This is a genomic window from Pararhizobium antarcticum (genome assembly GCF_001885585.1).
Classification (GTDB): Bacteria; Pseudomonadota; Alphaproteobacteria; order Rhizobiales; family Rhizobiaceae; genus Pararhizobium; species Pararhizobium antarcticum.
The window spans coordinates 1-115,343 of sequence record NZ_LSRP01000129.1 but is presented as its reverse complement, the minus strand read 5'-3'; the positions used below and the strand labels follow the sequence as shown (position 1 = coordinate 115,343).

Genomic DNA, 115,343 nt, shown 5'->3' with positions numbered 1-115,343 from the left:
GCGACGATATCGAGTTTGGAGGAGTGGAATTGGGAGGAGTGACCATGAGCGATAGCGGGATCGAGGCCCGCGCAACGGACGGTCCGCGCACATCCGGGCTGAACCATCGCGCCGGCGACCAGATGGACCATGTCATCGGATGGCCGAGGCACAACGCCCGCCTCGACGACCGCGCCGGCGAAGCCGGGATTGCCCACGTCTTCGGCGATCTCAAGACGGAAGCGGTCAGCGCCGCATCCGGCTGCGTCTTCATTTCCGTATTCTGAAAGGACAACAATCATGGATCATATCGTTATCGTCGGCGCCGGTGAATGTGGCGCCCGTGCTGCCTTCGCGCTTCGGGAAAAAGGCTTCAAGGGCAAGGTCACGCTGGTCGGCGCCGAACCCGTGCTTCCCTATGAGCGGCCGCCCCTGTCAAAAGAGGCGCTCCTGCATGGGCATGAACCGAAACTGGTCTCCGATGCAGCCCGTTACAACGACGCAAAAATCGATCTTGTTACCGGGATGAGCATCGAAAGCATCGATCGCGCTGGCAAATCTGTCCGTCTGTCCGATGGCCATAACATCTCCTATGACCGGTTGCTGCTGGCGACCGGCGCCCGACCGCGCGCCTTTCCCGGCCTGAGCGGCAGCAACTGGCGCATCAAGACGCTGCGAACGCACCGCGATGCGGTGATGATCCGCGAATCGCTGCAGCCCGGCAAGCACATCGCCGTCATCGGCGGCGGCTTCATCGGCCTGGAGCTTGCGGCAACGGCGCGCAAGCGCGGCGCAACAGTGACGGTGATCGAAGGCCTGCCGCGCATCCTGACACGCGGCGTGCCCGAACCCATCGCTGCAGTGGTTGCAGAACGTCACAAGAGCGAAGGCGTCCACATCATCTGCGGTGCCCGCATCAAGGCGCTCGAGGAAAACCGCTCGGAAGCCCGCGTCGTGCTCGAGGATGGCCGCATCATCAGCGTCGACATGATCGTCGTCGGCATCGGCGCCATGCCCAACATCGAGCTTGCCATGGAGGCTGGCCTTTCGATCGACAACGGCATTGCCGTAGACGAACATCTGCGCACCTCGGACCCGCATATCTTCGCGGCCGGCGACTGCTGCTCCTTTCCGCTGGCCCATTATGACGGTCGGCGCGTGCGGCTCGAGGCCTGGCGCAATGCCCAGGATCAGGGCCTGCTGGCCGCGACCAATCTTCTCGGCGGCAAGGAAGCCATCGCCACCGTCCCTTGGTCCTGGTCGGATCAGTACGACCTGACGCTGCAGATCGCCGGCATCGCCGATGGCGCCGTCATCACCGTCAGGCGCAACATGGCAGACGGGGCGTTCATCCTGTTTCATCTCGATGTCACCGGTCGACTGCTGGCCGCAAGCGGCATCGGCCCCGGCAATGCCATTGCACAGGATATCCGGTTGGCAGAGATGATGATTGCCGCCGGTGCCCGCCCCGATCCGCTGGCGCTCGCCGCCCCGGAAACAAAGCTGAAATCGCTGCTCGCCGCCTGATACAGGCGAGACCAGCGCCGGCCCTTTTTTCGCACCGCTTCTGCGATCTTAAGCCCATGGCCGGAGACCGCGATTGAAGCGTAAAAGGTTGGCCAGCGCAGCCTGCTCCGAGAGCTTTGCCTTTGGTACTATTGGAATTTCACGCCGCGTCGTGCCATCTTCGGCGCTTGGCAGAACAAGGAGAAGACCATGGCGGATCGGTTCAGGGCAATGGTGATCGATGATCGGGATGGCAAGCCTGTTGCCGGCTTCCGGGAACTGGTGCTTGCCGACCTGCCGGACAATGATGTCCTGGTCGAGGTTCATTTCTCGACATTGAACTACAAGGACGGGCTGGCCATCACCGGCAAGGGCCGGATTGCCCGACGCATGCCGATGGTCGGCGGCGTTGACCTCTCCGGTATCGTCGTCGAATCCCGCCATGCGGACTGGCAAGCGGGCGACAAGGTCGTCGTCAACGGTTGGGGTCTGTCCGAAACCGAATGGGGCGGCTATTCCCGCTTCCAGCGGCTGAAGGCCGAATGGTTGACGCGGCTTCCGGCTGGCTTCACGCTGGAGGAGGCGATGGCCATCGGCACCGCCGGCTATACTGCGGCACTCGCCGTGCAGGCGTTGGAAGACTGGGGGGCGATCGAGGAAGGCGGAAGCGAGGTGCTGGTCACCGGCGCTGCCGGCGGCGTCGGCTCGGTGGCGATCGCGCTCCTGGCCGCGCGCGGCTACACCGTCACTGCATCGACTGGCCGACCGGAGACGCATGATTATCTCGCAGACCTCGGCGCGTCCGGTTTCATCGACCGCAACACGTTGTCTGAAAAGGGCGGCGCGCTGCAAAAGGAGCGCTGGGCCGGCGCCATCGATTCGGTCGGATCGACGACGCTTGCCAATGTGCTGGCGCAAACGCTCCGCAGCGGCGCTGTAGCCGCCTGCGGACTGGCCGGTGGCGCCGATCTGCCGGCAACGGTCATGCCGCACATCCTGCGCGGCGTCGCCCTGCTCGGCATCGATTCGGTGATGGCGCCACATCCGCGACGGGAAAAGGCCTGGGCCCTCCTGGCCGAAAGTCTTGACCGGGAAAAGCTTGCCCGGATGACGCAGCACGAGCCGCTTTCCCGGCTGCCGGAACTGGCCGCCGAGATCGTCGCCGGCAAGGTGCGCGGGCGGGTGGTCTTCGACGTCGCGAAATAGCCCCCAAGGCGAAATCGACAGCCAGCTATGAAAACCGGTTGCGGACGCGTGCCGCTCCCGGACCCCTAGAGGTTGCGCTAGATGTTGCGACGGCGGCCTTCGAGAAGGTCGAGCACGGCACGGCCGGCATCCATGACATTCGTCCCCGGTCCGAAGACCGCAGCGACGCCGTGTTCGAGCAGGAACTGGTAGTCCTGCCGGGGAACGACGCCACCGCAGATGACGATGATATCGCCGCCGCCCTTGGCCTTCAGGGCCTCGACCAGTTTTGGCAGCAGCGTCTTGTGGCCGGCGGCCAGAGACGAGACGCCGACGACATGGACTTTTGCGGCAAGCGCCAGATCCGCGGCTTCCTCCGGCGTCTGGAACAACGGACCGGCCAGCACGTCGAAGCCGATATCGCCGAAGGCGGAAGCAATGATCTTGGCGCCGCGATCATGGCCATCCTGCCCCAGTTTGGCGACCATGATTTTCGGTTTCGCGCCGATCGTGGCGGAAAAAGCCGACAGCCGCGCCGTCAATGTCGTCAGTTCCGGCTCGTCCTTGTAGGCATCGCCGTAGATATTCCTGACCACTTCGGGCACCGCGACGTGATCGCCAAACACCACGCGCAAGGCATCGGAAATTTCGCCCACCGTTGCACGCGCCCGCGCCGCCGTCACGGCAGCGTCCAGGATATTGCCCTCGCCGCTGCGCGCAATGTCGGTGAGGGCTGCAAGCGCAGCGGTCACGTCGGCGGTGTTGCGGCGGCGCCTTGTATCCTCGATGCGCCTGATCTGGGCAATGCGTACGGCGGCATTGTCGATGTCGAGAATGTCGAGATCGTCCTCTGTTTCGAGCCGGTAGCTGTTGACCCCGACGATAACCGCCTCGCCCTTGTCCACCGCAGCCTGCCTGCGGGTGGCGGCTTCCTCGATCAGGCGCTTCGGCAGGCCGTCGGCCACCGCCTTCGTCATGCCACCCAGCGCCTCGACCTCCTCCATCAGCGCCCAGGCCTTGTCCGCCAGTTCCGCAGTCAGGCTCTCGACATAGTACGAGCCGGCCAAAGGGTCGACGACCTTGGTGACGCCGGTCTCGTGCTGCAGGATCAGCTGCGTATTGCGGGCAATGCGCGACGAGAACTCCGTCGGCAGCGCAATCGCCTCGTCGAAGGAATTGGTGTGCAGCGACTGCGTGCCACCAAGCACCGCGGACATGGCCTCGAAAGCCGTGCGGATGATGTTGTTATAGGGGTCCTGTTCCTGCAGCGAGACGCCCGACGTCTGGCAATGGGTGCGCAGCATCAGAGAGGATTGTTTCTTCGGCGAAAAACCCTCCATGATCCGCGTCCAGAGCAGCCGTGCGGCGCGCAGCTTGGCAGCTTCCATGAAAAAATTCATGCCGATGGCGAAGAAGAACGACAGACGCCCGGCGAACTCGTCGACGCTCAATCCTTTGGCAATCGCCGCCCGGACATATTCGCGACCGTCGGCCAGCGTGAAGGCCAGTTCCTGCACCAGCGTCGCACCGGCCTCCTGCATGTGATAGCCGGAGATCGAGATCGAGTTGAATTTCGGCATTTCGCGGGCGGTATAGTCGATGATATCTGCAACGATCCGCATCGAGGGTTCGGGCGGGTAGATATAGGTGTTGCGGACCATGAACTCCTTGAGAATGTCGTTCTGGATCGTCCCGGAGAGCTGGCCCCTGGGGACGCCCTGCTCCTCACCGGCGACAATGAAGGACGCGAGGATCGGGATGACAGCACCGTTCATGGTCATCGACACGGAGATCTTGTCCAGCGGAATGCCGTCGAACAGGATCTTCATGTCCTCGACCGAATCGATCGCCACGCCGGCCTTGCCGACATCGCCCTCGACGCGCGGATGATCCGAATCATAGCCGCGATGCGTGGCCAGATCGAAGGCGACGGACACGCCCTGCTGGCCGGCAGCGAGCGCCTTTCGGTAAAAGGCGTTCGACGCCTCCGCCGTCGAGAAGCCGGCATATTGCCGGATCGTCCAGGGCCGGCCGGCATACATGGTGGCGCGCGGACCGCGGGTGAACGGGGCAAGGCCCGGCAACGAGCCGAGATGCCCGACCGTTTCGAGATCAGCCTCGGTGTAGAGCGGCTTGACGGCAATGCCTTCCGGGGTCTGCCAGGTCAACGCATCAGGCGCGGATTTGAGTTCACGCTCAGCGAGTGCGGCCCAATCGGCCAGGGTCTTTTCGGCCACGGTCTTGTCGGCGGACATCACTCGAACTCCATGATCAGCTCATCGACGGCAAGGCTGGCGCCGGCCGAAACGGCCACGCGCTTGACCACGCCCTGTCTTTCGGCGCGCAGAATATTCTCCATTTTCATCGCCTCGACGGTGGCCAGCGTCTGGCCGGCCTCAATGGTCTCACCTGCGGCAACGGCGATCGTGGTGATGACGCCGGGCATCGGGCAGAGCAGCATCTTCGAGGTATCCGGTGGCAGCTTCTTCGGCATCAGCCCCGCAAGGGCTGCAACGCGCGGGCTGCGGACATGGGCGCGCACATCCATGCCGCGCCAGCGCAGGCGGATGCCGGTGCCGACAAGATCGATTTTCACGCCGATATCCGTACCATTGATCGTGAACATCGCGTGGCTGCTGCCGGGTTTCCAGTCGCTGGCGACCACAAAAACGGCGCCATCGCCGAACCGGATATGGGCACCATCAGCCGCCCCATCCAGGGTCAACGCATAGTCGGCATCGCCGAAGCGCACGACCCAATCCTGTCCGATCACCCGGCGATGATTGCCGATCGTGCCGGAAATCTGCGCGGCGCGCTCCTGCATTGTCTGGTGCACGACGGTGGCGACCGCCGCCAGCTTTCGCGCGGACCCCTCGTCCGGAACAACACCATGGAAACCATCCGGAAACTCTTCCGCAATGAAAGCCGTGGTGATCCGGCCGGAGCGGAAGCGGTCATGCTGCATAACAGCCGAGAGGAACGGCAGATTGTGGCCGATGCCCTCGACCTCGAAATCATCAAGCGCCTTGCTCATCGCATCGATGGCCGTCACGCGGTCGGGAGCCCAGGTGCAGAGTTTTGCGACCATCGGGTCGTAATACATCGAAATCTCGCCACCCTCGAAGACGCCGGTGTCATTGCGCACGATGCTGCCATCGGCTTTCACACCCTCCACAGGCGGTCTGTAGCGCGACAGACGGCCGATCGACGGAAGGAAGTTGCGATAGGGATCCTCTGCATAAAGCCGGCTTTCGATCGCCCAGCCATTCAGCTTGACCTCATCCTGCCCGAAGGCCAGCGCCTCGCCGCCGGCGACGCGGATCATCTGCTCGACCAGATCGATGCCGGTGATCAGTTCCGTCACCGGATGTTCGACCTGCAGGCGGGTGTTCATTTCGAGGAAGTAGAAATTCCTGTCGCCATCGACGATGAACTCGACAGTGCCGACGGAGTGATAACCGACGGCCTTTGACAGGGCCACGGCCTGTTCGCCCATGGCGCGGCGGGTCGCCTCGTCGAGGAACGGCGACGGCGCTTCTTCGATGACCTTCTGGTTTCGCCGCTGGATCGAACATTCGCGTTCGCCGAGATAGAGCACGGTGCCATGTGTGTCGCCAAGCACCTGGATTTCGATGTGGCGCGGCTGGGTCACGAATTTCTCGATGAAGATCCGGTCGTCACCGAAGGAGGCCTTCGCCTCGTTTTTCGACGACTGGAAGCCCTCGCGCGCCTCGGCGTCGTTCCAGGCAATCCGCATGCCCTTGCCGCCGCCGCCGGCCGATGCCTTGATCATCACGGGATAGCCGATCTCGCCGGCGATCTTCACCGCTTCGTCAGCGTCCGCAATCAGCCCCATATGGCCGGGCACGGTGGACACGCCGGCTTCCGCCGCCAGCTTCTTCGAGGTGATCTTGTCGCCCATCGCCTTGATCGCGCCGACCGGCGGACCGATAAAGGCGATACCCGCCTTTTCCAGCGCTTCCGCAAAGGCGGCGTTCTCCGACAGGAAGCCATAGCCCGGATGCACCGCATCGGCACCGGTCTCTTTGATCGCCTCGAGGATTTTGTCGATGACGATATAGGACTGGCTGGACGGTGCCGGCCCGATATGAACCGCTTCGTCCGCCATTTCCACATGCAGCGCATTGCGGTCGGCATCGGAATAGACGGCCACCGTCCTGATACCCATCTTACGCGCTGTCTTGATCACCCGGCAGGCGATCTCGCCTCTGTTGGCAATGAGGATTTTCTGGATCATGGATGGATCGCCTCGCTCATTTTGTGGCCTTCTTGTGGCTGGGCACCGCGTTCGGATCCGTATTGACGTCCTCGAAAGCCTGCGGAAAATTCTTGCGGGCCAGCGCTTCGTTGAGCTTCAGCAGAGCCTCATAGGAGGCCGGATCGAAGCCGCGTTCCGCCGGCAGGAGTTCGCGCCCGAACAGCCGGCACAGCCGCTCACCGTCCAGATTGCCGCGCTGGAAGGGCGTCGTGCCGAAATACTGCCAGAGGGCCTGTACGAATCCGATGTCAGCGTGAGCAACCGTCTGATCCATGGTCCGTTGCCGCGGCCATGCCGTCAAAGGGGTAACCTTGGAATTCGCCCTTCGCAGGGTGAACTGCCACTGCGTTCCGAGCAGGCCGGCCGGAAAGCCACGATGCTTGGGCATTTCAGGGGTTTTGGCCATGGGCTATACCTCGAACACATCGTCGAAGGATTCCGGAAAACTCTTGCGCGCCACCCGCTCGTCGATCTGCAGCAATGCTTCGTAGGAGGCCGGATCAAACGGGCTTTCCGCCGGCACGACCTCGCGGCCGAACAACAGGTTGAGACGCCCGGCATCGAGGTTGCCGCGCTCGAACGGCTCGGTCCCGAAATGGTGCCAGAGCGCATGCAGGAAGGCGGCATCGACCTTCTGCTCGATCGTGTTCGGACGTGCCAGCCGGGTCAAGGGCTTCAGCGGGGTCACCGCTTTTTCGTTCGGTCGACGAATGGTGAAATGATGGCCATGGCCGGTCAGGCCCGAGGGAAAGCCCCTGTGTTTCGTCATCTCGGTCCGTTTGGCCATCTCTGTCTCCTCATACGGTTTCCGGCTTTTTGCATTATGCGCCGGAAACAGGAACCATCGAAAATCCGAACCCGGTAAGCCGGATTTTCGATGGGCTGCAAAAAGTGTCCGGTCGGGTCGACCGGACGCCGTGTCATGCTTTCGTCGCGCTGTCAGGAGCGATCTTGTCCTGCGTCTTCGTCTCGAAATCCGAGGCGTCGTGGCGCTCGTGCAATTGCTCGGATGGCTCGCCGAAGGCGCGGTTGACCATACGGCCGCGCTTGACCGCCGGACGTTCGGCAATCTCGGCCGTCCAGCGCTGAACATGCCTATAGCTCTGGACATCCAGGAAAGTGCCTGATTCTCCATACTGTTTGCCCTGCGCCAGATTTCCGTACCACGGCCAGATGGCGATGTCGGCGATCGAATAGTCTAAGCCGGCCATAAAGCGGTTGTCGGCGAGATGACGGTCGAGCACGTCGAGCTGGCGCTTCACCTCCATCGAGAACCGATCGATCGCATACTGGATGTGCATCGGCGCATAGGCATAGAAATGGCCGAAACCGCCGCCGAGATACGGCGCGGAGCCCATTTGCCAGAACAGCCAGTTAATCGCTTCGGTGCGGGCCTTGTGGTCACTTGGCAGGAAGGCACCGAATTTTTCCGCGAGATAAAGCAGGATTGCGCCACTTTCGAAGACGCGCGTCGGCTCCGGCGTGGAGCGGTCCATCAGGGCGGGGATCTTCGAGTTCGGATTGACATCGACGAAACCGGAGCCGAACTGGTCGCCGTCGTTGATCCTGATCAGCCAGGCATCATATTCCGCGCCCGTGTGACCGGCCGCCAGAAGCTCTTCCAGCATGATCGTTACCTTGACGCCATTCGGCGTCGCCAGCGAATAGAGCTGCAGCGGATGTTTTCCGACCGGCAGGTCCTTGTCATGGGTCGGACCTGCGATCGGCCGGTTGATATTGGCAAACTGGCCGCCATTGCCCTTGTCCCAGGTCCAGACCTTCGGGACTTCATAGCCAGCGGGAAAATTATCTGCGGGGGATTTTTCGGTCATGAGCAAACGATCTTTCTGAGTGAAGTGAAAAGGAAGGGTACCTCAGGCATATAGGATGCCGATCACCGCATTTCTGCCCCTCACAACGGGATCGTATCGTGCTTGCGCCACAGCTGTTCCTTGCGCTTGTTGCGCAATGACGCAAAGGCCCGCGCGATCCTGCGGCGTGACGAATGCGGCATGATGACCTCGTCTATAAACCCGCGTTCGGCAGCGACAAAGGGGTTGGCGAAGCGTTCCTCGTATTCCTTTGTCCGGGCGGCGATCTTCTCCGAATCGCCCAGTTCCGAGCGATAGAGGATTTCGGTGGCGCCCTTGGCGCCCATCACGGCGATCTCGGCGGTCGGCCAGGCATAGTTGACGTCAGCGCCGATATGTTTCGAAGCCATGACGTCATAGGCGCCGCCATAGGCTTTCCGGGTGATCAGGGTCACCATGGGAACTGTCGCCTGGCTATAGGCGAAGAGCAGCTTGGCGCCGTGCTTGATGACACCGCCATATTCCTGGGCGACGCCGGGCAGGAAGCCGGGCACATCGACCAGGGTCAGGATCGGGATAGAGAACGCATCGCAGAAGCGCACGAAGCGGGCGGCCTTGCGGGACGAGTCGATGTCGAGGCAGCCGGCCAGCACCATCGGCTGGTTGGCGACAATACCGACGCTCTGGCCTTCGAGGCGGATGAAGCCGGTGATGATGTTGCGGGCAAAGGCCTCCTGCAATTCAAAGAAATCACCCTCGTCCGCGATGGCAAGGATCAGTTCCTTCATGTCGTAGGGCTTTGCCGAACTGTCCGGGATCAGCGTGTCCAGCCGTTTCTCGATGCGGGCCGGATCGTCATGGAAGGGACGGACCGGCGGCTTTTCGCGGTTGTTGAGCGGCAGGAAATCAAACAGCAGCCGCACCTGTTCCAGCGTCTCGATATCGTTTTCATAGGCCGCATCGGCAACCGAGGATTTCCGCGTATGGGTACCGGCACCGCCGAGTTCTTCGGCCGTGACGATCTCGTTGGTGACGGTCTTTACCACATCCGGGCCTGTGACGAACATGTAGGACGTATCGCGCACCATGAAGATGAAGTCGGTCATGGCAGGCGAATAGACGGCACCGCCGGCGCAGGGGCCCATGATCACGGAGAGCTGCGGGATGACGCCCGACGCCTCGGCATTGCGGCGGAACACTTCGGCGTAACCGGCAAGCGAAGCCACGCCTTCCTGGATGCGGGCGCCGCCGGAATCATTCAGCCCGATGACGGGCGCGCCGTTTCGCACGGCCATGTCCATGATCTTGCAGATTTTCTGAGCATGCGTCTCGGACAACGAGCCGCCAAGCACGGTGAAGTCCTGGGAAAAAACGTAAACCTGGCGGCCATTGATCGTTCCCCAGCCGGTGACGACGCCATCGCCGGCCACCTTCTGTTCCGCCATGCCGAAATCGACGGCGCGGTGGGTCACGTACATGTCGTATTCTTCGAAGGAGCCTTCATCGAGCAGCACGTCGATGCGCTCGCGCGCCGTCAGCTTGCCTTTGGCGTGCTGGGCATCGATCCGCTTCTGCCCGCCGCCTGCGCGCGCCTCGGCCCGCCGGGCCTCCACCTGTTCCAGAACTGCGCGCATGCGTACCGCCACCTCCCACCGTCTCTGCTTGTGGCGGAACAAGAGAACAATCGACGACAAATCGCAAGAGCGGCGACGGGCTCTATGACGAAAGAATGAAGGCGCGGACGGCCCTGAAGGAACGCCCGATACCTGCATTCCGCATTTCATGCCGTCCCGGTTGATTGCGCGTTTGCAGCCGCGCGATCAGAAGGTCGGCGGCGTGTTGATCCACAGCAGCACCGTTTCGCCATCGTGCCGGTTCGACCAGGCATGCTGGCGGCGGCTTGAGAAATAGAGCGAGTCGCCGGGGCCCAGATCATGGAACTGGTCAGCGTCGAGAACGAATTCAACCCGCCCGGAGACGACATAGACGAACTCCTCGCCCTCGTGTTTATAGGCGCCTTCGCTGGATGCGCCTGGTTCCAGCACGAAGCGGTGACAGTCCATCTGGTTGCGGCCTTCGGCCAGCATCTGGATGGTGACACCGGGGGTGGTCTTCGGCCAGTTGCGCCATTCCCCGGCCCTGACCACGGCGCGCACGTCGCTTTCGTCCTCGCCGGAAAGGCTGGAGACCGTGGTTCCGAAATATTCGGCCAGATTGTGCAGAACAGCGACCGAAACCCCCTGCGATGTGCGCTCCAGCGTCGACAGGATGGACGCCGCAATGCCGATTTCGCCGGCCACCTGCTCCAGCGTCTTGCCGGCACCGTGGCGCAGGCTGCGCAGCTTGCGCCCGATTTCGAAGTCTGAAACGGCTTCGACCTGCGGGGTCGCAGGACCGTCCTCGGTCAGCGGCAGTTCGGCATCCAGCGCTTCGCGAATGGCGGCCGGGTTGAGGCCGCGCTCTGTGCGAAACCAGGAAATGCGCTTCAGCCGCGCCAGGTCGTTTTCGCTGTACTGGCGGTGTCCCGTGACGGAACGTTCCGGAACGACGAGCCCCTGCGTTTCCCACAGCCGCAGGGTCGATGCCGAAACACCCGCAAGTCTGGCGGCCTCGGCAACCTTATAGCGAAGAACGGTTACAGCATCCCCGGTCATTGCCCTGCCACTCCCATGCTGCTGCTCCATACGCTTGCCGCCACCATTGCAGTGACAGAACCGCGCGGCAGCCCCCTGGCCATACCCGCCCCGATCCGACAAGGAAACCCATTCGCGTCCCTGCTTGCTCGATCACAAAAATTCATTTGCTATCCTACAGAAAAAATGTAGGTAATATTCCATCAAAGACCATGAAAATACAACCCCCAGCTTTCGGGATCACGACCATGACAAGCATGACCGACCGCAAGAATGCCGCCATTTCCCGCGGCGTTGGCATGACCACACAGATCTATGCAGACCGGGCCGAAAACTCGGAAATCTGGGACAAGGAGGGCAATCGCTACATCGATTTCTCCTCTGGCATCGCCGTGGTCAACACCGGCCATCGCCATCCGCGCGTGATCGAAGCGGTCAAGGCACAGCTTGACCGGTTTACCCACACCTGCGCCCAGGTCGTGCCCTATGAAAGCTACGTGCATCTGGCCGAGCGCCTGAACGCGATTACGCCCGGCGATTTTGCCAAGAAGACGATGTTTGTCACCACCGGTGCCGAAGCTGTCGAGAACGCGGTCAAGATCGCCCGTGCCGCGACAGGCCGCTCCGCCGTCATCGCCTTCAGCGGTGCATTTCACGGCCGGACCTTCATGGGCATGGCGCTGACCGGCAAGGTCGTTCCCTACAAGGTCGGTTTCGGCGCCATGCCGGGCGACGTCTTCCACGTTCCCTTCCCGATCGAATTGCACGGCGTCAATGTCGAGCAGGCGCTTGCCGCCTTGAAGAAACTGTTCGCCGCCGATGTCGATCCGGCTCGGGTTGCCGCGATCATCCTCGAGCCGGTCCAGGGCGAGGGTGGCTTCTATCCGGCACCGGCAGCCCTCATGCGCGCGCTGCGCGATATCTGCGACCAGCACGGCATTCTGTTGATCGCAGACGAGGTCCAGACCGGCTTTGCCCGGACCGGCAAGATGTTTGCGATGGAACATTACGATGTTGTCCCAGACCTGATCACCATGGCCAAGAGCCTGGCGGGCGGCTTTCCGCTGGCGGCTGTCACCGGCCGCGCCGAAATCATGGACGGACCGGCACCGGGCGGCCTCGGCGGCACCTATGGCGGCAATCCGCTCGGCATTGCCGCAGCCCATGCCGTGCTTGACGTCATCGAGGACGAAAAGCTCTGCGACCGGGCCGAACAGCTGGGTGGCCGCCTGAAACAGCGGCTCGCCGCGATCCGCGAACAGGTCCCGGAGATTGTCGACATCCGCGGTCCGGGCTTCATGAATGCGGTCGAATTCAACGACGTCACGACCAATCTGCCGAGTGCCGATTTTGCCAACCGCGTCCGCCTCAAGGCGCTGGAAAAGGGGCTGATCCTGCTGACCTGCGGCGTGCATGGCAATGTCATCCGCTTCCTTGCGCCGATCACCATCCAGGACGAGATTTTTGCCGAAGCGCTCGACATCCTCGAAGCCGCGATGATTGAAGTCAGAAACTGATTTCCGGCCTGAACGTTCGGCCTGCTCCTCGCCATCGGGCTTGACCTGCCCGATGGACGAAGCCGCCTTTATCGGCTAACGGCCTCTTCTCCGTTGAGAAAGCCGCAGCGGCGCACCAGCGCGCCGCGCGAAGGGATCACCCATGATCTTTACCGACACACTGACTGCCCGTATCGCTGAGCCTCGTCTGCTCGGACTGGTGGATGCCCCGCGGCGGGGTGACATCAGGACGTTCGACGTTTTCAATCCGGCAAACGGGGTGCTGCTTGCCACCTTGCCCGACATGGGCGTCACGGAAACCTGCGCCGCAATAGACGCCGCTTCAGAGGCGCGCTTTGCCTGGGCCGAACGCCCGGCCGGAGAACGCAGCACGATCCTGCGCCGCTGGCATGATCTCATCATTGCCCATATCGACGACCTAGCCGCCATCCTGACCGCCGAGATGGGCAAGCCACTGTCGGAATCGCGCTCCGAGGTGCAGCACGCAGCAGCCTATATCGAATGGTATGCGGAGGAGGCGAAGCGCGTCTATGGCGAGACCATCCCGGCGCCTTCGACGGATCGGCGCATGCTTGTCATCAAACAACCGGTCGGTGTCGTCGGCACCATCACGCCTTGGAATTTCCCGGCCTCCATGGTTGCCCGCAAGATCGCCCCGGCGCTCGCCGTCGGCTGCACCGTCATCCTGAAGCCGGCGGAGCAGACGCCGCTGGTTGCCTTTGCCATGCACGCCCTGGCGATCCGGGCGGGGTTTCCGAATGGCGTCTTCAACCTGATCCTTGCTTCCGAGGGCGATGCAATCGGTCGCGAACTGTGCGGCAATCCGAAAGTGCGCAAAATCAGCTTCACGGGCTCGACCGAAGTCGGCCGTATCCTGATGCGACAGTGTTCAGACCAGATCAAGAAGGTCAGCCTGGAACTCGGCGGCAGCGCGCCCTTCATCGTTTTCGACGATGCCGATATCGACGCTGCCGTCGATGGCGCTGTCCAGGCGAAGTTCCGCAATGCCGGCCAGACATGCACATCGGCAAACCGGATCTACGTTCAGGACAAGGTCTATGACGAATTTGCCCGCAAGCTCGCAATCGAGGTCGGCAAGCTCACCGTTGGCGACGGCTTCACCCCGGGCGTGACGATCGGTCCGCTGATCGACGACCGGGCGCTCGGCAAGGTCGAAAGCCACGTCAACGACGCGGTTGCCAAGGGTGCGACGCTGCTGTGCGGTGGAAAACGGCTGTCCGGCGCCTTTTTCGAACCGACCGTGCTCGGCGATGTCGATGGCCGCATGCTGGTGGCCTGTGACGAGACCTTCGGGCCGGTCGCGCCGATCATCCGCTTCGAGACCATGCAGGATGTGATCCATCAGGCCAACGACACGATCTACGGTCTCGCCGCCTATTTCTACGCGACGGAGCTGAAAAAGGTCTGGCGGGTGGCGGAAGCTCTGGAATACGGCATGATCGGCATCAATACCGGCCGCATGTCATCGGAAGCGGCCCCCTTCGGCGGCCTCAAGCAATCCGGCATCGGCCGCGAAGGGTCCCGCCACGGCGCGGAAGACTATCTGGAGATGAAATATCTCTGCATGGGCAATATTTGAGACCCTACTAGGGTTTCATCCCGATCTCCGCCAGCACCTCGTTCGTATGCTCGCCAAGCCTTGGCGATCCCCTCTCCAGCGCAAGATCCGCACCCGAAAACTTAAGCGGCGTTCGCACACCCGGAACGGTTCCTGCGGCAGCGCCGGTGTGGGGAACCTCGATGCGCATGCCGCGATGGATGATCTGCGGGTCGTCGAAAACGTCGCCAACCGTATTGATAGGGCCACCCGGCACACCGGAAACCTCGAGCAAGGCGAGCAGGGCATCGCGGGTGTGTTTTTCCGTCTCTGCATTCAACACCGACGTCAGGCTGTCGCGGTTGGCGACGCGGTTCGCATTCGTCAGGTAGCGGGGATCGATTGCCAGATCGTCCCGGCCGAGAAGCACGCAGAATTTGCCGAACTGCCGGTCATTGCCGACGGCGACGATCAGATGTCCGTCGGAGGCCGGGAAGACCTGATAGGGCGCAATGTTCGGATGGGCATTGCCCATGCGCGTCGGCGCTGTGCCGGAGACGAGAAAATTCAGCGCCTGGTTGGCCAAGACCCCGGTCATACAGTCGAGCAGCGCCATGTCGACGTGCTGGCCAGTGCCTGTCCGCTCGCGTTGCGCTAGCGCCGCCTGAATCGCGATGACCCCGTAGAGCCCGGTGAAGATATCGGCGAAGGCAACGCCAATCTTCTGCGGCTCGCCGGCCGGGTCGCCCGTCAGCTCCATGATGCCGCTCATGCCCTGGACGATGTAGTCATAGCCGGCGCGATGCGCATAGGGTCCGTCCTGGCCAAAGCCGGTGACCGAGCAATAGACGAGACGCGGATTGACCTTGCGCAGGCTCTGATAATCGAGGCCATATTTCTCAAGCCCGCCGACCTTGAAGTTTTCGAGCAGCACATCGGACTGCGCCGCCAGCCGCCGCACCGCTTCCTGTCCATCCGGCGTGGTGAAATCAAGCACCACCGAACGCTTGCCGCGATTGCAGGCGTGGAAATAGGCGGCATCCAGCTGTACGCCATCCGCGCCCTCGATAAAGGGTGGTCCCCAGATGCGCGTGTCGTCGCCGGCCGGGCTCTCGACCTTGATGACGTCGGCCCCGAGATCGGCAAGCGTCTGCCCGATCCACGGACCGGCCAGGATCCGGGCAAGCTCGAGAACCTTGAGACCTTTCAGGGGCGCGTCCATCGCCGGGCTCAGAAGAAGGCCTGCAGCCCGGTCTGGGCGCGGCCGAGGATCAGGGCGTGAACGTCGTGCGTGCCTTCATAGGTGTTGACCGTTTCAAGGTTCATCATATGGCGCATGACCTGGTAATCCTCGGAAATGCCGTTGCCGCCATGCATGTCGCGGGCGGCGCGGGCGATATCCAGCGCCTTGCCACAATTGTTGCGCTTGACCATGGAGATCATTTCCGGCGCCATCCGTCCCTCGTCCATCAGCCGGCCGACACGCAGCGACGCCTGCAGCCCGAGGGTTATCTCGGTCTGCATATCGGCAAGCTTCTTCTGGAAAAGCTGCGTCTGCGCCAAAGGCCGACCGAACTGCTTGCGGTCGAGACCGTATTGCCGAGCGGCATGCCAGCAGAATTCCGCCGAGCCCAGCACGCCCCAGGAAATGCCGTACCGGGCGCGGTTGAGGCAGCCGAAAGGCCCCTTCAGCCCCTCGACACCAGGCAGAAGCGCATCCTCCCCGACCTCGACATTGTCGAGCACGATCTCGCCAGTGATCGAGGCGCGCAGCGACAGCTTGCCACCAATCTTGGGGGCCGACAGGCCTTTCATTCCCTTTTCGAGGACAAAACCGCGGATCGCATTGTCATGCGCTTCGGATTTCGCCCAGACGACGAAGACATCGGCAATCGGTGCGTTGGAGATCCACATCTTCGAGCCGCTCAGCCGATAGCCATCATCGGTCTTTACCGCACGGGTCTTCATGCCGCCGGGATCGGAACCCGCATCCGGCTCGGTCAGGCCAAAGCAGCCGATCCATTCGCCATTCACCAGTTTCGGCAGGTATTTCTGTTTCTGTGCCTCGGAGCCATAGGAGAGGATGGGGTGGATGACGAGCGAGGATTGCACGCTCATCATCGAGCGATAGCCGCTGTCGACCCGCTCGACTTCGCGTGCCACCAGACCGTAGGCGACATAGGAGGCGCCGACGCCGCCATAGGTTTCCGGCACGGTCACGCCGAGAAGGCCAAGCTCGCCCATTTCCCGAAAGATCGATGGATCGGTCTGCTCTGTGCGGTAGGCTTCGATGACGCGCGGCTGCAGTCTGTCCTGCGCATAGGCGCGGGCCGTGTCGCGGATCATGCGCTCGTCGTCGGTGAGCTGATCCTCGAGCAGGAACGCATCGTCCCACAGAAATTCGTTTTTCGCGGCCATGGCTCTCTCCCCTGCGATCCGGCCTCCGTTATGACAACGGACGGGCCACGGTTCAAACGTTATTGCGTCACAGCATCATGCGCGGCCGGAATGTGCCGCAGCGGACTTGCCAAAACCGACTGATGGCGGAATATCCCGGCACCACACCGTCAAAGGATAGACATCATGGCCCATATCAACAGGCAACGCGCCATGCGGCTGATGCAGGCAGCCCGGCTCGATGCGCTGCTCTTGCTGACGCCGGAGAGTTTTTCCTATGCGACTGGGGCGACGGCCGGCGTTGCGACGATGTGGCGAAGGTCGGGTGCGGTGGCCGCCATCGTCCCCGCCGACGAAACTCTTGAATGCGCGGCGGTGGTCACGGATCTGTTTGAAGCCGCATTTCGCGCCTCAAGCACGATCTCCGATATCCGCGTGCACCCGATCTGGGTCGAGACCGGCTCTATAAGCGGATTGACCGGAGCCGGATTGACGGATGAAGAGCTGATGCGCACGGCCTGGGAAAAACAGGGGCGCACACGCGGATTTGCAAGACCGGAAACCTTCGACGCAACGACCGGTTTTCGCCTCGCTGCCGATCTGCTTTCTGCCCGGAGGCTGGCAGGGGGTCGCATCGGTGTCGAACTGGACAGCCTCTCCGTCACCGATTTCCAGTTGCTGGCGGCCGCCCTGCCGGAGGCCGAGCTTGTCGACGCGTCCAATCTCGTTCAGCGGCTGAAGATGATAAAGTCGCCGCAGGAAATCGGCTTTCTGCAGACTGCGGTCGAACTCGCCGAAGCCGGGATAGAGGCCCTGCACGATGCAATCGTGGTCGGCCGGAGCCGCGACGATCTCGCGGCAGCGTGGAAAGCCGGCGTCGTGGCCGATGTCGCACGACGCGGCGTCGAAACGCTGACCGGAACATGGGAATACATATCCGTAGGCGAAAATCCTTGGACGAAAGGCGGCGTGGTTGCGCCCGGCGCACTGATCAAGGTCGATGTCGGATGTTTGATCGCCGGCTATACATCCGACACCGGCCGCACCTTCATTGTGGGCGAGCCTTCCCGGCTGCAGGCGCGGCTGTTCGATGCGCTCCGGCAGGGCTTCGAGGCCGGCCTGGCCCTGCTGCGCCCGGGCAAGCAGTTGAGAGACGTGCATCGCGCCGCAAGTGACGCCATCGGCCGCGCCGGCTTTCCCGACTATACACGTGGCCATTTCGGCCATGGGCTGGGCGCAAGCCTCGGCAGCGAGGAATGGCCCTTCATCTCAGCCAAGGCCGAAATCGCAATCGAACCCGGCATGGTTCTGGCGTTCGAGACGCCCTGGTATGTCGATGGTGTCGGCGGCATGATCATCGAGAACCAGTATCTGATCACCGCGACTGGTCAGACGCCAATGAACCGGTTGCCTACCGGGTTGGTTGTCGTCTGAGCCGCGGCTGACAGCAGCCTTGCCACGGTTCCGAGATCGTCGCGGAAGCGCGCCGTCTCGGCCTTTCTGCGCGCCTCGTCCGGAAGGCGCAGCAGATAGGAGGGATGCACAGTGACCAGAAGTTTCTGATCGACGCCAAGCGGCAGAACGGTCCCGCGCAGATCCGAAAACCGCTGTCTCGGATCCGTCAAGGCGGCAAGGGCCGTGGCACCGAGGGCGACAACCAGCTTCGGGCGGACAAGATCCAGCTCGAGCTTCAGCCACCATTTGCAGTGCTGGACCTCGCCCATATCAGGCTTCTGATGAATGCGCCGCTTGCCGCGCGGCTCGTATTTGAAGTGCTTGACGGCATTGGTGACATAGGCGGCGCTGCGGTCGAGCCCAGCCTCTCCCAGCATGCCGTCGAACACCTTGCCGGCGGGGCCGACAAATGGACGCCCTGCCAGATCCTCCTGATCCCCCGGTTGTTCGCCGACAAACATCACCTCTGCATTGTCAGGCCCTTCTCCGAAGACAGTCTGCGTCGCCCGGCAGTGCAAAGCGCACCGGGTGCAGCCGCGCGCCTCCGCGCGGGCGGCATCCAGTGTGCCGGTGGCGACAATCGGCACATCGGTGACGGCGTTTGCGGCCGCCATCTGCAGGCGCTCGTGAAACAGCGGCGGCTGGCTAGCTGCGCGCGCCGCCATCGCCGCGACCGAAGCTTCGGCACCGGCGATCAGGCCGGGAATGAGCGCGGCTTCCGGCAGGTTCTTCCAGTATTTCTTCGGCATTTCCGCCTGCATTGCTTTTACCTTCAACCGCGCAGGATTGAAGATATTGGCAAAATAGGTCAGCCAGAGCGCATCCGTCACATCATCGAGCATCGGATTTTCCGCCGGGTCTTCGCAGAGTGTCAGTCGCTCACCATCCCAGGCAGACGACCCCTTTGGCGTAGCGATAATCCAGTCCATATCGGTAAAACGGCGCTGGAAGAACGGCGCCGTGCGCGCAATGATATGGTGCTCCGGCTCGAACCAGGCCAGAAACCGGCGACGCGGGGCAGGCCCGTCTGCCGTTTCCATTTCCTTGAAGCGCACGAAGGCCTTCATCTTGTGGCTGTCGCGGCGCACCGATTTTTCCAGCGCATAGGCCTGCGCAACATCGGCATCCGACAGAATGGCGAGCAGCGAGCGCTCCTCCTGCAGCCGCCAGAGCAGGCTGTACAGCAGCCCGAAGCGGGCCGGATCGCCATGGCAGACAACGGATTCGGCCAGAAGCACAAAGGCGCGGGGCACCGTGACGGCCCTGCTGTCACCGGGAGGCAGCGACAGGCGACCGGAAAGCAACTGGGAGGGCGCAGAAGGATAGGGCGGCAGGGCAGCGAAAAGATCACCATCGGCCCGACCTTCCTCGATCCATTCGACATCCCGCGGCGCGACACGCGCCTGCAACAGCGCACGGGCCGGTTGCCGCCAGGCCTCGAAATCTCCCCGACCCTTCAGCACGACCCGCTGCATCAGAACAGTGCCATCTGCTGCGGTTGCGGCTCGAACATGGCGCGCAGATCGGTCCGGTCGATCAGCCGATGCGGCGACCATCCTTCGGCGACCACAAAAGACCGGACCTTTTTCAGCGAGACCTTCAGGCGGGCGAGATCCTCCAGCCGCAACCGCCGAAAGCGACGCGCCGAAACGATGCCGTTGACCGCCTTTGTGCCGAGCCCCGGCACGCGGAGCAGCATTTCGCGTTCCGCCGCATTGACATCGACCGGAAACCGGGCGCGGTTTGCCAGGGCCCAGGCGAGCTTCGGATCAAGCGCCAGATCGAGCATGCCGCCCGGCTGGCTTTCGGTGATTTCCTTGATGTCGAACCCGTAGAAGCGATAAAGCCAGTCGGCCTGATAGAGCCGGTGTTCGCGCATCAGTGGCGGCTTGATCAGCGGCAGGTTCTTCGATGCATCCGGGATCGGGCTGAAAGCGGAATAATAGACCCGCCGCAGGGCATAGCTGCCATAGAGCCGCGCACTGGTGCCCAGGATCGTGCTGTCATTGGCGTCATCGGCGCCGACGATCATCTGCGTGCTCTGGCCCCCGGGCACGAAGCGCTTGCGGCGTTTGGTCTGCAAGGTCGGATCGTTGGCAGCCTCGATCTTCAGCCGCAGGTCGCCCATCGATTTGCGGATGCCCGACGGGCGCTTTTCCGGCGCCAGCCGGGCAATGCCGGCATCGGTCGGAAGCTCGACATTGATCGACAGGCGATCGGCATAGAGCCCCGCTTCCTCGATCAGGAGCGGCGAGGCTTCGGGGATCGATTTCAGGTGGATATAGCCGCGGAAATTATGCGTGGTACGCAATTCGCGAGCGATGCGCACCATTTCCTCCATGGTGTGATCGGACGACCGGATGATGCCTGAAGACAGGAACAACCCCTCGATATAGTTGCGGCGGTAGAATTCCAGTGTCAGCCAGACGACTTCCTCGACAGAAAACCGGGCGCGTTCGACATTGCTGGACGAGCGGTTGATGCAATAGGCGCAGTCATAGATGCAGAAGTTCGTCATCAGGATCTTCAGGAGGGAAATGCAACGACCATCCGGCGCATAGGCGTGGCAGATCCCCATGCCCTCCGTCGAGCCCAGCCCGCCAGACCGCGACGAATCCCGTTTTGTCGTGCCGCTGGAGGCGCAGGACGCATCGTATTTCGCCGCATCCGAAAGGATGGCAAGGCGTTCATTCAAGGACTTCTTCATGATTGTTCATGATATGTTCTTTTTGTACGCAGGTCAATTCGGAAATCCGGCTGTCGACGGAACGATTGCCCGCTTCAGTCCGTTAACAGGGCGAACCCACCCATTGAAGAACGAGAAGGAGTAGGCATCATGCCTTCCATTCAGCAATCGAAAATCCTCATCCTTGCCACCGACGGCTACGAGCGTTCCGAGTTGCGCGTGCCGCTGGATGAACTCAAGAAGCGTGGCGCCGACGTCAAGATTGCCTCGATCGGGGCTGGCAGCATCAAGAGCTGGGACGACAAGGATTGGGGCGACAGCGTCGATGTCGATCTCTTGGCCGGCGACGTCAATGTCGAGGATTTCGACGGCCTGGTCCTGCCGGGCGGCCAGATCAATCCGGACATCCTGCGTCACAACGAGGACGCTATGCGTGTGGTCCGGGCCTTCGTCGAATCCGGCAAGACCGTCGCTGCCATCTGCCATGCACCCTGGCTTCTGATCGAGGCCGATGCGGTGCGCGGTCGCAAGATGACGTCCTATGCCTCGATCAAGACCGACGTGATGAATGCCGGCGGCAATTGGGTCGACGAGGCGGTGGTAACCGACAAGGGCATCATCACGTCACGCGACCCGGATGATCTCCAGCCATTCGTGGAAAAGATCGTCGAGGAGATCGAGGAAGGCCGGCACGAACGCCGCGCCGCCTGATCTGCTGAAACGCGAAAGTGGAAGGACCCCTTGATGGTCGATCTGTCAAAGACGAAAAACGATCCCCTGCAGCAGCTTTGGGATATCGTAGACGACACCCGCGCCGGTATGCTCGGCGTTGAAGGTGACTTGCAGCATATGCAGCCGATGGCTCCGCAGCTGGAAAAGGAAAGCAATTCACTGTGGTTCTATACCCGCTCGGATAGCGATCTGGTCAAGGCGGTTGGGACCAGCGCCCGCGCCCGTTTCTGCCTCATCAGCAAGGATCATGACTATCACACCAGCCTTGTCGGCGTGATCAGCGAGAACAAGTCGCGCGAGCATATCGACAAGTTCTGGTCGCCCGTTGTCGGCGCCTGGTTCGAGAACGGCAAGGATGATCCGTTGCTGACCATGTTGCAGATGAAACTGGACGACGCAGCCATCTGGGCGTCCTCGAACAGCACGCTGCGCTTCGGCTGGGAAATCGCCAAGGCCAACCTCACCGGCAAGGAACCCGATCTCGGCGTTCACACGCAGATTGCCCTGCCGCACTGAAGCAAGCGGTAATGCAGCGATGTCGGCGGTCCGCTCTTTTCAGGGTGGCTGCCTGCGGACCGGCATCCCTGTTATCAGCCTCGCCCCGCCTCGCATAGGCGGGGCGTTTTTGTTGACCAACGCGACGATGGGCCCGAAGGCGGCGACACTATGAGTTGTCCTGAGGCCCTGCGTCCGACATTTCCGGCCCACCTCTGTTTGCGGGCTGGATGCTGGAATACATGCCGGTGGTCCGAAACTCGGTCGGACTGGCGCCGAAGAAGCGGCGAAACACCTTGGCAAAATAGTTCGGATCCTCGAAACCGCACATGCTGGAGACTTCCTTGACCGACAGATGCGCGGTCTTGGTCAACAGCTTGGTAGCCCGTTGCAGGCGCTTGCGAAGAACGAATTCCGCCGGTGGCATGCCCTCGCTGGCGGCAAAAACGCGGGAGAAATGCGCCCGGCTCAACCCCGAGATCTGCGCGATCTCCTCGACGGGTAGCGGCTTGTTGAGATTGGCAAGGATGTGATCGATGACATGCTGCATCGTCCGGTATTCCTGGCTGAACACCGGGTGCGAACCGAAGACGTCATCATAGAGTGCCATGGCGGCCTCATAGGCAATGGCCGATGCACTGCCCGGCGCATCGGCGCCACCGAGAATGAGTCTGCGCGCGCAATCAGCCAGATGCTCGACCGTCTCCGGCTTCAGCTTCAGCACCGGACCGGTCGCCGCGAGGATCGCCTTGTGGATCCTCAGGGCCTCCTCGCCATTCATCGAAATCCAGAAAAACTCCCAGCGCCCGTCCCTTTCAAGCCAGTAGCGATGGTTGTGCGGCACGAGCACCAGCAGGGTTTCGCCCTCGCGGACCCGGTAGTTCCGGCTCTCGTAGCGAAGGTTTCCGGCGCCCGCCAGCGTATGCTGCAAGACCGTGAACGGGGTCTGACCACGGCGGCGTCCATCCCAGTCATAGCTGGCATCGGTGCGGATTTCGTATCCCGTGCTGGTTGGCATCGTATGCAGGCTGTGGCGACCGCGCGGCAGCGAAACCGTGCGCATCCTCGGCCCCTCTTCAATCAACGCGTTGAGCATAGAATTACCCATGATAGCATAATACCTCTCTGGCGAGCTCAGGCATTATACGCATAATGCAACACAACAAAGCAAGATGACCGGGTTGAGGCGGCATCGGCAGGGAGAGCGGGAAGGAGGTCGGCGCAACAGCGCTCGACGGTCCATGACCTGATTTTACCCTGCCTGTTTCTCCCGGCACAATGACCAGCGACGAGGACAGCATGAGCAGCTTCAAGATAGCCATTATCGGCGCCGGCAGCGTCGGCTTCACCAAGAAACTCTTCACCGACATTCTCTGCGTGCCGGAGTTCCGTGACGTCGAATTTGCGCTTACCGATATGAACGAGCACAATCTCGGCATGATCAAGTCGATCCTCGACAAGATCGTCGAAGCCAACAAGCTTCCGGCAAAGGTCACCGCATCGACCGACCGTCGCGCGGCGATCTCCGGCGCCCGCTACATCATCTCCTGCGTCCGCGTCGGTGGCCTTGCCGCCTATGCCGACGACATCCGCATCCCGCTGAAATATGGCGTCGATCAGTGTGTCGGCGATACGATCTGCGCCGGCGGCATCCTCTATGGTCAACGCAACATCCCGGTGATTCTCGATTTCTGCAAGGATATCCGCGAACTGGCCGAGCCCGGCGCGAAATTCCTCAACTATGCCAACCCGATGGCCATGAACACCTGGGCGGCGATCGAATATGGCAAGGTCGATACGATCGGTCTTTGCCACGGCGTCCAGCATGGCGCCGAACAGATTGCCGAAATCCTGGGCGCCGAGGACGGCGAACTCGATTACGTCTGCTCCGGCATCAACCACCAGACCTGGTTCGTCGATCTGCGCATCAAGGGTCGCAAAATCGGCAAGGATGAACTGGTCGCGGCCTTTGAGGCGCACCCCGTCTTCTCGCAGCAGGAAAAGCTGCGCATCGACGTGCTCAAGCGGTTCGGCGTGTATTCCACCGAGAGCAACGGCCACCTGTCGGAATACCTGCCCTGGTACCGCAAACGGCCGGAGGAAATTACCCGCTGGATCGACATGTCCGACTGGATCCACGGCGAAACCGGCGGCTACCTGCGCCATTCGACCGAGACCCGCAACTGGTTCGAGACCGAATACCCGCAATTCCTGAAGGATGCCGACAGGCCGATCGATCCGGCCAAGCGCTCCAACGAACATGCCAGCCACATTCTGGAAGCCCTGGAAACCGGTCGGGTCTATCGCGGCCACTTCAACGTCAGGAACAACGGCGTCATTACCAACCTGCCATCCGATGCGATCATCGAATCGCCCGGCTTCGTCGATCGCTTCGGCATCAACATGGTCGCCGGCATCACCCTGCCGGAAGCCTGCGCCGCGACCTGCATGTCCTCGATCAATGTCCAGCGCATGTCGGTCCATGCTGCCATCACAGGCGACATCGATCTCCTGAAGCTGGCCGTCCTGCACGATCCGCTGGTCGGCGCCATCTGCACGCCGGAAGAGGTCTGGCAAATGGTCGACGAAATGGTCGTCGCCCAGGCGGAATGGCTGCCGCAATATGCCCATGCCGTGCCTGCCGCGAGGGACCGCCTGAGCAAGGGCACCGTCAAGACCCGCGATTGGAACGGCGTTGCCCGCCGCGAGGTTCGCTCGATCGACGAACTGCGCGCCGAGAAGGAAGCGATCAGGATGAAGGCCGCAAGCTGATTCTTCGTTCGAACGATGGAGATCGGCGGGCGGCGGCAGGTTCCGGGAGGCGGGCCTGCTGCGTTCCAATAGGACCGCCTGGAATGACACGAAAATGCTGAGGAGCAAGCCGTCCCATCTCGGTCCGGCATGAAGCATGAGGGAGAGAGAAACGATGAACACCATTCGCCATATGAAACGGGGCGCCGTGCTGATGCTCGGCGTATCCGCCTTTGCCTTGCAGGCCTGGGCTTCGGAGCCGACCGTCGTTCCTGAACAGGCACCTTTCCCGGCCCAGGGCAAGATCACCTACGTGCCGCGCGATTCGATCGTCGAATTCAAGGCGCTGCCGACATACAGCGAGCCGGACTGGGTCACCGAAAAATTCGTCAAGACCGGCAAGCTGCCGCCGGTTGAACAACGCCTGCCAAAGGAACCGATGGTCTTCAAGACGGGCAACATGCCCGATGGCATCGGCGTCTACGGCGACACGCTGCGCCACGTCATCGGCGGACGCCCGGAGGGCTGGAACTACTCGGCCGGCCAGACGCAAGGCTGGGGCGGCATCGACATCGGCCTGTCCGAATGCCTGACGCGCACGGCACCGCTTTACCAGGTCGAGGCCAGCGACATGGAGCCGTTGCCAAACCTGGCAAAGAGCTGGGACTGGTCCGAAGACGGCCATAAGCTGACCATGCACCTGGTCGAAGGCGCCAAATGGTCGGATGGCGTTCCCTTCTCCTCTGAGGACGTGATGTTCTACTGGAACGACAACGTCCTCGATATGAATGTCTCGCCTTTGAATGGCGCGACGCCAGAGACGTTCGGCGAAGGCACGACGCTGACGGCCATCGACGCCAACACCGTCGAATGGACGTTCAAGGAAGCCTTTCCGAGGCAGCATCTGTTTGCCATGGCCTATGGTACCTTCTGCCCGGGCCCGGCGCATATCCTGAAAACCAAGCACCCGAAATACAACAAGGAATTCACCTACGACCAGTACAAGAACGGCTTTCCGGCCCAGTACATGAACATCCCGGTCATGGGTGGCTGGGTCCCCGTTGCCTATCGGCCCGACGATATCATCGTGATGCGTCGCAATCCCTACTACTGGAAGGTCGACGAGAACGGCCAGCAACTGCCCTATCTCAACGAGATGCACTACAAGCTCTCGACCTGGGGAGACCGTGACGTTCAGGCCATCGCCGGTTCGGGTGACTTCTCGAACCTCGAACAGCCGGAAAACTTCGTGGAGAGCCTGAAGCGTGCAGCCCAGGAAACCGCCCCTGCCCGGCTTGCCTTCGGCGCCCGCCTGATCGGCTACAACCTGCACATGAACTTCTCGGTCAATGGCTGGGGCGAACCTGACGAACGCGGCAAGGCCGTGCGCGAACTCAACCGCAACCTCGATTTCCGCAAGGCCGTAACCATGGCGCTGGACCGGAAGAAGATCGGCGATTCCCTCGTCAAGGGACCGTTCACGACAATCTATCCGGGCGGCATATCCTCCGGCACCAGCTTTTACGACCGCCAGTCGACGGTGTATTATCCCTTCGATCTGGAAGGAGCCAAGGCGCTTCTCGAAAAAGTGGGGCTGAAGGATACCGATGGAAACGGCTTCGTGAACTTCCCGGCCGGTACGTTGGGCGGAGGCGACGTACAGATTGTGCTTCTGTCGACATCCGACTATGCCACCGACCGCAACCTTGCGGAGGGTGTCATCGGGCAGATGGAGCAGCTCGGCCTGAAGATCACGCTGAACTCGCTGGATGGCGTGAAACGTGACGATGCTCGCAATTCCGGCCGGTTTGACTGGACGCTGCTGCGCAACGGTTCGGAGCTTTCGTCGGTGGTTCAGAATACGCCGCAACTGGCCCCGACGGGACCGCGCACAAGCTGGCACCACCGTGCCGGACCGGATGGAACGATGGATCTCCTGCCGTTCGAGAAGGACATGGTCGCGACCGTCAACAGCTTCATTGCTTCAAACGACAATGACGAGCGGTCGGACCTCATGAAGACGTATCAGAAGATCTCCACCGAGAACGTCAACACGGTTGGCCTGACCGAATATCCGGGTGCGCTCATCATCAACAAGCGCTTCTCCAACATCCCGCCGGGCGCGCCGATCTATATGTTCAACTGGGCCGAAGATACGATCCTGCGCGAACGCGTTTTCGTCAGCGCTGACAAGCAGGGCGACTACGAACTCTTCCCGCAGCAACTTCCAGGCAAGCCGGGCGAAGCCGGCCCGATCAACTGATCTCTCCCAGACACTCCCCGGCCGCAGACCACCGTGGCCGGGGGACCCCCATACACACAAGAGAACCAAACAGCCATGTTCCGATTTCTGCTTGTGCGCATCGCATCTGCCATCCCCGTGCTCTTCGTACTGAGCATCGTGACCTTCGTGATCATCCAGGCGCCACCGGGCGACTACAGCGACTATATCCGTTCGCAAGCCATCAATCAGGGCGGCGCGTCGTTCGAGGAAGCCGACGCTCAGGCGCAGGCCTACAAGATTGCCAACGGCCTCGATAAGCCGATGGTCGTTCAATACGTCAACTGGGTCACCGGGATCGTGACGCGCGGCGATTTCGGCCACAGCCTTTTCTACAACAAACCAGTTTCCGAGGTCGTCGGTGAACGCTTGCCGCGCACGCTGGCGCTGGCGCTCGTCTGCCACATCCTCGCCTCCATCATCGGCATCACCTTCGGCATTCTCGCCGCCACGCGGCAATATACCTGGGTGGATACGCTGCTGTCGGGCATCTCCTTCCTCGGCATGACGGTGCCGCGCTTCCTGATGGCGCTGATCATCGTCTATATTCTCGTCTTCCACTTCAACGTCACCGAGATCAACAGCTTCCACTCCGCGAAATATGGCGGCGCACCCTGGTCCTGGGACAAGTTCGTCGATCTTTTGAAGCATGTCTGGCCGGTCATCGCCATCGCCACGTTCGGCGGCCTCGCCTACAATATGCGGGTCATGCGCGGCAATCTGCTCGATACGCTGAACGCACAATATGTCGAGACGGCACGCGCCAAGGGCCTCTCCGAACGCAAGGTCATCATGCACCACGCGGTGCCCAATGCGCTGCATCCGCTGGTCATGTACCAGGGCGTAGTGCTGCCCTACATGCTGACGGGCGAGATCGAGACCGCGATCATCTTCGCGCTGCCGACCGTCGGCCCGGCCATCGTCGGCTCGATGTGGGTCGGCGACGTCTACGTCACCGCAACCTTCATGCTGGTCCTGTCAGCAACGCTGATCGTCGGCAACATCATCGCCGACGTGCTTCTGGCGCTGCTGGATCCGCGTGTCCGCCTGGGCGGGGGAGCACACGCATGACAACCCACGTTCAAACAGCAGCAATCATCCAGACAGCTCCGGCAAACCATGGCAACGAAACCTATTCGGCGCTGGTCTGGCGTCGCCTGAAGCGCTCCGGGACAGGCATGGCAGGTCTTGTTCTCGTCTGCATGCTGATGCTGGTAACGGTCTTCGCCGAGTTCTTTTCGCCTGTCGATCCGAAGCTGACCGGCGTCGCCTTTGCTCCGCCGCAGACCATCAGCATCACCGACCAGGAGGGCAGCATCGTCTGGCCGCGCACCTATACGATCGGCGAAAGCACCGAACTCGATCCGGTCACCTTCCAGCCGCTCGTCGGCCCCGACTACGCCAACCCGCTCGATCTCGGCTTCTTTGTCAGAGGCTTCAGCTATCGGCTTTTCGGCCTGATCCCGACAGAGCGGCATTTCTTCGGCGCAACGAACGGCACGCCAGTCAATTTCCTCGGCACCGACAAGTTCGGCCGGGACGTGCTGTCGCGCATCTTCCACGGCGCGCGCGTCTCCTTGATGATCGCGCTGACCGTGGTCTTCATCGTCACGGTCGTCGGCACCACCGTCGGCATGGTCTCGGGCTATTTCGGGGGGCGCTTCGATACCTGGATGCAGCGCTTCGTCGATCTGGTTCTCGCCTTCCCGCAACTGCCGCTCTATCTGGCCCTGACCTCGCTGATCCCGGTGACGGCACCGACCAATGTCTTCCTCGCCTTCGTCATCTTCGTCATGTCGGCACTCGGCTGGGCGCAGATGTCGCGTGAGGTGCGTGGCAAGACGCTGGCGCTCGCCCGGATCGACTATGTCCGGGCGGCGATGGCGATCGGCGCCACCGACCGGCGCATCATCTTCCAGCATATCTTACCGAATGTGATGAGCTACGTGATCGTCTCGGTGACGCTGGCCATTCCAAGCGTGGTGCTGCTCGAATCCTTCCTCGGCTTCCTCGGTTTTGCGGTCAAGCCGCCACTGATGTCCTGGGGTCTGATGCTGCAGGACACCTCGACCTATTCCGTTATCGGTTCCTATCCCTGGATCCTATCACCCGTGGCCTTCGTACTGATCACCGTCTTTGCATTCAATGCACTGGGCGACGGTCTGCGCGACGCCGTCGACCCATACTGAGGAGACGACCATGGCACTCGTGGACATCACATCCCTGGCACCCGAACAAAGGCATGACCACGCCGCAGCCACCGGACAGCCGATCATCGACGCCCGTCACGTGGCGGTGAAATTCAAGGTCGAAAACGGCCTGGTCGATGCCGTCAAGGACGTATCCTTCCAGCTCTATCGCGGAGAGACGATCGCGGTAGTCGGCGAATCCGGCTCTGGAAAGTCGGTGACCGCCCGCACCGTCATGGGCCTCCTGACCAAGCGTGCCTCGGTTTCCGAAGGGTCGAGCATCGCCTATGACGGCCAGAACGTGCTGAAATTTTCCGATCGGCAGCGTCGGGCCCTGCGCGGCAACCGCATCTCGATGATCTTTCAGGAGCCGATGAGCTCGCTCAATCCGGTCTATACGATCGGCGCCCAGATCATCGAGGCAATCCGCGTGCATCAGAAGATGAGCCGCAAACAGGCAATGGAACGCACACTGGAGCTTTTGCGTCAGGTACAGATCCCCGATCCGGAGAACCGCCTCAACCAGTATCCGCACCAGTTGTCGGGCGGCCAGCGGCAGCGCATCATGATCGCCATGGCGCTCGCCAACAGCCCCGATGTGCTGATCGCCGACGAGCCGACGACGGCACTCGACGTCACGGTCCAGGCGCAAATCCTCAACCTCATCCGCGACCTGCAGAAAAAGCTCGGCATGGCCGTGATCCTGATCACCCATGACCTCACCGTCGTGCGGCAGTTTTCAGACTATGTCTATGTCATGCAGAACGGCGAGGTGAAGGAGCACAACACCACGTCCGCCCTGTTCCAGAACCCGCAACACCCCTATACGCGCCACCTGCTCAACTCCGAGCCGACGGGCAGGGCGAACCCGATGCCGGTCGACTCCGGAGCCATTCTCGAAGGGCGCGACGTGCGGGTTTCCTTCATGCTGAAGGCCGGCGGCTTCTTCAAGCCGCAACTGAAGGAGCTGGTGGCTGTCGACAGCCTGAGCATCAAGCTTCACCGGCATGAGACGCTGGGTCTCGTCGGCGAATCCGGCTCAGGAAAGACCACGTTCGGCCAGGCTCTGGTCAAGCTCCTGCGGGTGGATGGGGGCGAGATCCTGTTTGATGGCCAGTCGATCGAGCATAAGACCCGCGAAGAGATGCGCCCGTTGCGCGCGCGCATGCAGGTGGTCTTCCAGGATCCGTTCTCCTCGCTCAACCCGCGCATGTCGGTTGGCCAGATCATCGAGGAAGGCCTCATCGTCAACCGGCTCGGCGCCACCCGAAACGAACGGCTGGAGCGCGTCAGGGAAGCGCTCAGCAGCGCCGGCATGCCCAGCAACATCCTGTCGCGCTTCCCGCACGAATTTTCCGGTGGCCAGCGCCAGCGCATCGCCATTGCCCGGGCCGTGGCGCTGGAGCCGGAATTCATTCTGCTCGACGAGCCCACCTCGGCGCTCGATCTCTCGGTGCAGGCCCAGATCATCGAACTGCTGCGCAAGCTGCAGGACGAAAAAGGACTGAGCTATCTCTTCATCTCCCACGATCTGAAAGTCGTGCGCGCCCTCTGCCACCGGGTGGCGGTGATGCAGCATGGTAAGATCGTTGAAGAGGGCCCGGTCGAAGACGTTCTCACCCATCCCAAGACCGCCTACACCGAACGGCTCGTCCGCGCCGCCTTCGATGTAGCCGCCTAACCGTTAGAAAGAGGCTTTTCCCATGACGAGACAACCCAAGATCACCTTCATCGGCGCCGGCTCGACCGTGTTCATGAAAAACATCATCGGCGACGTATTGCAGCGTCCAGCACTGTCAGGTGCCAAAATCGCGCTGATGGACATCAATCCGCAACGGCTGGAAGAAAGCGAGGTCGTCGTCCGCAAACTGATCTCCACCCTGGGCGTCAAGGCAACCATCGAGCTGCATTCCAACCGGCGCAAGGCCCTCGACGGCGCCAATTTTGTCGTCGTCGCCTTCCAGATCGGCGGCTTCGAACCCTGCACGGTCACGGACTTCGAAGTGCCGAAGAAATATGGCCTGCGCCAGACCATCGCCGATACGCTCGGCGTCGGCGGCATCATGCGGGGCCTGCGCACCGTGCCGCATCTCTGGTCGATCTGCGAAGACATGATGCAGGTCTGCCCCGACGCGATCATGATGCAGTATGTCAACCCGATGGCGATCAACACCTGGGCGATTGCCGAGAAATATCCTGCCATCAAGCAGGTCGGTCTCTGCCATTCCGTGCAAGGCACGGCGATGGAACTCGCCGAAGATCTGGACATTCCCTACGAGGAAATCCGCTACCGCTCCGCCGGCATCAACCACATGGCCTTCTTCCTCAAGTTCGAGCATCGCCAGGCCGATGGCTCCTACCGCGATCTCTATCCGGATCTGGTCCGCGGATACCGCGAAGGCCGGGCGCCCAAGCCCGGCTGGAACCCGCGCTGCCCCAACAAGGTGCGCTACGAGATGCTGACCCGGCTCGGCTATTTCGTGACGGAGAGCTCGGAACACTTCGCGGAATACACGCCCTATTTCATCAAGGAAGGCCGCGAGGACCTGATCGAGAAATTCGGCATCCCGCTCGACGAATATCCAAAGCGCTGCATCGAGCAGGTCGAGCAGTGGAAGGGACAGGCCGCAGCCTTCCGCTCGGCCGACAAGATCGAGGTCGCACAATCGAAGGAATACGCCTCCTCGATCATGAATTCGGTCTGGACCGGCGAGCCTTCTGTCATCTACGGCAACCTGCGCAACAATGGCTGCATCACCTCGCTGCCCGACAATTGCGCCGCCGAAGTGCCCTGCCTCGTCGATGAGAACGGCATCCAGCCCACCTATATCGGTGCGCTGCCGCCGCAGCTGACAGCGCTGATCCGCACCAATATCAACGTCCAGGAACTGACCGTTGCCGCGTTGATGACGGAAAACCGCGAGCATCTCTACCATGCCGCGATGATGGACCCGCATACGGCAGCCGAACTCGATCTCGACCAGATCTGGTCGCTGACCGACGATCTGCTGGCCGCCCATGGCGAATGGATCCCGGAATGGGCCCGTGTCGCCCGCAAGGTCCAGGCCGCGTAACGCCTCTCCCCGTTGCGCGTGTCAAAACCCCGGAGCTCAAACTCCGGGGTTTTCCTTTTCGCTGGAGTATGCTGGAAAGAGAGCCCGCATCATCGCTTTGGAGACAAACATGTCCGCCGCCTTCGACAAGACCGAACTCGCCCGCCTGCTGTCCGAAGCCGACGCTGCCGGCCACCGCCTGACATCCGCGTCCCTTGCCGCTCCTGGCAGCGATGCTGAGGCCGTTGAAACCCAGCATGAAACATTGGCGCTGAACGACTGGATGGCCGGTGGCTACAAGGTTGCGATCCGTCCGGACGGCACGTCGATCGCGGCACCGATGGCGCATATCGTGACGGCGTCAGCAGAGGGCACCGCTGTGTTCGAACGGCCGGTCGTCGATGCCGTCGAAGTCGAGATCTGCTTCATCCTCAAAACGCCGCTGACGCCGCGCGGCCCGGACGGGTATACCCGTGCCAGCGTGCTCGAGCATGTCTCAGAGATTCGCGCCGGCATCGAATTCCTCGCCCATCGCCTGGATCATGGCAGCAAGTCTCAGGCCCAGGTCTTTCTGGCCGACCGCCTTGGCAATGCCGGCTATGTGCTGGGCGAGACGCTGGACCCGGCCCTGATCGCGCCCGAATTGAGCTACCCGCTGACCGTCACCGCCGATGGCGAGATTTTGTTTGCCGGTCCCGGCAAACATCCCTTCATCGACCCTGTGGCAGCCATGCTGGCCTTTGCCAATACGCTGACGCAACCGATCGCCGCTGGCCAGATCATCACCACGGGCAGCCTTTGCGGACCTGTTTCCATGCCGCACAATGCCGAGATCGTCGTCAGCGGCGTGGCAAGCTTCACCGTCCAGGTCAAGTCGTCAGCCCACCCCAACTGATGCGTCTGCAGACTTGAGCCGGCTATCGCAGCCAGGTCCCATAGTCCGAAACCAGGAGATGGACGGGGTGCTCGTCCTCTTCGATCCCGGAGAAACGCGAGACCAGCGGGTCTTCGAAGATATTGTCGATGGCGTCGTCGTTGACGGTCGAGACCTCGGCCACGAAGACGTCCGCCTCCTCCGCCCAGAAGGCATGCCAGTCGCCTGGCATCAGCGTGACGCTTTCGCCGGGCGCCAGCCGCAACCGGTGACCGGGTTCGAATGTCTGGACGACGCCGTCCGTGGCAACGGTGACACCCTTCTCGCGATCGCAGTGTCCGTCCGTATCCCCGAACAGCTCGATCACCAGCGTACCGCCGCCACGATTGATGATGTCTTCCGCCTTGAGGTCATGGCGATGCATCGGCGTGACCTGATCCTTGCGCGAAATCATCGCCTTTTCGGCGTAGAGCATGCCGCGCCCGCGTTTCAGGTCGCCGACCCGGCCGTTGCGCGTCGTGAACAAAAACAGCCCTTTGCTCGCAAAATCCCCCAGTCCGAAATCGGTGATATCCCAGCCGAGGCCGGCTCCAGTGATGCCGGCAATCTCCGCCTTGCGCGCCACCATCTCTTCAGGCGACCAGCCCGCGAACGGCGGCAGGATATAGCCGAAATCGCGCATGAAGGCTTCGCTCTGGCGAATGATGGTATTGATCTGGCTGCGTTTCATCGTGGACATTGTTCCCTCCTATCGGACGCCGATACCGGCCGTCAGACCGCCGTCGATGCGGTGATCCGAGCCCGTGATAAATCCCGCCTTCTCGGAGGCGAGAAAGGCCGCCAGCGCTGCCACTTCCTCCGGTTCGCCGACGCGCCCGAGCGGATGGGCCGCGCCGAACCGCTGGAACACCGCATCGATGTCCGCATCCGGCCCCTCGAAGGTGCGGGCAGCAAGTTCAAGGATCGGCGTGCGCACCGAACCCGGGCTGATCGAAACCACCCGGATGCGATCCGCTGCAAAATCCAGCGCCATCGCCCGTGTCAACGCATGGATGGCCCCTTTCGAGGCGACATAGGCCGAGACACCGCTCTGGCAGGCGTGACCCTGCACGCTTGACAGATTGATGATGACGCCGCCGCCACGCTTGCGCATCTGCGGCACGCCGAATTCGGCCGTCAGGTGGATCGATCCGACATTGACGGCCATGCAGCGCATGAAGGCTTCGAAGGATGTCGTTTCGGCTGTCCCATAGGGATGCACGGCAGCCGAATTGACGATGATATCGAGCCCGCCGAAACGCGCGGCCGCCGTCGCCATCGCCTCGCCGACAGCGCTGGGCATGGAGACGTCGGTCTCCAGCACAACAAGAGACAGCCCCTCGGCGACAGCGATATCCCGAAGGGCGGCATTGGCGACCGTGTCGATCCCGAGCACTGTGACAGAGGCGCCCTGGCGGGCAAGGTGCAGGGCCACCGCCCGACCAATACCTGTGGTTCCCGTGACAAGGGCGACCTTGCCGTCAAATTCGCTCATCGAGCATCCTCCTGCAGGCCAGCACCGTGTCCGGCGTCTGGCCGTCCGGGCGGCGGAATGAATTCTAGGCCGGCATCGAGATGCCGGTTCATATGGTAGACGAAGGCGATCCGATCGGTTTTGCGCAGCGCCTGGACGATCTCGGCATGTTCGGCGACAACCCCTTCAAGCGCCAGCCGATGCGATTTTCCGGCCAGCATCAGCCGCCGGATCACCGGTTTCAGCATGCCGTAGGTCTCCGACAATGTGCGATTGCCCGCCGCCTCGACCATCAGCCGATGAAATTGGAAATCCAGATCCGAGGCGTCTTCAGGTGTTGTGGCGCGGCCAATGCGGGCGTTGACGGCATCCATCTCGGCAAGTGTGTCCTCGCCGATCCGGCCTGCCAGGAGATCGAACAGGTTCATCTCGGTCAGCCGTCGATAACCCTGGATATCGCGAAACGCATCGACGGATATGTCCATCGCGAAGGAAAACAGATCGCGCATCGCCACCTGATGCTGATCGGTCAGCACCGCACCCACCTTCTGGCGTGATTCGGCCACACCATAGGCCTTCAAGGTGCGGAAGGCCTCCCTTACGGTGTTGCGGCTCGCATCGAACATGACGGCAAGCTCGCCTTCGCTCGGAAGCACGTCGCCGACAGTCAGCCCGCGCTCCCGGATCAGGCCGCGTATATGCTGGACCATCCCGTCCACCGCCGATGCGCGTCCGCCGCCTTGCATGTCCTGCCTGTCTGTTTTGCCCTGATACCGTTTTATATGCCCAACATAATCGACCAATCAATCCATAACTCTTGATTTCGGCAGGATTCTTCATTCTATTGTCCAACATTAACGAAGGAGAGACGACAAATGCTTGAGAGCTGGCGATGGTTCGGTCCGGACGATCCGGTAACGCTTTCCGATGCGCGGCAGGCAGGCGCACACGGTGTCGTCACGGCCCTGCATCACATCTATGACGGCCGCGCCTGGACGCCGGACGATATCGCCGAGCGCATGGCGCTGGTCCGCAAGGCCGGCATGCAATGGTCCGTCTGCGAATCCATCCCGGTCGGCTCTGCGCTGAAGCTGCGCGATGCAAACTGGCGTCGCACGCTTGATGCCTGGAAGACCAGCCTTGCCAATCTCGGCCGCGGTGGCGTGCCTGTCGTCTGCTACAATTTCATGCCGGTGGTCGACTGGACGCGGACCAACCTGATGTATCCGACCGCCGTCGGCGGCTATGCACTGCGCTTCGACATGATCGACTTCATTGCCTATGACGTTTTCGTGCTGAAGCGGCGCGCGGCCGAGGACAGCTATGATGCCGCAATCGTCGAGGCTGCCCGGATGCGTCTTGCCGAGAAGAGCGAAGACGAGATCCTGACGCTCGAAAAGAACATCATTGCCGGCCTGCCCGGCGGCGAGGACAGCCACACGCGCGAAACGATCCGCGGTCATATCGCCGCCTTCGACGCGATTTCCGACGCGGACATGCGTGCCAATCTCGTCGAATTCCTGCAGGAGGTCGTCCCTGTCGCTGCGGAAAACGGCGTCCGGCTCGCCATCCACCCGGACGATCCGCCCTTCCCGCTGTTTGGCCTGCCGCGCGTTGTCTCGACGCCCGATGACGTTCAGGCGATCCTCGATGCCGTCGATCATCCCGCCAACGGCATCACGCTCTGTGCCGGTTCCTATGGATCCCGCCCGGACAATGACGTCGTCGCCATGGCCAGCCGTTTTGCCGACCGCATCCATTTTGCCCATCTGCGCAATGTCTCGAAGGAACCGGACGGATCCTTCATCGAATCCGAACATCTGGCCGGCGACGTCAACATGGTCTCGCTGATTTCAGTGCTGCGGGCCGAGGAGAAGCGCAGGCAGGTAGAAGGGCGGGAGGACTGCGTCATCCCGATGCGCCCCGACCACGGCCATCTCCTGATCGACGACCAGAACAAGAAGGTCAATCCCGGCTATTCCTGCATCGGCCGTCTGAAGGGTCTGGCCGAACTGCGCGGCATCATCGCCGCCGTCGATCAACTGGGCGGCTGAGGAAGACTGTATCAGCGCGCCAGCCAACGGGCGATGCCGTCTGCCGAAGCGCGGCCGGTGGCAAAACAGGCCGTCAGCAGATAACCGCCGGTCGGCGCCTCCCAGTCGATCATCTCGCCGGCGACAAACACGCCCGGCAGGGCGCGCAGCATGTAGCCATCGTCGATCGCGCCCCAGCCTATGCCGCCGGCCGACGAAATGGCCTCGGCAATGGGGCGTGGACGGACGACGGGCAGGGCAAAAGCCTTGATCATCCGGGATAGCTTTTGCGGGTCGCGACGCTCTGTCTCGCTTGAGAACTCCCGCAGCAAAGCGGCCTTGACGCCATCAATGCCCGCCCCCTTGCGCAACCGGGTGGCAAGGCTTGCCTTGCCACCCTGTTTCGACAGGTCCTGTGTAAGCCGCGCCAAAGTCCGGCCCGGCATCAGATCAAGCAACAAGGAGGCAACGCCCTCTGTTTCAAGACGATCCCGTAGACTTGCGGCATGGGCGTAGACGAGGCTGCCCTCTATGCCGTTCTGCGTCACCACGAAGTCTCCATGAATAGGCCCTGCGTCCGTCGCAGCGGTGACGGACTTGACGGGCACGCCGGAAAACCGCTCCCGGAAGAGGTCGCTCCAGGCAACATCGAAACCGCAATTGGCCGGGCGCAGATCGGCGACATCAACGCCGCGTTCGCGCAGCCACGGCACCCAGGCGGCATCGGAGCCCAGACGCGGCCAGCTTGCACCGCCCAGCGCCAACAGCGACGCATCAGCCTCGACCACCTTTGTGCCCTGCGGTGTGTCGAAGCGCAGCCCACCGTCGACGAACCCTGTCCAGCGATGCCGGGTGAGGATTTCGACGCCCTGCCCTTCCAGACGCCGCAACCAGGCCCGCAACAGCGGTGATGCCTTCATGACCGTCGGAAAGACACGGCCTGAGGAACCGATGAATGTCTCGGTGCCGAGCGCCAGCGCAAAGGCCCGCACCGCTGCCGCCGGAAATGCCTCGACCGCCGGCCAAAGCCGGTCGCCGGAAGGCTGGAACCGCGACAGAAAACGCGTGTGATCCTCGGAATGGGTGATGTTGAGACCGGACTTTCCCGCCAGCAGGAACTTGCGTCCGACCGTCGGCATGGCCTCATAGACCGTCACGGCATGCCCCGCCGACGCCAGAACCTCCGCCGCCATCAATCCTGAAGGTCCCCCTCCGACAATCACCACCCGCGCCATCAAACACCCACCGCCCTATCCATGATGATCCGTCTTATACCGACAGTGGGACAGGCAACAGCCACAACAGGCCCATGTCGGCATGCCTCGGCAATATCTGCCCAAAGGGCAGCGAAGGAAGTGTTCGTTTAAGATATCCTCAACCATATAGCCCTAATATTGTGTTCAGGTTTGTTCGTCGCGTTGCAGGGGGCCGCGACGATGAAACAGACGCCTCTATGAACCTTCGATGTGCTCGCAATGACGCCACTGCCCAAAACCGCAAATTCGGGTCGCCGAGTGATACTCCTTCATCTTCTCGTTTTTTCCGGGCTGTTCCTTGGCGCGCTTTGTCTGCCTCGTGGGCCGTTCGTTCTGGTCGTTACGGACCCGCGCCTTCCGCCCGACCACATGATGGACGTTATCGGCAACGCCGATGGAACGTTCGTTCTTGCGGGCGCCTCACCCTGGGTCGCCGTCGCCTACTCTAAAGAGGCGGATTTCCCGGGTCGCCTGCGCGGTGCGGGTGCAATCCTTGTTCTCAATCACATTCTGGCGGCCGGTTGCCAGGCAGGAGCCTAAAATGGATGCTTTGGAAAAACTCCGCACGCGGACTGCAGTGGGCATTATCAGCCTGCTCTGGCTCAATTTCGCTCTGCTGGTTGCGAGAAATCTTTTAAGGGCGGAGGCCATCGATTTGCCGTCCCTGATAGCCGCCGCCATCATTACGATCATGGCAACCGCGACTTGGTGGCGGGATAGCTCCGGTCCTGCGACCCGAGTGATCACCTCCATGGCCATGGCCGCAAGCGTCGGTTTTCTCGTTTATGCGTTCGAGGGCTCGCCGCTGCAGATTGATATCCATATGTATTTCTTCGCCTCCTTGGCGATCTGTGCCGCCTGGGTCGATTGGCGCGCCATCGTTGCCTATGCAGGCCTCGTCGCGGTCCATCATCTTCTTTTCTATGCCCTCATTCCGTTTGCGGTCTTTCCCGGCGAATCGTCTTTTAACCGGGTCATTCTGCACGCGGTCGTGCTCGTGGCCCAGGCCGGCTCGCTCATCGCCCTGACCTCGGCAATGGTTTCCGCATTCCGCCGGTCCGACAGCTCCGTGGAACAGGCGCACAATGCGAGCAGCGCAGCGGTGGCGATGACGGAAAAGGCGCGTCTGGCTGACGCCGCTGCGACACAGGAGCGGGAAGCGCGTGAGCAATTGAACGCCAAGGCCCACGCCTCGGTCACCTTTGCCGTCACTTGTCTTCGGTCGGCTCTGTCAAAGCTGTCGGGTGGAGACGTGACCGTGCGCATCTCTGATGCGCTTGATGGTGACCTCAATGATCTGCGTCATGCATTTAACGAATCGGTCGAGCAGCTCGACGGCGTGCTCAAGCAGGTCGGCGATGTCGCGAACTCGGTCCGCAACGGTTCGGTGCAGATCAATCAAGCCAATACGGACCTGTCCCGACGCACGGAAACACAGGCTGTCTCCATTTCGGAAACGGCCTCCTTGCTTTCGAATGTGCTGGAGACCGTTCGGGGAACGAGCCAGCTTGCCGAAAGGGTTGGCGGTATGGTTGCGACAGCAAAATCCGGCGCCGAGGGTTCGAGCGCTGTGGTTGCCAATGCCGTCGAGGCAATGCTGATGATTGAGAATTCGTCGCGCGAGATCGGCCAGATCATCGGGGTCATCGATGAAATTGCCTTTCAGACCAACCTTCTTGCACTCAACGCGGGTGTCGAAGCTGCCCGCGCCGGTGATGCCGGGAAGGGTTTTGCGGTCGTCGCCCAGGAGGTTCGTGAGCTCGCCCAACGTTCCGCAGCAGCAGCCAAGGAAATCAAGGCCCTGGTAAGCGTGTCGGCCGACCACGTAAAACACGGCGTCACACTCGTCGACAAGACCGGCAAAGCCCTGAATGGCATTGCGTTGGAGGTGGCCGCGATCAGTGCCCATGTGGCGGAAATCGTTGTGCGATCGCGCCAGCAGTCCACCGAACTCAACGGTATCGGGGCAGCAATATCCGATATCGATCGCAACACGCAGCAGAACGCCGCCATGGTGGAAGAATCAACGGTTGCCATCGGCTCGGTCGCCGGCGAGGCAAAGTTGCTCGAGCAACTGATCGGCCGTTTCAAAGTCGGCCGCAGGGCGGGCGACGTTCCGTCGCGTGTTGCAGCATAGGTCGATCCGCGAATCCTGCCAGAACCTTTCGAGGCTCTGGCAACCCCCTCAACGCTGTGTTTTCGAGGAGACGAGGCCACAAACTGCACTCGATAGGAAAGGCAAATAATCCAGCGAAACGCACGGGCATTTGGCCTGCATAGTGCCTGTTACTGCAGTGAGATCAATTAAAACAAGAAATGGAAAGGGACAGGCAAGCCAAGTCCGTAATGGCGGAGAGGGTGGGATTTGAACCCACGATACCCTTGCAGGTATGCCGCATTTCGAGTGCGGTGCGTTCGACCACTCTGCCACCTCTCCGGTCAATCAGGTCGGCGCCATTGGCGCGAGGCGGTTCATAGCGGCAGATTTGCGCGATGACAAGGGGCATGTGACAGGAATATGCAGCAATCCCCGGGCTTTGATCTTGACAGTTTGACCGACTTCCCGTAATCGCGCCACTTGAAGTGGTGTGGCATGTCCAGACCGCGAAGGGTGCCTATTGTGCCCGTTCACCGGCAAGGCTCACGCCTTGTCATGTCCGACTGAAGAAAAAGACGGCCTCGCCTTCAAGCGAAGAGCCGGAACGAACATGAAAGGATAAAAAATGTTCGCAGTCATCAAGACCGGCGGTAAGCAGTACCGCGTGGCCGCCAACGACGTTCTGAAGATTGAAAAATTGGAAGGTGCCGTCGGCGACAAGATCGAATTCACCGAGATCCTGATGGTCGGCGTCGGCGCCGATGCAGCCATCGGTGCTCCGTTTGTCGAAGGTGCCGTTGTCAGCGCCGAAGTTGTGGAACACGGCCGCGCCAAGAAGGTTATCGCCTTCAAGAAGCGTCGCCGCCAGAACTCCAAGCGCACCCGCGGCCACCGCCAGCACAACACCACCGTCCGTATCCTGGATATCGCGGGTGTTGCCGGCGCGAAGGCGAAGAAGGCTTCCAAGAAGTCCGACGACGCTGCCGCTGAAGCTGCAAACTGAGACAACGGATCTAAGGTTTAAAGGAGACCATCCATGGCACACAAAAAAGCTGGCGGTTCCTCGCGCAACGGTCGCGATTCGCAGTCCAAGCGCCTCGGCGTGAAGAAGTTCGGTGGCGAAGTCGTCATTCCGGGCAACATTATCCTGCGCCAGCGCGGAACCCAGTGGCATCCGGGCGCCAATGTCGGCCTCGGCAAGGACCACACCATTTTTGCACTTACGGCCGGCAATGTGAACTACCGTACCAAGGCCAATGGCCGCGTGTACGTGTCTGTAATGCCGAAAGCCGAAGCAGCGGAATAAGCCGGTAGCGCTCTAAAACAGCCGGCGTCTCATCGACCCGGCTGACGCTGACCGTTCAGGCCAAGATCAAAAGGGGAGATGGGGCAATGCCCAATCTCCCCTTTTTCACGTCTTGGAGGACGGACCATGCAAACCGAATTGTTGAGGGAAGACCAATCACGGTCTCCCATAGCCTCGCAAGAGGAACGGCTGAGGCCGGAACGGTCAAGGACCGATTGCCCGATATTGTTATCGCCCAGGCTCGTTTTGCGCGCGCCGCATGAAGACGATATCGACGCCCTTGCCCATCTTGCCAACAACGCCAATATCGCCACCATGGTTTCGCGCATGCCGCATCCCTATACGGTGGCCGATGCCGCGGATTTCGTACGTCGTGCGAAAACGGGCGCGATTGGCAAGTGCGTCTATGCGATTACCAAAGCGGATAATGGCGCCTTTCTCGGTTGCTGCGGTGTCGAGCCGCATGCCGATGGCAGGACAGCCGAACTCGGCTACTGGCTGGGCGAGCCGCACTGGAACAGCGGCTATGCCACGGAGGCGGCGCAGGCGCTGACCGACATGGCCTTCCGCACGCGCGGTATCGACCAGATTGATGCGCGCTGCCGGGTGATGAATCTCGCCTCGCGGCGGGTCATCCAGAAGTGCGGCTTTCAGTTCCAGGGTTCGGGCATGGTCGACAGCATGGCGCTCGGCGGGTCGATTGCCGTCGAATGGTACAGGCTGGACCGCAAGACCTGGATGTCGCTTCGCAGCTGGGGAGGTCAACGATGACCACGCTAACCTTCCCCCGCCCGCAGCAGACGGCGGCGCGGCCGGACCCCGGTCCCTGCCCGATCATCGACACGGCGCGGCTGATCCTGCGACCGCACCGGCTGACGGATGCCGATGCTATCGCCCAGTCGCTCGGTGATTACCAGGTCTCGCGCATGCTGGCGCGGGTACCGGTGCCCTATCACTCGCAGGATGCCCGCGACTGGCTGGTGCGCCAGACAGCCGGCGTGCTGCCTGACTGGACGCTTGCCATCACCACCGGTGACGACGTCCATATCGGCTGTGTCGGTCTTGAACTGCGGCATGGCCAGTGGAATCTCGGCTATTGGCTGAACCGCTACTACTGGGGCAAGGGCTATGCAAGCGAGGCGGTTCATGCCGCCATCGCGCGCTTTTTCATGCGCATGCCGGAAACGGTGTTGCATTCCGGGGTGTTTGCCGACAATGCGGGATCGCTCCGGCTGCAGCAGAAGCTCGGATTTGCCATCACCGGCTGCGCGCAGGTCTACGCGTTGGCGCGAGCAGGCATGGTCAGTCACATCGAAACGCAACTGACCGCCGCCGATCTGCGCAAGCCGTAATCCAGGAGAACCGGCCGCCAAACGCGGCCGGTTGTTTCAGCTCGACACCTAGTGAACGCCAAGGAACTGCTTCAGCTCAGGCGTCTGCGGGTTTGAAAAAACCGCATCCGGCGGGCCGATTTCATGCACGCGGCCCTGGTGCATGAAGACCACGCGCGAGCAGACGTCGCGGGCGAACTTCATTTCATGGGTGACCATCAGCAGGGTCATGCCTTCCGCCGCCAGTTCACGGACGACGGCCAGCACCTCCGCGACGAGTTCGGGATCGAGCGCCGAGGTGATCTCGTCGCATAGCAATGCGATCGGCTCCATCGCCAGCGCCCGGGCGATCGCCACGCGCTGCTGCTGGCCGCCGGACAGTTCATCCGGATAGGCATCGAACTTGTGGCCCAGGCCTACGCGATCGAGCATTCTGCGGGCCATGGCTTCCGCCGCCGGCTTTGCTGTCTTTTTCACGACAGTCTGCGACAGGATGACGTTGCCGCCCACGGTGAGGTGCGGAAACAGGTTGAACTGCTGGAAGATCATACCGACTTTCAGCCGCAGCGTCTTCAGATGCAGCTGGTCGTCGAGCAACTGCGCTCCGGCGACCGAAATCGAGCCACCGCTGATCATCTCAAGACCGTTTATGCAGCGCAGCAAAGTCGATTTCCCGGATCCACTCTTGCCGATAATGGCAATCACTTCGCCGGGCTGGACGTCGAGATTGATGCCTTTGAGAACTTCGGTTGAACCGAAGCTCTTGCGCACCTCAGTGATTTCGATGAGCGACATTAAGCTTCCTTTCCAGCATCTGGCTGCTCCTGGACAGCGGCCAGCAAAGTGCGAAATAGATGAGAGCGACGAGGCCATAGACCGTGAAGGGCTGGAACGTTGCATTGGTGACGACAGTGCCAGCCTTCGAAAGTTCCACGAAACCGATGATCGATGTCAGGGCGGTGCCCTTGACGACCTGCACCGAAAAACCGACCGTCGGCGGCACGGCGATCTTCATGGCCTGCGGAAGGATGACGTAGCGCATCTGCTGCAGCCGTCCCATGCCAAGGCTGGCGGATGCTTCCCACTGGCCCTTGGCGATGGCCTCGACGCAGCCGCGCCAGATTTCCGCGAGGAACGCAGCCGTCCACAGAATGAGGGCCAGTCCCGCAGCCAGCCAGGCTGGAACATCGACCCCGAGGAGGCCAAGGCCGAAAAAGGCGATGAACAACTGCATCAAAAGTGGCGTACCCTGGAAGAGTTCGATGTAGCAGCGTGCAAAAATCCGCACGGCCTTGTGTGCGCTAATGCGCAGGAACAGAAGCAGCAGACCCACAAGACCGCCGCCGACGAAGGACACCAGCGACAACACAATGGTCCAGCGTGTGGCAAGCAGCAGGTTTCTGAGAATATCCCACAGCGTGAATTCGGTCATCGCACGGCCCTCCTGGGGAAGATGAAGCCGCCGATGACAGCAAGGATCTGCCGCAAAAGGACGGCCAGAACGAGATAAATCAGCGTCGAGACCATATAGGCTTCGAAGGCGCGGAAGGTTCGCGACTGAATGAAATTGGCCGCAAATGTCAGGTCCTCGGCGGCGATCTGCGAAACGACGGAGGAGCCCAGCATGACGATAACCACCTGTGACGACAGCGCCGGCCAGATCCGCTGCAGCGAAGGCACCAGCACCACATGGCGAAAGGTCTCGAAGGGAGTCATGGCCAGGCTGGCGCCCGCCTCGAACTGGCCCTTCTGCGTCGACTGGATGCCGGCCCGGATGATCTCGCAGCTATAGGCGCCAAGATTGACCACCATGGCGATATTCGCCGCCTGCAATTCGCCCAGTTGCACGCCCAGCGACGGCAGACCGAAAAAAATAAAGAACAGCTGGATCAGGAAAGGCGTGTTGCGGATCAGTTCGACATAGGTCGCAACGACCGGCTTCAGCCAGGCCGGACCGAGCGCGCGCGCCCAGGCACAGGCAATTCCGAGCGCTATGCCGAGCACAGCGCCGATGCTGATCAATTGCAGCGTGATGCCGATGCCCTTGACGATCTCCGGATAATACTGGGCCAGCCAGTTGAATTCGAATTGGTAGTTCAACGCGGTTTCCCCCTGCTGGATGCGATGACGGGCCACCCCGCAGACGGGGCGGGGTGGCAGGTCGCGGCAGATATCCGATCAGAGATCGGCGGGAATGTCGGACCCCAGCCATTTCTGGGCAATCGCATTCATCGTGCCGTCGGTCTTGGCCGTCGCGATGATCGCATTGACCTTTTCCAGCAACGCAGGATCGTTCTTGTTGAGGCCGATATAGCAGGGCGAGTTCTTGATCAGGAACTTCAGTTCCGGGCGCTTGGGCGGGTTCTTGGCAAGGATGGCGGCCGCAACGACATTGCCGGTGGCGACAAGTTCGACCTGCCCGGACAGGAAGGCCGAGATCGTGCCGTTGTTGTCCTCGTAGCGCTTGATGGTCAGATCGGCAGGCGCGATCTTGGTCAGTTCCAGATCCTCGACCGCACCGCGCGTCACGCCGACCACCTTGCCGGACAGGTCCTCGACTTTGGTGACGGCAACCTCGGACGGTGCAAAAACACCGTTGAAGAACGGGGCGTATGCAGCGGTAAAGTCGATCACCGCTTCCCGCTCGGCGTTTTTGCCCAGGCTGGAAATGACCAGATCGACCTTGTTGGTCTGGAGATAGGGAATGCGGTTGGCGCTGGTAACAGGCACCAGTTCCGCCTTCACGCCGAGCTTTTCGGCAATCAGATTGGCCATATCGATGTCGTAGCCCATCGGCGTCATATCAGTGCCGACGCTGCCGAATGGCGGGAAATCCTGTGGCACGGCCACGCGGATCGTGCCGCGGGCGGCGATATCACCGAGCGTATCGGCATGCGACGCGGTGGAAAGTCCGAGCGTACCGGCAAGAATTGCGGCGGCGATCAAGAGATTTTTGGCAAACATTAGGTCATTTTCCTTTTGTTTTGAAGGGTTTGTATATTGGGTCGGTCTGGATGAGGGTTCCGCCGGAAGGGGACGGAAACGCCTTGGGAGGAAGTGAAAGGGAGTTGCGAAGCTCCGACAGCGGATCCGGGCGTCGGGTCAGGTCCAGCCCCATCTCCACCTCGTCGAGATGTTCGATCGACAGTTCCGCAGCCCGCTCGAAATTCCCGTCCTCCATCGCCTCAGCGATGCGACAGTGGCCGAGATGCGACTGCAAGGCGTGGAAATCCGACTGATAGAGCATCGATATGAGAATGGTGCGTGCGGTGAGGTCGCGCAGGATTTCCGTAAGGACGGGATTTTCGGCAAGTTCGGCGATTCGGATGTGAAAATCGCCCATCAGGCAGGTCAGGCGCTGCCGGTTTCCGGCGGTCATCTCCGCCTTTTCTTCGGCAAGATGATCGCGAATTGCGGCCCGGCCCGCGTCGCTCAGGACGCGCATGCCCCGCAGGAGGCCGGATTCAATAGCGCGCCGCGCGCCATAGACCATCATCGCCTCCTCCGCGGAAGGCTCGACGACGAACCAGCCCCGCCGCGGGCTGACATGGACGATGCAGCGGCTTTCGAGCCGCATCATCGCTTCGCGCACGCGTGTCCGCGATACGTCAAAAAGCCCGGCCAGTTGGTTTTCGCTCAGCCGCGTGCCCGGACGGATGCGTGCGCTGAGGATACCGGAAACGATGGCCTCCTCGATGGTGGATTGCAACGTGGTCTGTGTCGGGCTGTCTTGCATACAAGAGAGAACAGCAAGACCCGTGCCAGTCCAGACTACCCAGTCTTTTCAAAGACCAAGGCCTGTCCATCGCTCAATTCATGGCCAATGATGCACGTCTTGATTGATTTTTAGGCATCCAATGCCCAAGCCGAACAAGCCCTGACGCTGTCGGATACGCACAGGGAACCTCTCTGCGGTTCTGGCCTGCGGGTCTGGCCCGGCTTGACCGGCCGGTCTGAACTGCGGCGACCAGAAGGCTGCCTGTTGCCTGCACCGTTGCAATTGAAGCATTATGCGGGTCTGCCGCAGCAGAATGTCCCCGCAGGGCCAGATATCAGCCTCTACCAACGGCATACTCGACGTTGCCGCGCAAAAACTTCACGATATTCTTTGACCTCCGGAATAACCGCCTATATCGATGGCGGCGATTATGACGGGCAAGTTGGCCCAGCAGGTGACCCAAGATGAAATTTCTCGACGAAACAAAAGTCTATATCCGCTCGGGCGATGGCGGTGCCGGCGCCGTGTCGTTCCGGCGCGAGAAATTCATCGAATTCGGCGGTCCCGATGGTGGCGATGGCGGACGCGGCGGCGACGTCTGGATCGAGGCCGTCAACGGTCTCAACACCTTGATCGATTTCCGCTTCCAGCAGCATTTCAAGGCCGGCACCGGCATCCATGGCATGGGCCGCAACCGGACCGGCGCCGGCGGCGCCGACGTGACGCTGAAAGTGCCCGTCGGCACCCAGGTCTTCGAGGAAGACTCCGAAACACTGATCATCGACATGATCTCCGAGGGCCAGCGCTTCCGGCTGGCCGCCGGCGGCAATGGCGGCTTCGGCAACACTCACTTCAAGTCAGCGACCAACCAGGCGCCAAACTGGGCCAATCCGGGCCTTGAAGGCGAAGAAAAGACCATCTGGCTGCGGCTGAAGCTGATCGCCGATGCCGGTCTCGTTGGCCTTCCGAATGCCGGCAAGTCGACCTTCCTCGCGACGGTGACCCGCGCACGCCCGAAGATCGCCAACTATCCGTTCACGACGCTGCACCCGAACCTTGGCGTAGCCACGATCGACGGCCGCGAATTCATTCTGGCCGATATTCCGGGCCTGATCGAAGGGGCCCATGACGGCATCGGGCTGGGCGACCGTTTTCTCGGCCATGTCGAGCGCACCCGCGTGCTGCTGCATCTCGTTTCTGCGCAGGAAGAGGACGTGGCCAAGGCCTACAAGACGGTCAAACACGAACTCGAAGCCTATGGCGGCGACTTGACAGGCAAGCCGGAGATCGTTGCGCTGTCGCAGATCGACATTCTCGATCCAACGGAACTGAAGAAGAAGACCAAGGCACTCGCCAAGGCCTGCGGCCAGACACCGATGCAGCTCTCTGCCATTGTCGGCGTCGGCATGACCGATGCACTGCGCGCCCTGCGCGACATCATCGTCAGGGCACAGACAGCCGACAATGCCGTGGAAGACGACGTGTGAGATGACGAAGACGCGCAAACCGCTGGAGAAGTACCGCCGGATTGTGATCAAGATCGGCTCGGCCCTGCTTGTCGATCGCGGGACCGGGCTGAAGGCCGCATGGCTCGACGCCTTGTGCGCCGATCTCGCCGCCCTGCGAGCCAAGGGCGTGGACGTGCTTGTGGTTTCCTCCGGCGCCATCGCGCTCGGGCGCTCGGTCCTCGACCTGCCGTCCGGGGCGCTGAAACTCGAGGAAAGCCAGGCGGCGGCGGCGATCGGACAGATCGCACTGGCGCGCGCCTGGTCCGAAAGCCTGTCGACCCATGCGATCGTCGCCGGCCAGATCCTTTTGACGTTGGGCGACACCGAAGAGCGGCGCCGCTATCTCAATGCGCGGGCGACCATCAACCAGTTGCTCAAGCTGGGTGCCGTGCCGATCATCAATGAAAACGACACGGTCGCGACCACGGAAATCCGCTATGGTGACAATGACCGGCTCGCCGCGCGCGTCGCCACCATGACGGGCGCCGACCTGCTTGTCCTTCTGTCCGACATCGACGGTCTTTATACGGCTCCGCCACATCTCGATCCGGACGCGCGGTTTCTCGACACGATCGCGGACATCACCCCGGCGATCGAGGCGATGGCCGGCGGTGCGGCCTCCGAACTGTCGCGCGGCGGCATGCGCACCAAGATCGATGCCGGCAAGATTGCCACCGGTGCCGGCTGCGCCATGATCATCGCGTCCGGAAAGCCCGACCATCCGTTGTCGGCCATCGAAAACGGCGCGCGTTCTTCCTGGTTTGCCCCGTCCGGCTCGCCGGTCACGGCGCGCAAGACCTGGATTGCCGGACAGCTTCTTCCCGCTGGCAGCCTGGCCATCGACGCCGGCGCCGAAACCGCTCTTCGATCCGGCAAGAGCCTGCTTCCGGCCGGCGTGCGCCAGGTCACCGGCAGTTTCAGCCGGGGCGACACGATCGCCATCATCGGCACCGAGGGACGCGAAATCGGCCGCGGGCTCGCCGGCTACGATGCCGATGAGGCCCGCCAGATCACAGGCCGGAAATCCGCAGAGATCGCCACGATCCTCGGTTACGCCGGGCGCGCGGCGATGGTGCACCGGGACGATATGGTCATGACGGCCAGCGGCGTGCGCCGTGACGCAGACGTGGAAAAGGATGCTGCCAATGCTTGAGGCGGTGAAGGACAAACACGAGGTCCTCGATATCATGGCGGCGATCGGCCGCCAGGCGAAAGCTGCCAGCCGGCCATTGGCCACGGCGTCGGCCGAGCGCAAGCATGCGGCGCTGATCAGCATGGCCGATCATATCCTGGCCGCGAAGGACGATATCCTCGCCGCCAATGTCGTGGATCTTGAAAACGCTCGTGAATCCGGCGTTGCCGCCTCGTTTCTCGACCGGTTGACGCTGACCGACGACCGCATTGTCGACATGGCAAACGGCATCCGCGCGATCGCAGACCTGCGCGATCCGGTCGGTGACATCATCGCCGAATGGGACCGGCCGAACGGCCTGCATATCGAGCGGGTGCGCACGCCGCTCGGCGTTATCGGCGTCATCTATGAAAGCCGGCCAAACGTCACGGCCGATGCCGGTGCGCTCTGCCTGAAAGCCGGCAATGCCGTGATCCTGCGCGGCGGCTCCGACAGCCTGCATTCATCGCAGGCGATCCATGCGTGCCTAGTGCAGGGCCTGAAGGATGCAGGACTTCCAGAGCATGCGATACAGATGGTTCCGGTCGCGGACCGCGTGGCCGTCGGGGCCATGCTGTCGGGCCTCAACGGCGCCATCGACGTCATCGTGCCGCGCGGCGGAAAAAGCCTCGTCGCCCGCGTCCAGAATGAAGCTCGGGTGCCGGTCTTCGCGCATCTCGAAGGCCTCTGCCATGTCTATGTCGATGCCTCCGCCTATCTCGACATGGCCAAGGCCATTCTCGTCAATGCCAAGATGCGCCGCACGGGTGTCTGTGGCTCCGCGGAAACCCTGTTGATCGACCGTGCCGGCAAGGACCGCCTCGTGGTTCCGCTCATCCGTGCGCTGCAGGACGCCGGATGCGAAGTGCGCGCCAGCGATGATATTCGCGCCATGGTGCAAGGGCTTATTCCCGCGACGGAGGAAGACTGGGCAACAGAATATCTGGATGCCATCATGTCGGTCAAACTCGTCGATGGCATTAAAGGTGCGATCGATCATATCGGCCAGTGGTCATCTGGACATACCGAAGCTGTAATTGCGCAGGATGCCACGGTCGCCGAGCGCTTCTTCGCGGAAATTGATTCCGCCATCCTTCTGCACAATGCCTCGACACAATTCGCCGATGGCGGGGAATTCGGCATGGGCGGCGAGATCGGCATCGCCACGGGCAAAATGCACGCTCGCGGTCCTGTTGGCGTCGAACAACTGACTTCCTTCAAATACAGGGTGCGCGGCACCGGTCAGGTCCGGCCCTGAGTGTCAACCGATGACGTGAAGCAGCCCTATCTTCGGATGCCGCATGTCGAAAGCGGAATGACCGTCGGACTGTTCGGGGGCTCTTTCAATCCGCCGCATGGCGGCCACGGGCTGGTGGCCGAAATCGCGCTCAGGCGCCTGGCGCTCGACCAGCTCTGGTGGATGGTAACACCAGGCAATCCGCTCAAGAGCCGCCGCGACCTCGCGCCGCTGGCCGAACGCATCGCGCTCAGCGAGAAGATCGCCCGCAATCCGCGCATCAAGGTCACCGCCTTCGAGCGCACGCTCGGGCAGAGCTACACGGCGCGGACGCTGGAAAAGATCCGCGAACGGAACCGCGACATCCATTTCGTCTGGATCATGGGCGCCGACAACCTCAAGGATTTCCACCGCTGGCAGAACTGGCAGACGATCGCCCGCACCTTCCCGATCGCCGTCATCGACCGGCCGGGCGCGACGCTTGCCTATCTCTCCTCGAAAATGGCGAAAACCTTCGACTATGCACGGATCGACGAAGACGATGCCGCAACGCTGGCGCTGCGCAAGGCACCCGCCTGGACCTTCATTCACGGACCGCGCTCCACCCTCAGTTCGACCGCACTGCGCGCCAGATCCGAATAACTGTCATTTATTTCTCGCGTCTTGAAACCTTAGGGGTTTGATGACTACATTCAGGGGGCGGGTCGATCCGAAAAAGTCGAATCGCCTCGTGCCTGTTCTGTCATTTGGAAAGGAAAAACCCTGACAACAGTACACGCAAAGGGAACTGCAGCACGCACCTTCCCGAAGAGCCCGGACCGCCGCGACGACGCAGCCGATGGGGCGCTCAAACTGGTCCTCGAAAGCCTCGAGGACTCAAAGGCTGAAGAAATCGTCACCATCGACATTGCCGGAAAATCGGCGCTGGGAGACTATATGATCGTTGTCTCCGGGCGATCGAGCAGACACGTCATGGCAATCGCCGATCACCTGATGACGGATCTCAAGGACGGAGGACATGGCAATGCCCGTGTCGAAGGCCTGGAAACCGGAGACTGGGTCCTGATCGACGGTGGTGACATCATCGTTCATGTGTTCCGCCCCGAAATCCGCGAGTTCTACAACATCGAAAAGATGTGGGCCGCTCCGGACATGGAAGATGGCACGCTGCACTGAAGCACCCTCCACGAACGGCGGGGAACGTCTTCCCGTTCAGGATGGATGCAAGGCACCCGGCGATGACAGGACGTCCCGGGCGTAATGACAACTGTGGACCTGCGAGCGGCGACATTCGCCCGCCGGAGAGCAGGTTTTTGCAAAGGATCGGTTAGGCGCATGCGGGTTGGCCTTTTTGCTGTCGGGCGCCTCAAGGCGGGCCCGGAAAAGGAACTTGCGGCGCGTTATCTGGACCGTTTCGCCAAGGCGGGTCCCGCGATCGGGCTCGAAATGTCCCGCGTGCTCGAGCTTGCGGAAAGCCGAGCATCAAGCGCGGATACGAGAAAACGCGAAGAGGCCGCGCAGCTCGAGAAAGCCCTGCCGGATGCCGGCATACTGATCCTGCTTGACGAGCGCGGCAAGGCGATGGATTCAGAAGGCTTCGCCGCACTGATCGGAACCTTCCGCGACAATGGCAAGCGCGACCTGACGCTGGTCATCGGCGGTGCCGATGGTCTCGACCCGCAGTTTCGCGGCAAGGCCGACGCCGTGATTTGCCTGGGCAAGATGACCTGGCCGCACCAGCTCGTCCGCATTCTGATAGCAGAACAGCTTTACCGGGCCGTAACCATACTGTCAGGCCATCCCTATCATCGCGCCTGAGCGCAGGATTTCGGGGGCTATCTCTAATCTACCGTTAATCGTCGCATGACTATTCTCACGGGCATGAACGCCTGTTCCGTCGGCACGACTGTCCCACGGAGAACAAGGACCGTGCGGCCGGCAAAAGCGCCCGGTGCCGACAGGCGTCGCTGAAGGATGACAATATCTTGAACGGCCTCTTGCATGCCCTGACAACCCGATCGTCCCGGCGGCATATCATCCGTTCCGGTTGGGTCGTGCTGATGGCGGCGATCCTTGCCGGTTTCACCGCACTGTTCAGCTTTCTGCTTCTCGACCAGAGATATCGGGACTGGAAACAGGCGGAAATTTCCGCCCTCAACGTTACGACCTCCGTGGAGCGTGACGTATTGCAGACGTTTCGGGGCGCCGACCGGATGCTGATGGCCGTACGCGAGCTTGTTCCCGCAAACGCTGATTTCAGATTCAATCCGCAAAGGCGCCGCGCCTTTCTCGGCGATACGTCCACGGCGTCGGGTCTCGGCGAAATCTACATCCTCGACAGGAAGGGTGTCGTGATCCTGCGCTCGGAGACGAGCACCGGTATCCAGGGCAACCTCGCCAACCAGCCGTTTTTCTTCACCCATGAACGCACTTCGGACGATAGGTTGTTCACGGCAAAGACCATGACACGCTCCCCACTTGGCGAGATGGTGGTCATGATGAGCCGGCGCATGACCGACAGGAACGGCGAATTTTCCGGCGTGATCGCGTTTTCGCTACGCCTTTCAACCTTCTCCCCGCTGTTCAAATCTCTTGATCTTGGCAAAAATGGATCGATCAGCCTGTACGGCACCGAAGGCACACTGCTTCTGCGTGCGCCTTCCGAAGAGGGAGCAATCGGGAAAAATTACATCACCTCGCCAATCTTCTGGCAAATGGCGACCGCCACGGCGCCATTTTCCGGGCCATCGCCCATCGACAAGCTTGAGCGCCTGTTCAGCAGCGCCAAGGTGGGCGACCTGCCCCTGGTGATTGCAGTCGGGCTTTCCACGGACGATATATACGGGGGCTGGAGACAGCTCGCCATCACCACGTCGATCTTCTTTGCGGCGCTCGCGGGCTGCGTGATTCTCCTGTCCATTCTGCTCGGCATCGAACTGCGTCGGCGCAAGCGCAGCGAGAGCCGTTACCGCACACTGGCGCATGTCGATGGCCTCACCGGGCTTTTCAACCGCCGTCGCTTCGATACCGTTCTGGACGTCGAATTTTCGCGCGCCAAGCGCCGCAATGCACCGCTCTCGGTGGTGATGATCGATGTCGACCGCTTCAAATCCTTCAACGACCTTTACGGCCATCAGGCTGGCGACGATTGTCTGCGCCTGATCGCCCAGGCCATCCAGGCACATCTCAAACGCCCGGCCGATATCGCGGCCCGCTATGGCGGCGAGGAAATCGGCCTGATCCTGCCGGAAACAGATGAAGCCGGAGCCGCCATGATTGCCGAATCGGTACGCTTCGCGATCGAAAGTCTGGCGATCACCCATGCCCGCAGCGACAGCGGTTTCGTGACCGCTAGCCTTGGCACCGCGACCGGCCGGCCGGGTCTGGACGGCGCGCCGATCGAACCGTCCGCGCTTGTGGCACTCGCCGATTCCGCTCTTTACGGGGCCAAGCGGAGCGGCCGAAATCGGGTTATCGACGGCGGAGTTCTGCAGAGAGGCATTCCAGCGCCGCTTCCATTAAACGAAAAGTCGCGCGCGGACCGCGTCAAGGCCGCCCTGGCGGCAATCTCGAGCGAGGACCGGGCCGCACTCGACCGGATCACCCAGATGGCGGCCAAGGCCTTCGGAACCAAAACAGCACTCGTATCGCTGGTCGATGCGACGGATCAGTTTTTCGTCGGCAGGACCGGCCTTGCAACGGATTCGACCAGCCGCGATTTGTCCTTCTGTGCCTACGCCCTTGACGGTGCCGAGCCCCTTGTTGTGCTGGATGCCGTGAGGGACGTCCGGTTTACCGGCAATGCCCTGGTCACGGGCATGCCTCACATCCGCTTCTATGCCGGTGCGCCTCTTTGCGATCCGGACACGGGGGGCGTGCTCGGCACGCTCTGCATTATCGACCCGGTCCCGCGTGCCGCGTTCTCGGAAAACGAGAAGGACCTGCTGCAAGGTTTTGCAGCCCTGGCACTGGAGCAACTGACCCGCATCATGCGGCCCGACATCAATCATCCGAACATCGCCCTGCGCGCCTCTGCCTGAGCGAGATCGTCGCCAATCTGGCCATGCCTGGCAGCATCACGCCCAATCACCGAATTGTGCGCCGTCCCGCCACGGACCTGCCGCAATCCTTGAGAATGGTGATTGGTGACAAGGGCCAAATCAGCGTAGGGTTGGCTGAGGACAAGGCGGCAGCGGATCGGCGGAATGACACACGGGGCAAGCGAAGGCATCGCGGCAGACAGGCAGGCTGGCCATAGCCCGCGGCTTCTGCGCGCCGGCCTGTGTGCAACGTCTCGTCTGTGGGCAAGGTCTCTTCTGGTAGCGCCTTCTTTTTTAGTGACTCCTTCTCTTCTGGTCGTGGTATCTTTTCTGGCTGGCGATGTTCTGGCACAGGCGCCGATCATCGAGCGGACCGCACAACCTGCCGACGCAACCGTACAAACACCGGCGGATCCTGCAGCAGCTCTCGCCCTGAAGCGAAACAGCACCCGTAGCGAACTGGAATCGCTCTCGAAATCGATCACCCTGTCCCAGGAAAAGGCAGCGCAGCTTGAGGCGGGTATCGCCGACCTCGAAAAAACCAGCGAGACGCTGCGCGCTGCCATCGTCGAATCGGCCGGCAGGCGCACGGCGCTCGAACAGCAGATCGTCGATGGCGAAAACCAGTTGTCGACCCTGCGCGGCAAGGAAGATGCGGTTCACACTTCGCTCCGCAGCCGCCGCGGCGTTCTGGCCGAGGTTCTGGCCGCGCTCCAGCGCATGGGTCGCAATCCCCCGCCCGCTTTGCTTGTGACCCCGGAAGACGCACTCTCCTCCGTGCGCAGCGCCATTCTTCTGGGCGCCGTCGTGCCCGGCATCCGCCAGGAAACCGAGAATCTAGCAGCCGACCTGAAGGCATTGGCCGGTGTACGCCGCGACATCACCGCCAAGAGGGACGAACTCAGCGGTGCAATGACCGCAAGCCTGGAAGAGGAGCAGCGCATGACGCTGCTGATTGCGGAAAAACAGAAGCTCAAGCAGCAGAGCGCCGGCGAACTCGCCTCGGAACGCCGCAAGGCGGAGGAACTGGCAAGTCAGGCGGTCAGTCTCGAAGGTCTGATCGGCTCGCTCGAAAGCGAAATCGCCTCGGTCCGCGACGCAGCCGCGATCGCCCGCGCTGAAGAGGAGGCGCGGCTGAGGATGACCGAGTCGCAGCGCGAAGAGGCGCGCGCGCTTGCCCGCAATTCCGTGCCCGACAAAAACCGCATTGCACCGGCATATGCGTTCTCTGAATTGCAGAAAACGCTGGCCTTTCCAGTGGCAGGCTCCGTGCTTCGCCAGTTCGGTGATGCCGACGGCACCGGGCACGCCTTGCAGGGCATGATGCTGGAAACGAATGCGAATGCGCTGGTGACGGCACCGTCCGATGGCTGGATCGTCTTTGCAGGCACATTCCGCAGCTATGGGCAGATGATCATCCTCAATCCCGGCGATGGCTATCACATCGTGCTTGCGGGTATGGAGGGGGTCACGGTCCAGCAGGGCCAGTTCGTCGTGGCTGGTGAACCGCTGGCGACGATGGGCGCGAAAAGAGTGGCGAGTGCCACAGCATTGGCGCTGGAAACAGACCGACCAACACTTTACATTGAATTCAGAAAAGACGGAAAACCGGTTGATTCCCGACCATGGTGGACCGCAGCAGACACCGGAAAGGCACGCAATGATTCGTAGGGCTTCACTTGTTCTGGTCGGGGCACTGATGGGTGCGACCGCCATGGGCGTGGTTTATTCCGCGACCGTACCGGCGATCGCCGCCAATCCCTCAACCTATCGCGAACTGTCGATCTTCGGCGACGTCTTCGAGCGTGTACGCGCCCAATACGTGACGCCGCCACAGGACGACAAGCTGATCGAGAACGCCATCAACGGCATGCTGACGTCACTCGATCCGCATTCGAGCTACATGAACGCGACCGATGCGGAAGACATGCGCACCCAGACGCGCGGCGAATTCGGCGGTCTCGGTATCGAAGTGACGATGGAAGACGAACTGGTCAAGGTCACCAGCCCGATCGACGATACGCCTGCCGCGAAGGCCGGTGTGCTGGCCGGCGACTTCATTTCCAAGATCGATGGCCAGGACGTGCGCGGCCTGAAGCTCGAGGAGGCGGTCGACAAGATGCGCGGTGCCGTGGGTGCTGCCATCAAGCTGACCATTCTGCGCAAGGGCGCCGAAAAGCCCATCGAACTGACGATCGTGCGCGACATTATCGCGGTTCGCGCCGTGAAATTCCGGGTCGAGGGCGATGTCGGCTACCTGCGCGTGATTTCCTTCACCGAAAAGACCTATGACGACCTCAAGGCCGGTATCGAGAAGATCAAGGCCCAGGTTCCGGCCGACAAGCTCAAGGGCTACGTGCTCGACCTGCGCCTCAACCCGGGCGGACTGCTCGATCAGGCGATCAACGTCTCCGACGCCTTCCTCGATCGTGGCGAAGTCGTGTCGACCCGGGGCCGCAACGCCGATGAAACCCGTCGCTTCAACGCGACACCGGGTGATCTGGTCGACGGCAAGCCGGTCATCGTCATGGTCAATGGCGGCTCGGCATCGGCATCGGAAATTGTCGCCGGCGCCCTTCAGGACTTGAAGCGGGCAACGGTTCTCGGCACCCGATCCTTCGGCAAGGGCTCCGTGCAGACGATCATCCCGCTTGGCGAAGCCGGCGCGCTTCGCCTGACGACGGCGCTCTATTACACGCCGTCGGGCAAGTCGATCCAGGGCACTGGCATCACGCCTGACATCAAGGTGGAACAGCCGCTGCCGCCGGAACTGCTCGGCAAGGTCGAAACAACCAGCGAATCCAGCCTGCGTGGCCACATCAAGGGCCAGAGCGAAAACGAGGAAGGCTCCGGCTCCATCGCCTATGTACCGCCGGAAGCCAAGGACGACCTGCAGCTCAACTATGCGCTCGACCTGTTGCGCGGCAAGAAGAGCGACCCGGCCTTCCCGGCCAATCCGCAGAAGGCTGAACTGCAGCCGTAACGACCACCGATGCCGGGCAACCGGCATTCGATTTCGACCCATCCGCCGCTGGACCTTCGTTCGGCGGCGGAATTGTTTCTCCGCACAGGCGCTCGATCATGCGCGGCACGGCACCACCTCCGATCGACAGAGGCCATTCTTGGGAACAGATCTCAACGCCCCCCTTGGACAAGACCGCAGGACGAAGCCGCAGGGCGGCAAGAAGCCGATGCTTTCGGCTGCGCGCGTCTGTCTTGGTCTCGGCATCCTTGCTCTTGCCGGGATTTCCGGATGGGCAGCCCTGTCTCCGACCGGCCTCAGGCGCACCGAACCGACAGACATTGCGCAGGCGGAGCCAGCCGAAATGCCCGATGGCACGGCCAGCGGCCAGAAACCGGAAGATGCAGGCAGCAAACCAAGGCCCTTGCCGACAAGCGGCGGCCTGTCCGGGGCTAATGTCGAAAAAACACTCACTGACGATGGCTCGATCATTACCAAGTTCAGCCCCGGACAACGCAGCGGCAACGGCCCGGCACTGATCGAGGTGGGGCAACAGAAGGGCCAGGATCCGCGCGTGGCAGCGCAACCGAACGACGCGCTCCTGGAAGATACGCCCGAAGGTCGCATTCCCATCATCGGCGCCAATGGGGAACGCCCCATGGATCAATATGCGCGGCCTTGGTCCGGTGCGCGCGGCATTCGCATCGCGCTTGTCGTCGGCGGCCTTGGGTTGAGCCAGACCGGCACGCAAAAGGCCATTCGCGACCTTCCCGGGGAAGTGACGCTCGGTTTCGCCGCCACCGGCAACAGTCTGCAACGCTGGATGCAGGAAGCCCGGCGCAGCGGCCATGAAATCCTGCTTCAGGTCCCAATGGAGCCATTCGATTACCCGGATAACAATCCGGGTCCCCACACGTTGCGCACCGGGCCGAGCGCGACCCAGAACCTGGACGCACTGCATTTCGCCCTGGCACAGATCACCAATTATACCGGCATCATGAATTTCCTGGGTGGACAGTTCCTGTCCAACGCCGATGCGCTGGAACCTGTCATGCGCGATCTTGCCAAGCGCGGACTGCTTTTCCTCGATGACGGTACATCGGCGCAATCCCTGACAGGCACGCTGGCGGATACGATCGGCGTGCCCCACGGCTTTGCCGACCTGGTGGTCGATGGCCAGTTGGAGCGCATCGCCATTCTGCGCAAGCTCGACGAACTCGAGCGCATTGCCCGCAGGAACGGCAGCGCCATCGGCGTCGCCTCCGCTTTCGATGAAAGTGTCGCTGCGGTGGCGCAATGGATGGACGAGGCCGGAACGCGCGGCATTGAATTCGTTGGCGTCTCCGCACTCGTCAAGGATCCACAACAACAATAACCGGAAGCGGCCGTCCAGCCCGATGGGGCGGTACCTGCCCGGCGCGGCACACAACAGGGACTATTTGCATGAGCAAGGAAACGGCAAAACCGATGCGGGCAGAGGATCTGCCATACCGCCCCTGCGTCGGCGTCATGGTGCTGAACCGCGAGGGTCTTGTCTGGGCAGGGCGCCGCATTCCCATCGGCAATTCCGAATATGACGGCTCGGTACAGCTCTGGCAGATGCCGCAGGGCGGCATCGACAAGGGTGAGGACCCGCTCAAGGCTGCCTATCGCGAACTCTACGAGGAAACCGGCATGAAGACGGTCTCCCTGCTTGCCGATGCGCCCGGATGGATCAACTACGACCTGCCGGCCCGCCTGATCGGCATCGGGCTGAAGGGCAAGTATCGCGGGCAGACGCAGCGCTGGTACGCCTTCCGCTTCGAAGGCGACGACAGCGAGATCGCCATCAACCCACCCCCTGGCGGTCATGAGCCGGAGTTTGACGCGTGGGCCTGGAAGCCGATGCATGAATTGCCTAGCCTGATCGTGCCCTTCAAGCGCAAGGTCTACGAAGAGGTTGTCGCCGCATTCGCCAATCTGGCCGGATGACGGGTGCGGGGATCGCAAAAGCCGTTGCGGTTCAGAACATATCGCGGCGAACGGACACAGTGTTCGCCGCGAAAGCGTCCCTGAGCCGGCGGATCCTCCACTGGAAGTCCGCCGTATCGGGATGCAATTCTACTTGTTGATCGTCGTCACAGCGATGTTGGTCAACTTGCTGTTGGCGGCTTTTTCCTGATCCAGGATCTCGCTCAGCAGAACATGCGCTTCGTCATTGCCGAGAACCTTTGCCCATTCGCGCAGCGAACCGTAGCGAGCAATCTCGTAGTGTTCGACCGCCTGGCAGGCCGCAAGCAGACCGGCGTCCAGGGCCACACCCTTGCCGTCTTCCATCAGTCCCTCGGTTTCCTTGATCAGGCCGTCCGTTGCATCGCATTTGACAGCTTCCGGCTTGATGCCGAGTGTCTTGAAAACCTTATCGAGCGTCTTGATCTGGCCCTTGGTTTCCTCAAGGTGGTGATCGACCGCTTTTTTCAGCTCGGCGTTTTTCACCGCCTTCGAAACCTTCGGCAAGGCCTTGGCAATGGCATTTTCGGCGTAATAGACGTCCTTGAGCGTGTGCTCGAACAGTTCGGCCAGCGTTTCCATGAAAATCTCCTTTTTTGATGACCCTCAGGAACGTGCGGGATCCATCTTCGTTCCGGCGACAGGTGATCAGGGGAGGCAAGCCCCCCACATGGCCCGATATCCTCTAAGAGAAACAGAGTCCGATGTCTGGAGGAGGGCGATACAGCTGGGGTCATGTCTTTTGCCGGCGCGTTGGCAGCGACCGCCAGTGCTGGAATTCCGCCGCAGGCGACGGCAACGTTCAGCATAAAAAACCGCCGGGAACCGGCGGTTTTTCGTTGCGAAATCAAATGTTGAATCAGTCGCTTTCGGCAGCGTTCGCCGGGGCGGCGTTGAGCTGGCCGTATTTTTCGGCACCGATCGTGTTTAGCAGTTCGAGCTGCGTCTCGAGGAAGTCGATGTGACCTTCCTCATCCATGAGCAACTGTTCGAACAGCTTCATGGTGACGTAATCACCGGCGCTATGACAGATGTCGCGGGAATTCTTGTAAGCGGCGCGGGCATCATATTCGCCCGCGAGATCGGCTTCCAGGACTTCCTTGACATTCTGGCCGATGCGCAAGGCGCCGACCGTCTGCAGATTGGGGTGGCCTTCAAGGAAAATGATACGCTCGATGATCTTATCGGCGTGCTGCATTTCCTCGATCGATTCGGCTCGTTCCTTCTTGGCGAGAAGCGAATAACCCCAATCGTCAAGAAGGCGATAGTGCAGCCAGTACTGGTTGACCGCACCGAGTTCGAGATAGAGCGCTTCGTTAAGCTGCTCGATGACTTTTGTGTCGCCTTTCAAGATCCGCTCTCCTGTTTTCTTCATGGAAGTGTTTGAGGCGGTTCATGAAATCAAAAATATCACCATCCGTCGAGGGGTGACAGGCATGATAACGTTCTGTGGTGCGAATGATTATGTCGATGACATTGGGGAAACAGCCGCAGCACCGGCCGCGCTTTTCCATCGCGTGATAGACCTTGGCCGGTACGATCAGCTGCCAACAGTCCTCATCGAGCAGACCGGTGATGGTGTCCTCGATGTCTTTCTCACTGATAAAATTGCAGCTACAAACCAGCATCTTGTCTTGCCTGTCATATGCAAAGCATTGAATTGGTTCATAAAGCCAAAGCGGACATTTACTGTCAAGAAAAAATTGGCGTGAGAATTTCAACTCACAATCTGGAACGATTCTAAACTTGATGAAAAACATCGTCTTTTCATAACTTTAATTGCCCTCGCTATGCCCAGGCTGTTCGATGTCTTTTTCGACGGGTGGCTTTTTTGTCGCAACATATATTACGGAAACTCGCCGCAGACCGACACAATCGGAGCGCATGAGCGGAGGATCCCGGCGCAGCAAGGCCGGACCATCGTCCGGGTGCCGGTCTGGGGAACTCGGTCAATGAAAGTTCCGCCCCTTGGGCATGACACTTGCGGCGTCCTCGGCTTCCGCAAAAAGACTTCGGGCAATTTCAGGCTGTCCTGCCTTCGCCTTTGCCGCGTTTTTCTGCCGGTGATCGATGGTCGGACGCAGCACTTCGTCGGCGCGCGGATTGGCCGCGAAGCCGCGCATCTCCTGTCGCAGCAGGCCAAGCGCCGGCGTCATATCCTCCATATGGCTTGCGACGACGTGGATGACACCGCTTTCGCTTTGCACTCGCCCGCGGATCTTCACCAGTCGCGCTCCCATGACGACAGCCCGGTATTGTTCGAAGATCTTCTGCCAGACAATGGCGTTGGCGATGCCTGTCTCGTCTTCCAGAGTCATGAAGATCACCCCCTTGGCCGTGCCTGGACGCTGGCGCACCAGGACCAGGCCGGCGACCGTGACCATGCGCCCGCTGCGGATGGTGTCGAGGTGCCGGTTGGTGACGATGCCCTGTCTAGCGAAAGTCTCGCGCAAAAAAGAGACCGGGTGCGCTTTCAGCGACAGCGACAGCGCACGGTAATCGTGGATCACCTGCTCGCCCGGCAGCATGGCCGGCAAAGCGACGTCCGGTTCCATCTGAAGGTCTGCATGACCGGCCTGCTCGAACAGCGGCAGGTGTTCGGCCGCACTGCGTGCATCCAGCGCCCTGACTGCCCAAAGCGCCGCCCGGCGGTCGAGCCCGATGGAACGGAAGGCGTCGGCATCGGCCAGCCGTTCGATCGTTGCGCGCGACAGGTCCGAGCGCAGCCACAGATCCCGTATGGAATCATACCCTTGGCCGCGGAGCCGGACGAGCTTTTCCATGTCGCCCGCGTTGAGGCCCTTGACCAGATTGAAACCGAGCCGGACCGATTTTTCCGACAGGATCACATCGCGCATCTCCCGGTGGCGTGGCTCTATCCGGTCACGATCGTAACCGCCGTCTTCAAGCGCGGCATCCCATGTGGAATGGTTGATGTCGACCGGCAGGACACAAACGCCATGCTCGCGTGCGTCGCGCACCAGTTGCGCCGGCGGATAGAAGCCCATCGGCTGGGAATTCAGCATCGCGACACAAAAGACATCGGGATAATAGGTCTTGAACCAGCAGGACGCATAGACGAGCGAGGCGAAGGAAGCCGCATGGCTTTCCGGAAAGCCATATTCGCCAAACCCCTCGATCTGGCTGAAACAGCGCTCGGCGAAGTCCCGCTCGTACCGATGCCGCGGATTGTTGACCATGCCCTCGATCATGCGTTCCTTGAAATTGCTGACCTCGCCGGTCCGACGAAAAGTCGCCATGGCACGGCGCAGCCGGTCGGCTTCGGCCGGCGAAAAACCGGCTGCCGTGATCGCGATCTGCATGGCCTGTTCCTGGAAGAGCGGCACACCAAGGGTCCGCTCCAGGACATCCTTCAGCTCCTCGCTCGGATATTCCACGGCATCCGGATTCTGACGCCGTTTCAGATAGGGATGCACCATGTCACCCTGGATCGGTCCGGGGCGGACGATCGCCACCTCGATCACCAGATCGTAGAAAATCCGCGGCCGCAGGCGCGGCAGCATGCTCATCTGGGCGCGGCTCTCGATCTGGAAGACGCCGAGCGTGTCGGCCCGACAGATCATGTCATAGACCTCCGGCGTCTGGTCCTCGTAGATCCCGGCCAGTTCTTTTGGCTTCCGGTAGTGGCTTTCCAGCAAGCGCAGCGCCCGGGAGAGACAGGTCAGCATGCCGAGCGCCAAGACATCGATCTTCAATATGTTGAGCGTGTCCAGATCGTCCTTGTCCCATTCGATCATGTAGCGGTCCTCCTTGGCCGTGTTCATGATCGGAACGACCTCGTCGAGCCGATCGCGGGTGATGACGAATCCCCCGACATGCTGGGACAGATGCCGTGGCGCGCCCATCAAAAGCCCGGCATAGGTGAGCACGCGCTGCGTCACCGGATCGGCCATGTCGAGGCCGGCGGCCTTTGCCTGCTCTTCGGAAAAGGATGTCGTCCACCAGCCCCAGATCGAACTCGAAAGGCCGGACTGCACATCCTCCGACAGGCCGAACACCTTGGCAACCTCGCGACCGGCCGAGCGGGCGCGATAGCTGATCACGGCGGCGGCAATGCCGGCATGCTCCTTCGTATAGGTTTCATAGATGTATTCGATGACCTCCTGGCGGCGCTCATGTTCGAAATCGACATCGATATCCGGCGGTTCGTCGCGGTCGCGCGATAGGAAACGGTCAAACAACAGCTTGAAATGCTGCGGATCGACTTCCGTGATGCCGAGGCAGAAGCAAACCGAGGAATTGGCAGCCGAGCCCCGCCCCTGGCAAAGAATATTCCGGCTTCGGGCAAAGTTCACCAGCTTGTGAACGGTCAGGAAGTAGGGCTCGTAGGTCTTCAGATGAATGAGCTCCAGCTCATAGGCAAGCTGCTTCTGGATCTTCAGCGGCGTGCCCTGCGGATAGCGTTTTGCCGCCCCTTCATGCACCAGTCTTTTCAGCATGTCCGCCGGGCTCTCGCCGTTTTCCGCTTCGTCCGGATATTGATGCCTCAGTTCATCGAGACTGAAGCGCAGGCCCCGGAAGAAGCGGGCGCCATTGCCAACGGCATCGGGATAGTCGCGAAAGATCCGGGCCATTTCCTGCGGCGATTTCAGGTGTCGCTCGGCATTGGCCTGCAGGCGGAAACCGGCCTCTTCAATCGTCACATGCGCACGGATCGCCGTGACCACATCGGCAAGGGGACGATATTTCGGATCGTGATAGAGCGCATCATTGGTCGCCAGCAACCGGACACCCAGACTGCTGCCTAGCTGGGCGAGCGTTGCGAAATGATGCCGGTCGCAACCATCATAGCGGGGCACCATCCCGAGATAGAGGCGGGACCCGGCGGTAGTCTTCAGGGCACGCAGAAGGCCCGCGAGACCCTCCCAATCCACAGGCCCCGGTGATGGCATGACGACCAGCTGCATGTCTTCCTGCCACGCCAGAAGGTCGCTCAGGAACAGCGTGCACATCCCCTTCTTCGAGCGCAGGTTGCCGGCGCTGAGCAGCCGGCAGAGATGGCCCCAGCCGCGTCGGTTCTGCGGATAGGCGAGAATGTCCGGCGTCCCGTCGGTAAAGGCCAGTCGCGCGCCGGGCTGGAAGACGGTCTTTTCGAACCTGGCCTTGGCATGGGCCCTGACGACGCCCGCAACCGTGTTGCGATCGGCGATGCCAAGGCCGGCCAGGCCTATCCTGCGGGCATAGACCACCATTTCCTCCGCCGGGGCTGCCCCTTCGAGAAACGAATAATTGGTCCGCGCGCCGAACTCGAAGAAGACCGGTTGCTGCATCAGGCAAACACCCCGTGCATGAACCAGCGGGGCGGGGTAGTCCCATGGCCGTAAAGACCGTTGCGATAAAGCCAGAACCGGTGGCCGTTCTGATCCTCGATCCGGAAATAATCGCGGGTCGGCGCCGTCTCGCCATCGACCCACCATTCCGCAGCGATCCGCTCGGGTCCTTCGGCGCGCTCGACGCGATGCAGCGTGCGGCGCCATTCGAAACTCTCCGGAGCCCCCTCGGGAACACCCGCGACAAACGCCTGCACCGGCTCAGGATACTGAAACAACCGCAGCGGCCGGGCTGTGCGATAATAGCCGGTGGACGATACAGCCCGGGCGGGTGCCGAAAGAGCGGCCATGTCCGACAGTGGCTGGAAGGCCGCGGCGCGCTCCGGCAGATGGCTCTCCATGAGAACGGGCACAGACAGGCTGTCGGGACCGAGACGGGCCACCACCTTGTCGGCAAAAGCAGCCAGCGACAGGTTCTGGTCGGCCGTTCCGGAAAAATCCTGCTGGGCCTGGTCGAACGGCTCGGCCTTGAGCACCGAAAGACGCACGATCTCGAAACCATAGCCGGCATCAAGATCGTCATGCACGGCCTGGAGCCGCTCACGGTAGAGCCCCGCCACCCGTGCCGGGTCGCGCAGGGCGGCGGCTGTGCGGGCCTGGATGCGGAAAACCTTGCCGTCGACCCGAAACAGAAGAAGCTCGAACAGGCGGCCGCCTTCGCCCCGTTCTTCCAGGCCCGGCACAAGACCCTTGGCGAGTTGCAACGCAAGGCCGAGAATATCGTCCTCTCCCTCGACAGGGGTCAGGAGCCGCCGCTCCATCGACAGGCTGGCGACGGCGAGGCGTGGGGACAGCGGCTCATCCTCGAGCCCGAGGGCCTGGTCGAGACGCAGCAGCAAATGCGGACCGAAACGGCGGACGAGGGGGGCCCGCGGCAGGTGGAGAATATCGCCGACCTTCGTCAACCCGACGCGCGCCAGTGTCCCGACGGTATCTCGCGCAAGCCGGAGCGCGGCAAGCGGCATCGGCGACAGGATATCTTGGGCATCCTCGGCGGCGGCAAGCATCCCCGTAGCGCCGAAATGCGCCATCGCCCAGGAGAGGCCGGGCGTGTTCGAAATCGCCGCCCGCGCCTCGACACCCAGATGGAAAAGACGAAGCAGCAGATCGTCGAGAAGCGCCTTTTCACCGCCATGCAGATGGGTGCAGCCGGTGATATCGAGAAAGAGCCCGCGATCGCCATCCATCGCCACCAGCGGCGTATAGCGGTCGCACCAATCGGCCAACCCCTCGAGAAAGGCCCGATCCGCCGCCGGATCAGCCGGGATCACATCGATCACTGGCCGGATGGCGCGGGCTTCGGTTATGCCCTGGCCAAGACTGAGCCCGGAGCGCTCCGCCACCTGGTCGAGCGCCACGATCCGCATGGCGTTTTTCACAGGGCCGGCGAAAACAACCGGCGGATGATCAGGACGCCCTTTTGAAAGCCACGACATGCCCCAGCGCAGGCGGGCCACCCGGTCGGCCGGCAGATGCGGGAAGGTGAGCGACAGGATGCGCTGGGTCTGGCTGAACAGCGGCTGCATCCGGGCCGAAGGAGAAAAAGCGGCGGTCATGGGGACTCCATTCCAGGACTGTGCCAGCATGCGAAAGCATCCGGCTTTTTTCGGCAATGACGTGAAAAACGGGATTTCCGATGCTGCCGGGCAGCAGCCCGCCATCCGGCAACGGATGTCCACGACCCGGGCCAGGCTCCACCCGCAGCCGGAAAAGTGCACTGCTTGCCTCTTCCGCGCCGGACTGACGCAGCAGGAGCAGCGGTGTTCCGCCCGCGCGGGCCCGCACGTGCAGCCGCCGGCTTTCGCTGAGGCCGAGAGAAGCCGGGTTGCCGCGCACCTCCAGAATGACGGCGGCGAAGACCGGCGCGGTCAGGGCGGCTTCGACGATCCAAAGCGCATCCTGAACGGTGCGAGGCCGGCCGAGCAGGAACCGGCGCATATCCAGGCCGTGCGCCTGAAGGCCGACGGCATAGGGCAGGCCCGCTTCCGTCGCCCCCATCGCCTGGCCGATCCAGAGAACGGGCAACCGGCTGTCGGGCAAAGTCGCACCTTGGCAAAGAGCGGCAATGGACAGAGCAAAGCCGGTCGCGGCACCCGCATCACGGGTCTGCGCGGCGCGGATTTCCGTCAGACCTTCCAATGGAAAACCGCCATCGAGAATGCGGTCCAGCGCATCGATGCCGGTCAGCAGAACCTTTCTACCCATGACCTTGCCGATGCTTTCTCCCGCACCCTCCCTCTGCCGGAATCCGGCATCATCGACACTGCGGGCAGCGCGGGCACGCCCTGGAAGCTTCTGGTTCTCGATCCGGGCGATGGTTTCGCGAAGCGCAGAAAGTCCCGCCCGCGGCATAGCTTTTGTGGCCATGACGGTCAGCTCCTCGAAAAATTGTTCCTGTTATGTTCTTATAGATTCCAGAGCTTCAAAAAAGAGTCAACGGCAATTTTTAAGAATTTATTCCTTGACCGGGACGGGCCGGAATTCATCACTCGAAATATGCGGATGAAATCGTTATATGGAGGTCAGTTAGGGAGTACGCATGGCCAGGATTGACCAGACCGATGACTGGCGGGAACGCCACGCGCCAACCATCAGCACGTTTGAATCCCTGACGCTGGAGGCCTACAGCCACCTACCGGAAGAGTTTCGTGCACTGGCCAGCGACCTCAGCATCGAGATCGCGGATTTTCCGAGCGAGGATGTGTTCGATGACATGGCGCTGGAAACGCCGTTCGACCTGCTCGGGCTTTTCGAGGGCCGTGGCGTAACCGAGCGCTTCACTATGGAAACCGGCGAGATGCCGAACCGGATCACGCTCTACCGCCGGTCGATCATCGATTACTGGGCGGAGAACGAGGAGACCCTGGGCGACATCATCACCCATGTTCTGATCCACGAAATCGGCCATCATTTCGGTCTTTCAGACGACGATATGGAGCGGATCGAGGCCAGCGTCGACCATGTTGGCGGGTAGGGAACCCGACCCGCCCTACAGTTTAGTGCTCGGACAGCTTTGTATCCGGCGTATAGTCCTTGCCTTCGACATCCTTGACCACGGCCTGGCCGCACATCATCTGCCGGGTTTCCTGGTTCCAGGCATAGGTCGGCGAGCCATAGAGGTCCCAGCCCTTGTTAAGCGCGGCGGTGACCTTGTGGCAGAAGGCAGAATCGTCCTGCGCGGTCAGCAAACGGTAGAGTTTCAAGCGCGTATCCCTTTATGTTGAATGGCTGTTGCCTTGGCGGCCAGCCGCAGCGCCTGGTCAAGATGCAGGCGCTCGACCATGCGGCCCTCAAGATTGATCACCGCTTTACCGGCATTGTCCGCAAGCGCAAAGGCATCAATGATCGAGCGCGCCTCGGCCAGCGCCAACGCATCCACGCCGAAGCGGTCATTGGCCGGGCCGATCTGGGCGGGGTGGATCAGCATCTTGCCATCAAAGCCCATGGCACGGCCCTGGGCACATTCGCCGGCAAAACCCTCCGCATCGCGAAAATCGTTGAACACCGCATCGATGATGTCGAGCCCGCTGCCGCGCGCGGCAAGCAGGACCTGCATCAGCCAGGGCACGAGATAGGCCCGGCCCGGCAGGTCGGGCAGGCCGGTTTCCTTGCGCAGGTCGTTTACGCCCGGCACGAAACAATCGAGCCGTCCGCCACGGGTGCGGCCGGTCTCGGCGATGGCGGCTGCATTCAAAACACCGCGCGGGGTTTCGATCATCGCCCAGAGACGCAGGTTCTCCGGTGCATCGCTGTCGGACAGGGCATCGACGACCGTCTGGATGTCCTGCGGGCTCTCGACCTTCGGCAGCAGCAGCGCGTCAATCGGCGCGGACGCAAGCGCTGCCAGATCCTTTTCGCCAAAGCCTGAGAACAGGCTGTTGATGCGGATAATGACTTCGAGGTTTGGCCGGCGCTGATGCGCCAGATGCGCGATCAGCGCCTCGCGGGCCTGCGTCTTGCCATCCGGGGCGACGGCGTCCTCGAGATCGTAGATGACAGCGTCGCAGTCGAGAACGGCCACCTTGGCAAGCGCCCTGGCATTGTCGGCGGGAACACAGAGAACCGAACGGCGGAGACGGACGGGGTGGCGATCGGAAGGACTTGTCATGGGCGCAGTCTTGCCCGGCTTTCGCCTTTTTCGCAAGGCAGACTGCGGCATTCCAGGTGACGCATCCCAGTGACGCGTCCTCCCGAAACAAGCCACCTCTTGCAAACGGACGACGGCGAGACCACATCCTGGGTAACGAAAGGTTATGACGCTCATGCAAAGCATTCGCACTTTCTTCCTGACGGCCGTCGGCATCGCTTTCACGCTGATGGCCTTTGTGTTCACGGCCTCGCTCGGACTGGCGCTGGCTGGCATCGTCTCTGTGCTCTTGATCGCTTCGGCTGTGTCTGCCCGGTTCTTGCCAAAGCCGGTGCGCGCCAGAGCAAACCGCGATACCCGACGCCCGGCACGCGAACCGCGCATCTGGAACGATGGCCGCGGCACGATCATCGACCAGTGATCGGCGCCACGGCTGGTCGATGTAGATTTCCCTTCATTTTCACGTGAAATTGCTCTAAACGCTGGGCGCAAATCCCGTGGTTCCCTCCGTGGTTCCGTTGAAATCGAAGGTTTTCAGTCATGGACAAGTTCGTCAAGCTCACCGGCGTCGCCGCGCCGCTCCCCGTCGTCAACATCGATACGGACATGATCATTCCGAAGGATTACCTGAAGACGATCAAGCGCACCGGCCTCGGGACCGGTCTCTTCGCCGAAGCGCGCTACCATGAAGATGGCTCGATCAACGAAGAGTTTGTCCTGAACAAGCCGGCCTACCAGAATGCCAGGATCCTCGTGGCGGGCGATAATTTCGGCTGCGGATCCTCCCGCGAACATGCGCCCTGGGCGCTGCTGGACTTCGGCATTCGCTGCGTTATCTCGACCTCTTTTGCCGACATCTTCTACAACAACTGTTTCAAGAACGGCATCCTGCCGGTCGTCGTCTCTCCAGAAGACCTCGAAAAGCTGATGGACGATGCCAGCCGCGGTTCCAACGCGGTCCTGACCGTCGATCTCGAAACCTGCGAGATCACCGGACCGGACGGCGGCACGATCAGCTTCGAACTTGACGCCTTCCGCCGCCACTGCATGCTGAACGGCCTCGACGATATCGGCCTGACGCTGGAAAAAGCCGCCGCCATCGACAGCTTCGAAAAGGCCAATGCCGTTTCGCATCCCTGGGCCTGAGCAATCCTTTTTCGACACAACAACAGGCTGACCTTTGTGCAAAGGTCAGCCTGTTTTGCGTTTACAGCCGGGCTTGCCTTGCCGAGAGCGGGTTGAAACAACACATTTCCGCCCTATTTCGTTCGATAGCCGTGCAATCGTCTGCAAAGATCCCATGGGACCAGCAGGACACGGCCTCGAAAAGCTGAAAGGGGGATCCTCCCTCGACATCTCGCTGCGCGCGGACAGCGCCCCTTCGTCAAAGACTGTTCCGTCGTCTGGCTCCTTCGGCTCTCCCGGATCCCGAAAACGCCGCACGTTCCAGGAAGAGAGGATATCAAGATTTGCCCGACATCGTGACCGACCCCAATCTCGCGCCAGGCGAGGAGGGCCTTCCCAGCCCGGAAGGCCAGACCGAAATCATCGAAACGACCTACCAGCTGGGCCAGGACAATATCAGCTATCGCAGGCGGTTCGTTTTCGAGCTGGATATTCACAATGTGGTCTTCAGCGTTTCGGCTTTGGGCATTCTCGCCTTTACGGTTCTCACACTCGCTTTCCAGTCGACCCTTGAGCCTGCCTTCACCGGGCTCAGGGCGTTCCTGACCGCAAATCTGGATTGGCTCTTCCTGCTCACGGGCAATGTGCTCGTGCTCGTCTGTGTGGGCCTGATCCTTACGCCGCTCGGCCGCATCCGCCTCGGCGGTCCGGACGCCACGCCTGATTATTCCACCCTGTCCTGGTTTGCGATGTTGTTTGCCGCAGGCATGGGCATCGGCCTGATGTTCTACGGCGTGTCCGAGCCCATAGGCCATTTCACGGCAGCCCTGGAGGGGCCTGTTTTTGAAAATGGCGTGCGCACGGACTGGGCGCCTCTCGACGGCGCCGTGGGTGATCCGGAGGCCTCCCGTCGTCTCGCCATGGGCGCCACGATCTTCCATTGGGGACTGCATCCCTGGGCGATTTACGCGATTGTCGCGCTTTCATTGGCGTTGTTTTCCTACAATAAGGGGCTGCCGCTGACATTCCGGTCGATCTTCTACCCGATCTTTGGAGAGAAAGTCTGGGGTTGGCCAGGTCACGTCATCGATATTCTCGCTGTTTTCGCCACGATCTTCGGCCTCTCCACCTCCCTGGGCATCGGCGCCCAACAGGCGGCCGGCGGCCTCAACTTCCTGTTCGGCATTCCTTCGACCGATACGACGACCATTCTGCTTGTCATCGGCATCACGGCCATCGCCACGGCCTCGGTGATCATGGGCATGGACAAAGGGGTGCGGATTCTCTCCGAGATCAATATGGGGCTCGCCGGCCTTCTGCTGATCTTCATCATTGCCGTTGGACCGACATGGCAGATCGTCAGCGGCTTTTTCCTCAATCTCGCAGCCTATGTCGAACATCTGCCGGCCCTCTCCAATCCCTTCGGGCGCTCCGACACCAATTTTGTGCAAGGATGGACGGCCTTCTACTGGGCCTGGTGGATCAGCTGGTCTCCCTTTGTCGGCATGTTCATCGCCCGCGTCAGCCGTGGCCGTTCGGTCCGGACGTTTCTGCTGGCAGTCCTGATCATTCCCTCGATCGTCTCCACCCTCTGGATGACGGCACTCGGCGGCACCGCCATCGGCCAGATCATCAATCAGGGCATCACCTCTGTTCAGGATGCAAAGCTGGAGTTGCAACTGTTCGAAATGCTGGCCCTTCTGCCCCTGACATCGATCACCTCTTTCATCGGGATTGTCCTGGTGATTGTATTCTTTGTCACCTCTTCGGATTCCGGCTCCCTTGTGATCGATACGATCTCGGCCGGCGGCAAGGTCAATGCGCCGGTGCCGCAGCGGATTTTCTGGGCAACGTTCGAAGGCCTCGTGGCTATTGCCCTGCTGCTCGGCGGCGGTCTGGTTGCGCTGCAGGCCATGGCGGTGTCGACCGGACTGCCCTTTGCAATCGTTCTCCTGGGCGCCGCATTTTCCCTGATCAAAGGCCTGCTGGCCGAGCCCCGATAGGACATTCACCACCGCAAGGGCGACGACCGGCAATAAAACCGGGCGTCGCCTGTCACGGAAAACGGCGAACGAATCTTGCTGGAAGGCGATTTTATTTGCGTGGAAGTTGCGCTAAGAACGCGCCAACATCTGCAAAGCACACGCTTCGACCTTAAAGGAATGCCCCATGACAGTGCGCAATCTTTTCCTTCTACCCGGCGACGGCATCGGCCCGGAAGCCATGGCGGAAGTCCGCAAAATCATCACCTATATGAACGCCGAAATGGCGGGCGGCTTCACCACCGACGAAGGTCTGGTCGGCGGATGCGCCTATGACGCCCATGGCGCGGCGATTTCCGATGCGGACATGGCAAAGGCGATGGCGGCCGATGCCGTGCTGTTCGGTGCCGTTGGCGGCCCGAAATGGGATGACGTCCCCTATGAGGTGCGCCCGGAAGCCGGCTTGCTGCGCCTGCGCAAGGACATGGAACTGTTTGCCAACCTTCGCCCGGCGATCTGCTATCCGGCGCTCTCTGACGCCTCTTCGCTGAAGCCGGAACTGGTCGAGGGCCTCGACATCCTGATCGTGCGCGAGCTCACCGGCGGCGTCTATTTCGGCGAGCCGAAGGAAATCATCGACCTCGGCAATGGCCAGAAGCGGGGCATCGACACGCAGGTCTATGACACCTACGAGATCGAGCGCATCGCTGGCGTCGCCTTCGAACTGGCGCGCACCCGCGGAAACCGTGTCTGCTCGATGGAGAAACGCAACGTCATGAAATCCGGCGTTTTGTGGAACCAGGTGGTGACGGCAACGCACAAGGCGAAATATTCCGATGTCGCGCTCGACCATATGCTGGCCGACGCCGGCGGCATGCAGCTGGTCCGCGCGCCAAAGCAGTTCGACGTGATCGTCACCGACAACCTGTTCGGCGACATGCTCTCGGACGTTGCCGCCATGCTCACCGGCTCGCTCGGCATGCTGCCGTCTGCCTCGCTCGGCAGCCCGGATGCCAAGACCGGCAAACGCAAGGCGCTTTACGAGCCCGTGCACGGCTCTGCCCCGGATATTGCCGGCAAGGGCATCGCCAACCCGATTGCCATGATCGCTTCCTTTGCCATGTGCCTGCGCTACTCCTTCAACCTCGTGAAGGAAGCCGACACACTGGAAAAAGCGATCGCCAACGTGCTCGACAAGGGCGTGCGCACTGGCGACATCATGGCTGATGGAGCACGACAGGTCGGCACCGTCGAGATGGGCGATACGATCCTCGCGGAATTCAAGGCGCTTTCGGCCTGACGGTTCGCTGGGCACAAAGACAATCGAATACGGCATCCGGATCGGGCGATTCGGGTGCCGTTTTTGTTCGGCGGGCTTGAACGGCGGCGGCAGGCCCACACTTTGAGCAGGATGACCACCCACGTTCGGTCATGCCGGTGCGCACCACAGGAACCAGTCATGCGGCGTCCGTCGCGCGAAAGGGTTGTTCGCCCACGGACATGCGCACGCCGGGTTGCCGGCGAGGGTTGACATGACGGGGCAGGTAGGCGCTGAGCAAGAACGAAACACGCCCATGCCAAGAAAGTACATTCATGAACAGACCGCTGTCCTCATCCGCCTGGCTGCTTTTGGCCATTGCCGTCCTGGTCGTAGCGCTGCTTCCCTTTGACGGAACGATCTCGCAGCGAGCGCAGGCCCTACCGCCGGCGATCGTCGCCTTCAACAACAGAATCACCGATTTCGGCACGTTTGCCTGGATGATCTACGGGGCCGGCTCGGTCGTCATCATCGCCTACATCACGGGCCGAGTTGCCAGCAGCAATAGCTTTTCGTCCAGGTCGAAAAGAGCATTTCGGCTGGCGCTGTATTTCCTGGTGACGATCGGCAGCGCCAGTGCGCTGGTGCATCTCGCCAAGCTGATCATCGGACGGGCAAGGCCGGAGCTATTTGCGGACTATGGTGCGCATAGTCTGTCGTGGCTCGCAGGCCATGAGTGGGTGTATCAGAGCTTTCCGTCCGGCCATGCGGCGGCCGTGGGCTCCTTTTTCGGTGCCTTCTCCATGCTGGTGCCGCGTCTGCGCATCCTCTTTCTGCTGGGCGCGCTGACGATCGGTGTGACAAGGGTCGTCGTCGGAGCACATTATCCAAGCGACGTGGCGGCGGGACTGCTCTTGGGCCTGTGGACCGCGATCATGACCGCCTTTCTCTTTGCCGCGCGCAACTGGCTTTTCCAGCGCGATGAAAAAGGCTGGCCACGGCCTGATTCCAGCGCTGAACGCAACGCACAAGGCGATTCATGATCCTTTCGTATGCTTGCCCATGCCGAGACTTTGTGGAACCATGCTTGCTGCTGCAAACAGAGGATCTAAAATGTTGGAAACACTCGTCTCTCAGCTGACAGATCCGTTCCGCATAGGATTGATTCTGTTCCTGTTCCTGACTGCCTTGCGGACGCGCGCAGCGACCGGCCTGGCGATGCCACTCGGTCTTGGCGTTGTCTTCGTGGCAATCCTGTTGCCGATGACAACGGGATCCGCCGACGTCACGGACAATGCAGCCCGGCTGACCGCGATGGCCTACGGCGTCGTCGCGAATGCCATTATTCTCGGATGTTTTGTTTCGGGTTGGGTCGTTTGGACAAAAGCCCGTCAATAAAGCCTCGGCCTCTTTGACGGCACGATCTGCTGCAGGCGACAGACGTCGACTGCTGTGAAGGCTCGACCCTGCATCGCAGGACGACATCATGTCCTCTTCCGAACAGGGATGCGCTGAAAAACACGATTCCTCGTTTGCGCACCATGGATACGACACGCAAAAACACGACGCTGCGGCGATAACCACGGCGTCGTGTCCCTGAAAACTGCTGTCGGTCGTAAAGCCTATAATCAACAGGCTGGCCCGAAGGCCAGCCTGTACAACGATGTCTAGTCGTCCGCGAAGATATCTTTCTTGTGCGTGTTGCCCGGCACGAAGAGAATGCCGATGACGACGGTCGCACCCGCAATGATGATCGGGTACCAGAGGCCGCCATAGACGTTGCCGGTCTGCGCCGAGATGGCGAAGGCTGTTGCCGGCATCAGGCCACCGAACCAGCCATTGCCGATGTGATAGGGCAGAGACAGGCCGGAGTAGCGGATGCGGGTCGGGAACATTTCGACCAGCATGGCAGCGATCGGTCCATAGACCATCGTCACAAGCAGGATCAGATAGGTCAGGATCAGAACGATCGTGATCTTCTGGCCGGTGAAGATATCAAAGAAGTTCTGGGCACGGGCCACGGTTGTGTTCGCCTCGGCCGACAGCGGATAACCCGCGGCCGTCAGTGCATCATTGACGCCTTTGGTGAAGGCAGCCGTGCTTGTCTTCAGATCGTCGCCGGTCAGTACAGCGGCGTCATAGGCGGTGATGACCGTATCGCCGACCTTGACCTGGGCAACGGTTGCCGCAGGATCTTCAACGGTCGTGTAATTCACCGACGTGCGAGCGAGGGTCGCTTTCGCGATATCGCAGGACGAGGTGAACTTGGCCGTTCCTGTCGGATTGAACTGGAACGAGCAGTCTTCTGGCGAGGCGGTGACCGTGACTGGGGTCTGGTGCGCCGCGTAGAGGGCTGGGTTCGCCGTCTGGGTCAAAAGCGGGAAGACGAAGTTGTAGGTGAGGGCTGCGATCAGGCATCCTGCGAGAATGATCGGCTTGCGGCCGATACGGTCCGAAAGCGCGCCGAAGAACAGGAAGCCGCCGGTGCCGAGGATCAGCGACCACGCCACGAGAACATTGGCGGTGAAGCTGTCGATCTTGATCACATTCTGCATGAAGAACAGGGCGTAGAACTGGCCCGAATACCAGACGACAGCCTGACCGGCGACGAGGCCGAACAGGGCGATCAGGGCGACCTTGCCGTTCCTCCAGGTTCCGAAAGCCTCACGCAATGGCGCCTTGGACGCAGCGCCCTCTTCCTTCATTTTCTTGAAGGCCGGGGATTCGTTCATCTGCAGGCGGATATACAGCGAGATGAGCAACAGGCCGATCGAAGCAAGGAAGGGAATGCGCCAGCCCCACAGATCGAAGGCCTTGATCATCTTTTCCGTGCCGTCGGGGTTCATCACAACCGCGCCGGCCGCATCGAGAACCGCTGTCGGCGCCCAGTTGCCGTTGATGTAACCCTGTACCGAGAGGATCACGATGAGCGAGAGCAGCAGACCTAGGGTCGCCGTGGTCTGGATGAAGGCGGTAAAGTAGCCACGCTGGTTGGCGGGGGCGTGTTCGGCCACATAGACCGCAGCACCACCATATTCGCCACCGAGTGCCAGCCCCTGCAACATGCGCAGGATGATCAGGATGATCGGCGCAGCAGCGCCCCAGCTGTTGTAGGACGGGAGCAGGCCGACCAGGAAGGTCGACAGACCCATGATCAGAATGGTCATCAGGAAGGTATATTTGCGGCCGACGATGTCACCGAGCGCACCAAAGACCAGAGCGCCAAAAGGACGCACGATGAAGCCGGCAGCGAAAGCCAGAAGCGCAAAGACGTTGCGGGTGGCTTCCGGGAAGGCGGTGAAGAACTGTGCGCCAATAATCGCGGCGAGCGAACCGTAGAGATAGAAGTCGTACCATTCGAAAATCGTGCCGGCGGAAGAGGCCATGATGACCTTCCGCTCCTCTCCCGTCATGGGGCGCGAGCGATCCCCCGCGTTCGTTTGTGCCATTGCCATTTAATGCCTCCTCCTTGTTCGCCGACCTTGCAATCGGCCCCATAGTGCCATTGACGGTAGAACCGCTCCCCCAAGGCACATTTTCCTCCATCTAGACGGGCCAGACTAGTTTACGTGCGCGACGTGCCAAGCCCACGATTGGTCGTAAGACAAAAGTCGCATGCCAGCGCCTTTGCCCTGATGCGGCGCGCTCCGGAGCCGGTGTTCCTGCTGCAAGGATGGCCAGTCCTTTGGCAGGCGGACTTTGGCTGCAGGACTTGACGGCCGGGACATCCGGGTCGGCGAAGACGGGTGGTTCGATCCTTCCCGCCTTGACTCTGCGCCAGAAAAGGGTATGAGCAGCAGCGGAAAAGGGACACGCAATGCACCGTTTTGGTTTTGCCATCGCTGCGCTGATCGCCCCGGCATTTGTTGCCGGGCAGGGTCGCTATTTCCCGAATTTTTCCAAAACAACGGCCAAAACGACGACGAAAACCGTCTGACGTCTCTGGTCCGCCGCTCTCTCCCCGGTCTGGCCGGGGACATGAAGCCCGCGCCGTTGGCCGGCGGGTTTCTCCCCAGCCCCGCGGAGAGATGAAGAAAGAGAGCAAGACAATGGGTTTCAAGATTGCCGTTGCAGGCGCGACCGGGAATGTCGGACGCGAAATGCTGAACATCCTCGAGGAACGCGGCTTTCCGGTCGATGAAGTCGTGGCGCTGGCCTCGGCCCGCAGCCAGGGCACAGAAGTTTCCTTCGGCGACAAGACGCTGAAGGTGAAGAACCTCGAAAACTACGACTTCTCCGACACGGATATCTGCCTGATGTCGGCCGGCGGCGCCGTATCGTTAAAGTGGTCACCGAAGATCGCCGCGCAGGGCTGCGTCGTCATCGACAACTCCTCGGCCTGGCGCTACGATCAGGACGTGCCGCTGATCGTTCCGGAAGTGAACCCCGACGCGATCGCCATGTTCACCCGCCGCAACATCATTGCTAATCCCAATTGCTCGACGGCGCAGCTCGTCGTGGCGCTGAAGCCGCTGCATGATTTCGCCAAGATCAAGCGCGTCGTCGTCTCGACCTACCAGTCGGTGTCCGGCGCCGGCAAGGACGGCATGGACGAACTCTTCAACCAGACGCGCGCCGTTTTCGTCGCCGATCCCATGGAGAGCAAGAAGTTCACCAAGCGCATCGCCTTCAACGTCATTCCGCATATCGATAGCTTCATGGAAGATGGCTATACGAAGGAAGAATGGAAGGTTCTGGCCGAAACCAAGAAGATGCTAGACCCGAAGATCAAGGTGACCTGCACGGCCGTGCGCGTACCGGTTTTCATCGGCCATTCGGAATCGGTCAATATCGAATTCGAAAACGAAATTACCGCCGATCAGGCCCGCGACATCCTGCGCGAAGCCCCGGGCTGCCTCGTCGTCGACAAGCATGAAAACGGCGGCTACATGACGCCTTACGAATGCGCCGGCGAAGATGCGACCTACATTTCCCGCATCCGCGAGGACGCGACCGTCGAGAACGGCCTGAATATCTGGGTGGTTTCCGACAACCTGCGCAAGGGTGCAGCCCTGAACGCCATCCAGATTGCCGAGCTTCTCGTCAATCGCGGCCTGATCACCGCAAAGAAAAAGGCGGCCTGATCAGGAATTATAAAGTTTTAACCAATAAAAGCCCCGCATGCTTCGTTACACACGAACTGCGGGGCTTGCTTGATTTCAGGGCGAACGACACGAGAAACGGTATTTTAGGCGAGGATTCACGTGAAACATGTGAATGCGCGTGATACCGGGCGCATCGTGACAGGCACTGAAAAGACTGGCATCCTGCAATACTCTTTCAGATTCTGGCGATCACGAGGTTTTTCATGCACAAGGCAAAGTGCGCACTGGCAGGTTTCACGGCTCTACTGGCGTCGATCGCCATGCCTTCTCTGGCGACGGCTGCACAATGCGGCAACACTGCAAGCGGCTTCGATGCCTGGGTGCAGGACTTCAAGCAGGAGGCCGCCGGCAACGGCATCAATCCTTCTGTGCTCGACAAGGCCTTCGCGAATGTTTCCTATGCCAAGGCCACCATTCGGGCGGACCGCGGCCAGAAGAGCTTCAAGCTCTCGCTGAACCAGTTCATGCAGAAGCGGGGCGGGGCGGCGATCATTTCGCGCGGCAAGAAGATGAAGGCGCAGAACGCGGGGCTGCTGAAGTCGATCGAAAGCCGCTACGGTGTGCCGCCGGGTCCGCTTCTGGCGATCTGGGGCATGGAAACCGGCTTTGGCGGCTTCCTCGGCAAGGAACACACGCTGTCGGCTGTTGCGACGCTGGCCTATGACTGCCGCCGCTCGGGCTTCTTCACCGAACAACTTTATGCAGCGCTCAAACTCGTGCAGCGCGGCGATCTCAGCCCGACGGCACGCGGTGCGGCCCATGGCGAAATCGGCCAGACGCAGTTCCTGCCGGCCAACGTCCTGAAATACGGTGTCGATGGCGACGGCAATGGCCACGTCGACATGGTTCGCTCGAAGGCGGATGCACTGACCTCGACGGCCAACTTCCTGCGCGGTCACGGCTGGAGTGCCGGCGGCGGCTATCAGCCCGGACAGGCCAATTTCGGTGCGATCCAGGGTTGGAACGCAGCCAGCGTCTACCAGCAGGCGATCGCCATCATCGGCGCCGAAATCGACGGCGGCTGAGCCGACAAGGGCTTATTCGCATGACCCGCATGTCGTCTTCGGCCAACGGAATCGCTGTCGCGTTTCTCGCCTATGCCGTCTATGCCTTCAGCGACGCATCGATCAAGGCCTTGAACGATGCGCTACCGGCCTATGAGGTCGCCTTTATCGGCGCCGTGCTCGGTTTTGCGGCCGTGCCGTTCCTGAAATCCGCAGACGATCGCTGGACGGACCTCGTGCGGACATCCAACCGCGGCCTCTGGCTGCTGCGCTTTGCCGCCGGCGCGATCGGGTCCATCGCCTCCATCGTCGCCTTTACCAAATTGCCGATGGCGGAAGCCTTTTCGCTTCTTTTCCTGTTGCCTTCCTTTGTGACCATTCTTTCGGTCGTCTTCCTCAAGGAAGACGTACGCTGGCAGCGCTGGGCCGCCGTCATCCTCGGCTTTATCGGCGTTCTCGTGGTCTTGCGGCCCGGCTTCCGGGAGCTTTCAGTCGGCCATCTGGCCGCCGCCGTGGGTGGCGTCGCCGGCGCAATCGCGATCGTCATCGTGCGTGCCATGGGTCCGGGGGAGAAACGCCTGTCACTCTACGGATCGGTCCTGCTCGGAACCCTGATCGTCAGTGGTGCGCTGATGCTGTCCAGTTTCACGCCGCCAACGCCGATGGAATGGCTGTTCCTGGCAAGTTACGGCCTGCTCGGCGCGCTCGGCAACGTGCTTCTGATGAATGCCGCGCGGATGGTGCCGGCCAATCTCGTCGCACCGCCGCAATACAGCCAGATGATCTGGGCGATCCTGTTCGGTTATCTCTTTTTCGACGACACGATCGACCTGCCCATGGCAGCGGGCATCGCGCTCATCGTTCTCTCCGGGCTCTTGACGCTGGCACGCGAACGCAAGCGCGGAACGCCCTTGCCAACATCGGTGGTTTCGGCAGACAGCCAGGCTTCGCTGGCAACTGCGCCAGATGTAACCGACCCGATGCTGCCACGCGAAAACGCATAGGATCGGGCAGTGTTTACGCCGCCCTTGTCATAGACCCGGTCGCAGGAAATCGCCGGTGGCTGGATCCATCACCCAGAGTTCCCCGGTGGAAATATCGAACCAGGCGCCATGCAGCCGGATCTTGCTGCGACCTTCAAGAATGCTGACGCAGGGAAATGTCCTGAGATTGGCGATCGAATTTCGGATCGAAACGCGCTCCAGGGCGCGCTGGCGTTCGGCAGGGGTGAGGATATTGTTGCTCTGGATCTGCTCGGCGGCGGGCTTGAGCAGGTTCATCCATTTGCCGATGAAGTCACCCGGAGACAGCGGTTCCGAATCGAGATCGAGGGCAGCCTTGATGCCACCACAGCGACCATGGCCCATAACCACGATATCGCTGACGCGCAGGGACTGGACGGCAAATTCGAGGGCGGCGGACGTCGAATGATACTGTCCGTCCGGCTCATAGGGCGGGACCATATTGGCAACGTTGCGGACGACAAAAAGCTCGCCGGGACCACTGTCAAAAACCGTTTCCGGGGCGGCGCGCGAGTCACAACAGGCAATGATCAGCGTTTTGGGCTTCTGTCCCGATTCCGCCAGAACCTTGTAGCGCTGCTGCTGCTCGTTGAAACGGCCCGTCATGAAATTACGATAGCCGTTGAGCAAATGATCCGGAAAACTCATATTCCTCGATTACCCCGCATGTTGAGGATGGGCGACCTGCGCACCCGCTCCTGTCTATCGCCTTTTACAGTGCAGTGCATTCAAATTCAAAGCCTGCCGCATCGCCTTCAGAGCAAAGCTGACGGCTGTCGCGATTCGCCGCAAACCTGGCGCCACGGGCGCCGCAGCACCACAATGATGCTGCATGGTGGCGCTTCCCATCGATTCCAAATTCGGGAATTGTTCCGTTGACGCCTATCGGCGCCGGACCTGCCCGGGATGCATCAGGCGTCGCATCTGCACCATCGCCATCGGCGTCGACAGGCTGGAAACATCCTGCTCGAGCGTCAACTCATCGGCACCGCGGCGCGCCGTGCGGGCGATCACCTCGAAGACGCTGGCCGTGGCCATCTGCAGGGCCCGCTCCTCGCTAAGGCCTTCGAGAATCCGGGCAAGGAAAACGGCGGCGAGCAGATCGCCGGTTCCTTTCGGTGGATTTTCGATCAGCCTGTGCTCTGCCAGAAGAGCATGGTTTCCGGTCAGATAGAGATTGCCGGTCCCGCCCGCCATCATGGCCACCGCAGAGGTGACCAGCATGCGCGGCGGACCGAGCGACAGCGCCGCTTCCAGAACCGCCGTATTGGTTTCCAGCGGCGCACCGCCACACAGCCAGGCAAGCTCGAAACGGTTGGGCGTTGCCAGGCTGGCAAGCGGCAGGAGACGATCGCGGATGCCGACAGCGGTCGCCTCAGGCACGTAAAGACCGCCCTCATCGCCGATCACCGGATCGCAGGCATAGAAAAACCCGGAATTGCGCTGCTTTAGCGCCTCAACCAGACGAGCGACACCCTCCACCTGATGCGGGGCACCGAGATAGCCTGACAGCACCGCCTTGACCTCGCCGATCCAGGGCGAGGCGATGAGATCATCGATCATACGGGAAAAATCATCCGCGCCGATGGTGACGCGCGTCGAAGGACCATGCCCCGGATGCCAGGGAAGAATGACCGTCGGCAGCGCCCAGACCGGATAGCCGAGGCTTTCCAGTGCAAAGACCGCGGCGCGATTTCCAATTGTTCCCCGCACGACATGGCTGGAAATGACGATGACGGCGCCGGCTGCAGTCTCGGACATGGGCACTTTCCAATCGTTGCACGCTCCCTGATCGCCGACCGTCGTACCCCTGTCAACTGTGTCTGCGAAAGCAACGCTGACGGGAACAGGTACAATATCAGTCGAATTGACCTTTCCCGTCCAAAACCGGAGAAATCTGTTTGTCTTTTTCAAAATGTAATGAAATCTGCGGCGATTTTCGAACCAAACGGAACAGAAATCCATCGCCATGCACCATTCTTCTGATAGATTCCGGCGATCGTGATTAGGGGGAGACACTGTCGTGGGCACCAAACACAACCCGAAACGGGACAAGCATTTCGAAGCGGTGAATGAGGCAGCGAAATCCTTGGGCCTGGAAATCGTTTCCCCCGAAATCCTGTTCGGAAGGGCAAGCAGCGATGACCTCGACGCCTATACCCCCGAAATGCTGGCTCTGACGGCCGCTCATGCGCAGAACACGCTTGCGCAGCCCCGCGACGATCGCCCCGTGATCAGCGTCAAAACCATCGAAGGCGTCGCACCGGCCGGCGATGACGTCTCCGTACTGTCCATCACCGACCGCAACATGCCGTTTCTGTATGATTCGGTGATGGGTGAAGTAACGAGCACCCACAGGGACATTCATCTGGCCATCCACCCGATCGTCGTCGTCGAGGATGGAAAGCCGGCAAGGCTTTTCGATCCCGAGGAGAAGAGCGATCCGGCAGACCGGTTCAGCCATATCCAGATCCATCTGTCCAAGCTTTCCGAGAGCGATGCACAATCGCTGACGGAACGCGTTGCCACCGTGCTGGAACAAGTGCATCAGGCCGTCGGCGACTGGAACCAGATGACGGTTCTGCTCGACCATGCGATGCACGAACTGGAAAGCCAAGGCTCCGCGCGCAAGAAGAACGATCGGGACGAGGCGCTGGCCTTCCTGCGCTGGCTGCGCGCCAACAATTTCACCTTTCTCGGCATGCGCGAATACACCTATTCCGGCAAAGGCGAGAATGCCACGGTAGAGCGGGGCGACGGGCGAGGGCTCGGCATCCTGTCCAATCCCGACATGCGCGTTCTGCGGCAGGGCAAGGACGCCGTGATGACCACGCCGGAAATCCTTGCCTTCCTGAACGGGCCGGATTTCCTGATCGTCACCAAGGCGAACGTGAAATCCATCATCCATCGCCGCGCCTACATGGATTACATCGGCGTCAAGCGCTTCGATGCGGCCGGAAACGTGACCGGCGAGTTGCGGATCGTCGGGCTGTTCACATCGACTGCCTATACCCGCCCTGCATCAGAAATTCCGCTGCTGCGCTTCAAGGTGGAAAAGATCGTCGATCGGTTCGGCTACGATCCGCAGAGCCATTCCGGCAAGATGCTGATGAACACGCTGGAATCCTATCCGCGGGACGATCTCTTCCAGATCGACGTCAGCCTTCTCGCCAGCTTCTGCGAGCAGATCAACGAACTGGGCGACCGGCCGCGCATCCGGGTGCTGCCGCGCATCGACCATTTCGACCGTTTCGTCTCCGTCATTGTCTATGTGCCGCGTGAACAGTATGATTCCGATATTCGCGAAAAGATCGGTACCTATCTGAAGACCGTGTATGACGGCCGCGTCTCAGCCTATTACCCGGCTTTTCCGGAAGGCGGCCTCACCCGCGTACACTTCATCATCGGTCGTTCCAACGGCAAGACACCACGCATTGCCCAGGCGCGGCTGGAAGAGGCTGTGCGCGACATTGTCACCCGGTGGAGTGATCGCTTCAGGCTTTTGTCGGCTCATGACGATGTCGCGATCAGCGTTGGCGAGGCCTACCAGGCGGCATTCACCCCGGCCGAAGCCTATAGAGACCTGCCGGCAATTGCCGCCTGCGTTGCCGAAGACCCGATCCGGATTTCCTTCTACCAGAAGCGCAGCAAGCTGGCGGACGCGCTGGAACTGAAGATTTTCCATGCCGGCGAGCCGGTCTCGCTGTCGCGTCGCGTGCCGCTTCTTGAAAACCTCGGCTTCCGGGTGATCAGCGAGCAGACCCATGACATCAGCGTGAAGACGCCTTCGAGCGATCAACGGCTTGTCGTCCTGCACGATATGGAACTGATCCACCGAGACGGCAAGGTGTTTGATCTTGCCAAGGCCGGACCGTTGATCGAGGAGGCTTTTCTCGCCGCCTGGAACGGAACGATCGAGGACGACGCTTTCAACCGGCTTATCCTGCTTACCGGCCTGAACGCCCGCGAGGTGACGGTTCTGCGCGCCTATGCGCGCTATCTGCGCCAGGCCGGCATTACCTATTCGCAAGGCTATATCGCCGATACACTGAACAAATATCCTGAGATTGCAGCCGAGATCGTCAGGCTGTTCGTGACGCGCATGGATCCGGCGTTAGAGGAAAAGCCGCGGGCGAAACGCCTGCAGGCGCTGCTCGGCGGCATCGAGGATGCACTCGCCAATGTGCCGAGCCTCGACGAGGACCAGATCCTGCGCCGCTACGTCAATGCCGTGCAATCGACGCTGCGGACCAATTATTTCCAGCGCACCGCCGAGGGCAACCCGCCGGCGCTGATTGCCGTCAAGCTCGACCCGAAGCAGCTGGAAGGCTTGCCGGAACCCAGACCTTTCCGCGAGATCTTCGTCTACGGCACCGAGGTCGAGGGCGTGCACCTGCGCTTCGGCAAGGTGGCGCGTGGCGGCCTGCGCTGGTCGGACAGGGCTCAGGACTACCGCACCGAGGTGCTGGGCCTGGTCAAGGCGCAGCAGGTCAAGAACGCAGTCATCGTGCCTGTCGGCGCAAAGGGTGGCTTCTATCCGAAGCAACTGCCGCTCGGCGGCACGCGCGACGAAATCTTCAAGGCCGGTACCGAGGCCTACAAGACCTATATCCGCACACTTTTGTCGATCACCGACAATATTGTCGGTGCGGACGTGGTGCCGCCTGAAAACACGCTGCGGCTCGATGGCGATGATCCCTATTTCGTCGTCGCCGCCGACAAGGGCACGGCGACCTTCTCAGACACGGCCAACGGCCTGGCGCAGGACGCCGGCTTCTGGCTCGACGACGCCTTCGCATCCGGCGGCTCGGTCGGCTATGACCACAAGAAGATGGGCATCACCGCGCGCGGCGCCTGGGAAACCGTCAAGCGACATTTCCGCGAGATGGACATCGACATCCAGACAACGCCCTTCACCGTTGCCGGTGTCGGCGACATGTCGGGCGACGTCTTCGGCAATGGCATGCTGTTGTCAGAAAAAATCCGCCTGATCGCCGCCTTTGATCACCGCGACATATTCATCGATCCTGATCCGGATATCGAACGATCCTTTGCCGAGCGTAAGCGCATGTTCGCTCTGCCGCGCTCCTCCTGGCAGGACTATGACCGGGCGACGATTTCCAAGGGCGGGATGATCATTCCGCGCTCCGAAAAATCGGTCAAGCTGACGCCGGAGGCAATGGCGGCGATCGGCATCGACAAGAGCCAGGCGACACCGTTCGAGATCATGACGGCAATCCTCAAACACCCGGTTGACCTGCTCTGGTTTGGCGGTATCGGAACCTACATCCGCGCCGCCAGCGAAAGCGATGCCGAAGTCGGTGACCGCGCCAATGATCCGATCCGCATCGCTGCGGATGACGTTGGCGCCAGGGTCATTGGCGAGGGCGCCAATCTCGGCGTCACGCAGAAGGGCCGCATTGCCTTTGCGCTGAAGGGCGGACGCTGCAATTCCGACGCCATCGACAATTCGGCTGGTGTCAATTCTTCCGACGTCGAGGTCAATATCAAGATCGCGCTCGCCTCGGCCATGCGCGACAGCCGCCTGACGCGCGCCAAACGCAACACGCTGCTTGCCTCGATGACCGACGAAGTCGCCGGCCTCGTGCTGCGCAACAATTATGAACAATCGCTGGCGATCTCGCTCACCGAAATGCAGGGCCCGGCCAACCGCACACCGCTGGCGCGGCTGATGACACGGCTGGAGGCAGACGGACAGCTCAACCGCAAGGTCGAAACATTGCCCAACGATCAGGTGATGAGCGAACGCTACCAGTCCGGGCGCGCCCTGACCCGCCCGGAAATCGGCGTGCTTCTGTCCTATTCCAAGCTGGTCCTGTTCGAGGAACTCGTGCAGAGCGATCTGCCCGACGACCCCTATTTCCTGACGACACTGCGCAATTATTTCCCCGTCAAGATGCACAAGGCGCATGAACAGGACATTGAGGGCCACCGGTTGCACCGGGAAATCATCGCCACCGTCCTGACCAACGACACCATCAACCGCGGCGGTCCGGCTTTTGTCAGCACGTTGATGGACCAGACGGGCTTCATGCCAGCCGACGTCGTCAAGGCGTCGATCCTCGCCCGCGACGGCTACGACCTGCCGCGGATCTATGCCGAAATCGATGCCCTCGATACCGTGGTCAGCGGCACGGTGCAGAACGCACTCTATCAGGAAGCGGGGCGGATTTTCGCGATCGTCACGGAACGCGCCCTGCGCACCCGCGCGATCTCGGGCCCGCTCGAGGCTGCTGTCGACAAGCTGCGGCAGGCGCTGCAAAAATTGCGGCCCGGCATGCACGCCTCGATTCCCGAGGATGCCGCCACCGAAGCCCGGCAGAAGTCCGCCGCGTTTGTCGAACGCGGTGTGCCGCAAGCCTTGGCCGACGAGATCGCAGATCTGTTCATGATGACCCTGGTGCCGGAAATCATGCAGATTTCTGCGGAGACAGGGGTAACGCTCGCCCGAACCGCGCTCAGCTATTTCGGCGTGACGCAAAGCCTGCGCATCGCGCGCTTGCTTGCTGCAGCAGACCGCGTGTCGGCCACCGAGCAATATGAGGCCATGGCGCTGTCGCGCAGCATCGGCGACATCGCCAATGCCAGGCGCGATATCACCATTGCGGCGCTTGCCGACAAAAAGAGCGAGAAGAACCCGATACAGGCATGGCACGACAGCGATCGGGACCGGATCTCGCGGATCAGCGAGCAACTGAACCAGCTCGTTGAAACCGGGGAAACGACGCTGGCCAAGATCACCGTCGCCGCAGGCCTCCTCAGCGATCTTGCACAGAACAGGACGAGATGACACAGTCCTTCGCTGTCGGGACGCATCGCGGTGCGCTCCGGCGAGGTTGCGCCTGTACGAACGGAATTTCTCCCTGTTCATGAGCCGGGTTGAAACGTCGCAGGACGATGCGTCGGACGAGGGAGAGGCTTTTGCAGAGCATGACGACGGAACACGCCAGCCCACGGCCAAAGGTCTCAAAAGCCGGCTTGGGTGGCTGGATGCTGTTCGATTGGGCGGCCCAGCCGTTTTTTACGGTGATCGTCACCTTCATCTTCGGGCCCTATTTCGTTTCCCGGCTCACGGATGATCCGGCCTATGGCCAGGCGATGTGGGGCTATACGCTGACAATCTCCGGCATCATCATCGCCATCATGTCGCCGGTTCTCGGTTCGATTGCCGATGCCACCGGTCCGCGCAAGCCCTGGATCGCGTTCTTCGCGGTGATCAAGATCGCCTCGCTGGCCGGGCTCTGGTTTGCGGTGCCCGGCTCGTCGATGCTCTACCCGCTGGTCTTCATCATTCTGGCCTCTGTCGCTGCAGAATTTTCGATCGTTTTCAACGATTCAATGATGCCGCGTCTGGTCGCAGAAAAAGAGATTGGTCGAATTTCGAACATCGCCTGGGGCCTCGGCTATCTCGGTGGCATGATTGTCCTGATCATCGTCGTCGCCCTGCTGGCAGCAAACCCGGAATCCGGCAAAACAATCCTCGGCATTCCGCCACTGTTCGGGCTCGACCCTGCAACCGGGGCCGACGCCCGGGTGACCGGCCCGATTTCGGCGGCCTGGTATTTTCTCTTCATCCTGCCCATGTTCTTTTTCACGCCCGATGCGACAAGGGGAACCTTGCCGGCGGGAAAGGCTGTGCGGGCAGGGCTGAGAGAGCTGAAGGAGACACTAGGCACCCTGCGCCACCGCGGCGGCATCCTGCGCTTCCTGGTGGCGCGCATGATCTTCCAGGATGGCGTCAACGGGCTGCTGGCCCTTGGCGGAACATTTGCAGCCGGCATGTTCGCCTGGCAAACGGTCGAGCTTGGCGTCTACGGCATCATCCTCAACATTGTCGCCATCGGTGGCTGCCTCTATGCCAGCCGGCTTGATGCGAAACTCGGCTCCAAGCGGATCGTGGTCATGAGCCTCGTCTGCCTTGTCGTGGCGACGGTTGGTATCGTTTCCACCGGCCCAGGCTTTACGCTGTTTGGCCTTTTACCCTTGTCGACCGCTGATTCCGGCGGCTTGTTCGGCACGGCGGCGGAAAAAGCCTACATCATTTTCGGTCTTCTGGTCGGTCTCGCTTTCGGACCGGTGCAGGCCTCTTCCCGATCTTACATGGCGCGCAGCGTCAGTCCGGATGAGGCCGGGCGCTATTTCGGGCTCTATGCCCTGTCCGGCCGGGCAACCTCGTTCCTTGCCCCCGCATCGGTGGCGACCATCACGCTTGCCACCGGATCGGCGCGCATCGGCATGATGGCGCTCATCGCCTTTTTGGGTGTCGGGCTGCTGATCCTGCTCAAGACCCCTTATCCGGCAAATCGGCCGACCTAGACGCGGTCCGTACCCAGCACCCCCATTCGGCAATCCCGGAGCGAGGTTGTGGTGGCAGAAGGGCCGCGGCAGACGCGGCCCTCTATCCGATCAATGCTTGAAATGGCGCATGCCAGTGAAGACCATGGCGATACCAGCGTCATCAGCCGCCTTGATGACCTCCTCATCACGCATCGAGCCGCCTGGCTGGATGACCGAGGTGGCGCCGGCGGCAATCATCGACAGAAGACCATCCGCGAACGGCAGGAAAGCTTCCGAAGCAACTGCCGACCCTTGCGTCAGCGGCGCCGGAAGGCCGAGTGCCCGCGCGGCTTCCTCTGCCTTCAGCCCGGCAATACGGGCTGAATCAACCCGGCTCATCTGGCCGGCACCGATGCCCACGGTCTGTCCATCCTTGGCATAGACCACAGCGTTGGACTTGACGTGCTTTGCCACCTTGAAGGCAAACTTCATGTCTTCCAGTTCCTGAGCGGTCGGTGTGCGCTTTGTCACCACCTTCAGCTCGAGATCCTCGACCATGCCGTTGTCGCGGGTTTGCACGAGCAGGCCGCCGGACACGGTCTTTGCCGTCAATCCCGGCACGCGCGGATCGGGCAGGGCGCCAGTCACGAGCAGGCGTAGGTTCGGTTTTTTCGCAATGATCGCTTTTGCAGCTTCATCGACATCCGGCGCGATGATCACCTCGGTGAACAGCTTGACGATCTCCGTAGCTGTTGCCGCATCCAGCGTGCGGTTCAGCGCAATGATGCCACCAAAGGCAGAGGTGGAATCGCAGGCGAGCGCACGATTATAGGCTTCGAGCAACGTCGATCCAGTCGCAACACCGCAGGGATTGGCATGCTTGATGATGGCGCAGGCCGGGGCGTTTTCCGGAAGGAACTCCGCAACCAGCTCGAAAGCCGCGTCCGTATCATTGATATTGTTGTAGGAAAGCTGCTTGCCCTGCAGCAAGGTCGCCGTCGCGACGCCGGGGCGGTTTTCGCCGGTGACATAGAAGGCCGCCTTCTGGTGCGGGTTCTCGCCATAACGCATTTCTTCCTTGAGAACGCCGCCGATCGTACGGTGGCGCGGCATCGGCGTATCCAGCACCTCTGCAAACCATCCTGCAATCGCCGTGTCATAGGCGGCCGTTCGGGCATAGGCCTTTGCTGCCATCGTCTGGCGGAAAGTCAGCGTTGTGGCGCCCTTTTCCATTTCATTCAGCAAGGGCGCGTAATCGGACGGATCGGTAACGATCGTCACATAGGCATGGTTCTTGGCCGATGCGCGGATCATCGCAGGGCCGCCGATGTCGATATTCTCAACCGTCGTCGGATAGTCGCCACCCTTGGCGCGAACGTCCTCGAACGGATAGAGATTGATGACGGCCAGATCGATGCCGGTAATACCATGGTCCCGCATCGCCGCAAGATGATCCGCATCGTCGCGGATGGCGAGCAGGCCGCCATGCACGCCGGGGTGAAGGGTCTTGACGCGGCCATCCATCACCTCGGGGAAGCCTGTCAGTTCCGATACGTCACGGACGGGAAGACCGGCTTCCGACAGCGTCTTGTGCGTGCCGCCGGTCGACACCAGGCGCACGCCCTTTTCATGGAGCGCGCGGGCGAGATCGACAATGCCGGTCTTGTCGGACACGGACAGAAGCGCTGTTGCGATCGTCACCTGATCCGGCGCGGGAATTTTCTTGGAGGAAACAGCCATCTTGCCAAGCTCCTTGGGCAGCGCCGGTCAATGGGGGAGACCCGGCCTATTTGAGGCTGCCGTTAGCACAGCTTTACCCCGGAAGAAACCGGCGAAAGCGCCAAAGGGCCGATGTCAGCTTTCGTGCGACATAATCCACTGGATTTCCGGATGTGTTGCCGCCGCAAAGGTGATGGTGAGCTGCGAGGATTTGCGCACGCCGGAGGGATCGGCGAAAAACACGTCCTCTTCGACCTCGACCGCGACATCACGGCAGGAAAACAGCCAGGTCTCCCCATCCGGCGCCGTCAGGTAGACCTCCTGGGCATTGTTCTTGCGGATGGTGATGGCAGGATGAATGTGAAACCGCGCAACAGCAACCGCCGTGTTGCTGGGCTGCGGCTCCTGCCCATCGGGCTGGAACAGACGGTCGCGCCCCCGCACGATTGTGCCCTTGGCATTGATGCCGATATCGCGCTCATGCACCAGGCCGAATGCCTCGACATATCCGTCATGACTGGCGATCACTGCCTCAAGATGACCAGCATCCTCCGTGCGACGCAGCGTGACTTTCGATGCACCCCCCGTAACGATCGGCCCGAGGAAACGCGACTGCGACAAACGACAGGACGAACGATCGTTGATGGTCACGGTCGAATGCGCCGCCGTCATGCGCGCCATCTGGCGGAACCGTTCGCCGGCAAACTTGGGCGATCCGGAATTGATGATGAAACGATAGCGTCCAGAGGACATTTCGAAGGACAGACAGCCGGCATGGGAATTGCGCGACAGAGCGACGGACAGCGGCGTACCGGTATCGATGATGACGATGGCGGTACCGGCCGCCAGACGCTGGTAACCGAGATGCGGCAGCGCCTTGAACGGCGCACCGGCTGTCTCGTCATACCGCAGAACCGACATCAACTCATTGGCAAGCGTCGAAGTGGCGCCGTTGAACAGGGCGAGTTCGCCGCCCTGATGACGAAAGAAACGCAGCGCGGGGTACATCCGGTCGATACAGGGGATCAGCCGGGCGGGCAGATCATGCCCGAGATTGACATAGGTCTGGCGCAGCGGCAGCAAATCCAGCAAAAGCTCCAGTCCAAGCCTCGGATTTCTCGAGCAATGACCGCCGTCGGGCAGGATCTGCCGATCCAGCTCCGCGTCGAGATTGCGTGCTGCCTTGCGGATGGAAGAGGGCGAGGCTGGCATCGAGACCGAGGCGATGGCGAGCGCGATGCGGACGCGCAGGCGTGCTTCACCATCATGGGTGGTGTCGGCCACATGCTTGAGATAGCGGACCTGGAAGGCGAGGCTTTTCAGGAATCGTCGATAGAATGCATGTTCGGCATTGCGCAGCACGATCGGCGAATGGGACATCCACGCAATCAGCCGCTGGGCGATGATATCGGCTTCCCACGACAGGCCGCCGATAACACGGCCATGGCTGCCGATCCATTCGTTGAAGAGCTGGCGAATCCGGGTAAAGGCCTCGTCTTCATTGATCGAACGCATATGGCGCAGCCAGCTGAAGGAATGCAGGCGGACACCGAATTCACGCGACGGAAGATCGAGTTCGAACGGCGATTCACCATCCGTATCAAGTACGCGGCCGGCCAGGGGAAAGCGGCCATCGACGATTTCCTGCGCGACAAAGGGGTCTATCGCCCGCAGATCTGTGGGTGCAACGATCAGCCGGTCGGGCGTGGTGCCGGCAAAACGGAAGGCGGAATTCCGGCCCAAGGCAAGGCGATGCGAGAATCGGCGCCAGCCCTCACGCATATACAGATAGAGAAGCCTTTGCCTGTCGGAAATCTGCATTGACGCCCGTGTATCCCCCACTCCTGGAACGGCCCTTTCGGACTCGCGGACCAAAAATTCCCGCATGACCGCCGTTGAAAGCCGCTTGAAACACGATGGTGCCAGAAAAGTCATTAAACTTTTATGGGTTACACCCATATTGATAGGCCAAAGGCGCGACGCGCGTCAATTGACACGCGCCCTTGTCGGGAAACACCCCACCGTAATTTTGGAGATGCGGAATTCAGGCCTTGCGGCGCAGAACCACCGCATAAAAGCCGTCCAGCCCCCCTGAGAAGCCCTCGGATACCGGGATCATCGCAGGCGTCGTGCGGAATTCGCCAAGCGGGTTGATGGCATCTTCCAGGCCCGGCCACTGTGCCGGATCGACAGCGACGCGTTCACAGCCGCCATCGGCCAGAACACGCGCGGTGACGTCCTCGCCTTCGCGGGGATCCAGCGAACAGTTCGAGAAGACGACAAGACCGTCCGGTTTGACCAAGGTCAGTGCGTGGCGCAGCAGTTTCTCCTGAAGCAAGGCCAGCTTCTCGATATCTGCCGGGCCCTTGGTCCAGAGCACATCCGGATGGCGGCGAATCGTTCCGGTCGAAGAACAGGGCGCGTCCAGCAAGGCGGCGTCGAAGAGCGTCTCCGCCTGGAAATCCGCCATGTTGATTTCCTGCGTCACCGCATCGAGACCGAGACGGGCAAGGTTGCCCTTCAGACGCTTCAGGCGGCTGGAGGACTGATCGAGCGCCGTGACGTCGGCACCCGCTAGAATAAGCTGGGCTGTCTTGCCGCCGGGTGCGGCGCAGAGATCGACGACCCGCTGTCCTTCGAGCCTGCCAAAAAGCTGGGCCGGCAGGGCGGCCGCCGCGTCCTGCACCCACCATTCGCCCTCCGCAAAACCGTCTAGCGAGGGGACGCCGCCCGAGAAACTGGCAAGGCGCACCGAGCCCGTGGGCAGCAGGCGACCATTCAAACGACGCGCCCAGCCTTCAGGATCGGATTTCACCGTCAGGTCGATCGCAGCTGGCGTCAGCAATGCTTCAGCGATCCGATGGGCGTGATCTGCCCCGTAGGACTGCACGAGACGCTGGTAAAACCAGGAGGGAATAGCGGGAAGGCTCTGGCCGATGCCCGCAAGCAGCGCATCCTTCTCGCGCGACAGGCGGCGTAGCACGGCATTGACGAGGCTGGCGAAGCGTCGGTTGCGTGGATCGGTCTGGGCCTGCTCGACCGCAAGATCGACAGCGGAATGATCGGGAATATCGAGATAGAGGATCTGTGCAGCGGCCACGACCAGCACATGATCGAGCGCACGCGCGCCTTCCGGCAGCGGTGTCTGCAGCAGCGAGCCGATCATCGCCTCAATGCGCGGCAACTGGCGGAGCGCCGAATTGAGGATGGCGCGAACAAGGCCGCGGTCGGCATCGTTAAGCTCGCGATAGACCGGATTGCCATTTTCCGCATCCAGCATGCCGTCCAGCGAGGTCTTGCGGTCAACCACGGCGGCGAGCATTTTTGCGGCAGCCTGCCGGGCCTTCAGGCCCGGCTTGTCGCTGCGTTCAAAACCGCCGCTCTCTGGCGAACCGCTTGAGCGCACGGGTTTGCGATTTCGTTTCGGAGAAGAATCGTTTCTGTTTTCGTCGGACGTCAAGACCAGGGACCTTTCGGTGGTTCGGAACCACCGCGACCCCAGCCGGTTGATGGAACGGAGCGCGATTTGCGCACGGGATTATCAGCCCTGACGGGCGGCGTCGAGACCGACTGCATCTCGCGGGCCAGTTCCTGCAGGGCGGCGATGCGATTTTCCGTGGCTGGATGGGTGGAAAACAGATTGTCCATGCGTTCGCCGGATAGCGGATTGATGATGAACATATGCGCGGTCGCCGGATTTCGCTCAGCCTGGTTGTTGGGGATTTGGTGCGATGCGCCGGCAATCTTCTGCAACGCCGAGGCCAGAGCCAGCGGTTTGCCGCAGATTTCGGCGCCACGGCGATCGGCCGAATATTCCCGCGTCCGGCTGATCGCCATCTGGACGATCATGGCAGCAAGCGGTGCGACGATCATCGCCGCCAGCGTGCCAATGACACCAAGCGGATTGTTGTTTTCCCGGTTGCCGCCGAAGAAGAAGGCAAAGTTGCCCAGCATTGAGATGGCACCAGCGAGCGTTGCCGTCAGCGTCATGGTCAGGGTATCGCGGTTCTGCACATGGGCAAGCTCGTGCGCCATGACGCCGGCGACCTCATCATACGACAAAGCATGCAGAAGGCCCGTGGAAGCAGCGACCGCGGCATTTTCAGGATTTCGTCCGGTGGCAAAGGCATTGGGCTGCGGGCTGTCGATGACAAAGACGCGCGGCATGGGCAGGCCGGCATTTTTCGCCAGATCCTGAACAATGCCATAGTATTCAGGCGCAGAGCGCGCATCGACCTCCTGCGCATTGTACATGCGCAGAACCATTTTGTCGGAATTCCAGTAGGAAAAGAAATTCATGCCCGCTGCAACCAGAAGCGCGATCATCATTCCGGCCCTGCCGCCGATGAGGAAACCGACGGCCATGAACAATGCTGTCATGAAAGCCAGCAGCATGGCGGTGCGAACAAGATTCATAAAGGTCTCCCTGAAACGGCCTCTGGTTTCACGTGAATCATTCTTCCGTTTGCACGGAAGTTTCCTATATGATGGGGAGAGCTGACCCATTCTTCAATATTTCCCGGAAACCCCGTCTCGAATTTGAGCGCTTCCATGCAAAACGACAATGACAATCAGGTGCCAGCACCTGAAAAGGTTCTTTCCCCAGCGGCCCAGCGGGCCTTGAAAGAGGCGGAAGTGCGCCGCCAGGCCAGAAAGGATGCCGAACCGCCCGTTGAGCATGGCGGTCGCGGCGGCGCTGATCCATCTCGCTTCGGTGATTGGGAAATCAACGGCCGCGCCATCGACTTCTAAGAAAAAATTCCTGTTGTCTTTCGCAGAATGTCGGAATATATTCCTTTCATGGAATCGCTGTCCCGCCCCCTTTTGTTTGCTCTGCTGCTGCCGCTCCTTACGGCTGGGACGATCAGACCCGCCATCGCTTTCGACAGAGGGGCTATGATCGACGGACCGGTGCGGGCCAGCATTATCAAGATCATCGACGGCGACACCCTGCTGGTGGCGGCAAAACCCTGGCCGCAGCAGACGATGGAAGTCTACGTGCGACTGCGGGGCATCGATGCGCCCGAAACGAAATCCGATTGCGCCTCGACACGGGCGGCCGGCGAGCAGGCCAAGGCTGCGCTTGTGGCGATGCTGGGCGGACAATCCGAGATAAAGCTCCTGCATATTGCCGGCGACAAGTATTTCGGACGGGTGCTGGCTGATATCGCGCTGATTGACGGACGGAATCCGGCTCAGGAGCTGCTGTCGGCCGGGTATGTCAGCGAATACAAGGGTGGCAAGAAACGGACGGCGGTCTGTTCGTTCTGGTAAATCGCTTTTTCAAACCGCCTACACCGGCTGGCTGACGTCAATGAAGCAGCAGCCCAGGTCGCGGAGAGGGCGATGACCCGGCATCAGCCGGGCCACATTCCTTTTCCAGTCACCGGAGCGACTGCGCCTTTAGACACGCTTTGGTAGCTGACGAATCAGCCCTTTTTGTTCTGCCGGTTGGCGATCAGGTCATCGACGACAGCAGGGTCGGCGAGTGTCGACGTATCGCCAAGGGCGCCGAAATCATCTTCGGCGATCTTGCGCAGGATGCGACGCATGATCTTGCCGGAGCGGGTTTTTGGCAGGCCGGGCGAAAACTGGATTTTGTCCGGAGCGGCGATCGCGCCGATTTCCTTGCGGACATGGGTGACGAGCTCCTTGCGCAGCTCGTCGGAGCCGGTTTCACCCGCCATCAGCGTGACGTAGCAATAGATGCCCTGACCCTTGATGTCGTGCGGATAACCGACGACCGCCGCCTCGGCGACACTGTCATGGCTGACCAGTGCGGATTCCACCTCGGCAGTACCCATGCGATGACCGGAAACATTCAGCACGTCGTCAACGCGACCCGTGATCCAGTAATAGCCATCCTTGTCACGACGGCAGCCGTCACCGGTGAAATACTTGCCCTTATAGGTGGCGAAATAGGTCTGGATGAAACGCTCGTGATCGCCATAGACCGTGCGCATCTGCCCCGGCCAGCTGTCGGTAATGCAAAGATTGCCGTCTGCAGCCCCCTCGAGAACATTGCCCTCATTGTCGACAAGCTGTGGCTGGACACCGAAGAAAGGCAGTGTGGCGGAGCCGGGCTTCAGCGCCGTTGCGCCCGGCAGTGGGCTGATCAGGATACCGCCGGTCTCGGTCTGCCACCAGGTGTCGACCACCGGGCAGCGATCCTCGCCGACGATATGATAATACCATTCCCAGGCTTCCGGATTGATCGGCTCGCCGACCGAGCCGAGCGTGCGCAGCGACTTGCGCGATGCCCGGGTGACAAACTGGTCACCCTGGCCCATAAGCGCGCGGATGGCCGTCGGCGCCGTATAGAAGATGTTGACCTGATGCTTGTCGACCACATCCCAGAGCCGTCCGGCATCCGGATAGGTCGGAACGCCCTCGAACATCAGCGTCGTCGCGCCATTGGCGAGCGGACCGTAGACGATGTAGGAATGGCCCGTGACCCAGCCGACATCGGCTGTGCACCAGTAAATATCGCCATCATGATAGTCGAAGACATATTGATGGGTCATCGAGGCATAGACCAAGTAGCCGCCCGTTGTGTGCAGCACGCCCTTCGGCTTGCCGGTCGAGCCTGACGTGTAGAGGATGAACAGCGGATCTTCGGCTTTCATCTTTGCTGCCGGACAATCGGCTTTAACGCCGGTGACGGCCTGATGATACCAGATGTCGCGCTCGGCAAACCAGTTGACCTTGCCCCCGGTGCGCCTGACGACCAGCACCGATTTGACATCGACACCGCCGCGCTTGGCGATCTCGATCGCCCGGTCCGTATTGGCTTTCAACGGGATCGGCTTGCCGCCGCGCAGGCCCTCATCGGCAGTAATGACGAAAGTAGACGAACAATCGACGATGCGCCCAGCCAGCGCATCGGGTGAAAAGCCGCCGAAGACGATCGAATGTACCGCGCCGATGCGGGCGCAGGCGAGCATGGCATAGGCTGCCTCCGGGATCATCGGCATGTAGATGGTGACACGATCGCCCTTTTTGACGCCGTTTGCCTTCAGCACATTGGCGAGGCGGCATACATGCTCGTAAAGCTCGCGATAGGTGATCTTCTTGTCATCATAGGGATTATCGCCTTCCCAGATGATCGCCACCTGATCGCCGCGCTTTTCCAGATGTCGGTCGATACAATTGGTGGAGACATTGGTGACACCATCCTCGAACCACTTGATTGAAACCTTGCCCTCAAAGGAGGTGTTCTTGACCTTGGTATAGGGGGTGAACCAGTCGATGCGCTTGCCATGTTCGCCCCAGAACGCTTCCGGATCGGCGACGCTCTGCTTGTACCATTTCTGGTAGGTGGCGGTGTCGATCAGGGCACGCTTCTTGGCATCCTTGAGAACGGGATAGGTTTTGGCAGACATGACGATCTCCTCCTGCGCAGACTGGCGGGACAGCACAACTCCCCGTGCCTTGCCCCTCTTGGGGGCCATTCATATCAGGTCAAGACATGGCGTCCATTAGACAAAAGGTCATTTGTGGGAGATGAATTGCAATTCTGCGACGACGCAGGTATAGAGGCGCTAATTTCCCGGAAATTGAGTGGTTACACCCCACGGCCCGCGACACCGGCGCGGACGGACAGAAGGACTATATGCATGGCTCAACAACTGCTTATGCCCAAAGCGACGGCCGTCTGGCTTGTTGACAACACCGCGCTGTCGTTCGAACAGATCGCCACGTTCTGCAAGCTGCACCCGCTGGAAGTGAAGGCGATTGCCGACGGCGAGGCGTCCCAGGGCATCAAGGGTCTCGACCCGATCGGCACCGGCCAGTTGTCGCGCGACGAAATCGCCCGCGCCGAAGGCAACCCGAACCACAAGCTGAAACTGTCGGAGCCGAAAGTTCGCGTTCCTGACAGCAAGCGCAAGGGCCCGCGCTACACGCCGGTCTCCAAGCGCCAGGATCGCCCGAACGCCATTCTCTGGCTGGTGCGCAACCATTCGGAACTCAAGGACGCCCAGATCTCGCGTCTCGTCGGCACGACCAAGTCGACGATCGAGCAGATCCGCGAGCGCACGCACTGGAACTCGACCAACCTGACGCCGATGGACCCTGTGACGCTCGGCCTCTGCACGCAGATCGATCTCGACCTTGAAGTCGAACGCGCTGCCAAGGGACGGCCGCTGCCGACCGCCGCCGAACTCGGCGCGACCTTGGCCGCCTCGCAGGAAACCGAAAAGTTGCCTTTCAACTATGAGCGCGAGGAAGAAAAGGAAATCGACGCAGACGCGGTTTTCGCCAAGCTCAAGTCGCTCAAGTCCGACCGCAAGGACGACGAAGACGATACCTACTGATCGGCTTTCTCAAGCCAGACCAAGGCCCGGGCCAGCCATTGCGCTGACCCGGGCTTTTTTTATTTGCTCGGTCCGATAGAAAGAAACACCGGCCGGTCAGTTTCCAGGTGTCCGGCGCGCAAATCCCCGATCGTGCAGAACAGCACCGATCTCGTCGAGAATGAGCGGATCGTCGATGGTCGCTGGCATTTTCCAGTCGAGCCCATCGGCAATCTTCTGCATCGTGCCGCGCAGGATCTTGCCCGAGCGGGTCTTCGGCAGGCGCTTGATGCACATGACGGTCTTGAAAGCGGCCACCGGGCCGATCCTGTTGCGCACGAGTGCCACCACCTCGCGCTCGATATCGGCTGTTTCACGGGAAACATTGGCATTGAGAACAAGGAAGCCAGCCGGCACCTGGCCCTTGATCGCATCCTTTATGCCGATAACCGCACATTCGGCGACATCCGGATGGCTGGCACAGATTTCCTCCATCGACCCCGTTGACAGCCTGTGCCCGGCGACATTGATGATATCATCCGTGCGGGCCATGATGAAGATATAACCATCATCGTCGATATAGCCTGCATCCGCCGTCTTGTAGTGATCCGGAAACTCCTCGAGGCACCCGCTGCGGAACCTGTTGTCGGCATTCCAGAATGTCGGCAGGCAACCGGGCGGCAATGGCAGACCGATCACCACATTGCCCAGCGTGCCCGCTGTGACAGGATGGCCTCCATCATCGAGAATCCGGACATCATAGCCGGGCAAGGGCACCGTTGCAGAGCCATGCTTGACGGCCAGCAGGCCGAGGCCGCGCGGATTTCCGGCAATCGGCCAACCCGTTTCCGTCTGCCACCAGTGATCGATCACCGGGACCTTCAGCACAGTCTCGGCCCAGTCAAGCGTATCCGGATCGGCGCGCTCGCCGGCCAGAAACAGCACCCGGAGAGACGAGAGATCATGGTCCTCGATCAGGCCCGCCTGCGGATCTTCCTTGCGGATGGCGCGAAACGCGGTTGGCGCCGTAAACAAGGCCGTGACGCCATGCTGCGCGATCACCCGCCAGAAAGCGCCGGCATCCGGTGTTCCGATGGGCTTGCCTTCATAGAGCACAGTCGTGTTGCCGTTGAGCAGCGGTCCGTAGACGATATAGGAGTGGCCAACCACCCAGCCGATATCAGAGGCCGTCCAGAAGACGTCTCCGGGCTTCAACCCGTAGAAATGCTGCATCGACCACAGCAAGGCCACCATATGGCCGCCGGTATCGCGAACAACGCCCTTGGGCTGGCCCGTCGTCCCTGATGTGTAGAGAATGTAGAGCGGATCGGTCGCCTCCATGGGAACACACGGCGTGCCGACGTCGGCGACCATCGCGCGCTCGACTTCATCACGATAGTCCATATCGCGGCCGGCCTGAAGATCGGCCCGACATTGCGGGCGCTGGAATACCAGGCAATGGTCCGGCTTGTGATGGGCCATGTCGATCGCCGCATCGAGCAGGGGCTTATAGGCGACGATCCGCGCCGTCTCGATGCCGCAACTGGCGGAAACGATCAGGCGAGGCGTGCAATCGTCGATCCTTGTTGCGAGTTCATTTGCGGCAAAACCACCGAAAACGACGGAGTGCACGGCACCAATGCGCGATGCGGCCAGCATGGCGGCAATAGCCTGCGGCACCATCGGCATATAAATGATGACCCTGTCACCCCTGGTCACGCCGAGTTCGAGATAGACGCTGGCCAGCGCCTGCACCTCGGCCAGCATTTGTGCATAGGTCCAGTGCTCAACGGTGCCGGTGACGGGGCTGTCATAGATCAGGGCCACCTGATCGCCCCGCCCGGCCAGGACATGCCGATCGATGCAGTTGTAGCAGGTATTGGTTTGCGCGCCGACAAACCAGCGGCCATAGACGCCTTCGGCTGCGTCAAAGGTCGTGTCGGCAGGCGTGAACCAGTCGACCGCCGTCGCGGCCTCCGCCCAGAACGCCTGCGGATCCTGTTTCCACGCTTCATAGACAGCCGCATAGCTGCTCGCCATTGCCGTCACCTCCCATCAATACCCACCGGCGAAAGCCGGCCTCCTGAATGGGACAATAGAAGATGGACGATGGATCGAGAAGCCCGACCAATGGACTGGATTATCCCTTGGTCGAAGCCGGTCTCAACCTGCGATCCTGCCGCAGATTGTCTCCCTAAAGCGTGCCTGGCGCGCTAATTCAGAGAACCGCGCTCGAACGCGCGGCTAGCGCGTGCCAAAAATCGCCGATCCAACCCGGACGCTGGTTGCGCCGAACTCAATCGCGACCTCGAAATCGCCAGACATGCCCATCGAGAGCCGGCTGAGGTTGCAGCTTTCCGCAAGCCTTGCCAGAAGCGCAAAATGCGGACCGGGGTTCTCGTCGGCCGGCGGGATACACATCAGTCCCTCCACGGAAAGACCGATCTCGTCGCGGCACAGGGTGACGAACGCGACCGTGTCGTCTGGCGCGATACCGGCCTTCTGCGGCTCCAGTCCTGTATTGACCTGGACATAGACCCGCACGGCCCTGTTCTGCCGTCGGATCTCTTCCGAAACCGTGCGCGCGATCTTTTCCCGGTCGATCGTTTCAATCACATCAAAGAGCGCAACGGCGTCGGCGGACTTGTTGGATTGCAGCGGCCCGATCAGATGAAGTTCGATACCGGGCGTTTCCTGCTTGAGCAGCGGCCATTTCGACTGGGCTTCCTGCACGCGATTTTCGCCAAAGACGCGCTGTCCGGCGGCGATGACGGGACGTATGGCGTCGGCATCGAAGGTTTTTGAAACGACAACGAGCTGGGCCGCATCTGCGGGACGGCCAGCCGTCAGTTCACTCTTTTGAATCCGGCTCATGACATCGCTTAAACGCGCTTCAATATCCATGCCTGCACTCCCGGTTCTTTGTAAACGCCATCTGCTCCAGACCGAGTATTGGATATTGCCATGGCTGCCAAGCGGAACGTGTTGCGGATCATCTGCGATGCTTAAAGTTTCGCCGTAAAATCCCTCAAAAACTTGACGTTAGAGCTGTTTCGTGGTGAAGGTCACCCTAATATCATGGCCCGAACAGTCGGGAATGTTTTCCCGCACAATTTTCCGGAATACCGAACATATGGCTACCGAACGTTACAATCCGCGTGATGCCGAGCCGCGCTGGCAGCAGGCATGGGACGACCAGAAGGTTTTCGAGACCGACAACGAAGACCCGCGCGAAAAATACTACGTGCTGGAAATGTTCCCCTATCCGTCCGGTCGCATCCACATGGGCCATGTGCGCAATTATGCGATGGGCGACGTCGTGGCGCGCTACAAGCGGGCCCGCGGCTACAACGTCCTGCACCCGATGGGCTGGGACGCCTTTGGCATGCCGGCTGAAAACGCCGCCATGGAACGCGGCGTCCACCCCGCCACCTGGACCTACCAGAACATCGCCTCGATGAAGGCGCAGCTGAAGGTAATGGGCCTGTCCCTCGACTGGTCGCGCGAATTCGCCACCTGCGACGTCGAATACTACCAGCGCCAGCAGCATCTGTTCCTGGACTTCCTGGACAAAGGACTCGTCTACCGCAAGCAATCCAAGGTCAATTGGGATCCGGTCGACAACACCGTGCTGGCCAACGAACAGGTGATCGACGGCCGCGGCTGGCGCTCCGGCGCCCTGGTGGAACAGCGCGAACTGACGCAGTGGTTCTTCCGGATCACCGATTTCAGCCAGGACCTGCTCGATTCCCTCGACACACTGGATCAATGGCCAGAAAAAGTCCGGTTGATGCAGAAGAACTGGATCGGTCGTTCCGAAGGTCTTTCGATCCGTTGGGAGATCGTACCTGATACCGGTGCCGGCGATGAGAGCGAAGTCGCGGTCTACACGACACGGGCAGACACGCTGTTTGGCGCCTCCTTCATCGCGATCGCCGCCGATCATCCGCTGGCACGGCAGGCAGCCGCAAGCAGTTCCGAAATCGACACGTTCTGCGACGAATGCCGCCGTGCCGGTACGTCGCTTGCCGCTCTCGAAACGGCGGAGAAAAAGGGTATCGACACAGGGATCCGCGTTCGGCATCCACTGGATCCGTCCTGGGAACTGCCGGTTTACGTCGCCAATTTCGTTTTGATGGACTACGGCACAGGCGCCATCTTCGGCTGCCCGTCCGGCGACCAGCGCGATCTGGATTTCGCCCGCAAATACGATCTGCCTGTCGTGCCCGTGGTTATGCCGAAAGACGGGGATGCTGCGACCTTCACGGTTGGCGACGAAGCCTATGTCGGCGACGGCGTGTTGATCAATTCGCGCTTCCTCGACGGCCTGACGATTGAGGACGCCTTCGAGCGCGTCGCCGAAAGGCTGGAACAGACGATGATTGCCGGCGCACCGCAGGCGGAGCGCAAGGTGAATTTCCGGCTGCGTGACTGGGGCATCTCGCGGCAGCGCTACTGGGGCTGCCCGATCCCGGTCATCCATTGCGACGACTGCGGCGTCGTGCCGGTGCCAAAGGCTGATCTGCCGGTCAAGCTGCCCGATGACGTGACCTTCGACAAGCCGGGCAATCCGCTCGACCGCCACGCAACCTGGCGGCATGTTTCCTGCCCGAATTGCGGTAAGGATGCGCGGCGCGAGACGGATACGATGGATACGTTCGTCGACTCGTCCTGGTATTTCGCACGCTTTACCGCCCCCTGGGAGGACAACCCGACCGATCCCAAGATTGCCAGCCATTGGCTGCCGGTCGATCAGTATATTGGCGGTATCGAACATGCGATCCTGCACTTGCTCTATTCCCGCTTCTTCACCCGCGCCATGAAGGCCGTTGGTCATATCGCGCTGGACGAACCCTTCAAGGGCCTCTTCACGCAAGGCATGGTCGTTCACGAGACCTATAGCCGCGGCGAGGGTGCGCAGCGGGAGTGGGTCACGCCGGCCGAAATCAACATCCTCGAAAACGATGGCAAGCGACAGGCGACACTGATCGAAACCGGCGAGCCGATCGCCATTGGTTCAATCGAGAAAATGTCGAAGTCGAAGAAAAACGTCGTCGACCCCGATGATATCATCGCCTCCTATGGCGCCGATACGGCACGCTTTTTCGTGCTTTCGGATTCCCCCCCTGAACGCGACGTAATCTGGTCCGAGGCGGGCGTCGAGGGGTCGCATCGGTTTGTTCAGCGCGTCTGGCGCCTGATCTCCGAGGCTGCGTCCTTCCTGAGGGAAACCGATGCTTCGCCGGCAAAGCATGGTGAGGCCCTTGCAGTCTCGCAACTCGCCCACAAGACGCTGAAAGCCGTTCAGGCCGATTATGAAAAGCTTGCTTTCAACAAGGCGGTGGCGCGGCTTTACGAACTGGTGAATGCGCTGGCCGCGCCTTTGACGCAGGTGGCCGAGGGCAAGGCCGATCTGGCAACCGTTGCTGCCGCCAAGGACGCGACATCAATCCTGATCAGCCTGATGGCGCCGATGATGCCGCACCTTGCGGAACAGTGCTGGGTTGAGATCGGCGGAACGGGCCTGATTGCGCAGAGAGACTGGCCGATCTTCGACGCGGTGCTGGTTGCTGAAAACGAGATGACCCTGCCGATCCAGATCAACGGAAAGAAACGCGCAGATTTGACAATCGCGCGTGATGCGGATCAGACTGCAATTGAAAATGCCGTGCTTGCCATCGATGCTGTCAAGGCTGCGCTGAATGGACAAAGCCCGAAGAAAATCATCGTCGTGCCGCAGAGGATCGTCAATGTCGTTGTTTGATACGTCCGCAGGAAGCCTTCATCTGCTTGCCATCTGCGCGCTCGCACTCGGTGTGGGCGCAGTGTCTGGCTGCCAGGTCAAGCCGCTTTACGCCACCAGCACGCAAACGGCCGAAAAGCTCGCCTCGATCGAGATTTCCGATGCTGACGATCGCGTCGAGCAGGAAGTGCGCAACAGCCTGATATTCCTCACTTCCGGCGGCGCCGGCGAACCGGCAAACCCGGAATACAGAATGGCCCTGAACGTCACGACGCAGGTCAGGGGCGTCCTCTACGACCAGGCATCGGACACCGCCGGTGCCGGACGCATTCTTGTGCTGGCGGACTTCAACCTGTCACGTGCTGATACAGGCGCAACCGTCAAGTCCGGACGGCGCTCGGCCGTGGCACTGGTCGACTTCCCGGTCCAGGAATTCGCCAAGCTGCGCGCCATTCGCGATGGTGAAAACCGCGCCGCGCGGGAACTGGCAGAACTCATCCGGGCCGATGTCGCTTCCGCTCTTGGTCGCTGAGCGGATAGGTACGGATGACCGAAGTCAAATCGCACGAATTTGATTCGTTCCTCCAGAGATCGATCAAGGACAGCCGTCTCTATTTGATCTACGGGCCCGATCGCGGACTGGTGTCAGAACGCGCCAGCATGATTGCGGCCAAGACCGGCGTGGCCCTGGATGACCCCTTTTCACTGATCAAGCTCGATGGGTCCGATCTGCAGCAGAGCCCCGGGCGTCTGCTGGATGAGGTCAACGCCTTTGGCCTGTTTGGCGGCGAAAAATTGGTCTGGATCAGGAGCGCCGGCAGCGAAAAGGCGCTGGTCGATGGCTTCCAGCTGCTGGCACAGGAACCCCCGACTGGCAGCTATGTGATTATCGAGGCCGGAGACCTGAAGAAGGGGACAGGCCTGAGGAAGATCGGCGAGTCGTCCCGCGCCGTGATTTCGGTTGCCTGCTATGCGGATGACGCCCGCGCGGTAAGCGCACTCATCGACCAGGAACTGGCCCAAGTGAACCTGAAGATCACGCCGGCCGCGCGCGAACGCCTGCAGGAGGCGCTTGGCGGCGACCGAATCGCATCGCGCAACGAGATCCGCAAGCTGGCACTTTACTGCCGCGGCATGGGCACGATTGAAGAGGAACACGTCCAGGATATCGTCGGCGACGCCAGCGCTATCTCCGTGGATGATGCGATAGACGCCGTTCTGAAGGGCGATGCCGATGGGCTGGTTCATGCCATCCAGAAGATTGTCACGTCGAAGACACCGATCTTCCTGGTGCTGCAGGGCTGCCTGAAGCAGTTCCAGCTTCTCGATCTGATGCGTGCGGAGATGGACGCAAAACGGCTACAGCCGGCTCAGGTGACCGCCACACTCGGCCGTCACCTGCATTTCCGCCGCAAGCCCATCGTTGAATCAGCGCTGAAAACTTGGTCAGGACCGGCGATCCAGCGGGAGCTTGGTCGTCTGCAGGCGACCATCTTCCAGAGCCGCAGCCGCCAGAGCCTGGAAGAAAGCGCCGCGATGCAGGCTTTGTTGGCAATTACATTGCAATCAGCCCGGCGATAGATTAACTAAGACTTTGATATTATTATTTATTAGGAAGATTACCGACGCTCGAGCAGTCGGCAGATTTCCTCGAGCTGATCAAGCGTTTTATAGGCAATTCTGAGCTGTCCGCCTGACACCTTGTGATTAACCGTCACGTCCAGTCCGAGGCTATCGGAAAGAGTGCGTTCCAGGGCCAGCGTATCGGCGTCCTTTTCCTGCGGTTTCGCGGCCTGGCCATAGTTCGGATCGTTCTGAGCACGGATGTCGTTCTGCGCCAGCCGTTCTGTATCACGGACCGAGAGGCCCTTGGCGATGATGGAGCGGGCAAGGCCGACAGGATCCGATGTCGGGATCAACGCTCGCGCATGGCCCGCCGAAAGCGTCCCCGAGGACAGCATGTCGCGCACCGGCTCCGGCAGCTTCAAAAGCCTCAGGCTGTTTGCGACGTGACTGCGGCTCTTGCCGATGATCTCGCCAAGATCGTTTTGCGTATAGCCATGCTCGGCGATCAGCTGATCATAACCCATCGCCTCTTCCAGAGGGTTGAGATCCGAGCGCTGGACGTTTTCAACGATCGCGATTTCCAAGGCGGTGCGGTCATCGACATCGCGGACAATGACCGGGATATCTGTAAAGCCCGCAAGCTGAGCCGCCCGCCAGCGACGCTCGCCGGCGATGATTTCGTAGCGCTCATCCGCGATGGTCCGCACCACGACCGGCTGAACAATGCCGTGCTGGCGAATGGAGCTAGCGAGATCCTGCAACTCACCTTCATCGAAGGTGCGGCGTGGATTGCGCGGATTGCGCGAGACAAATTCAATCGGGATTTTGCGATCGGCATTGACCGTCTGCGGCGGCGCGCCGGCTGCAACAGGCTGATCCATTTCGCCAATCAGCGCCGCGAGCCCGCGACCGAGGCGCCGTCTTGAATTGTCGTCGTTCATAATCTCACTCACACTTATCGTTTCGGTCACGAATCAATTAGGCGGCCTTGCGCTGACGCTCCCGCTGGATGACTTCCGAGGCCAGCTGAAGATAGGCCTGGCTGCCAGCGCATTTCAAATCATAGAGGATCGCCGGCTTGCCATAGGATGGCGCTTCGGAAACACGGACATTTCGTGGAATCAGCGTGTGATATACCTTCTCGCCCAGATGCAGCCGCACGTCATTGACAACCTGTTGCGCAAGATTGTTGCGGGAATCGAACATCGTCAAAACGATACCCTGAATATCGAGCAGGGGATTCACCGACCGACGCACCTGGTCGACAGTCTCCAGCAACTGGCTAAGCCCCTCCAGTGCAAAGAATTCGCATTGCAGCGGCACCAGGACAGAATGAGCCGCCGCCATGGCGTTCATCGTCAACAGATTGAAGGACGGAGGGCAATCAACCAGCACATAGGAATACCGCAATGCCGCGGGTGCCTCCAATGCGCGCTTCAAGCGGTAGACGCGGTTGCTTTCCTGCGATATTTCCATCTCTACACCGAGCAGATCCATCGTAGATGGAATAATCGACAGGTTGGGCACAACCGTATCGAGCACAATTTCTTCGATAGGGTGAGACCCAATCATCAGTTCGTAGGAGGAAAGCTTGCGGTCGCGTCGCTGAATGCCGAGGCCGGTGCTGGCGTTTCCCTGCGGATCGAGATCGACAATCAGCACCTTTTCGCCAATAGCGGCCAGCGCTGTCGCCAGATTAATGGCTGTCGTTGTTTTGCCAACGCCACCCTTCTGGTTCGCGATCGTAATAATACGGTTTTTTTCGCCTATCATGCACTGATCCGCCGTTCACTGAATTTTCCGCGAAAGATTTGCGATTTCGAGGACCACGGAATCCGGTTCGATGACGCTGGTATGTTTTACCAGATCGAAGTCAAAGCAGCCAACGGCTTTGTCAATTTCGCTCTGGTAATCCCGACCTTTGTGGAAATAGGCTGTCACCGCCGGTGCTGGTATCATCCAGTCTGCGCAATAATCCAGCAATTGCGTCAAATCCGCCAGCGCGCGGGCGGAAATCGCATCGCAACGCGGGATCGCCGCCGGTGCATCTTCGATTCGAATGGGATGTACCGAACCGCGCGCACCAGTCTCGGCAAGAGCAACGCGTAAAAAGGCGGCCTTCTTGTTGTTGCTTTCGACCAAATGGACCCAACCATCAGCCAGCTCAGCCAGGCAGATAGCAGTGATGATTCCTGGAAACCCTCCGCCACTGCCAAGATCGATCCATTGTTTCGGAGCCGGATGGATTTGAAAGATTTGCATGCTGTCCGCGATGTGGCGCTGCCACAGATTCTCCTTGGTCGACGGCGCTACGAGATTGATCGACTTCGCCCACTTCTGGAAAAGCCGCGAAAAGTGATCCAGGCGCTCCGCTGTTTCACGTGAAACACGCAATCCGTTTAGGCTCTGCGGAAGACTCGTATTCATTGAACAATATTCTTCTGTTGCAAGGCAGAGTTCCGATCCAGACGCCGAAGATGCGCGAGGATAAGCGATGCTGCGGCTGGGGTCATGCTATCAACCTTTAACACTTGAGCGAGATTCCGCGGTGACGCAGCTTTGAGTTTTATCATCAACTCATTGGAAAGACCCGACAAAAGTGAAAAATCGAAGCCATCCGGGATTTCCGCCGCCTCTTCACGTTGAATGTTCGCAATGTCGTGCGCCTGTCTGTCCATGTAGACCGCATAGGTGGCATCGATTTCCAGTGCCTCAGCCATCTTGGGTGCAATCTCCGCCAGCTCGGGCCAGACATGCGACAAGGATCCAAGTGAGTGATCAGCGTAGGATAGCAACTCAAAGGCAGAGCGACGCTGCCCATCATGATTGAGATGCAAGCCATGTCTGCTGGCTTCATTTGGTGTGATCAGGAGATCCATGAGTTTCTGTTTGTTTTGCGCAAACTCGGCCGACCACACTTCAAAGCGGTGCGCACGGCCTGCGGAAACCACGCCCAGACGCAGCGCATCGGGTGTCAAGCGAGCATCCGCATTGTCAGCACGTAGCGACAAACGATATTCTGCGCGGGATGTAAACATGCGGTATGGCTCTGTCACTCCTCTGGACGTCAGATCATCGATCATAACACCGATATATGAATTGGTTCGGCTGAAGGCAAAAGGCTTGCCGCCGCCAACCAACAAAGCCGCATTCAGACCCGCGACAAGTCCTTGCGCACCGGCTTCTTCATATCCTGTTGTACCATTAATCTGGCCAGCCAGAAAAAGTCCTGGGATCTTCAGCACCTGGAGCGTCGACGATAGTTCCCTCGGATCAACATGGTCATATTCAATCGCATATCCTGGTTGAAGGATTGTCACATGCTCAAGTCCGGGAATAGTCCGGATGAATTCCTGTTGCACATCTTCGGGCAGGGATGTGGATATACCATTCGGGTAGACTGTGTCGTCATCCAGACCTTCAGGTTCCAGAAAGATCTGATGGCCGTCGCGCTCGCCGAATTTGACGATCTTGTCTTCAATGGAGGGGCAATAGCGCGGACCGACACCTTCGATCTGCCCCGAATACATAGCTGACTTGCCAAGATTATCCGATATGATCTTGTGTGTGGCCGCTGTTGTCCGCGTCACACCACATTCGATCTGCCGATTGGAAATACGATCCGTCATAAAGGAAAATGGCACAGGATTCTCGTCCGCGCCCTGCCGCCCGACGGAGGCCCAATTAATAGTGCGGCTATCGAGGCGCGCCGGTGTACCGGTTTTCAACCGCCCAAGACGCAGGCCGGCACGCTCCAGCGTCGCAGAGAGGCCGAGGGAGGGATCCTCGCCGACACGACCTGCGGCAATCTTTTTCTGCCCGATATGGATGAGGCCGCGGAGGAACGTTCCCGTTGTCAGAACGACAGACCCACAGGAAATCTGCCGACCGTCCTTAAGGACGACCGCTGAAACACGTCCATCCCCTGTCAACAGATCAAAAGCATCGCCTTCAATGACATCCAGATTATCGATCGATGCAATCTCCTGCTGCATCGCTTCCCGGTAGAGCCGTCGATCCGCCTGGGTGCGGGGACCGCGAACGGCCGGGCCTTTACGTCGATTGAGCAGGCGAAACTGAATGCCTCCGGCATCTGCAACGCGGCCCATCAAACCGTCCATTGCATCGATTTCGCGAACGAGATGGCCTTTACCGAGTCCGCCAATCGCAGGGTTGCAGGACATTACGCCGATTGTCTCGCGTTTGTGCGTCACCAGCGCCGTGCGGGCACCCGATCGGGCAGAAGCGCTTGCCGCTTCGCAGCCTGCATGTCCGCCACCAATGATAACGACATCGTATTTCAAAGTCATGTCTGCCGTCTCCATGGTTACGGCTCGATTCAGCTGTTTAAGTTTGAGTCAAGTCGTTTCACGTGAAACACTTTGCAAGACTCGATATTGTTGTGACTTCAAACCGTCGGTTGCTATTTACCAATGCAAAATTCCGAGAAGATAACATCCAGGAGGTTTTCGACATCAACGCGGCCCGTGATCCTCCCGAGGGCATCTCCGGCGAGCCTGAGATATTCCGCCTGAATATCCAACCCCGTTTCTGACAAAGCCAAGCTTGACCTGATCGCATCGTTGGCTTGGCGCAGACAGTCAACATGTCGGCTACGCAATGGAATCGAGAAAGCCATCTTTCCGGATAAATCAGGCAGATGCGATGAGATTATCGCCAGCAGGCGATCAATGCCCTCACCGTTTTGTGTGGACACCGCCACGTCATACTGCGCCTTATCCCATACTTGCCCAGGCTGATCAATCTTCGTCGCAACGCGAACGACACGACGGTTTTCCCGCTCGCTGAGGATCGTCCCAAAGCCATCTTGCGTATCTGACAGGAAAAGAACCACGTCCGCTTCCTCCAGAGTGGCAAGCGCGCGGCGGATACCCTCGCGTTCGATGGGCTCCTGCGTGTCGCGCAATCCCGCCGTGTCGTAAAGACACACCGAGAATCCGGCTAAGGAAAGATCGACGGACAGAACGTCCCTGGTTGTCCCTGCAATATCCGTGACAATGGCGATGTCTCGACCGGCGAGATAGTTGAGGAGACTGGATTTTCCGGCGTTGGGTGGGCCGGCAATGACCACTTTCAAACCGTCCCGAATGATTTCCGCCACAGCTGCGCCGGCGACATGGTTTGCTATCTCTCCGCTTAAAGCAGCCATATCCGTCCATATGGTTGCTGCGACCGAGCCGGGCACATCGTCCTCGTCAGCGAAATCGAGCTCTGCCTCGATCATTGCACGCGCATGCGTCAGGCGACGTGCCCAGGCTTGGTACAACGCAGACAAACCGCCTTGCGCGTGTTCGATGGCGAGGCGCCGCTGCATCTCCGTTTCGGCTGATATGAGATCGGCAAGGCCTTCGATCTCCACGAGATCGAGCTTGCCATTGTGGAATGCGCGCCGGGAAAACTCGCCAGCTTCGGCATGGCGCAATCCATCCATGCGCGACAGTGTTTCCAGAACTGCCTGGACGACTGCGCGTCCGCCATGAACCTGCAACTCCCCGCAATCCTCGCCGGTGAAAGAGGCCGGGCCAGCAAAGTAAAGCACCAGAGCGTTATCAAGGACATCACCGTTCCGGTTTCGAATCAATCGTAGCTGGGCAGTACGCGGCTTGCCGAGTGGTCCCGTCATCTGCAACAGCGCATTGCGCGTCAATGCACCGCTGATCCGGATAATAGCAACACCGGAAGGCAAAGTGCCGGAGGACAGGGCATAGATCGTGTCATTTGCCATGATGCATATTCGTCTTTCTTCGACCAATCCGACTATTCACGCCGATGCATGCAAAAAGATACGGATCCGAATCGATTGCGTATATTCCGGTTCCGAATCGACCGCTGCTATGTTTCAAGGTTCGTCCTGCGCCCGGGCAGCGAACTGTGAAACGCAAAAACCCGGGCCTGAACCCGGGTTTTCAAAAATAGGTGCACCGCAGATCAGGTGTTCATCGAATCGAAGAAATCGCCATTTGTCTTGGTCTGCTTCAGCTTGTCGATCAGGAATTCGATCGCATCGGTGGTCCCCATCGGGGCCAGAATACGGCGAAGGACAAAGATCTTCTGCAGATCCTGGCGCGGTACCAGCAGGTCTTCCTTGCGGGTACCGGATTTCAGGATATCCATCGACGGGAAGATGCGCTTGTCGGCGACCTTGCGATCCAGCACGATTTCCGAGTTACCGGTACCCTTGAACTCTTCAAATATAACTTCGTCCATGCGGCTGCCGGTATCGATCAATGCCGTCGCGATAATCGTCAGAGAGCCGCCTTCCTCGATATTGCGGGCCGCACCGAAGAACCGCTTCGGGCGCTGCAGCGCGTTAGCGTCGACACCACCCGTCAGGACCTTGCCCGACGACGGCACGACCGTGTTGTAGGCGCGACCAAGGCGGGTAATCGAATCGAGCAGGATGACGACGTCGCGACCGTGTTCGACAAGCCGCTTCGCCTTCTCGATGACCATTTCCGCGACCTGCACGTGGCGGGTTGCCGGCTCGTCGAAGGTCGAGGAGACAACTTCGCCCTTCACGGAGCGCTGCATGTCCGTCACTTCTTCCGGCCGTTCATCGATCAAAAGAACGATCAGGTAACATTCCGGATGATTGGCGGTGATCGAATGCGCGATATTCTGCAGGAGAACCGTCTTACCGGTGCGCGGCGGTGCCACGATCAGGCCACGCTGGCCCTTGCCGAGCGGCGCGATAAGGTCGATGACGCGGGCAGACAGATCCTTGGACGTGGGAACTTCGAGTTCCATCTTGAAACGCTCGTTCGGATAGAGCGGCGTCAGATTGTCGAAATGCACCTTGTGGCGGATATTCTCGGGATCTTCGAAATTGATCGTATTGACCTTGAGCAGCGCAAAATAGCGTTCGCCTTCCTTCGGTCCGCGGATCGGGCCTTCGACCGTATCGCCTGTCTTCAAGGAGAAGCGGCGGATCTGCGATGGCGAGATGTAGATGTCATCGGGGCCAGGCAGATAGTTGGCATTGGCCGACCGCAGGAAACCGAAACCGTCCTGGAGCACCTCGACGACGCCTTCGCCGATGATTTCAACATCCTGGCTGGCGAGCATCTTGAGGATCGCGAACATCAGTTCCTGCTTGCGCATGACGCTGGCGTTTTCGACCTCCACCGATTCGGCAAACGCCAGAAGATCGGTAGCCGTCTTGTTTTTCAGTTCTTGCAGCTTCATTTCAGCCATGAAGGGTACCACACTTGGAATTTATCGAATGGAAGGTCGGCGTGTTTTTTGAAAGGGAGCTGCGGGGGGATGGAGCAAGCTCGTAACTTTTACACATGCCACGAAAGATGAGATGAATCGAAAATAGCGATTCACGTGAAACGCCGCAAGGGGCTCAGCCAAATTAGCCAAAAAATCGTATTCCTACGTTTTTTCAGAACGGTTTGACCACCGCCATGATGACGATCAGGATCATCAACACTGTCGGAGCCTCGTTCATCAGCCGCCAATAACGGGCCGTTCGCCGCACGCCGTCCGTCGCGAAAGCCCGGACCGCGCGGCTGAAGTGCACATGAACGCCTGTCAGCAGAACGACGAACAGCAATTTGGCATGCAGCCATCCCCCCTGGAAACCGTAAACGCTCCAGGCAAGATAGAGCCCGAGACCCCAGGAAATCATCATTGCCGGGTTCATGATCACCTTCAACAGACGCTGTTCCATGACCTTGAAGGTCTCGGACTGGTCCGATCCGACGACGGCATCGGTGTGATAGATAAACAGCCTCGGCATGTAGAGCAGTCCGGCCATCCACGACATCACAGCGATGATGTGCAGCGCCTTGATCCAGAGATAGAGATTATCGGGCTGTCCGAACACCAGGCCCGCGAGGATCGCAATGAACATCGCGATCGCCACAAAGGCCCGCAGGCGCGCTTTTTTTCCCAGACGCTGGTCGATCTGCCGCTCCGTCATGCGGCAGTGCGCCTGACCCGTTCCACGAGCCGGGAAACCGTTGCGGGATCCGCCTGCGGCGTGATGCCATGCCCGAGGTTGAAGATCAGCGGACCATTGCCGAGAACCTGCAGGATCGCATCTATGCCGTCATCGAGCGCAGCACCACCGGCAACAACCCGCATCGGATCGAGATTGCCCTGAACAGGACCGTCCTTCTGCAGCTCGGCCGCAAAGGCAAGCGGCACCGACCAATCAAGCCCGATCGCGTCCGCATCGGTCTGCTGCCGGTAATGCTTAAGCTGAATGCCGGCGCCCTTGGCAAAGGCAATGATCTTCGCCTGCGGACGACGAGCCCGAACACTGTCGATCATTCGGCGCACCGGTTTGACGGCATAGCGCTGGAATTCGACTTCACCGAGCACGCCGGCCCAGGAATCGAAGATCTGCACGGCATCGGCACCGGCATCGATCTGCGCCACGAGATAATCCGCCGATACTTCCGCAAGCAGCGCCAGAAGATGATCGAAGGCCTCCGGATGGCGATAGGCAAACAGCCGGGCAGGGGCCTGGTCCGGTGTGCCGTGGCCGGCAATCATGTAGGTCGCCACCGTCCAGGGCGCCCCGCAAAATCCCAGCAGCGTCGTTTCATCGGGCAAATCCCTGCGAAGACGCGAAACGGTTTCAAAGACCGGCTTCAGATGTTCGATAACCTGATCCGGTTTCAGCGCAAGAATACCGGCAGGATCAATCGGATCCATCAACGGTCCTCGCCCTTCCTCGAAGCGGACGTTGCGATCCAGCGCATCGGGTATCACGAGAATATCCGAAAACAGGATGGCTGCATCAAAGCCATATCTGCGGATCGGTTGAAGCGTCACCTCGACAGCCATTTCCGGTGTGTAACAGAGATCTAGGAAACTACCCGCTGCTGCCCTGGTTTGCCGGTATTCGGGTAGGTATCGGCCTGCCTGCCGCATCAGCCAAATCGGCGGTGGTGTCAGTGTCTGGCCATCCAGAACCTGCAGAACCTTACGGCTATTCGCGGTCACTTGTCACGCACTCCCTCTAAAATACTAAACTTATCTAAAAGGGTTCTATTTCTTAGAGTCGGTGACTATCAAGGATTAAAATCAGCCCCCGGTTTATCCACATTCGCAATGATTCAATTTCATGATTGCGCCCAATTCGACGGTCTCCGGAATAGATCGGGGAAACAAACCGAATCAACATTTGATTCAAGCGCTTGTACCGAACCCTTTATGTGGGGGTGGTTGTGGATAAGATGTGGATCGACGTGACACTTTGTCGTCCTGTGA

96 protein-coding genes, 1 tRNA gene and 2 pseudogenes are annotated in these 115,343 nt (G+C 60.8%); 51 read left to right on the top strand and 48 right to left on the bottom strand.

Annotated elements, in window-relative coordinates; all coding sequences use genetic code 11:
- The first annotated feature begins 44 nt into the window (after positions 1–44).
- The 3 genes from AX760_RS22895 to AX760_RS22885 all read left to right on the top strand — a co-directional run bounded on the left by AX760_RS22895 (position 45) and on the right by AX760_RS22885 (position 2,691).
- Positions 45–266, top strand: coding sequence for a hypothetical protein (locus AX760_RS22895; protein ID WP_071835321.1), 222 nt, complete (start codon positions 45–47; stop codon positions 264–266).
- Positions 267–279: 13 nt separating this feature from the next.
- Positions 280–1,506 carry an NAD(P)/FAD-dependent oxidoreductase gene (locus AX760_RS22890; RefSeq protein ID WP_071835320.1) on the top strand — a complete coding sequence of 409 codons (1,227 nt, stop codon included), beginning with the start codon at positions 280–282 and terminating at the stop codon, positions 1,504–1,506.
- Positions 1,507–1,695: 189 nt separating this feature from the next.
- Positions 1,696–2,691 (top strand): MDR family oxidoreductase, encoded by a 996-nt coding sequence (locus tag AX760_RS22885; protein WP_071835319.1) that lies wholly within the window; start codon positions 1,696–1,698, stop codon positions 2,689–2,691.
- A gap of 77 nt (positions 2,692–2,768) precedes the next feature.
- On the opposite strand, the gene scpA is transcribed toward AX760_RS22885, so the two are convergent.
- From scpA to AX760_RS22850, 7 genes are all read right to left on the bottom strand, one after another.
- Positions 2,769–4,907 (bottom strand): methylmalonyl-CoA mutase, encoded by a 2,139-nt coding sequence (gene scpA / locus AX760_RS22880; RefSeq protein ID WP_071835390.1) that lies wholly within the window; start codon positions 4,905–4,907, stop codon positions 2,769–2,771.
- Between the two features lie 17 nt (positions 4,908–4,924).
- A complete protein-coding gene (locus AX760_RS22875) occupies positions 4,925–6,928 on the bottom strand; it encodes an acetyl-CoA carboxylase biotin carboxylase subunit (RefSeq protein ID WP_071835318.1) in 2,004 nt (667 codons plus the stop codon).
- Positions 6,929–6,944: 16 nt separating this feature from the next.
- Positions 6,945–7,355 carry a hypothetical protein gene (locus tag AX760_RS22870; protein WP_071835317.1) on the bottom strand — a complete coding sequence of 137 codons (411 nt, stop codon included), beginning with the start codon at positions 7,353–7,355 and terminating at the stop codon, positions 6,945–6,947.
- A gap of 3 nt (positions 7,356–7,358) precedes the next feature.
- A complete protein-coding gene (locus AX760_RS22865; RefSeq protein ID WP_071835316.1) occupies positions 7,359–7,736 on the bottom strand; it encodes a hypothetical protein in 378 nt (125 codons plus the stop codon).
- A gap of 133 nt (positions 7,737–7,869) precedes the next feature.
- Complete coding sequence (gene yghU / locus AX760_RS22860) at positions 7,870–8,781, bottom strand: glutathione-dependent disulfide-bond oxidoreductase (RefSeq protein WP_071835315.1); 912 nt, start codon at positions 8,779–8,781, stop codon at positions 7,870–7,872.
- Between the two features lie 80 nt (positions 8,782–8,861).
- On the bottom strand, positions 8,862–10,394 hold the full coding sequence (locus AX760_RS22855) for an acyl-CoA carboxylase subunit beta (protein WP_071835314.1): 1,533 nt from the start codon (positions 10,392–10,394) through the stop codon (positions 8,862–8,864).
- Between the two features lie 186 nt (positions 10,395–10,580).
- Positions 10,581–11,414 (bottom strand): MerR family transcriptional regulator, encoded by an 834-nt coding sequence (locus tag AX760_RS22850; protein ID WP_071835313.1) that lies wholly within the window; start codon positions 11,412–11,414, stop codon positions 10,581–10,583.
- A 227-nt stretch (positions 11,415–11,641) separates the two neighbouring features.
- On the opposite strand from AX760_RS22850, the gene AX760_RS22845 reads away from it, so the two are divergent.
- The gene (locus tag AX760_RS22845) at positions 11,642–12,910 is read left to right on the top strand and encodes a 4-aminobutyrate--2-oxoglutarate transaminase (RefSeq protein WP_071835312.1); all 1,269 of its coding nucleotides are present in this window, start codon (positions 11,642–11,644) and stop codon (positions 12,908–12,910) included.
- A gap of 142 nt (positions 12,911–13,052) precedes the next feature.
- On the top strand, positions 13,053–14,510 hold the full coding sequence (locus AX760_RS22840) for an NAD-dependent succinate-semialdehyde dehydrogenase (protein WP_071835311.1): 1,458 nt from the start codon (positions 13,053–13,055) through the stop codon (positions 14,508–14,510).
- A gap of 7 nt (positions 14,511–14,517) precedes the next feature.
- Here AX760_RS22840 and AX760_RS22835 read toward each other — a convergent pair whose 3' ends face one another.
- Both AX760_RS22835 and AX760_RS22830 read right to left on the bottom strand, forming a co-directional pair.
- Positions 14,518–15,690, bottom strand: a complete 1,173-nt coding sequence (locus AX760_RS22835) for a CaiB/BaiF CoA transferase family protein (RefSeq protein ID WP_071835310.1) — start codon at positions 15,688–15,690, stop codon at positions 14,518–14,520.
- Between the two features lie 8 nt (positions 15,691–15,698).
- The gene (locus AX760_RS22830) at positions 15,699–16,886 is read right to left on the bottom strand and encodes an acyl-CoA dehydrogenase (RefSeq protein WP_071835309.1); all 1,188 of its coding nucleotides are present in this window, start codon (positions 16,884–16,886) and stop codon (positions 15,699–15,701) included.
- Between the two features lie 165 nt (positions 16,887–17,051).
- Between AX760_RS22830 and AX760_RS22825 the strand changes: the two genes are divergently transcribed.
- Positions 17,052–18,299 carry a M24 family metallopeptidase gene (locus tag AX760_RS22825; protein ID WP_071835308.1) on the top strand — a complete coding sequence of 416 codons (1,248 nt, stop codon included), beginning with the start codon at positions 17,052–17,054 and terminating at the stop codon, positions 18,297–18,299.
- Here AX760_RS22825 and AX760_RS22820 read toward each other — a convergent pair.
- Both AX760_RS22820 and AX760_RS22815 read right to left on the bottom strand, forming a co-directional pair.
- Positions 18,254–19,795, bottom strand: coding sequence for a UdgX family uracil-DNA binding protein (locus AX760_RS22820; protein WP_071835307.1), 1,542 nt, complete (start codon positions 19,793–19,795; stop codon positions 18,254–18,256). The two genes, AX760_RS22825 and AX760_RS22820, sit on opposite strands and share 46 nt — an antisense overlap.
- Entirely contained in the window at positions 19,795–21,027 is a 1,233-nt protein-coding gene (locus AX760_RS22815) for a putative DNA modification/repair radical SAM protein (RefSeq protein WP_071835306.1), read from the bottom strand. The genes AX760_RS22820 and AX760_RS22815 overlap by 1 nt, the downstream gene beginning before the upstream one ends.
- A 129-nt stretch (positions 21,028–21,156) precedes the next feature.
- On the opposite strand from AX760_RS22815, the gene AX760_RS22810 reads away from it, so the two are divergent.
- On the top strand, positions 21,157–21,717 hold the full coding sequence (locus AX760_RS22810) for a type 1 glutamine amidotransferase domain-containing protein (protein ID WP_071835305.1): 561 nt from the start codon (positions 21,157–21,159) through the stop codon (positions 21,715–21,717).
- A gap of 33 nt (positions 21,718–21,750) precedes the next feature.
- Positions 21,751–22,254: a pyridoxamine 5'-phosphate oxidase family protein gene (locus AX760_RS22805; protein WP_071835304.1), complete on the top strand. Its 504-nt coding sequence runs from the start codon at positions 21,751–21,753 to the stop codon at positions 22,252–22,254.
- Positions 22,255–22,402: 148 nt separating this feature from the next.
- Here AX760_RS22805 and AX760_RS22800 read toward each other — a convergent pair whose 3' ends face one another.
- Positions 22,403–23,341, bottom strand: a complete 939-nt coding sequence (locus tag AX760_RS22800; protein WP_071835303.1) for an AraC family transcriptional regulator — start codon at positions 23,339–23,341, stop codon at positions 22,403–22,405.
- A 191-nt stretch (positions 23,342–23,532) separates the two neighbouring features.
- On the opposite strand from AX760_RS22800, the gene melA (AX760_RS22795) reads away from it, so the two are divergent.
- The 7 genes from melA (AX760_RS22795) to AX760_RS22765 all read left to right on the top strand — a co-directional run bounded on the left by melA (AX760_RS22795) (position 23,533) and on the right by AX760_RS22765 (position 33,402).
- Positions 23,533–25,005, top strand: a complete 1,473-nt coding sequence (melA, locus tag AX760_RS22795) for an alpha-glucosidase/alpha-galactosidase (RefSeq protein ID WP_071835389.1) — start codon at positions 23,533–23,535, stop codon at positions 25,003–25,005.
- Between the two features lie 154 nt (positions 25,006–25,159).
- Entirely contained in the window at positions 25,160–27,247 is a 2,088-nt protein-coding gene (locus tag AX760_RS22790; protein ID WP_071835302.1) for an ABC transporter substrate-binding protein, read from the top strand.
- Between the two features lie 75 nt (positions 27,248–27,322).
- Positions 27,323–28,336 (top strand): ABC transporter permease, encoded by a 1,014-nt coding sequence (locus AX760_RS22785; protein ID WP_071835301.1) that lies wholly within the window; start codon positions 27,323–27,325, stop codon positions 28,334–28,336.
- On the top strand, positions 28,333–29,454 hold the full coding sequence (locus tag AX760_RS22780) for an ABC transporter permease (protein WP_071835300.1): 1,122 nt from the start codon (positions 28,333–28,335) through the stop codon (positions 29,452–29,454). The genes AX760_RS22785 and AX760_RS22780 overlap by 4 nt, the downstream gene beginning before the upstream one ends.
- A gap of 10 nt (positions 29,455–29,464) precedes the next feature.
- Positions 29,465–31,135, top strand: a complete 1,671-nt coding sequence (locus AX760_RS22775; protein WP_071835299.1) for an ABC transporter ATP-binding protein — start codon at positions 29,465–29,467, stop codon at positions 31,133–31,135.
- A 22-nt stretch (positions 31,136–31,157) separates the two neighbouring features.
- A complete protein-coding gene (gene melA / locus AX760_RS22770) occupies positions 31,158–32,528 on the top strand; it encodes an alpha-glucosidase/alpha-galactosidase (protein WP_071835298.1) in 1,371 nt (456 codons plus the stop codon).
- Between the two features lie 109 nt (positions 32,529–32,637).
- The gene (locus AX760_RS22765) at positions 32,638–33,402 is read left to right on the top strand and encodes a hypothetical protein (protein ID WP_071835297.1); all 765 of its coding nucleotides are present in this window, start codon (positions 32,638–32,640) and stop codon (positions 33,400–33,402) included.
- A gap of 22 nt (positions 33,403–33,424) precedes the next feature.
- Here AX760_RS22765 and AX760_RS22760 read toward each other — a convergent pair whose 3' ends face one another.
- The 3 genes from AX760_RS22760 to AX760_RS22750 are packed head-to-tail and all read right to left on the bottom strand — an operon-like array spanning position 33,425 to position 35,604.
- Positions 33,425–34,111, bottom strand: a complete 687-nt coding sequence (locus AX760_RS22760) for a D-lyxose/D-mannose family sugar isomerase (protein WP_071835388.1) — start codon at positions 34,109–34,111, stop codon at positions 33,425–33,427.
- A gap of 18 nt (positions 34,112–34,129) precedes the next feature.
- Positions 34,130–34,915 carry an SDR family NAD(P)-dependent oxidoreductase gene (locus tag AX760_RS22755; RefSeq protein ID WP_071835296.1) on the bottom strand — a complete coding sequence of 262 codons (786 nt, stop codon included), beginning with the start codon at positions 34,913–34,915 and terminating at the stop codon, positions 34,130–34,132.
- On the bottom strand, positions 34,912–35,604 hold the full coding sequence (locus tag AX760_RS22750) for a FadR/GntR family transcriptional regulator (protein ID WP_245295084.1): 693 nt from the start codon (positions 35,602–35,604) through the stop codon (positions 34,912–34,914). Before AX760_RS22750 ends, AX760_RS22755 begins: the two co-directional genes overlap by 4 nt.
- 165 nt (positions 35,605–35,769) lie before the next feature.
- On the opposite strand from AX760_RS22750, the gene uxuA reads away from it, so the two are divergent.
- The gene (uxuA, locus tag AX760_RS22745; RefSeq protein ID WP_071835294.1) at positions 35,770–36,948 is read left to right on the top strand and encodes a mannonate dehydratase; all 1,179 of its coding nucleotides are present in this window, start codon (positions 35,770–35,772) and stop codon (positions 36,946–36,948) included.
- A gap of 11 nt (positions 36,949–36,959) precedes the next feature.
- On the opposite strand, the gene AX760_RS22740 is transcribed toward uxuA, so the two are convergent.
- The gene (locus AX760_RS22740) at positions 36,960–38,162 is read right to left on the bottom strand and encodes a TIGR03862 family flavoprotein (RefSeq protein WP_071835293.1); all 1,203 of its coding nucleotides are present in this window, start codon (positions 38,160–38,162) and stop codon (positions 36,960–36,962) included.
- 279 nt (positions 38,163–38,441) lie between these two features.
- On the opposite strand from AX760_RS22740, the gene AX760_RS27360 reads away from it, so the two are divergent.
- Together AX760_RS27360 and AX760_RS22730 are read left to right on the top strand one after the other, a co-directional pair.
- Positions 38,442–38,723 carry a hypothetical protein gene (locus AX760_RS27360; protein WP_175552120.1) on the top strand — a complete coding sequence of 94 codons (282 nt, stop codon included), beginning with the start codon at positions 38,442–38,444 and terminating at the stop codon, positions 38,721–38,723.
- Position 38,724: 1 nt separating this feature from the next.
- Entirely contained in the window at positions 38,725–40,320 is a 1,596-nt protein-coding gene (locus AX760_RS22730; protein ID WP_071835291.1) for a methyl-accepting chemotaxis protein, read from the top strand.
- 210 nt (positions 40,321–40,530) lie between these two features.
- On the opposite strand, the gene AX760_RS22725 is transcribed toward AX760_RS22730, so the two are convergent.
- Positions 40,531–40,620 (bottom strand) — tRNA-Ser (locus AX760_RS22725).
- Positions 40,621–40,906: 286 nt separating this feature from the next.
- Here AX760_RS22725 and rplU point away from each other — a divergent pair.
- From rplU to AX760_RS22705, 4 genes and pseudogenes are all read left to right on the top strand, one after another.
- A pseudogene (gene rplU / locus AX760_RS22720) lies at positions 40,907–41,209 on the top strand (50S ribosomal protein L21); the annotation flags it as partial.
- A 108-nt stretch (positions 41,210–41,317) separates the two neighbouring features.
- Complete coding sequence (gene rpmA, locus AX760_RS22715) at positions 41,318–41,587, top strand: 50S ribosomal protein L27 (RefSeq protein WP_037096930.1); 270 nt, start codon at positions 41,318–41,320, stop codon at positions 41,585–41,587.
- A gap of 126 nt (positions 41,588–41,713) precedes the next feature.
- Positions 41,714–42,358 (top strand): GNAT family N-acetyltransferase, encoded by a 645-nt coding sequence (locus AX760_RS22710; protein WP_071835289.1) that lies wholly within the window; start codon positions 41,714–41,716, stop codon positions 42,356–42,358.
- Complete coding sequence (locus AX760_RS22705) at positions 42,355–42,939, top strand: GNAT family N-acetyltransferase (protein WP_071835288.1); 585 nt, start codon at positions 42,355–42,357, stop codon at positions 42,937–42,939. The genes AX760_RS22710 and AX760_RS22705 overlap by 4 nt, the downstream gene beginning before the upstream one ends.
- A gap of 48 nt (positions 42,940–42,987) precedes the next feature.
- Here the strand turns inward: AX760_RS22705 and AX760_RS22700 are convergent, their stop codons facing one another.
- The 5 genes from AX760_RS22700 to AX760_RS22680 form a co-directional block, all read right to left on the bottom strand.
- On the bottom strand, positions 42,988–43,713 hold the full coding sequence (locus AX760_RS22700) for an amino acid ABC transporter ATP-binding protein (RefSeq protein ID WP_071835287.1): 726 nt from the start codon (positions 43,711–43,713) through the stop codon (positions 42,988–42,990).
- Positions 43,691–44,350 (bottom strand): amino acid ABC transporter permease, encoded by a 660-nt coding sequence (locus AX760_RS22695; RefSeq protein ID WP_071835286.1) that lies wholly within the window; start codon positions 44,348–44,350, stop codon positions 43,691–43,693. Before AX760_RS22695 ends, AX760_RS22700 begins: the two co-directional genes overlap by 23 nt.
- Positions 44,347–45,018 carry an amino acid ABC transporter permease gene (locus AX760_RS22690; RefSeq protein WP_071835285.1) on the bottom strand — a complete coding sequence of 224 codons (672 nt, stop codon included), beginning with the start codon at positions 45,016–45,018 and terminating at the stop codon, positions 44,347–44,349. Before AX760_RS22690 ends, AX760_RS22695 begins: the two co-directional genes overlap by 4 nt.
- Before the next feature lie 78 nt (positions 45,019–45,096).
- A complete protein-coding gene (locus AX760_RS22685) occupies positions 45,097–45,882 on the bottom strand; it encodes a transporter substrate-binding domain-containing protein (protein WP_071835284.1) in 786 nt (261 codons plus the stop codon).
- Positions 45,883–45,886: 4 nt separating this feature from the next.
- On the bottom strand, positions 45,887–46,654 hold the full coding sequence (locus AX760_RS22680) for a GntR family transcriptional regulator (protein WP_071835283.1): 768 nt from the start codon (positions 46,652–46,654) through the stop codon (positions 45,887–45,889).
- A 446-nt stretch (positions 46,655–47,100) separates the two neighbouring features.
- On the opposite strand from AX760_RS22680, the gene obgE reads away from it, so the two are divergent.
- The 11 genes and pseudogenes from obgE to AX760_RS22625 all read left to right on the top strand — a co-directional run bounded on the left by obgE (position 47,101) and on the right by AX760_RS22625 (position 59,525).
- Positions 47,101–48,123: a GTPase ObgE gene (gene obgE / locus AX760_RS22675; RefSeq protein WP_071835282.1), complete on the top strand. Its 1,023-nt coding sequence runs from the start codon at positions 47,101–47,103 to the stop codon at positions 48,121–48,123.
- Between the two features lies 1 nt (position 48,124).
- Positions 48,125–49,297, top strand: a complete 1,173-nt coding sequence (gene proB, locus AX760_RS22670; protein WP_071835281.1) for a glutamate 5-kinase — start codon at positions 48,125–48,127, stop codon at positions 49,295–49,297.
- A complete protein-coding gene (locus AX760_RS22665) occupies positions 49,290–50,573 on the top strand; it encodes a glutamate-5-semialdehyde dehydrogenase (RefSeq protein ID WP_071835280.1) in 1,284 nt (427 codons plus the stop codon). The genes proB and AX760_RS22665 overlap by 8 nt, the downstream gene beginning before the upstream one ends.
- 36 nt (positions 50,574–50,609) lie before the next feature.
- Positions 50,610–51,194 (top strand): nicotinate-nucleotide adenylyltransferase, encoded by a 585-nt coding sequence (locus tag AX760_RS22660; protein ID WP_071835279.1) that lies wholly within the window; start codon positions 50,610–50,612, stop codon positions 51,192–51,194.
- A 40-nt stretch (positions 51,195–51,234) separates the two neighbouring features.
- A pseudogene (gene rsfS, locus AX760_RS22655) lies at positions 51,235–51,728 on the top strand (ribosome silencing factor).
- A gap of 159 nt (positions 51,729–51,887) precedes the next feature.
- On the top strand, positions 51,888–52,370 hold the full coding sequence (gene rlmH, locus AX760_RS22650; RefSeq protein ID WP_071835277.1) for a 23S rRNA (pseudouridine(1915)-N(3))-methyltransferase RlmH: 483 nt from the start codon (positions 51,888–51,890) through the stop codon (positions 52,368–52,370).
- A gap of 167 nt (positions 52,371–52,537) precedes the next feature.
- Complete coding sequence (locus AX760_RS22645) at positions 52,538–54,592, top strand: diguanylate cyclase (protein WP_071835276.1); 2,055 nt, start codon at positions 52,538–52,540, stop codon at positions 54,590–54,592.
- Between the two features lie 165 nt (positions 54,593–54,757).
- A complete protein-coding gene (locus AX760_RS22640) occupies positions 54,758–56,263 on the top strand; it encodes a murein hydrolase activator EnvC family protein (protein ID WP_425348885.1) in 1,506 nt (501 codons plus the stop codon).
- Positions 56,253–57,575 (top strand): S41 family peptidase, encoded by a 1,323-nt coding sequence (locus AX760_RS22635; RefSeq protein WP_071835275.1) that lies wholly within the window; start codon positions 56,253–56,255, stop codon positions 57,573–57,575. Before AX760_RS22640 ends, AX760_RS22635 begins: the two co-directional genes overlap by 11 nt.
- Before the next feature lie 139 nt (positions 57,576–57,714).
- A complete protein-coding gene (locus AX760_RS22630) occupies positions 57,715–58,929 on the top strand; it encodes a divergent polysaccharide deacetylase family protein (RefSeq protein ID WP_071835274.1) in 1,215 nt (404 codons plus the stop codon).
- A gap of 68 nt (positions 58,930–58,997) precedes the next feature.
- A complete protein-coding gene (locus tag AX760_RS22625) occupies positions 58,998–59,525 on the top strand; it encodes an RNA pyrophosphohydrolase (RefSeq protein ID WP_071835273.1) in 528 nt (175 codons plus the stop codon).
- 129 nt (positions 59,526–59,654) lie between these two features.
- Here AX760_RS22625 and AX760_RS22620 read toward each other — a convergent pair whose 3' ends face one another.
- The 6 genes from AX760_RS22620 to AX760_RS27815 form a co-directional block, all read right to left on the bottom strand.
- Positions 59,655–60,125, bottom strand: a complete 471-nt coding sequence (locus AX760_RS22620) for a YciE/YciF ferroxidase family protein (RefSeq protein ID WP_071835272.1) — start codon at positions 60,123–60,125, stop codon at positions 59,655–59,657.
- Positions 60,126–60,402: 277 nt separating this feature from the next.
- Positions 60,403–60,894, bottom strand: coding sequence for a bacterioferritin (bfr, locus tag AX760_RS22615; RefSeq protein WP_071835271.1), 492 nt, complete (start codon positions 60,892–60,894; stop codon positions 60,403–60,405).
- Positions 60,860–61,171, bottom strand: coding sequence for a (2Fe-2S)-binding protein (locus AX760_RS22610; RefSeq protein ID WP_071835386.1), 312 nt, complete (start codon positions 61,169–61,171; stop codon positions 60,860–60,862). Before AX760_RS22610 ends, bfr begins: the two co-directional genes overlap by 35 nt.
- 321 nt (positions 61,172–61,492) lie before the next feature.
- Positions 61,493–64,834: an error-prone DNA polymerase gene (locus AX760_RS22605; protein ID WP_071835270.1), complete on the bottom strand. Its 3,342-nt coding sequence runs from the start codon at positions 64,832–64,834 to the stop codon at positions 61,493–61,495.
- On the bottom strand, positions 64,834–66,420 hold the full coding sequence (locus AX760_RS22600; RefSeq protein ID WP_245295086.1) for a Y-family DNA polymerase: 1,587 nt from the start codon (positions 66,418–66,420) through the stop codon (positions 64,834–64,836). Before AX760_RS22600 ends, AX760_RS22605 begins: the two co-directional genes overlap by 1 nt.
- Complete coding sequence (locus tag AX760_RS27815; protein WP_245295082.1) at positions 66,302–67,261, bottom strand: ImuA family protein; 960 nt, start codon at positions 67,259–67,261, stop codon at positions 66,302–66,304. Before AX760_RS27815 ends, AX760_RS22600 begins: the two co-directional genes overlap by 119 nt.
- Positions 67,262–67,433: 172 nt before the next feature.
- Here AX760_RS27815 and AX760_RS22595 point away from each other — a divergent pair, with 172 nt between their 5' ends.
- On the top strand, positions 67,434–67,868 hold the full coding sequence (locus tag AX760_RS22595; protein WP_071835268.1) for a metallopeptidase family protein: 435 nt from the start codon (positions 67,434–67,436) through the stop codon (positions 67,866–67,868).
- A gap of 22 nt (positions 67,869–67,890) precedes the next feature.
- Here AX760_RS22595 and AX760_RS22590 read toward each other — a convergent pair whose 3' ends face one another.
- Both AX760_RS22590 and AX760_RS22585 read right to left on the bottom strand, forming a co-directional pair.
- The gene (locus AX760_RS22590; protein WP_071835267.1) at positions 67,891–68,097 is read right to left on the bottom strand and encodes a DUF1737 domain-containing protein; all 207 of its coding nucleotides are present in this window, start codon (positions 68,095–68,097) and stop codon (positions 67,891–67,893) included.
- Positions 68,094–69,002, bottom strand: coding sequence for an HpcH/HpaI aldolase/citrate lyase family protein (locus AX760_RS22585; protein WP_071835266.1), 909 nt, complete (start codon positions 69,000–69,002; stop codon positions 68,094–68,096). The genes AX760_RS22590 and AX760_RS22585 overlap by 4 nt, the downstream gene beginning before the upstream one ends.
- Positions 69,003–69,156: 154 nt before the next feature.
- Between AX760_RS22585 and AX760_RS22580 the strand changes: the two genes are divergently transcribed.
- The 6 genes from AX760_RS22580 (at position 69,157) to AX760_RS22555 (ending at position 74,744) form a co-directional block, all read left to right on the top strand.
- The gene (locus tag AX760_RS22580) at positions 69,157–69,402 is read left to right on the top strand and encodes a hypothetical protein (protein WP_071835385.1); all 246 of its coding nucleotides are present in this window, start codon (positions 69,157–69,159) and stop codon (positions 69,400–69,402) included.
- Positions 69,403–69,521: 119 nt separating this feature from the next.
- A complete protein-coding gene (leuD, locus tag AX760_RS22575; protein WP_071835265.1) occupies positions 69,522–70,127 on the top strand; it encodes a 3-isopropylmalate dehydratase small subunit in 606 nt (201 codons plus the stop codon).
- Positions 70,128–70,462: 335 nt separating this feature from the next.
- Positions 70,463–72,109, top strand: coding sequence for a BCCT family transporter (locus AX760_RS22570; protein ID WP_425348887.1), 1,647 nt, complete (start codon positions 70,463–70,465; stop codon positions 72,107–72,109).
- Positions 72,110–72,275: 166 nt separating this feature from the next.
- On the top strand, positions 72,276–73,388 hold the full coding sequence (gene leuB / locus AX760_RS22565) for a 3-isopropylmalate dehydrogenase (protein ID WP_071835263.1): 1,113 nt from the start codon (positions 72,276–72,278) through the stop codon (positions 73,386–73,388).
- Between the two features lie 293 nt (positions 73,389–73,681).
- Entirely contained in the window at positions 73,682–74,389 is a 708-nt protein-coding gene (locus AX760_RS22560; RefSeq protein WP_071835262.1) for a phosphatase PAP2 family protein, read from the top strand.
- Complete coding sequence (locus AX760_RS22555) at positions 74,328–74,744, top strand: hypothetical protein (protein WP_139275897.1); 417 nt, start codon at positions 74,328–74,330, stop codon at positions 74,742–74,744. The genes AX760_RS22560 and AX760_RS22555 overlap by 62 nt, the downstream gene beginning before the upstream one ends.
- Positions 74,745–75,013: 269 nt before the next feature.
- Here AX760_RS22555 and AX760_RS22550 read toward each other — a convergent pair whose 3' ends face one another.
- A complete protein-coding gene (locus AX760_RS22550; protein ID WP_071835260.1) occupies positions 75,014–76,801 on the bottom strand; it encodes an MFS transporter in 1,788 nt (595 codons plus the stop codon).
- A 594-nt stretch (positions 76,802–77,395) separates the two neighbouring features.
- On the opposite strand from AX760_RS22550, the gene AX760_RS22545 reads away from it, so the two are divergent.
- From AX760_RS22545 to AX760_RS22535, 3 genes are all read left to right on the top strand, one after another.
- Entirely contained in the window at positions 77,396–78,430 is a 1,035-nt protein-coding gene (locus tag AX760_RS22545) for an aspartate-semialdehyde dehydrogenase (protein ID WP_071835384.1), read from the top strand.
- Between the two features lie 224 nt (positions 78,431–78,654).
- Positions 78,655–79,476, top strand: a complete 822-nt coding sequence (locus AX760_RS22540; RefSeq protein ID WP_071835259.1) for a lytic murein transglycosylase — start codon at positions 78,655–78,657, stop codon at positions 79,474–79,476.
- A 20-nt stretch (positions 79,477–79,496) separates the two neighbouring features.
- Positions 79,497–80,459 (top strand): DMT family transporter, encoded by a 963-nt coding sequence (locus AX760_RS22535; RefSeq protein ID WP_071835258.1) that lies wholly within the window; start codon positions 79,497–79,499, stop codon positions 80,457–80,459.
- 27 nt (positions 80,460–80,486) lie between these two features.
- Here AX760_RS22535 and AX760_RS22530 read toward each other — a convergent pair whose 3' ends face one another.
- Both AX760_RS22530 and pdxY read right to left on the bottom strand, forming a co-directional pair.
- Positions 80,487–81,125: a carbonic anhydrase gene (locus AX760_RS22530; RefSeq protein ID WP_071835257.1), complete on the bottom strand. Its 639-nt coding sequence runs from the start codon at positions 81,123–81,125 to the stop codon at positions 80,487–80,489.
- Between the two features lie 234 nt (positions 81,126–81,359).
- Positions 81,360–82,238 carry a pyridoxal kinase PdxY gene (pdxY, locus tag AX760_RS22525; RefSeq protein WP_071835256.1) on the bottom strand — a complete coding sequence of 293 codons (879 nt, stop codon included), beginning with the start codon at positions 82,236–82,238 and terminating at the stop codon, positions 81,360–81,362.
- A gap of 262 nt (positions 82,239–82,500) precedes the next feature.
- Between pdxY and AX760_RS22520 the strand changes: the two genes are divergently transcribed.
- Together AX760_RS22520 and AX760_RS22515 are read left to right on the top strand one after the other, a co-directional pair.
- Complete coding sequence (locus tag AX760_RS22520) at positions 82,501–87,288, top strand: NAD-glutamate dehydrogenase (protein ID WP_071835255.1); 4,788 nt, start codon at positions 82,501–82,503, stop codon at positions 87,286–87,288.
- 140 nt (positions 87,289–87,428) lie between these two features.
- Positions 87,429–88,814, top strand: a complete 1,386-nt coding sequence (locus AX760_RS22515; protein ID WP_083531294.1) for an MFS transporter — start codon at positions 87,429–87,431, stop codon at positions 88,812–88,814.
- A gap of 90 nt (positions 88,815–88,904) precedes the next feature.
- On the opposite strand, the gene purH is transcribed toward AX760_RS22515, so the two are convergent.
- The 4 genes from purH to htpX all read right to left on the bottom strand — a co-directional run bounded on the left by purH (position 88,905) and on the right by htpX (position 94,910).
- A complete protein-coding gene (purH, locus tag AX760_RS22510) occupies positions 88,905–90,515 on the bottom strand; it encodes a bifunctional phosphoribosylaminoimidazolecarboxamide formyltransferase/IMP cyclohydrolase (RefSeq protein WP_071835253.1) in 1,611 nt (536 codons plus the stop codon).
- A 114-nt stretch (positions 90,516–90,629) separates the two neighbouring features.
- Positions 90,630–92,315 carry a heparinase II/III family protein gene (locus AX760_RS22505; RefSeq protein ID WP_071835252.1) on the bottom strand — a complete coding sequence of 562 codons (1,686 nt, stop codon included), beginning with the start codon at positions 92,313–92,315 and terminating at the stop codon, positions 90,630–90,632.
- A gap of 223 nt (positions 92,316–92,538) precedes the next feature.
- Positions 92,539–93,954, bottom strand: coding sequence for an RsmB/NOP family class I SAM-dependent RNA methyltransferase (locus AX760_RS22500; protein WP_083531293.1), 1,416 nt, complete (start codon positions 93,952–93,954; stop codon positions 92,539–92,541).
- Positions 93,951–94,910, bottom strand: a complete 960-nt coding sequence (gene htpX, locus AX760_RS22495) for a zinc metalloprotease HtpX (protein ID WP_071835251.1) — start codon at positions 94,908–94,910, stop codon at positions 93,951–93,953. Before htpX ends, AX760_RS22500 begins: the two co-directional genes overlap by 4 nt.
- 135 nt (positions 94,911–95,045) lie before the next feature.
- On the opposite strand from htpX, the gene AX760_RS22490 reads away from it, so the two are divergent.
- Both AX760_RS22490 and AX760_RS22485 read left to right on the top strand, forming a co-directional pair.
- Positions 95,046–95,246 carry a DUF1674 domain-containing protein gene (locus AX760_RS22490; protein WP_071835250.1) on the top strand — a complete coding sequence of 67 codons (201 nt, stop codon included), beginning with the start codon at positions 95,046–95,048 and terminating at the stop codon, positions 95,244–95,246.
- A gap of 48 nt (positions 95,247–95,294) precedes the next feature.
- The gene (locus AX760_RS22485) at positions 95,295–95,768 is read left to right on the top strand and encodes a thermonuclease family protein (RefSeq protein WP_071835382.1); all 474 of its coding nucleotides are present in this window, start codon (positions 95,295–95,297) and stop codon (positions 95,766–95,768) included.
- A gap of 155 nt (positions 95,769–95,923) precedes the next feature.
- On the opposite strand, the gene acs is transcribed toward AX760_RS22485, so the two are convergent.
- The gene (gene acs, locus AX760_RS22480) at positions 95,924–97,876 is read right to left on the bottom strand and encodes an acetate--CoA ligase (protein WP_071835249.1); all 1,953 of its coding nucleotides are present in this window, start codon (positions 97,874–97,876) and stop codon (positions 95,924–95,926) included.
- Between the two features lie 234 nt (positions 97,877–98,110).
- On the opposite strand from acs, the gene AX760_RS22475 reads away from it, so the two are divergent.
- Positions 98,111–98,809, top strand: coding sequence for a DUF1013 domain-containing protein (locus tag AX760_RS22475; protein ID WP_071835248.1), 699 nt, complete (start codon positions 98,111–98,113; stop codon positions 98,807–98,809).
- Between the two features lie 96 nt (positions 98,810–98,905).
- Here the strand turns inward: AX760_RS22475 and AX760_RS22470 are convergent, their stop codons facing one another.
- Entirely contained in the window at positions 98,906–100,828 is a 1,923-nt protein-coding gene (locus AX760_RS22470) for a propionyl-CoA synthetase (RefSeq protein WP_071835247.1), read from the bottom strand.
- A gap of 204 nt (positions 100,829–101,032) precedes the next feature.
- A complete protein-coding gene (locus tag AX760_RS22465) occupies positions 101,033–101,692 on the bottom strand; it encodes a YggS family pyridoxal phosphate-dependent enzyme (RefSeq protein ID WP_071835246.1) in 660 nt (219 codons plus the stop codon).
- A gap of 229 nt (positions 101,693–101,921) precedes the next feature.
- Between AX760_RS22465 and leuS the strand changes: the two genes are divergently transcribed.
- Genes leuS through holA form a run of 3 tightly spaced genes read left to right on the top strand, consistent with a single transcriptional unit; the run spans position 101,922 to position 106,112 of the window.
- On the top strand, positions 101,922–104,552 hold the full coding sequence (gene leuS / locus AX760_RS22460; RefSeq protein WP_083531302.1) for a leucine--tRNA ligase: 2,631 nt from the start codon (positions 101,922–101,924) through the stop codon (positions 104,550–104,552).
- On the top strand, positions 104,539–105,063 hold the full coding sequence (locus tag AX760_RS22455; RefSeq protein ID WP_071835244.1) for a hypothetical protein: 525 nt from the start codon (positions 104,539–104,541) through the stop codon (positions 105,061–105,063). Before leuS ends, AX760_RS22455 begins: the two co-directional genes overlap by 14 nt.
- A 14-nt stretch (positions 105,064–105,077) precedes the next feature.
- Positions 105,078–106,112, top strand: a complete 1,035-nt coding sequence (gene holA, locus AX760_RS22450; RefSeq protein WP_071835243.1) for a DNA polymerase III subunit delta — start codon at positions 105,078–105,080, stop codon at positions 106,110–106,112.
- Between the two features lie 38 nt (positions 106,113–106,150).
- On the opposite strand, the gene AX760_RS22445 is transcribed toward holA, so the two are convergent.
- The 8 genes from AX760_RS22445 to hemE all read right to left on the bottom strand — a co-directional run bounded on the left by AX760_RS22445 (position 106,151) and on the right by hemE (position 115,076).
- Positions 106,151–107,038 carry a ParB/RepB/Spo0J family partition protein gene (locus AX760_RS22445; RefSeq protein ID WP_071835242.1) on the bottom strand — a complete coding sequence of 296 codons (888 nt, stop codon included), beginning with the start codon at positions 107,036–107,038 and terminating at the stop codon, positions 106,151–106,153.
- Positions 107,039–107,075: 37 nt separating this feature from the next.
- Positions 107,076–107,870 carry a ParA family protein gene (locus tag AX760_RS22440; protein ID WP_071835241.1) on the bottom strand — a complete coding sequence of 265 codons (795 nt, stop codon included), beginning with the start codon at positions 107,868–107,870 and terminating at the stop codon, positions 107,076–107,078.
- A gap of 15 nt (positions 107,871–107,885) precedes the next feature.
- Complete coding sequence (rsmG, locus tag AX760_RS22435; protein WP_071835240.1) at positions 107,886–108,524, bottom strand: 16S rRNA (guanine(527)-N(7))-methyltransferase RsmG; 639 nt, start codon at positions 108,522–108,524, stop codon at positions 107,886–107,888.
- On the bottom strand, positions 108,521–110,407 hold the full coding sequence (mnmG, locus tag AX760_RS22430; protein ID WP_071835239.1) for a tRNA uridine-5-carboxymethylaminomethyl(34) synthesis enzyme MnmG: 1,887 nt from the start codon (positions 110,405–110,407) through the stop codon (positions 108,521–108,523). Before mnmG ends, rsmG begins: the two co-directional genes overlap by 4 nt.
- Positions 110,408–110,520: 113 nt before the next feature.
- Positions 110,521–111,846 (bottom strand): tRNA uridine-5-carboxymethylaminomethyl(34) synthesis GTPase MnmE, encoded by a 1,326-nt coding sequence (gene mnmE / locus AX760_RS22425; RefSeq protein ID WP_087149340.1) that lies wholly within the window; start codon positions 111,844–111,846, stop codon positions 110,521–110,523.
- Between the two features lie 200 nt (positions 111,847–112,046).
- Positions 112,047–113,312, bottom strand: coding sequence for a transcription termination factor Rho (gene rho, locus AX760_RS22420; RefSeq protein WP_087149335.1), 1,266 nt, complete (start codon positions 113,310–113,312; stop codon positions 112,047–112,049).
- Positions 113,313–113,505: 193 nt separating this feature from the next.
- The gene (gene hemJ, locus AX760_RS22415; protein WP_071835237.1) at positions 113,506–114,045 is read right to left on the bottom strand and encodes a protoporphyrinogen oxidase HemJ; all 540 of its coding nucleotides are present in this window, start codon (positions 114,043–114,045) and stop codon (positions 113,506–113,508) included.
- Entirely contained in the window at positions 114,042–115,076 is a 1,035-nt protein-coding gene (gene hemE, locus AX760_RS22410; protein WP_071835236.1) for a uroporphyrinogen decarboxylase, read from the bottom strand. Before hemE ends, hemJ begins: the two co-directional genes overlap by 4 nt.
- Positions 115,077–115,343 lie beyond the last annotated feature (267 nt).

What these genes read in the sequence shown, in the direction of transcription:
- AX760_RS22895 (WP_071835321.1), top strand. Translation starts at nt 45, where the DNA reads ATGAGCGATAGCGGGATCGAGGCCCGCGCAACGGACGGTCCGCGCACA.
- AX760_RS22890 (WP_071835320.1), top strand. Translation starts at nt 280, where the DNA reads ATGGATCATATCGTTATCGTCGGCGCCGGTGAATGTGGCGCCCGTGCT.
- AX760_RS22885 (WP_071835319.1), top strand. Translation starts at nt 1,696, where the DNA reads ATGGCGGATCGGTTCAGGGCAATGGTGATCGATGATCGGGATGGCAAG.
- AX760_RS22875 (WP_071835318.1), bottom strand. Translation starts at nt 6,928, where the DNA reads ATGATCCAGAAAATCCTCATTGCCAACAGAGGCGAGATCGCCTGCCGG.
- AX760_RS22870 (WP_071835317.1), bottom strand. Translation starts at nt 7,355, where the DNA reads ATGGCCAAAACCCCTGAAATGCCCAAGCATCGTGGCTTTCCGGCCGGC.
- AX760_RS22865 (WP_071835316.1), bottom strand. Translation starts at nt 7,736, where the DNA reads ATGGCCAAACGGACCGAGATGACGAAACACAGGGGCTTTCCCTCGGGC.
- yghU (WP_071835315.1), bottom strand. Translation starts at nt 8,781, where the DNA reads ATGACCGAAAAATCCCCCGCAGATAATTTTCCCGCTGGCTATGAAGTC.
- AX760_RS22855 (WP_071835314.1), bottom strand. Translation starts at nt 10,394, where the DNA reads ATGCGCGCAGTTCTGGAACAGGTGGAGGCCCGGCGGGCCGAGGCGCGC.
- AX760_RS22850 (WP_071835313.1), bottom strand. Translation starts at nt 11,414, where the DNA reads ATGACCGGGGATGCTGTAACCGTTCTTCGCTATAAGGTTGCCGAGGCC.
- AX760_RS22845 (WP_071835312.1), top strand. Translation starts at nt 11,642, where the DNA reads ATGACAAGCATGACCGACCGCAAGAATGCCGCCATTTCCCGCGGCGTT.
- AX760_RS22840 (WP_071835311.1), top strand. Translation starts at nt 13,053, where the DNA reads ATGATCTTTACCGACACACTGACTGCCCGTATCGCTGAGCCTCGTCTG.
- AX760_RS22835 (WP_071835310.1), bottom strand. Translation starts at nt 15,690, where the DNA reads ATGGACGCGCCCCTGAAAGGTCTCAAGGTTCTCGAGCTTGCCCGGATC.
- AX760_RS22830 (WP_071835309.1), bottom strand. Translation starts at nt 16,886, where the DNA reads ATGGCCGCGAAAAACGAATTTCTGTGGGACGATGCGTTCCTGCTCGAG.
- AX760_RS22825 (WP_071835308.1), top strand. Translation starts at nt 17,052, where the DNA reads ATGGCCCATATCAACAGGCAACGCGCCATGCGGCTGATGCAGGCAGCC.
- AX760_RS22820 (WP_071835307.1), bottom strand. Translation starts at nt 19,795, where the DNA reads ATGCAGCGGGTCGTGCTGAAGGGTCGGGGAGATTTCGAGGCCTGGCGG.
- AX760_RS22815 (WP_071835306.1), bottom strand. Translation starts at nt 21,027, where the DNA reads ATGAAGAAGTCCTTGAATGAACGCCTTGCCATCCTTTCGGATGCGGCG.
- AX760_RS22810 (WP_071835305.1), top strand. Translation starts at nt 21,157, where the DNA reads ATGCCTTCCATTCAGCAATCGAAAATCCTCATCCTTGCCACCGACGGC.
- AX760_RS22805 (WP_071835304.1), top strand. Translation starts at nt 21,751, where the DNA reads ATGGTCGATCTGTCAAAGACGAAAAACGATCCCCTGCAGCAGCTTTGG.
- AX760_RS22800 (WP_071835303.1), bottom strand. Translation starts at nt 23,341, where the DNA reads ATGGGTAATTCTATGCTCAACGCGTTGATTGAAGAGGGGCCGAGGATG.
- melA (WP_071835389.1), top strand. Translation starts at nt 23,533, where the DNA reads ATGAGCAGCTTCAAGATAGCCATTATCGGCGCCGGCAGCGTCGGCTTC.
- AX760_RS22790 (WP_071835302.1), top strand. Translation starts at nt 25,160, where the DNA reads ATGAACACCATTCGCCATATGAAACGGGGCGCCGTGCTGATGCTCGGC.
- AX760_RS22785 (WP_071835301.1), top strand. Translation starts at nt 27,323, where the DNA reads ATGTTCCGATTTCTGCTTGTGCGCATCGCATCTGCCATCCCCGTGCTC.
- AX760_RS22780 (WP_071835300.1), top strand. Translation starts at nt 28,333, where the DNA reads ATGACAACCCACGTTCAAACAGCAGCAATCATCCAGACAGCTCCGGCA.
- AX760_RS22775 (WP_071835299.1), top strand. Translation starts at nt 29,465, where the DNA reads ATGGCACTCGTGGACATCACATCCCTGGCACCCGAACAAAGGCATGAC.
- melA (WP_071835298.1), top strand. Translation starts at nt 31,158, where the DNA reads ATGACGAGACAACCCAAGATCACCTTCATCGGCGCCGGCTCGACCGTG.
- AX760_RS22765 (WP_071835297.1), top strand. Translation starts at nt 32,638, where the DNA reads ATGTCCGCCGCCTTCGACAAGACCGAACTCGCCCGCCTGCTGTCCGAA.
- AX760_RS22760 (WP_071835388.1), bottom strand. Translation starts at nt 34,111, where the DNA reads ATGAAACGCAGCCAGATCAATACCATCATTCGCCAGAGCGAAGCCTTC.
- AX760_RS22755 (WP_071835296.1), bottom strand. Translation starts at nt 34,915, where the DNA reads ATGAGCGAATTTGACGGCAAGGTCGCCCTTGTCACGGGAACCACAGGT.
- AX760_RS22750 (WP_245295084.1), bottom strand. Translation starts at nt 35,604, where the DNA reads ATGGTCCAGCATATACGCGGCCTGATCCGGGAGCGCGGGCTGACTGTC.
- uxuA (WP_071835294.1), top strand. Translation starts at nt 35,770, where the DNA reads ATGCTTGAGAGCTGGCGATGGTTCGGTCCGGACGATCCGGTAACGCTT.
- AX760_RS22740 (WP_071835293.1), bottom strand. Translation starts at nt 38,162, where the DNA reads ATGGCGCGGGTGGTGATTGTCGGAGGGGGACCTTCAGGATTGATGGCG.
- AX760_RS22730 (WP_071835291.1), top strand. Translation starts at nt 38,725, where the DNA reads ATGGATGCTTTGGAAAAACTCCGCACGCGGACTGCAGTGGGCATTATC.
- rpmA (WP_037096930.1), top strand. Translation starts at nt 41,318, where the DNA reads ATGGCACACAAAAAAGCTGGCGGTTCCTCGCGCAACGGTCGCGATTCG.
- AX760_RS22710 (WP_071835289.1), top strand. Translation starts at nt 41,714, where the DNA reads ATGCAAACCGAATTGTTGAGGGAAGACCAATCACGGTCTCCCATAGCC.
- AX760_RS22705 (WP_071835288.1), top strand. Translation starts at nt 42,355, where the DNA reads ATGACCACGCTAACCTTCCCCCGCCCGCAGCAGACGGCGGCGCGGCCG.
- AX760_RS22700 (WP_071835287.1), bottom strand. Translation starts at nt 43,713, where the DNA reads ATGTCGCTCATCGAAATCACTGAGGTGCGCAAGAGCTTCGGTTCAACC.
- AX760_RS22695 (WP_071835286.1), bottom strand. Translation starts at nt 44,350, where the DNA reads ATGACCGAATTCACGCTGTGGGATATTCTCAGAAACCTGCTGCTTGCC.
- AX760_RS22685 (WP_071835284.1), bottom strand. Translation starts at nt 45,882, where the DNA reads ATGTTTGCCAAAAATCTCTTGATCGCCGCCGCAATTCTTGCCGGTACG.
- AX760_RS22680 (WP_071835283.1), bottom strand. Translation starts at nt 46,654, where the DNA reads ATGCAAGACAGCCCGACACAGACCACGTTGCAATCCACCATCGAGGAG.
- obgE (WP_071835282.1), top strand. Translation starts at nt 47,101, where the DNA reads ATGAAATTTCTCGACGAAACAAAAGTCTATATCCGCTCGGGCGATGGC.
- proB (WP_071835281.1), top strand. Translation starts at nt 48,125, where the DNA reads ATGACGAAGACGCGCAAACCGCTGGAGAAGTACCGCCGGATTGTGATC.
- AX760_RS22665 (WP_071835280.1), top strand. Translation starts at nt 49,290, where the DNA reads ATGCTTGAGGCGGTGAAGGACAAACACGAGGTCCTCGATATCATGGCG.
- AX760_RS22660 (WP_071835279.1), top strand. Translation starts at nt 50,610, where the DNA reads ATGCCGCATGTCGAAAGCGGAATGACCGTCGGACTGTTCGGGGGCTCT.
- rlmH (WP_071835277.1), top strand. Translation starts at nt 51,888, where the DNA reads ATGCGGGTTGGCCTTTTTGCTGTCGGGCGCCTCAAGGCGGGCCCGGAA.
- AX760_RS22640 (WP_425348885.1), top strand. Translation starts at nt 54,758, where the DNA reads ATGACACACGGGGCAAGCGAAGGCATCGCGGCAGACAGGCAGGCTGGC.
- AX760_RS22635 (WP_071835275.1), top strand. Translation starts at nt 56,253, where the DNA reads ATGATTCGTAGGGCTTCACTTGTTCTGGTCGGGGCACTGATGGGTGCG.
- AX760_RS22625 (WP_071835273.1), top strand. Translation starts at nt 58,998, where the DNA reads ATGAGCAAGGAAACGGCAAAACCGATGCGGGCAGAGGATCTGCCATAC.
- AX760_RS22620 (WP_071835272.1), bottom strand. Translation starts at nt 60,125, where the DNA reads ATGGAAACGCTGGCCGAACTGTTCGAGCACACGCTCAAGGACGTCTAT.
- AX760_RS22610 (WP_071835386.1), bottom strand. Translation starts at nt 61,171, where the DNA reads ATGCTGGTTTGTAGCTGCAATTTTATCAGTGAGAAAGACATCGAGGAC.
- AX760_RS22605 (WP_071835270.1), bottom strand. Translation starts at nt 64,834, where the DNA reads ATGCAGCAACCGGTCTTCTTCGAGTTCGGCGCGCGGACCAATTATTCG.
- AX760_RS22600 (WP_245295086.1), bottom strand. Translation starts at nt 66,420, where the DNA reads ATGCAGCCGCTGTTCAGCCAGACCCAGCGCATCCTGTCGCTCACCTTC.
- AX760_RS27815 (WP_245295082.1), bottom strand. Translation starts at nt 67,261, where the DNA reads ATGGCCACAAAAGCTATGCCGCGGGCGGGACTTTCTGCGCTTCGCGAA.
- AX760_RS22595 (WP_071835268.1), top strand. Translation starts at nt 67,434, where the DNA reads ATGGCCAGGATTGACCAGACCGATGACTGGCGGGAACGCCACGCGCCA.
- AX760_RS22585 (WP_071835266.1), bottom strand. Translation starts at nt 69,002, where the DNA reads ATGACAAGTCCTTCCGATCGCCACCCCGTCCGTCTCCGCCGTTCGGTT.
- AX760_RS22580 (WP_071835385.1), top strand. Translation starts at nt 69,157, where the DNA reads ATGCAAAGCATTCGCACTTTCTTCCTGACGGCCGTCGGCATCGCTTTC.
- leuD (WP_071835265.1), top strand. Translation starts at nt 69,522, where the DNA reads ATGGACAAGTTCGTCAAGCTCACCGGCGTCGCCGCGCCGCTCCCCGTC.
- leuB (WP_071835263.1), top strand. Translation starts at nt 72,276, where the DNA reads ATGACAGTGCGCAATCTTTTCCTTCTACCCGGCGACGGCATCGGCCCG.
- AX760_RS22560 (WP_071835262.1), top strand. Translation starts at nt 73,682, where the DNA reads ATGAACAGACCGCTGTCCTCATCCGCCTGGCTGCTTTTGGCCATTGCC.
- AX760_RS22555 (WP_139275897.1), top strand. Translation starts at nt 74,328, where the DNA reads ATGAAAAAGGCTGGCCACGGCCTGATTCCAGCGCTGAACGCAACGCAC.
- AX760_RS22550 (WP_071835260.1), bottom strand. Translation starts at nt 76,801, where the DNA reads ATGGCAATGGCACAAACGAACGCGGGGGATCGCTCGCGCCCCATGACG.
- AX760_RS22545 (WP_071835384.1), top strand. Translation starts at nt 77,396, where the DNA reads ATGGGTTTCAAGATTGCCGTTGCAGGCGCGACCGGGAATGTCGGACGC.
- AX760_RS22540 (WP_071835259.1), top strand. Translation starts at nt 78,655, where the DNA reads ATGCACAAGGCAAAGTGCGCACTGGCAGGTTTCACGGCTCTACTGGCG.
- AX760_RS22535 (WP_071835258.1), top strand. Translation starts at nt 79,497, where the DNA reads ATGACCCGCATGTCGTCTTCGGCCAACGGAATCGCTGTCGCGTTTCTC.
- AX760_RS22530 (WP_071835257.1), bottom strand. Translation starts at nt 81,125, where the DNA reads ATGAGTTTTCCGGATCATTTGCTCAACGGCTATCGTAATTTCATGACG.
- pdxY (WP_071835256.1), bottom strand. Translation starts at nt 82,238, where the DNA reads ATGTCCGAGACTGCAGCCGGCGCCGTCATCGTCATTTCCAGCCATGTC.
- AX760_RS22515 (WP_083531294.1), top strand. Translation starts at nt 87,429, where the DNA reads ATGACGACGGAACACGCCAGCCCACGGCCAAAGGTCTCAAAAGCCGGC.
- purH (WP_071835253.1), bottom strand. Translation starts at nt 90,515, where the DNA reads ATGGCTGTTTCCTCCAAGAAAATTCCCGCGCCGGATCAGGTGACGATC.
- AX760_RS22505 (WP_071835252.1), bottom strand. Translation starts at nt 92,315, where the DNA reads ATGCAGATTTCCGACAGGCAAAGGCTTCTCTATCTGTATATGCGTGAG.
- htpX (WP_071835251.1), bottom strand. Translation starts at nt 94,910, where the DNA reads ATGAATCTTGTTCGCACCGCCATGCTGCTGGCTTTCATGACAGCATTG.
- AX760_RS22490 (WP_071835250.1), top strand. Translation starts at nt 95,046, where the DNA reads ATGCAAAACGACAATGACAATCAGGTGCCAGCACCTGAAAAGGTTCTT.
- AX760_RS22485 (WP_071835382.1), top strand. Translation starts at nt 95,295, where the DNA reads ATGGAATCGCTGTCCCGCCCCCTTTTGTTTGCTCTGCTGCTGCCGCTC.
- acs (WP_071835249.1), bottom strand. Translation starts at nt 97,876, where the DNA reads ATGTCTGCCAAAACCTATCCCGTTCTCAAGGATGCCAAGAAGCGTGCC.
- AX760_RS22475 (WP_071835248.1), top strand. Translation starts at nt 98,111, where the DNA reads ATGGCTCAACAACTGCTTATGCCCAAAGCGACGGCCGTCTGGCTTGTT.
- AX760_RS22470 (WP_071835247.1), bottom strand. Translation starts at nt 100,828, where the DNA reads ATGGCGAGCAGCTATGCGGCTGTCTATGAAGCGTGGAAACAGGATCCG.
- AX760_RS22465 (WP_071835246.1), bottom strand. Translation starts at nt 101,692, where the DNA reads ATGGATATTGAAGCGCGTTTAAGCGATGTCATGAGCCGGATTCAAAAG.
- leuS (WP_083531302.1), top strand. Translation starts at nt 101,922, where the DNA reads ATGGCTACCGAACGTTACAATCCGCGTGATGCCGAGCCGCGCTGGCAG.
- AX760_RS22455 (WP_071835244.1), top strand. Translation starts at nt 104,539, where the DNA reads ATGTCGTTGTTTGATACGTCCGCAGGAAGCCTTCATCTGCTTGCCATC.
- holA (WP_071835243.1), top strand. Translation starts at nt 105,078, where the DNA reads ATGACCGAAGTCAAATCGCACGAATTTGATTCGTTCCTCCAGAGATCG.
- AX760_RS22445 (WP_071835242.1), bottom strand. Translation starts at nt 107,038, where the DNA reads ATGAACGACGACAATTCAAGACGGCGCCTCGGTCGCGGGCTCGCGGCG.
- AX760_RS22440 (WP_071835241.1), bottom strand. Translation starts at nt 107,870, where the DNA reads ATGATAGGCGAAAAAAACCGTATTATTACGATCGCGAACCAGAAGGGT.
- rsmG (WP_071835240.1), bottom strand. Translation starts at nt 108,524, where the DNA reads ATGAATACGAGTCTTCCGCAGAGCCTAAACGGATTGCGTGTTTCACGT.
- mnmG (WP_071835239.1), bottom strand. Translation starts at nt 110,407, where the DNA reads ATGACTTTGAAATACGATGTCGTTATCATTGGTGGCGGACATGCAGGC.
- rho (WP_087149335.1), bottom strand. Translation starts at nt 113,312, where the DNA reads ATGGCTGAAATGAAGCTGCAAGAACTGAAAAACAAGACGGCTACCGAT.
- hemJ (WP_071835237.1), bottom strand. Translation starts at nt 114,045, where the DNA reads ATGACGGAGCGGCAGATCGACCAGCGTCTGGGAAAAAAAGCGCGCCTG.